The sequence below is a fragment of the Aeromonas crassostreae genome, assembly GCF_054052445.1.
Genome location: NZ_JBSTYM010000003.1, coordinates 171,726 through 276,622 on the forward strand (window position 1 = coordinate 171,726; position 104,897 = coordinate 276,622).

Here is a 104,897-nt window from a genome sequence, read left to right on the forward strand (position 1 = left end):
TCCACCAGTCTGGCGAAGTGGGGCACATCGACGGTGACCCGGGCGAAGGGGCCGCTGCCGCCGGTATGGAGGCGGGTGAGATCCTGCCCCATGACGTTGTGCACCAGGATATGGTCGCCGTCTACAAGCAAGTCCCGTGGGTTCTGGCCCGGCAGGTGACGCAAGAGCTGGGTCGCCTTGGCCCCCCCCTGAAACTTCTTGCGTCTGTGGCGGTTGTTGTTGGATTTGCCGCTGCGGGACAAGTCAAACACCAGCAAGTCTTCGGAGCCCGCCAGGGTCAGATAGACCCGCTTGCCATCGGCGGCGAAGCGCGCGGCGAAGGGGTTGGAGACGATCTGGCTGCGGTTGCCGACGCTTGGCAGATTGATCTGCAAGAAGAGCTGCTTGCGCTCGTCTACCCGTTCTTGTTCCTCATCGAGATCTATGATGGAGACGGCCGGGAAGACGGTGCTCTGGAACTGGAAGGGGTGATCGAAGCTCCAGAGCACATGGGGCAGCCAGGCTTCGCTGCCATCGGGGGAGAGGGCTATGCCGTCCAGCAGGCGCGGCAATCCCTGGGAGTCGCTCGCTTTTCCAGTAGGGGGCGCGCTGTGGGTCTCGGCCAGGGTGATGAGGCGCGGCTTGGGCAGGGTGGCCCCCGTGATCCCGTCCGCGAGCTTGGCGAGATCATAGATGGCGAGCTGGCCCGTCATGGCGTGGGTCAGCAGCAGGCGATCGTCGTCGGTCAGGGCTAGTCCACGGGGGGTCTCGGCAACGGTCACATCCAGCAGGAGCTTGCCCGCGGTGTCGTAGGCTTGCAGGCGAGCTGATTCGAACAGCGTGACCCAGAACCACTGCCGCTTGGGATCGAAGATGACGCCATAGGGTCTATGGCCGGTGGGGATCGCCTTGTCCAGGTCGAGATCATCATCCAAGAGCAGAAGGCGATCGCCGCTGTAGTCGGTGACCAGCAGGGTGCCGTCATCGGCGCGGGCAAGCTGGCGCAGATCGCCCCCCAGCTGCACCTCCTTGAGTCGCTTGCCGCTGCCCCGCTCGAGCAGGGTGACGGAGCCGGCGCTCTGGTTGGCCACCAGCAGGCGAGGGGCGTCGCCCTCGTCATAGGGGATCATGGCCGTGCCCATCTCCTGGGCCGAGGCGGTCCCCAGCAGCAGGGCGGCGAACATCAGGGATAACAACCACTTCAACATAGGATCAGGTGCGCCATGTCAAGATGGTCCAGCGCCAGGCGTGGCGCAGCACCAGGGGCGTCAACGCGAGCGCGCTCAGCCAGTGGGCCCAGCTGGCGAGGTTGCCGAGGCTATCCCCCGGGGTGCCGTGCAGCACCAGCAACAGTCCGCTGGCCAGACATACCAGCAGCAAGGCTTCGATGATGCGCCCCGTGGTGCGCAGAAAAGGCTTGCGGCTCTTGTTCAGCAGGCGGCGATGGGAGAGCCAGAAGGCGCCAAAGAGCAAGGGAAACAGGGAGAGGGAGAGCATCACATGGAGAAACAGGTTCCAGCGCGCCAGGGACCAGACAGGGGTCAGGGGTTCCCACAGCAGCAGGCCGGAGAAGAACATCAGGTAGAGGGAGCCCTCGGCGGCCTGATGGTGATAGGCCAGCCATTGCCAGAGGTGTCGCGGTGAGAGGGAAAGGCTTGTCATGGGTGCTCCAGCACCCGGGCGGTTCGGCCCGGGGCGAGCAAGTTTACAATGGGGTAAGGGTAATGAAAAGAGTTATCAATTCGGCCACTGATGAATAGATCCTGAATAAAATCAGGGGCGAGTCACTTGTGATCCGCCAGCCGCTCCGTGATGGCGTAGATAAGCGCGGCGGTGGAGAAGGCGAGAAACACTATCACAGACCACTTCATCTCTATCTCGTTGCCGGTGCCGTCTTCCAGGAAGGCCTTGAGTACCTCGATGCCGGCTATGGTCACCAGGGAGTTGATGACGATGAGTTTGAGGGACGCAAAGTTGATCTTGCTGAGCCAGTTGTCCCCCAGGGCCGCACGCTGTTCCGGGGTCTTGATGAACTGCACATAGCCGCAGATGGCCACCAGGATCAGCATCTGGGCCACCAGCACGAAGTCCACCAGGGTGAGCACCCCTGTGATGAGATCCAGATAATCGATCTCGATGATGTCGCGGCACAGCACATAGAGCTGCATGGCAAATTTCACCATCAAGAGGGCGACGCACACCAGGATGCAGACATAGAAGGGGAACATCATCAGCCGGCTGCCGTTGAGCATGACGTTGAAGCGGCGCATGGGAAACTCCATCGAAAAGGAAGGCAGCCAGAGTATCTGGAAAGAGGGGGGCGGGAAAGCGCCTTGGCGCTCCCCGCCCGGCTCAGAGGGGGAAGGGGGGCAGATCTCGAAACAGCCGCTGCAACCCCTCGCCCCAGGCCTTGCGCAGGGCCTGGAAGTGGGGATTCTGCTCTGTGATGCGGTGCAGCTGTGCCGCCGAGAAGCTCCCCTCGTGATAGACCAGGGCATCCAGGGGCAGGCCCACCGAGAGGTTGCTGCGCAGGGTCGAGTCGATGGAGATGAGGGCGCACTGCAGGGCGGTCTGGAGCGGCGTCTCGTACTGGATGATGCGATCTATGATGGGCTTGCCGTACTTGCTCTCCCCTATCTGGAAGTAGGGGGTGTCCGGGCCCGCCTCGATGAAGTTGCCCTCCGGGTAGATGTGGAACAGGCGGTGGCGCTCCCCCCGGATCTGGCCCCCCAGCAGTATGTTGCAGCCGAAGTTGACATGCCCCTGTTGCTGGCCCCCATCCCGGCTGATGACGGTGCGTATGGTCTGGCCGATGAGGGCCGCGACCTCGTACAGGCTGGGAAGGGCAAGAAGCTCCTGCCCCTGTGCCAGCAGGCTGATGACACTCTGGGTGGTGGCCAGGTTGCCGGCGCTTTGCAGCACGAGCACCCTGTCCTCCCGGGTGAAGAGGTGCAGCTTGCGGAAGGTGGCGATGTGGTCCACCCCCGCATTGGTGCGCGAATCTGAGGCGAAGACGATGCCATCTTGCAGGCACATGGCGACGCAATAGGTCATGGCCGCGCTCCCGCCAGCGCTCCCGCCAGCACTTCCTGGGCCCTCATTGCTGCTGCCCATCCAGGCGGGTGACCCGCGCCTGGCTCTGCAACTGCTCGCAGCCGCCGCCGTAGCGCACCCCGCGCACCGGGCAGGCATCCAGGTAATCCATGCCGACCGCGAGCTTGAGGTGCTCGTTGGCGGAGCAGGTGAGGTTGGTGACATCGAAGGTGTGCCAGCGCGCCTCAATCCACACCTCGGCCCAGGCGTGCATCGCCACGTGGCTGCTGTCCTGGCTGTAGAGGTAACCGCTCACGTACCTGGCCGGCAGACCGGCGTGGCGGCAGCAGGCCAGGAAGACATGGGTGTGGTCCTGACAGACGCCGCTGCCCGAGGCGAGGGCCTCGTCGGCGCTGAAGGTGGCGTCCGTGCTGCCCGGCTGATAGGGCATGCGGGCCAGGATGCGCGCCATCAGGCCCTGCAGGTCGGCCTGGGTCGGCTCGGAGGGCAGGCACTCCTGCGCCAGGGCGCGCAGGGCCTCGCTTGGGCAGGTGAGGGTGGTGGGTCTCAGGTAGCTCAGGGGGGAGATGAGGGAGGACTCCTCATCCTCCGGGGCGTCGTCGCAGATCTCCACCTCGCCGTGGGCGCGGATGAGGATCCCTTCGTGAGGGGACTCCAGGCTCAGCACGTGCAGTATGTTGCCGTAACCGTCCGTGGTGCAGGTGGCCTCCCCCGGCAGCTCCAGCTGCCAGGAGAGGATCTGCTGGCGGGCCGTGCTGTGGGGGGTCAGGCGCAGGTACTGGGTGCTGCGGCGCACCACATCGGCATAGTGGTAGCGAGTCTGGTGATCGATGATGAGTCTCATAATACCTCCAGGTAGGCGGCGTGGATGCTCTGGCCGATGGCGCCGATGTCGCTGAGAAAATCCCTCAGGTACGCCTGCATGCCGAGGGCGAACACATCCTCGATGGCGCCATAGGTCAGATGGGCGTTGAGTATGGTGGTGAGGCGGCGCGGCGCCTGGCCGGCGTTGCCTTCGATCTGGGCCAGGATGTGCTCCATCTCGTCGAGGCAGGCCCGCAGGGAGCGCGGCACCTCGTTACGCAGGATCAGCAGCTCGGCGATGGAGGCGTGGGAGAGGGTCTTGTAGAGGGTCTGGTGTGCCTCGTAGGCACCCACCGAGCGCAGCAGGGCGTTCCAGCGGTAGAACTCGCGCACGCTGTCCTCGTCCTCCCGGATCACCTGATACTTGACGGTCAGGATGCGCGCCGTGTTGTCGGCCCGCTCGATGAAGGTGCCAAGGCGCAGGAACCAGAGCACGTCCCCCCGCATCATGGTGCCGTAGGTGGCGCCACGGAACTGGTGGGATCGCTCCTTGATCCAGTCGAAGAACTCCTGGGCCTGGCCGCTGGAAAGCCCCGCCTTGCGGCGCCTGCGGATCTCTATCCAGGCGGCATTGATGCTCTCCCACACCTCCCCCGGGATCTTGCCGCGCACCCCGTGGGCATTGTCCCTGGCCATGCGCAGGCAGCTGAAGATGCTGCTCGGGTTCTCCTCGTCGAAGCAGAAAAATTGCAGCAGGTTCTCCATGTTTACCTGGCCGTAGCGGGCGAGGAAAGGTTCGTGGGTGCCGCTGATGGTGAGAGGGGCCAGCAGCTCGCTGTGATCGGCGTCGATGGAGGGCATCAGCGACATGGTCTGGGTGACGTCCAGCATGCGCGCCGTGTTCTCCGCCCGCTCCAGGTGGCGGGACATCCAGTAGAGTTCGCTTGCGGTGCGGCTCAGCATGGGTTGCCCTCCATGACCCAGGTGTCCTTGGTGCCGCCGCCCTGGGAGGAGTTCACCACCAGGGAGCCCTCGGTGAGGGCGACCCGGGTCAGGCCGCCCGGCACCAGGCGCAGCTCCTGGCCGGTGAGGACGAAGGGACGCAGGTCGATGTGGCGGGGGGCTATGCCCGCCTCGACGAAGGTGGGGCAAGTAGACAGAGAGAGGGTGGGCTGGGCTATGTAGTTGTCCGGGCGCGCCTTGAGCAGCTCGCGAAAACGGGCCAGCTCCTCGCGGCTGGCGCAGGGGCCGATCAGCATGCCGTAGCCGCCGGCGCCATGGACCTCCTTGACCACCAGCTCCTCCAGATTGGCCAGCACATAGGCCAGGGCATCGGGTTCCCGGCACTGCCAGGTGGGGACGTTGTTGAGGATGGGCTCCTCCCCCAGGTAGAAGCGGATCATCTCGGGTACATAGGGGTAGATGGACTTGTCATCGGCCACCCCGGTGCCGATGGCATTGGCCAGCACCACGCCGCCGGCGCGATAGACAGAGAGCAGGCCCGGCACGCCTATGAGGGAGTCCGGGTTGAAGGCGAGAGGGTCCAGGTAGTCGTCGTCGATGCGGCGATAGATGACATCCACCCGCTTGAGCCCAGTGGTGGTGCGCATCAGCACCTGACCATCCTTGACCACCAGATCCGCGCTCTCCACCAGCTCCACCCCCATCTGCTGGGCGAGGAAGCTGTGCTCGAAGTAGGCGCTGTTGAAGCGGCCCGGGGTCATCACCACCACGCAGGGGTTGTCCACCGGGCTGCTCTCGCGCAGGGTCTGCAGCAACAGGGCCGGGTAGCGCTCCACCGGGGCGATGGGCTGGTTGTGAAACAGCTCCGGGAAGAGGCGCATCATCATCTTGCGGTTCTCCAGCATGTAGGAGACCCCGGAGGGGGTGCGCAGATTGTCCTCCAGCACGTAGTAGTCACCGTCGCTGTTGCGGATGATGTCCACCCCTGTGATGTGGACATAGGTGTTGCGGTGCAGGTCGACTCCCTGCATGCAGGGCTGGTACTGGGCATTGGTGAGGATCTGGGCGGCCGGGATCACCCCCGCCTTCAGGATGCGCTGATCGTGATAGATGTCGTGCAGGAAGGCGTTGAGGGCGGTGACGCGCTGGCGGATCCCCTTGTCCAGATGCTGCCACTCCTGAGCGGGGATGATGCGGGGAATGCTGTCGAACGGGATGAGACGCTCGGCGCCATCGCCATCCCCATAGACGTTGAAGGTGATGCCGACCCGGTGAAACAGCAGATCGGCCTCCTCACGCTTGCGTTCTATGCTCTTCTCGTCGGTTTGGTGCAGCCACGAGAGGTAGGCGTGGTAGTGATCGCGAAACTGGTTGTTGGCGAGCAACATCTCGTCGTAGCAACCGGGTCCGGGCGGCTTGATGGGTAGCATAGGCAACTCCTTGTGACGTCCCTGAGGTCAGGAATTGCAAGGGCTGTGCCAGTCAATCGAGTCGCTATGAAGGCCGGTGTCAGTAATTTTTTATTGAAAAATCATATGGATGACTCTTATGTCATCAAGGGTCAAGGCAGGGCGCACCAGACTGGTACCCCAGAGAGGGTAGTCCTGCGTCATCTTGTGGCAGCGCCCCAGACGCGATGAGCAGAGGCGGACAGGGAGGGGAGGCCGCGCTGCTTCGCCTTGCCCCGCGCTGGGGCAGGGGAAACGAAAAAGCCCAGTCCTGAGACTGGGCTTTAGAAGATGGCTCCCTCGACAGGACTTGAACCTGTGACATACGGATTAACAGTCCGCCGTTCTACCGACTGAACTACGAGGGAATTGGCTCCTCCTACTGGACTTGAACCAGTGACATACGGATTAACAGTCCGCCGTTCTACCGACTGAACTAAGGAGGAATTGCTTGTCTCGTCGAGACGGAGCGGATATTAAAGAGCCGGGGCGCGGGTGTCAAGCCGCCCTCCGGCTGGAAATATCACTTTTGGTACCGTTTGCCGAAAAGTTGGTCGCTGTGGGGCATTTTCAGCACAATCAACACCTTGACCGTCATTACTGCCCAACTATCAATTACCTGGAGAGGCGGGCACAGGGCCCGCCTGCAATCAGGCGATGATGATGAAGCCAACAAACGCAATGGCGGCAGTCAGCAGGGCATAGGGCAGCTGGGTCACCGCATGGCTCACCAGATCGCAGCCCGAGCCCTGGGCGGCCAGCACGGTGGAGTCGCTGTAGAAGCAGGCCTGGCTGCCAAACGAGGAGGCGGAGAGCAGGGCCCCTATCACCAGCGGGATGTCGGCGCCGACCGAGTGGGCCAGGGGCATGACGATGGGAATGGTGACCGCGAAAATCCCCCAGGAGGAGCCGGTGGCAAACGCCAGCACCGCCATGGAGACGAACACCACGGCGGGCAGCAGCTGGGGCGTCATGTAGGGGGTCAGGCTGTTGATCACGTATTGGGGCAGCTGCAACTGGTCGCACACATCCTTGAACACGAAGGCGGCGATGACGGTGCCGATGGCGGGCAGCATGGTTTTGAAGCCGTCTATCATCTGCTCCATCATCTCCGCCAGGGGCATCAGGCGCTGGGCCAGGTAGTAGGGGATGGTCAGCAGCAGGGTAACCAGCAAGCCCTTCCAGATATCGATGTCGAAGTAGACGGTGAAGCCGACCAGCATGGCCATGGGCACCAGGAAGTTGTGCAGCTTGCCGCCGCGATCGGCCTGGGCAAACTCCTCCTCGATGGACTTGACCGCGTAGCTGTCCGGGGTCAGCTCGGCGTCCTGGGCCAGCTCGCCGTCGCTCACCCGCATGGCGCCGACGCTGCCGTGCCGGGCCAGCTCGCCGTCGCTCACCCGCATGGCGCCGACGCTGCCGTGCCGGGCCCGCAGCTCGGCCCGCTTCATGGGGCCGATGGCCGGCACCACCCCCAGGATCACCAGCAGCACCATGAGCACCGCCAGCCAGGCGTAGAGCATGTAGGGGATGGCCTGGAAGTAGACGCTGATCCCTTGGCCGGTGGCGGCCACGCCGTTGTTCTCCAGCAGGCCGCCGAAGAAGACGGCCCAGGTGGAGAGGGGCACCAGCACGCAGACCGGGGCGGCGGTGGAGTCCACCACATAGGCCAGCATCTCCCGGGAGACCTTGAAGCGATCCGTGACCCGCTTCATGGTCTCCCCCACGGTCAGGGCGTTGAGGTAGTCATCGATGAAGATGACCAGCCCCAGCACGAAGGTCATGAACAGGGAGGAGCGGGGCCCCTTGGCCAGTCTGAGGGCCTGCTGGCCGAATGCCATGGCGCCGCCGGTGCGCACCAGCAGGGCGATGAGGGAGCCAAAACTGCCGCACACCAGGATCAGCCAGCCGATGGTCTCATCCTGCATGGTGCGCAGGGAGACCTCGGCGAAGGTATTGAGGGCATCGAACGGGTTGGCGCTGAGCAGCAGCAGGCCCGAGACGGTGCCGATGATGAGGGAGAGAATGGGGCGGCGCAACCAGATGGCCAGCGCCAGCACCACCAGGGGGGGAATGAGACTCAGGGCTGTCGGTTCGGACATGCGCATAGGGTCCTTGTATCTGGACCGGCCTTGGCCGGCATGGAAAAGAGAGTGCCCGGCAAGGGATGTCGGGCGGCAACACTGCTTCTTGTCGGGATGACGAGGGGGAGGGACCACCTGCACCGTCACCGGCCAAAACATCGGCGCAGAAACTAAGACGCATCCCGGACCGAGTCAACCCAAAATTCCGGGCAAAGCGGCAAAAGTCGTCAATATGGCGGCGAACGGTGCAAATTCGCGGCAGGAGAGGCGTTTCATTGATCCCGGCCATCGAAATCGGGCCGGCTATCGGTTAAGGTTGCACAGGATACCATCGCCGCGTCGACACCGTTGCCGGCCCTTGACGATGATCGGGCGCCGACCCCGTCGGCCTTTGTCTCTCTGTTCTGGTATGACGATACTCATGCACACTCAACAAGCACCACTTCCCGTGAGGCTCGCCGTGGCCTTGCGCCAATCCTGCCTGGATGAACCCTACACCTTGACCCGACTGGGTCGCGATCTGGTGGCGGGGATCACGGTTGGCATCATCGCCATCCCGCTGGCCATGGCCCTGGCCATCGCCAGTGGCGTGCCGCCCCAGCACGGCCTCTACACCGCCATCATCGCCGGTGTCGTCATCGCCGTGACCGGTGGCTCCCGCTACTCCGTCTCCGGCCCCACCGCCGCCTTCGTGGTGATCCTCTACCCGGTCTCCCAGCAGTTCGGGGTGGGGGGGCTGCTGGTGGCGACCCTCATCTCGGGCTGCTTCCTGGTGGCCATGGGCATGGCGCGGCTCGGTCGCCTCATCGAGTACATCCCCCCCTCGGTGACCCTGGGTTTTACCGGCGGCATCGCCATCGTGATCGCCACCCTGCAGATCAAGGATTTCTTCGGCCTGCGGGTGCCCGAGATGCCCGAGACCTATCTGGGCAAGGTAGAGGCCCTGGCCCAGGCCCTGCCGAGCTGGCAGTGGGGTGACACCCTGGTGGGGGTAGCGACCCTGGCGGTGCTGCTGCTCTGGCCCAGGCTCAAGCTGCCGGTGCCGGGCCATCTGCCCGCCGTGCTGGTGGGGGCAGGGCTTGGCATCGCCCTGCACGGGGCCGGGGTCGAGGTGGCCACCATCGGCAGCCAGTTCCACTATCTGTTGCCGGACGGCAGCCAGGGGGCGGGCATTCCCCCCATCGCCCCCAGCCTGCTGCTGCCCTGGTCCCTGCCCGGACCCGATGGCCAGCCGGTGAACTGGGATCTGGCCACCATAGAGCGGCTGTTGCCCGCGGCCTTCTCCATGGCGATGCTGGGGGCCATCGAATCCCTGCTCTGCGCCGTGGTGCTGGACGGCATGACGGGCCGCAAGCACAGCTCCAATGCCGAGCTGGTGGGGCAGGGGCTGGGCAACATAGTGGCCCCCTTCTTCGGCGGCATCACGGCCACCGCCGCCATCGCCCGCTCCGCCGCCAACGTGCGGGCCGGGGCCAGCTCCCCCATCTCTGCCATCATCCATGCCCTGGTGGTGCTGGCCGCCGTGATGGTACTGGCCCCCTGGCTCTCCTGGCTGCCCCTCTCCGCCATGGCGGCCCTGCTGCTGCTGGTGGCCTGGAACATGAGCGAGGCGCACAAGGTGGTGGAGCTCATCCGCCGTGCCCCCGGCTCCGACGTGCTGGTGCTGCTGGTCTGCCTGTCGCTGACCGTCATCTTCGACATGGTGATCGCCATCACCTTCGGGGTGATCCTGGCCTCCCTGCTGTTCATGCGCGAGATAGCCAGGATGACCCGGTTGCAGGATCTGGGGCAGCACAAGCGCCATCAGCATCAGGTACCCGAGCAGGGCCTGCTCTATCGCGTCAATGGCCCCCTCTTCTTCGCCGCCGCCGAACGGGTCTTTGGCGAGCTGGCCGAGCAGGTGCAGGGCCACCGTCTGCTGGTGTTGCAGCTGGACGCCGTCTCCATCCTGGATGCGGGGGGGCTCTCTGCCTTCCTCCACTTCGAGCAGCAGATGGCCAAGGCGGGTGTGTGTTTGCGCATCGCCGAACTGCAATTTCAGCCCCTCAAGACCCTGGCCCGCGCCAAAGTGGCGCCCGTGGCGGGCAAGCTGGAGTTTTACGGCTCCCTTGAGGAGGCATTGACGGGAGAGCATGCCCCGGGATAAACGGGAGAGACGGGGCTTGATGGGGGGCGTTGCCAAGATTTTCGCCAATTGGCGCAGAACTTGAGCAAACGGCAAGAAAAGCAATAAATTGCGTTGACCGACCCAGGTTCATCCCTTACATTACGCCCCGTTGTCGCGACATTGGTCGCCAACAATTGTGATGCTCAAACACATTAAATAATGAGCAGAAATTTGGTGAGGCGACCCAGTGGCTGCCCACCGACGAAGTCGGAATAGAAGCACGCAACGCGTGCTCCGAAAGCCACTTCAGAGAAGTAAAAAATTTGGTGAGGTGTCCGAGTGGCTGAAGGAGCACGCCTGGAAAGTGTGTATACGGCAACGTATCGAGGGTTCGAATCCCTCCCTCACCGCCAAATAAAGTAAAAGGGCCTGTCGTAAGACAGGCCCTTTTACTTTATCCGGTGATGGGCGGCTCGATTTGAATTCTGGTTCGACCAGGGGGCAGGATAGCCCGCTTGGACCGCCGTAGGCTGCCCGCAGGGCGAGCGCCAGGGATGGCGCGAGTCAATCCCGACCCACCGCCAAATTGAAAGAAACCGACCTTTGGGTCGGTTTTTTGCATTGGGGGGCTGCCATAGCATCCTGATGATGAGGGGGGGAGTCTCCTCGGCTGGGTGCGAGCGAAACGGCTTGCCGTGCTGAACGATCAACGGCCGTTCCCGCAGGGGGACGCAGCGGTGGATCCTGCTCCCCATCGACAAGTGGAAAGCCCGACCTCATGGTCGGGCTATTTGCGTTGGGTTTTTCCCGGGGGCTGGGATGGCGAAGCTTCTCCGCCGGAGGTGAACCAGGCTCCTTGCGGTCATTAGGGCAAGAGACGCCCACGACGGGGTGAGGCATCATGACTCCCTTTATCCCTGCTGTGCCGATCCATCAGAAGATCACTCCGATCAGTCTGTCGAGCAGTGCCTCGAAGGAGAACAGGGTGAGCAGCAGCGGCAGGAAGGGCACCACAGTCGCGAACACCAGCTGCAAAAACATGTCCCGGTTAAATGGCATGGGCCTGATCTCCTTGATGACGGCAAACGCGGTCCCCAGGTCGGCGAGGGACTGGATATCGGCGGCGCCGAGCAGGGATTCCCCGTCTCTGTCCGCCGTGCGCAGCCAGCGGCGCTCGAAGCGGCGGCTGTATTCTGCGGCAAGGGCGCCATATTCCCGCATCCCCAGACGCTTGGCCGCCAGAATATGAGGGGCGAAGACCGTCAGAGGCGCCAGTACGAGCAGCAGGCCGAAGCTGGTCAGCAGGATGATCTCCGGCTTGTAGGCGGTCAGCACGGCGGCATCATAGAAGATCCGGTTGGCGATAAAGCCGGCCAGCTGGGCACCCAATGCGGTCAGTAGCGGTGAGTAGGCGTAGGCCGAGCCTCCGAGAAAGCCAAGGCCGCAGTTGCGATCGGGATGGGTCGGCATGAGGGCGAGGGGGATCCGGGAGACCTGCCAGAGGAAGCGGGTCCAGATCAGGAGCCGGTAGAGCCAGCGCAGCAGCAGGAACTGGATGATGGGATTGCTCACCCAGAAGAACCAGAAGCCGGGCAGGGTCAGGGTCGCCCGGTCCTCCTGGAGGAGGGCGTACCAGGTTGACGACTCCAGGGTGAAGGTGCTGGTCCGGATGAAATAGCCCATAGATAAGACAAACAGGATGAGCCCGACCTCCGCAGGGATCGAGTTTCGCCAGCTCATGGCGCTGCGGATGGCGTCATGAAAACGCGGCAAGGAGAGCGGCGAGATCAGCCCTCGCTCGATAAACTGGCTGACGATCCCCCGGATGCGTTGATGGACGACAAGCTCGGCGAACACCAGCAAAGAGACGCAGATGAGAAAGCGGACATGGGTCTCTACGTCCAGCAGAAAAGGCACGGCCACCCCTTGCAGCAGGCTGCCTTCCCAGCTGCACAGCAGCAGCAGGGGCAGCCAGCAGATCCCGCAGAGGATGAGGATCCGCCGCCTGATGTGTGCCTCGATATCGCCAAGGTGGGCCCGGCTCCACAGCTGATAGAGGGGGCCTCCCAGGATCAGGGTGAAATTATTCGCGTCGGACAGGGAAGTCGTGAGGGCGTCGGGCGGAGTGACAGGCCTGTGATGGGACATGATGGAACCACCTTGGTGTGCGATGAATGTGCCATCCAGCTGGAACGGACTCGCCTTGCCACCCGGGTGGGACTGGATTGGGGGACGTTTGCCATGGGAACACCTTGGCGGAGCCTCTTCTCTCCGCGCATTTGCTGGCTGAAAAGTCCGTCAATAAAGGCGTTTGTTTATAGCGGCGAATGGTTGCGGTGGCAGTAGGTGCAATCACAGCGGCCTTGAGCAAGCCCCGTGCTTATAGGTATAGCGTCTGCCATGGAGAGACGATGTGATCCGCCCGCGACAATTTTCCCTTGGCGTCTCTCGCCTTGCCAGGGATGGCCGGCATGAGCGCCGATATCGGTTTGGGGGTCATTACCGTTCAGACCCAAGACTCAAGCCAGCGCCATGTCAGATCTGCGCCAAGATCACCCCCTGGGCCAGAATGGCCTGGCGCAAGATGGACGGGAAACACTGTGGTCGGCTCCTCTGGCGACGGTGATGGCTGTGCTCCGATCGAAGCCTTATCTCTTCGGTTCCTGCTCTTTTGCCTGCATGGCGACCGCAGGGCGAGGTGGTGGACCTTGTCTGAGCATGCTCATTGATTGGACGTATGGTTGGTGGGGATCCCAGGCCCCCTTCTGGGGCGCTAGGTCATGGGGATAGTGTGCCGAGCTGCACAGCTTGCCGCGGCCCCTGTACCGGCCCGCGGGGAATATGTCACACTGACGCCCCTTGTTGTCAGGGTCAGTCCCATGTCTCGTCTCCTCCATGCTGTCGCCCCGGCGGACAAGTGTCTGCCCGAGCCCGCCCATTTCACCCGCATCGAACGGGTGTTGAACCATATCCATCAGCACCTGGATGCGCCGCTCTCGGTCAGCGAGCTGGCCGAGCTGAGCTGCTGGTCGCGCTGGCAGTTGCAGCGGGTGTTTCACAACGAGACCGGGCTGACGGTGGCGGCCTATGTGCGCGAGCTCAAGCTGAGCCAGGCCGCCGCCGCCCTGCTCGATGGCCGTGAGCGGGTGCTGGATCTGGCCTTGCGCCACGGTTATGACGCCGAGGCGAGTTTTAGCCGCGCCTTCAAGCAGCAGTTTGGCTGCTCGCCCCTGGCCTATCGCAAGCGGGGCCAGCGGATCGGGCTGCGTCTGCCCATTCAGCAGATCGCGGCAAGGCCGGGGGAGGGGCGCTGGCTGCAGGTGCGGGTCGAGAGCCTGCCGGGCGTTACCCTGTACGGGGTGAGGGGGGAAATACGGGGGCTGTTTGCCAGCGAGCCCGACTTTCAGCAGACGGTTCCGGCCATCTGGCGAGCCTTGCACGCCGCAGCCCATCTACCGCCTTGCAGCGAACGGTTGGGGGTGGTGGATGTCACTGAGACCAATGATGAGCAGCAGCTGCCTTATTGGGCGGGCCTCCTCGTGGAGGAGGGGGTCGCGCCGCCAGCCGGTTTGACCCCCCTGTTCATCCCGCCGCAGGAGTATGCGGTGCTTACCCATGTGGGACCCATTCATCGGCTGGCGCAGACACTCAACGGCTTCATCCAGCACTGGTTGCCGGACTCCGGGTATCGGGGGCTCGATGGCTATGAGCTGGAACGCTATGGTGCCGGCTTCAATGGTCAGCAGGCCGATGCCCGCATGGAGTACTGGCTGCCCATCGCCCCTTGCCAGGCACCTGCCGAGCGGGGTGTCCCTATGTCGACGGGACGAAGTGCTGACTGAACTCCGCCGGTGGCAGGGGCTTGGCGTAGAAGAAGCCTTGCTGATAGTCGATGTTGTAGTTGTGCACCATCTCGACCTGAGCCTGGGTTTCTACCCCCTCGGCCACCAGGGCCACCCCCAATCTGCGGGCAAGATCCAGAATGTTCTCGACGATCTGGCGGGAAGGGCCCTCCTCCTGGATGCCCATGATGAAGCTGCGATCGATCTTGATGATATCCACATGGAACATTTTTAGATAGGCGAGGCTGGAGTGACCCGTACCGAAGTCATCGATGGCCACCAGGACTCCCATGGTATCCAGGGCCTCGAAGATGGCCAGGGTCTGTTCGTCGTCATCCAGCATCTCCCGTTCGGTCAGCTCGAGTACCAGCTTGATATCCTGGCCCGCCAGGGCATCCAGGAAGGCTTGGCACTCGGCGACTATCTCCGGGCTCTTGAAGTGCTGGGCGCAGATGTTGATGGCCACATGAAAGCCGGCCGGCAGGCGATCCGCCACCGTGAGCAGGTAGTCCCGGGTCTGTGCCATCAGCTGACGGGTCATGGGGACTATGTAGCCACTCTCCTCGGCCAGGGGGATGAAGTGGCCGGGGAAGATCATGCCCTGCTCGGGGTGGACCCAGCGCATCAGCACCTCGCACCCGCAGAGCTGGCCATCGCGGTTCATCACGGGTTGCAGATAAGGGATGAACTCCTGTGCAGCCAAGGCCCGCGCCAGTTCACGGCGTGGTGATCCCCCGCGACCGCTGAGATGGAAGGTGAACAACCCCAGCAGCAGGGCCAGTACGGGGGCGGCCAGCAGGGTGTCACGGTTGTAATCCCAGGCGAACGCCAGGATCTGCTGATAACCATTGAGGGCGACCAGCCGATAGGGGTGATCATCGGGCGGGCTCGAGATGAGGTTGCCCTTGCCTGCGAGCAGGGGGGCGGCTTTCTGGGCCCGGCCATGACCATCCAGGGCCCGATCCCCCAGGATGAAGAAGAGGTTGTCCTCCCCCTTGACGGCCTGCAGGGCGCCGAAGATGTGAAAGCCATCCAGCTCGGCGAGCAGGGTGCGCTTGCCGAGCCGCTGGCGATAGAGGATGGCGGTCTGCCCCGTGATGGGGCTGTGGCTGGCCAGGATCAGATCCTGATCACCAAAGAGATAATCGGGCATGTTCTGAGACGAAATGGGCCTGTGCAGCGTGGTACAGAGCAGCCGGTTGCCCTCCAGCACGTAGAGCGCCCTGGCATAGGGGGAGGCGGTGATGAGATCCCGCAGCGCCAGCTTGTTCTGCTCACAGGCTTGCGCGGCCAGGGGGCGAGCCGCATCGACCAGCGTCAGGCTGTCGTTGATGGCCCCCTCAATCATGGCTTGGGCGTGATGCAGGCTGCGTTTGTTGTCCTTGTGCAGACCCGTGGCCGCTTGCATGGCATTGAGCAGGACCAGCCCGGTCAGCAGGCCGAAGCCGAGCAGGCTGGCCAGGCGAAGTCGCTGTGAAAGGGTTTCAGTTGGCATGCAATACCCGATTCTTGCCGGTGTGTTTGGCCTGATAGAGTGCCTGATCGACCCGCTCGATCAGCTGCTCTGCCGACTCTTGCCGCCATGGCCCCAGCCCGGCGGAGAAGGTCACCACCAGGTCCGATTCACGCCACTGGCGCGCCCCTACCCGCAGGCGCCAGCCATCCAGCAGGGCCATGGCCTCCTTGGTATCATCCCCCGGGATCAGGATGGCCAGCTCCTCGCCGCCGTAGCGATAGAGGCGGGCCCGCTCGCCGGCGGCGTTGAGGCCTTCCTGCGCAACGGCCTGGAGGACAGTGTCCCCCATCACATGACCCAGTCTGTCGTTGATGGACTTGAAGTTGTCGAGATCGACCATGCCAAGGAAGAAGGGGCGCCCATCGGCCAGGTTCATGGCCAGATCCTGATCGAAGCTGCGCCGATTGAACAGGCCGGTGAGGGCATCCGTGGTGGAGGCGGTGACGGCCTCCTGCATCTGGCGGTGACCACTGTCTATCTCCTGACGCAGCAGGTTGCCGGGTTTGCTCAGGTCGATGCGTCCCACTCGCAGCGTCGCAACGATCTCGACGATCATCCGGTTGAGGGCGTGGCGCAGCGAGCCCCAGCACAGCAGACAGATCAGCAGACAGCCGGCCATGGCGACCAGCAACTGCCGGGATTCACTGTGGCTGGCCTGCTTGAACTCGTCGTCGCTGACGGTGTAGATGACAAACCAGTCTGGATTGGAGAAGGAGTAGTAGTAGACGTGGGCCTGGCGCTCGGCGTCGAAGAGATGACCTGCACCATTGGTCATCTGCTTGACGAGAGATGGCTCCACATGGCGCCTGAACAGATTGCCCACGTCCGAATGCAGCAAGGTGTCGCCCGCCCGATCGACCAGATGGAACTCTCCCCTGACGGGGCTCTTCAGCTGACGCAGGGGATAGCTCAGGTGCTCGAGATTGAGATCCATGGCCAGGGTGCCGAGGGGAAAGCCCTCCCGATCGAGGATGGGCTGGGAGATGGAGACGGTATGGTGGTCGCTGAAGAGGCTGGGATAGTGCGCCGTGTAACTGACGAACAGATTGCGGGAGGCGGACGGCTTGAACCAGGGGCTCTGCCTGGCATCGAGTTCAGCTCCGGCCGGCAGATGGGGCACAGAGTTGAAATGACCCTGGAGATCGGCGGCCGCTATGCTCACCACGTTCGGGGTGAGGGACAAGGTCTGCATCAGCTCCAGACGCAGGGGAGAGTGAGGGTCGGTCAGGAAGGCCTGCAGATTCTGCTCATTCACAAAGTGACCCGTCTCGCTGAGGGCATGTTCCAGTGGCTTGAATTGCTGCTCGATAAACTGGGTCGCCATGTTGTGAACGAACATGGCAGCCACCTGGTGATACTTCTTCTCGGCGGAGTTCTGGATGCTGTAGCTGACGCCCAGCAGGGCGATGAGCAGGGTCAGCACGATCACGCCGAAGGTGATATTGAGCTGGGTGTTGCAGTGCAGGTCTTTGCTGATGATGTTGTTCATGAGTGCGGTCTGGTGGCCTTGTGTTGTCTCGGGTCGGGCTGATACAGGGGAGGCGCATACTATAGTCATCTTTATCAATAGTGCTTGACCCGGATCAAGCCGCCGGAAGAAAGGACTTTTCTCCTGATAGTATTTCCTTGCTGAAAAACGGCTTTCATCAACGTTAACTTCTGAATATAAAGACTTTTTAAGTCAATAAACCTTAATGCGTAGAGATAAACACTGTGGTCGGTGTGTCTGACGGGGCCTGCCATTGATCACTGGGGGCTGACTAGTGCCATGTGAGAGATGGTGGGGCCGCCAGGTGGAATTCGGATGAGGCCCTGCCGGCTCACGCCTCGCCTCCTTCCTTCGCCTCTTTTCCGTCAACATGCCCCAAAATGCCAAGTTTGCCGAAAAATAGCTGATTAAAATGCAAATGATATTTGTTACTATTCAATCATTGCATTCGAGGATCAGATGTACGCCACTCACCCCCCCTTGACCCTGGTCGCCGCGACCCTCTCCACCCTGTTTGCCGCCCAGGCACTGGCCGAGGCCGGCACGACCCAGCCCGCAGTGCCAGAGACCCTGACGGTGCTGGGTCAGACCTATCGCAACACGGCCACCAAGACCCGGCTCGATCCCATCGAAACGCCCCAGGCCATCTCGGTGGTGGATGGCGAGACCCTCTCCCAGCGGGGCGTCAGCTCGGTGAGCGAGGCGCTGCGCTACGTGCCCGGGGTCAACACCGAGCTGAGGGGCGGGGCGGTCAACCGGCTGGATCTGTTCAACATCCGCGGCTTTGACAACTACCAGAACTTCTATGACGGCCTCTTGCTGCAATACAACGAGTGGAACCTGCAACCCCAGATAGATCCGGTGGCCATCGAGCAGCTGGAGGTGTTCAAGGGGCCGACCTCGGTGCTCTACGGCAGCATGCCCCCGGGCGGCATGGTCAACCTCATCGCCAAGCGCCCCCAGCGGGACGCCAAGCACAGCGTCAGCGTGGCGACCGGCACGGGCACCCTCAAGGAGCTGACCCTCGACAGCACCGGCGCCATCAACGAGCAACTGGCCTATCGCCTGGTGGGACTGGCCCGGGAGAAGGATGGCCAGGCGGTGACCTCCGAAGAAGAGCGTTACGTGCTGGCGCCGTCCCTGGACTGGCAGCTCGGCGAGCGCACCCTGCTGAACCTCAACCTCTACTACCAGAAAGACCCCGAGGCGGGGATCTACACCACTGTCCCCGCCAAGGGATCGGTCAAGGCCAACCCCCAGGGCGAGCTTGGCAGCGACACCTTCCTCGGTGACCAGCACTGGAATCAATACAACCGGGATGTGACCCTGCTCGGCTACAAGCTGAGCCACGACTTCAGCGCGAACTGGCAGTTCCTGCAAAATGCCCGCTACATGGACGCCTCCGCCAGGCAGCGCAACACCTACAACGGGGCCCTGGCGGGCGACGATCGCACCCTGTCACGCAACGCCTATCTCACCGATGAAGCGTCGAAAGGCTTTGTCATCGACAACCAGCTCTCCGGCAAGGTGCAGACCGGCGCCGCCCAGCACAACCTGCTGCTCGGGGTCGATTATCAGTACCTGGATGCGGATGTGCTCTATCGGGACACCCTCGACTACAACGCGGGGGACATCGATATCTTCAACCCCAATCACAGCCAGATTGACCCCGATAGCCTCAATTTTGTCTATCAGGACCGCAAGCAGATCAAGCAGCACCAGACCGGGGTCTATCTGCAGGATCAGGTACGCCTCGATCGGCTGGTGGCCATCGCCGGGCTGCGCTATGACAGCTACCGGATGGACACCGACAGCCACAGCCTCTACGCCGGGGCGGCCAGCAGCAGCCTGGCCCGCATCGATCAGGACAACCTCTCCTTGCGCCTCGGCGCCCTCTATGAACTCGATGGCGGCATCTCCCCCTATGTGAGCTATGCCGAGAGCTTCGAGCCGGTGCCGGGGGCGGACAAGCACGGTGCGGCGTTCGATCCCGCCGCCGGTCAGCAGTGGGAGGGGGGGCTCAAGTTTCTCTCCGAGGACATGAGCAAGATGGTCACCCTCTCCGCCTTCCGGATCACCAAGAAAAATGCCCTGGTCACGGATCCGGACAACGTCTACGGGCCCAAGCTGCAGACCGGGGAGACCCTCTCCAAGGGAGTGGAGCTGGAGGGGCGCATCGATCTCGCCAGCAACCTGGACTTGAGCGCCAGTTACACCCTGATCGACATGGCGATCACCCGCGACAGCTCGGGCCTGCAGGGCAAGACCCCGGTCTGGGTGCCGGATCAGACCGCGTCCCTGTGGGGCAACTACCGTCTGGAGCAAGGGGCCGCGGCCGGATTGCGATTGGGGGCCGGCCTGCGCTACGTGGGGGAGACCCAGCTCGATGCCGCCAACACCGACAAGGTGCCGGACTACCTGCTGATGGACCTGGCCGCCAGTTACGATCTCGGCCGGCTCAGCCAGCGCCTGAAAGGGGTGGAGGCCTCCGTTAGCGCCAGCAACCTGTTCGACCAGACCTACTACTCCTGCTACGACCAGAACAACTGCTGGTTCGGGGCAGAGCGCAACCTGGAGGCTCGACTCAAATACGCATTCTGACCCTGCGCCCCGGCACGCATCCGGGGCATGCCCCCACTCCCGGCTTCGCCCGCCAGCACGCCCTGGCCCGCGCCACCGGACAGCCAGACAGCGACCTGCGAGGGGAGCATGACGCCCTGTTTGCGGCGGCTGCCGCCATCATCCCCTCCCTCAAGGGGCGGCTGGTGGCGGCGGAGGAGCCCTGGGCTCTGCTTAGCGCCTCGCCCCATGGCAACAGCGGCGAGGTGATGGCCGCGCTGTTCGCGCACTGGCGCCAGGCCCACCCGGAGGCGGGCCCCGCCTACTGGCTGACCCGCAGCTGGGGCATGCTCTGCTGGCAGTCCATCTACCTGGCGGTGATCGCCGTCTACCGGTTTGCGGCCCTGCCGGCCCTGGATCGGATGGGGATGGGGTATCAGGATGGCCTGGTGTGCGGCGTCGCGCTGGCGCCAGAGCCCATGGTCAAGGGGGAGCACGCGGCGCTGATCCAAGAGGCGGGGCGGCGGTTGCAGCGCCACTGGCAGGCCCTGTTCGAGACGTTTGCCGAGGTACAGCGGCTCAGACCCGGCTTCGTGCGTCCGCTCCTGGCGGACGATCTGCTGGTGGCCCTGGCCCGGGTGCCGGACTTCTTTCCCGAGGTGAGCCGCGAGCGGGTGAGCCAGGATGCGCCCCGTTGGCTCGCCGCCTGCGACCTGCCTGCCGGGCACCTGGCGGGCTGGCGCCCGGCCTCGCTGCCCCAGGCTGGTCTGCTGCCCGGCTATGTGCGCCAACGTTGCTGCCTGCACTACAAGCGCCGGGATGGCGATCTCTGTGGCAACTGCCCGAGGCGCCAGGGGGCCGCAAGCTGCGATGACGGCGCCTGAGGCGCTATCGTCTGCTGGTCGATAGCCGTGCAAGACGCCGTCGTCCGGGTTGATGGTCGGTAGCCAGGCAAACAACCCCCCCCCCCGGGGGGGGGGGGGTGTGGCCCGGGCTCAGCGCTCTCCCATCTTGGCGCGAATGCGCTCGAACAGGCTCTGCAGGCAGGCCTGATCCCGATCGGCGGCCCGCACCGCGCCATACATGTGGCGGCGCACCCCCTCCCCGAGCGGGCGGGCCTCAAGCAGGCCCTGGCGCACGAACTCCTCGCTGGCCCAGCGGGGCAGGGCGGCGACCCCGAGCCCGGCGGCGGCCATCTGCAGCATGACGGAGGTGTTGTCCACCGGCTTGCAGCGCTTGGGCTCCACCCCGGCCGGTTGCAGGAAGCGGCTGAACACGTCCATCCGTGCCCGCTCCACCGGATAGACCAGCAGCACCTCCTGCTTGAGATCCTCCGGGGTGATCCGGATCTGGTGACAGAGGAGGCTCTCCGGCGCCATCACCAGGGTGAGCTCGAAGCCAAACAGCGGCTCGAAGTGGAGATCCCCGCGGGCCTGCACGTCCGAGGTGAGCAGCAAGTCCAGCTGGCCGCCGAGCAGGGCGGTGAGGGCGTCGAAGCCCGGCACGGACTCCACCTCCAGATCCACCCCGGGCCACTGGCGGCGAAAGTCCGGCAACAGCGGCAGCAGCCACTGGATGCAGCTGTGGCAATCCAGCGCCAGGTGCAGCCGGCCCGCCTCGCCGCTGTGCAGGGCCTGCAACTGCTTCTCGGTCTGGGCCAGGGCGGGCAGCACCTGGCGCGCCAGATGGAGCAGCTGCTGGCCCGCCGCCGTCAGCACCAGGGGGCGGCTCTTGCGAAGAAACAGCTCCAGGCAGAGGCGGGTCTCCAGCTCTTTCAACTGATGGGAGAGGGCGGACTGGGTGAGGTTGAGGGACAGGGCCGCCCCCGCCAGGGAGCCCTGTTCGGCCAGGGCCGTTATCGTCTTCAAGTGCTTGATCTCCAAGCCTGAATTATTTGGCACCGCCATGGCACGTCTCCCTTGAATGACAGTTGAGGATTATTTGAGAGCCAGTTGAAGAGGATTCAATAGCCAGGGTCACCTTATCTCGCCATTCTAGATGTGTAAACATCTGGATGGCTAAATCATCCAGTTTCCCATCAGATGAATGAGCGTAAGGAATTGACCCATGACACGTGCACACACCCTCGGTTTCCCCCGTATCGGCGCCAAGCGCGAACTGAAATTTGCCCTCGAATCCTACTGGCGTGGCGAAACCACCCAGGCTGAACTGGTCGCCGTGGGCAAGAGCCTGCGTGAGCGCCACTGGCAGGCCCAGCGCACCGCCGGGGTCAACCTGCTGCCGGTAGGGGATTTTGCCTGGTACGATCAGGTGCTGGGGACCAGCCTGCTGGTGGATGCGGTGCCCGAACGCCACCGCCACGGCGATACCGACCTCGACACCCTGTTCCGGGTGGCCCGTGGCCGTGCGCCGACCGGCCCGGCCGCGGCCGCCGCCGAGATGACCAAGTGGTTCAACACCAACTACCACTATCTGGTGCCCGAGTTTGGCCGCGACCAGCGCTTCAAGCTGGGCTGGAGCCAGCTGTTTGACGAGGTGGAGGAGGCCAAGGCCCTGGGTCTGCCGGTCAAGGCGGTGCTGCTGGGGCCTGTCTCCTACCTCTGGCTCGGCAAGGAGAAAGAGAGCGGCTTCTCCCGTCTCGAACTGCTGGATCGCCTGCTGATCGTCTACCAGGAGATCCTGGCCAAACTGGCCGCGCAAGGGGTGGAGTGGGTGCAGATTGACGAGCCGGCCCTGGCCCTGGACTTGCCTGACGAGTGGCGCCTGGCCTATCTGAATGCCTATGAGCGCCTGAGCGGTCCCTGCAAGCTGCTGCTCACCACCTACTTCGGATCCGTGGCCCATCAGCGCGACATCATCACCAGCCTGAAGGTGGACGGCCTGCACCTGGATCTGGTGGCGGCCCCCGAGCAGCTGGAGACCCTGGTGCCGCACCTGCCGGCCCAGTGGGTGATTTCCGCTGGCGTCATCAACGGCCGCAACGTCTGGCGTGCCAACCTGGCCAAGCTGGCGCCGACGCTGAAGGCATTGAAAGCCAAGCTGGGCGAGCGCCTCTGGGTCGCCTCCTCCTGCTCCTTGCTGCACAGCCCGGTGGATTTGACCCTGGAGCACGAGCTGGATCCCCAGACCCGCAGCTGGTTCGCCTTCGCCCTGCAAAAGTGCTACGAGCTGGGACTGCTGGCCGACTACCTGGACGGCGGCACCCTGGACAAGATCGCGGCCTACAGCCAGCCCATCGTCGATCGGGAGTCCGACAGCCGGGTCCACAAGCAAGGGGTGCAGTCCCGTCTGGCCCAGCTGACCGAATCCGAGTTCAACCGCCACAGCCCTTACCAGCAGCGGGCCCAGGCGCAGCGCGCGGATCTCAAGCTGCCGCTGCTGCCCACCACCACCATCGGCTCCTTCCCGCAGACCTCCGACATCCGGGTGCTGCGCCAGGACTGGCGTGCCGGTCGCATCGACGACACGGCCTACGAGGCGGGCATCCAGGCCCAGATCAAGGATGCGATTGAGCGCCAGGAGGCCATCGGGCTGGACGTGCTGGTGCACGGCGAAGCCGAGCGCAACGACATGGTGGAGTATTTCGGCGAGCTGCTGGACGGCTTTGCCATCACCCGCTTCGGCTGGGTACAGAGCTATGGCTCCCGCTGCGTCAAGCCGCCGGTGATCACACGTGACATCGACCGCCCCACCCCCATGACCCTGGCGTGGACACAGTTTGCCCAGAGCCTGACCGACAAGCCGGTGAAGGGCATGCTGACCGGCCCCGTGACCATCCTCTGCTGGTCCTTCCCCCGGGAAGACGTGAGCCGCGAGCAGTCCGCCCTGCAGATCGGCCTGGCCATTCGCGACGAGGTGGCAGATCTCGAAGCCGCCGGCATCAAGATCATCCAGATCGACGAACCGGCCATCCGCGAAGGCTTGCCCCTGCGCAAGCAGGATCATCAGGCCTATCTGGATTGGGCGGTGCGCGCCTTCCGCCTGAGCGCCAGCCCGGTGGTGGACAGCACCCAGATCCACACCCACATGTGCTACAGCGACTTCAACCTCATCATAGAGGCGGTGGCGGCCCTGGACGCCGATGTCATCACCATAGAGACGAGCCGCAGCCAGATGCAGCTGCTCGAAGCGTTCGAGCGCTTCAACTACCCCAACGAGATCGGGCCGGGCGTGTACGACATCCACTCCCCGAACGTGCCGAGCCAGGGCTGGATTGAAGGCTTGCTGCGCAAGGCGGCCAGACAGATCCCGGCGGAGCGCCTCTGGGTCAACCCGGATTGCGGCCTCAAGACCCGCGGCTGGGAAGAGACGGAAGCCGCCCTCAGGGTGATGGTCGATGCCACCAAGGCACTGCGGGCCGAGCTGGCCTGAGCAACAGCCACCGCGGCCAGCCACAACAGAGTATTGAGATGACGAAAGGGGAAGGCGCAAGCCTTCCCCTTTTTTGCATCACGGGAGAAGGCAGGGCGCCGTCCCTGCGAGCCTCCCGCGTGAGGGCCTTTCCCGCTTGCCCTTGGGTGGCCCGCCACGGGCTGGCGTTGATGGTGGGGATGCCGTTACAATTGCGCATTTTAAATGAATCTTATCCCGTTCGGACGTGCCATGCAGATCAGAGACTTCTTCCCGGTATCAACCAACACCAGCTTCAAAGAGAGCTGTTATGGCGCCCTCGGTGCCCTCATCGGCCTGGTGGCGACCGAGCTGCTCTGTCAGTGGTGGCTCGGGGTGAGCCCCCACTGGCTGATCGCTCCCATGGGGGCCTCCGCCGTGCTGCTGTTCGCCGCCCCGGCCAGCCCCCTGGCCCAGCCCTGGTCCATCCTGGTGGGCAACGGCGTCTCGGCCCTGATGGGGGTGCTGGCCGCGAGCGTGATCCCGGATCCGGCCCTGGCCGCCGGCGGCGCCGTCATGCTGGCCATCGCCGCCATGTTCCTGACCCGCAGCCTGCATCCCCCCGGCGGCGCCGTGGCGTTGACCGCGGTGATCGGCGGCGAAGGGGTGACGAGCCTGGGGATGGGTTATGTGTTGATCCCCGTGCTCATCAACTCCTTCCTGCTGCTGGCCATGGCCCTGCTCTACAACCGGCTGCTGGGGCGACGCTACCCCAACACGGGCAGGGCGGCGCCCCATCCACACCAGACCCGGGATCCCCAGCCGAGCGAGCGGCTGGCCACCCAGGCCAGGGACATCGACTTCGCCTTGCAAAAACACGGGGAGCTGCTCGACATCAGCCGCGAGGATCTGCGGGATCTGTTGCAGGAGGCCCAGCTGCATGCCCTGCGGGGGCGAGTGGGCACAGTGCGGGTACAGGACGTGATGTCGCGGGATCTGGTGGTGGTCGGGCCAGATGAGCCCGCCCTGGCGGCGTGGCAACGCCTCTCCCACCACCAGATCAAGGCCCTGCCCGTGGTGGATGGGGCGGGGGGGCTGGCGGGCATCATCACCTTGCACGATCTGCTGATCGACGCCGCCCTGGCCGAGCCCAGGGCGGTGGGGGCGCTGGCGAGCCTGACGGTGGCACAGCTGATGACCCGGGAGGTGCAGACGGCGCGGCGCTACCAGCCCTTGTACGACCTGGTGACGGCGTTTTCCGACGGCGGCCTGCACCATATGCCGGTGGTAGAAGGGACTCAGCTGGTGGGCATCATCACCCAGTCCGACATGGTGGCGGCCCTGTTCAACCTGGCGCTGCGCCCGGACCCCGGGGCCGAGCGCCCCTGATCCGCGCCTTCAGTCGGCACAGGGAGCCTGGGCCCGGATCAGCGCCTTGTCCGCCTCCAGGCTCATGGCCAGCTCGCAGCGGGCCAGGGCCAGCCTGCCATGGTGGCGCGCCGCCTCGGCCATGGCCGGGCTGCCGTGGGTCAGTGCCTGCAGGGATTTTTGCAGCCGCAGGGCCACCTCCACGGTGGCGGCTCCGTCCCGGGCGATGGCGGTGAAGGCATCATCGAACAGATCGGCCATGGCCAGCGGCGGCACGCTGATCCTGTCGTAGAGGAGGGCACCCTCGTCCCGTTGAGCCTGTGGCAGGGGGGCGTCCCACATCACGAACAGGCGCACCAGGGTGCCCAGTATGCCGATGGCGGTACCGGGATCGTTGACGGCGGGGGAGAGGGCGCGCCCGGCTATCTCGGCGAGCACCACCAGGCCGAAGCGGGGATCCTCGTCGAACAATCGCTCCCGTCCTATCTGAAAGGCGCCCGCCAGCCTTGCCCTGTCCAGCCTGGCCGGCTCCGGGCAGCCGTGGAGCAGGGCGAGATCCTGACCCGGCGCCACCAGGGTGCCCGGCAGGGCCAGGATCTGCACCCGGGTATCCATCTCGGCGGCCAGGGCCTGGAGGCGCGCCATGTCAATCTGTTGCACATAACCGACCTCGGGGCTTGCCAGCGGCAGGCCCCCGATCGGGGTGCCGTCGGCGGCGTGGGCCCCCAGGGAGGGGGAGAGGCGGCGACGCTGCAAGGCGTCGTGGGTCACCTGCTCCACCCGGTTGACCGTGGTGCCCAGACGCCCCAGGCGGGCGATGCGATCCACCCAGTGCACGAACATCAGGATGACGATGGCCAGCACCACCAGGGTGAGCAGGAACAGGGTGAAACGGCCCGCCAGCTCGAAGTAGCCGTTCTTGACCCCCATCAGGGCGACCACGCTGAAGATGAAGGCGCCGATGAAGGTGGAGAGGGCGTTTTGCGACACGTCATCGGCGATCACCAGGCTGACGCTGCGAGGGGTGGCGGCGCTGCTGGCGGAGGCGTAGGCCGCCACCATGGAGGCGACGGCAAAGGTGGCGATCCCCAGCATGCTGGCGGCCATGATGGAGAGCAAGGAAAGCAGCGCCTCGCTGGTGATGGCGGGCAGGAAGCGGCCTATCCCCGCGTGGTCGGCGAGTCTGGCGGCCAGAGCGCCCAGGATGGAGAGCAGGCAGATGGCCAGGGGCTTGACCCAGAGCCGCTCGCGCAGGCGGTTGAGCAGAAAGCGGATCCTATCGCGGGAGGGGATAAATGACATGGACACTCCTGTGGCGCATGGGGACACCCCAGCCTAGGGTGTTCCGGGCGGCGCCGCAATCACCTCGAGGGGCCCTGACCCGTGAGCGGCCCCGCCGGGCTGAGCGAAGAGGAGCGGCCGTGGCCGCTCCTCTTGCTGTTTTGACGGGACTCAAGCCTCAGGCGTAGCGCGCCAGGGTCAGCCCCTCGTCGCTGATGGCCGGGGTCTGGCCGCTGATGAGGTCGCTGAGCAGCTGACCCGAACCCGCCGCCATGGTCCAGCCCAGGGTACCGTGGCCGGTGTTGAGCCAGAGCCCGGGGATGGGGCTCGGCCCCACCAGGGGAGTGCCGTCCGGCGTCATGGGACGCAGACCTGTCCAGAACTCGGCCCGGGCGAGATCGCCCCCCTCGGGGAAGAGGTCGCGCACCACCATGGCCAGGGTGTCGTGGCGCCTGGGATTGAGCGCCAGGTTGAAGCCGCTCAGTTCGGCCATGCCGCCGACCCGGATCCGCTCGTCGAAGCGGGTGATGGCCACCTTGTAGGTTTCATCCAGCACGGTGCTGCGGGGGGCCGCGTCACCATTGGTCATCGGCAGGGTCAGGGAGTAGCCCTTGACCGGGTAGACAGGCAGATCCAGACCGAGGGGGCGCAGGAAGCCGGTGGCATAGCTGCCCAGGGCGCAGACGATGGCATCGGCCTGCCAGCGCTGCTCGCCACCGCGCACCGCCACCGCGCGTCCCCCCTGCACCTCGATCTCGTCGAGGGGGCAGTCGAACACGAACTTGACCCCGAGCCGCTCGGCCTCGGCAGCCAGGGCGCGGGTGAAGCGATAGCAGTCCCCCGTCTCGTCCCCGGGCAGGCGCAGCCCGCCCACCACCTTGCCGCGCACCCGTGCCAGGGCAGGCTCTGCCGCCTCGCAGCCGCTGGCATCGAGCGACTCATAGGGGACGCCGTACTCCTCGAGCACGGCGATGTCCCGCTTGCTCGCCTCGAGCTGGGCTGTGCTTCGAAACAGCTGCAGGGTGCCGAGCTGGCGCCCCTCGTAGTCCAGGGCGAGATCGTCTCGCAGCGTCTTCATGCAGTCGCGGCTGTATTCGGCCAGACGCACCATGCGCCCCTTGTTGGTGGCATAGGCCGCCGGGGTGCAGTTGGCGAACATCTTCAGCATCCAGCGCAGCTGGAAGGGATCCGAGGTGGGGCGCACCGTGAAGGGGGCATGTTTTTGCAGCAACCACTTGGCCGCCTTGAGGGGAATGCCGGGGGCCGCCCAGGGGGCCGCATAGCCGGGGGAGATCTGCCCCGCGTTGCCGTGGCTGGTTTCAAGCGCCACTCCGCTGCGGCGCTCGAGCAGGGTCACCTCGTGGCCCGCTTTGGCCAGATACCAGGCGCTGGTCACCCCAATGACGCCACCTCCCAGAACCACTATCTTCATCGCACCATCCTTGTATTCGCTGCGCGCTTTCAATGTCAGGGATCACGGCGTCCGCGTCAGGGCGGGGCGGCCGTTTCCATCAAAACCGGTCCCCAGGGTGACCGGCTGGCACTCACGTTATCACTGGCAGCGCAATCGGCAAATGTTGCATCAAAAAAATATGATATACCGCTAACTTTACATATTTTACTGGTTTGTTATTCGTTGCGGTGATGATGTTGCAACATATCGTGTTGCCATTTTTTTACTATGAATAATCTGCTCAATAGCAGCCTGTCCCCTTGGTCCTCGCCGATGGGGGAAGAAGAGGGTTGAATGAGTCATTTCATGGTGCGCGGCGGGGCGACAGGAGGGGAGGCAAGCATGGGGGTCAGGGGGCTGCGCCCTCTCAGCGTGGCCCGGATAACGAAAAAGCCCCTGTCGGGACTCTGTCGTGGCAAGGCTGGCAGATCCGGAGCCGGCTTACTGCTTGTTGAAGGCGGTGGTGCGGGCCAGGGTGGTGCGATTGCCGCTCTCCAGCCAGCTCCTGACGCGCTGGGCATCGGCGACCCTGGCCCCCGAGGTGTCGGCGTTGAGCAGCACCATGATCATGGGCTCGCGGTTGATCCTCGCCTCCATCACCAGGCAGCGGCCCGCCTCGCGGATATAGCCGGTCTTGGAGACCAGCACCTGCCAGTTGGCATCGTGTACCAGGCGGTTGGAGTTGCGATAGTGGAGCTGGCGCTTGCCGGTGCGCACATAATGCTGCTGGGCCGAGGTGTACTGGCGGATGAGAGGGTAGGCGGAGGCCGCCGCCACCAGCTTGGCCAGATCATGGGCGGTGGAGACGTTGCGGGGGTTGAGGCCTGTGCTGTCGGCAAAACGGGTGTGCCACATGCCGAGCATGCGGGCCTTGGCATTCATGGCGGCGATGAAGGCGCGCTGACCCCCCGGGTAGTAGCGGGCGAGGGAGGAGGCGGCGCGGTTCTCCGAGGCCATCAGGGAGATGTGCAGCATCTCGGCCCGGCTCAGGCGCGAGCCGATGGCCAGGCGCGAGCCCGTGCCCTTGATGCGGTCGATATCGGCCTTGCTCACCGTGATCATGTCGTTCATGCGCTGGTTGGCATCGAGCACCACCAGGGCCGTCATCAGCTTGGTGATGGAGGCGATCGGCATGACCCGGTTGCCGTTGCGCTCGGAGAGGATCTCCCCGGTGCGGGGATTGGCAATGACGAAGGCGGCCGAACTCAGGGTGGGATCATCGCGCCGCTCGAGAAATCCCTTTTGCTGAGCGGGCTGGGCCGAGGGGGGATTGAGAAAAGGGGTGGCGAAGGCCCCCAGGCTGACGGGAAGGAGCAAGGCACCGAGCAGCATTCTGGCAAGGGAAGATAGCATCATGATGGTTTACCGCGTGAAAAAAACCGAAATCAACCTCTCAGTTATATGTCGGGTTCTGTCGCGCCGCAATCCCCGCCGCCTTGAAGTGATTAAATATAAGTTGACCCCGGGGCGAGCGGGGTCAGTTCGATGCTCGCCTGGCACCTATCTTGTTGAAAAACAGCGCAAGATGAGGGCAGATGTCCCCGCGCCGGATCACCGGCGAGGGGGTTGCCATGGTCAGGCCAGGGCCTGTGCCAGTAGATGGACGGGGTGCTCGCAGCGAAAGGGGGTGCTCATCTCTATCTGCCACTTGCAGGTCTCGCAGTCGGTGATGACGAGATCGGGTTTCAGGCGGTTTATCTGATCAAACAGTCCCTCGCCGATGGCCTGGCTGGTGGCGTAGTTCTCCGACTTGAAGCCATAGGTGCCGGCGATGCCGCAGCACTGGGACGCCAGCACGCTCACTCTGACCCCGGGAATGGCCCGCAGCAGCTCGAGTGTGTAGATGACCCCTCCCATCTTCTCCAGATGGCAGGGGGTGTGGTAGGCGATGTGCAAGTCCAGCGGCTTCATGGCGGGCTGGTTGCCCTTGTTGAACTCGTTCCACAGGAAGCGGGTCACCAGGGAGATGCGATCCCGCACCTTGCGGTTGTCCTGATCCAGCAGGTGGGGGTACTCGTCTCTCAGGGTGAAGCCGCAGGTGGAGGAGGTGGCCAGCAGCGGCATCTCGTTGCCGAGCAGGGTGCTCTCCATCTGCTGGATGTTGAAGGCGGCCTGGCGCCTGGCCTTGTCCATGAAGCCGTTGGCGATGAGCGGCACGCCGCAGCACTTCTCCCGCGCCAGCAACTGTACGCCTATGTTCATGGCGTTGAGCACCCGCACCAGCTCCTTGCCGAGCTGGGGGTGGTTGTAGTTCACATAGCAGCCGTGGAAGTAGGCTACCTGGCGGCCGTAGCTGGCCTGGGTGGCTTGTTGGCGCTTGTACCAGCCGCGGAAGGTGCCCTGGGAGTACTTGGGCAGGTCGCGGTGGGAGGAGACCCCCAGCCCCTTGTCCAGCACCCGCTTCACGGGGGTGAGGCCTGTGGTGAAGTTGACCAGGGGGGCCATCAGGGTGGACAGGCTGCCCATCAGATCCGTGTGGGAGAGCACGAACTCGCGCACCCCCGGCTTGACGCCGCCGTACTGGTGCTTGGCCCGGGCGATGATGTCGCCGATGGGCACTCCGCTCGGGCAGGCCACCTCGCAGCGCTTGCAGTTGGTGCAATGTTTGAGCGCCTCGTCATAGAGGGCCGGATCCTTGATGCGCAGCCGCTCGCCATCCGGGCCGGCCTGCTTGGGGCCTGGATAGGCGGGATTGGCCTTGGCCACCGGGCAGTAGACGGTGCAGACGGTGCACTTGATGCACTGATCGAAGGAGTGGTTGGCATGGTCTAGCGGCATCATGATGCCTCCCTGGCGAGCGGGTGGGCGGCCGAGTCGGACGGGGTGCCCCCCATCCGGGCCAGTATGTGGCCGGCGACCTGCCAGCCGGTGGCGACCGCCACCCCGGAGCCGGATCCCTCCGCGATGGGGTCATAGTGGGCCAGCACGCTGCCGGCGCCATAGAGGTTGGCGAGGGCCTTGCCACCACGCAGGACCCGCAGCTGGGCATCGGTCTTGACCCCGAACCCCATGAAGGGGTGAGCGCCAAACAGGCGGCGTCCGGCCCAGGCATCGCGATCCGCCAGGCTCAGCACATCGGCCCCGAAGATGGGTTCGTCAATGCCGCCAAGACGCGAGGTCAGGCCACGGCTGAAGAAGCTGCCGCTGGCGAGCACGAAGTGATCCGCCTCGAACAGGAGATCGTCCCCGTTCTGGCTGTGGACGCCGAGCACCCTGTCTCCTGCCACCCTGGCCCCCAAGACCCGCTCACTGGTGAGGAAGGTGCCCCCCAGGGCCACGAAGCGGCGGGTGAGCGCCTCCTGCATCCGCATGCCGATGAGGGAGGGGGGCAGGGTGGCGACCTCGCGAAGGGTGCAGCCGCACTGGTGTTCGAGCGCGGCGAGCCGCGAGCCGACCAGCCCCTGGGAGAGGCAGGCGGGCAGCACCAGCTGGCAGTCATCCGGGGCCTGGTGCTCGCGCAGCAGGCGGCGGATCTCCTGGGCCAGGGCGGCCAGCAGTACCTCTCCCTTGGCGTCTTGCCGATCGAACAGCCGGGCCAGATCCGCGGAGCGGCACTCGTGGGGATTGCGGCCGAAGGTGCCAAGCTGGGGCAGGTCTATCTCCCCCGTCAGCAGGCGACTGTGGGCCAGGCGGGGATGGCGCGCCAGATTGGCCGCCGCCAGGGCGGGGTGAAAGTCGCGAAAGCCCGCCAGGGTGGCCAGCATGATGGCGGAGGGGGCGGGCGCCGCCCCGATGCAGGCGCTGCTGCGGGGGGAGAGCCAGGTGGCTTTCAGGGTGCCGAGGGGGGTGAGCCGCAGGTGGTTGTGCTGCTCGTGATAGAGGGGCAGGCCCTGGGCGGCGCAGTGGCGCTGCAGATCGGCCAGGCTCGCCGCTATGTTGGCAGGGCCCACCTTGGCGTAGGGGTGCGCCGGGTTGGCGGCGAGGAAGGCGGGCAGGGCGGCGTAGGGGTCGCCCTCCCCCTCGAGCAGGTCCACCGAGCCGGAGGAGAAGTGCAGTGCGCTCTGGCCCGAGGCCATGATCAGGGTCTTCTGGCCCGCCTCGGCGAGGCGCAGCCCGGCGCACAGGCCCGCCATGCCGCCGCCAATGATGAGGGTATCGAATCTCATGCGGATGCTCCTTGATAGGTCTCGCTGGGGGACAAGGGGGCGTCTTGGGGCCCGGGGGCCGGCGCCAGCTCAGGGGCCAGGCCGCACAAGCCCTGATAAATCCAGTGGGTAAACTCGGTCTCTCGCAGGGCATCGCCCCAGAGCACGGGCCTCACCCCCTGGAAGCGCTCCTCCAGGAAGTCGCGCAGCATCTGGCAGGCGCCCTGGCCGTCGGCCTTGCCGTATTCGTGCATCAGGCCGGCGGCGCGATAGGCGCACAGCTCCCCCTGGCAGGGCCCCATGCCGAGGCGGGTGCGGCGACGCAGATCCACCAGGTTGTCCACCGCCAGCTCGCGCAGGGCATACCCTATCTCCCCGGCCGTCACCATTTCGCATTCGCATATGAGGGCATTGGCCCTGGGGTTGTCTTGAAAGAAGGCGATGACCCGTTCGCCATGGCGCGATTCGGCCGCGCCCTTGACCGGCCTCGACAGGCCGGGGGCCGGGTGGCGTTCGGGATCCTGGGATCCGGGCAGGGGGAGCTGGGCAGTGCGACAGGGCTTGTCGTTGCCAAGCTTGCTGGCCACCAGATCCGTGGCCATTTCGGCCATCAGTCGATAGGTCATCAGCTTGCCCCCGGTGATGGTGATGAACCCCTCCAGACCATCCCGGCTTGCGTGATCGAGCAGCACTATGCCGCGGCTGATGTTGCGCCCCGAGGGGTCGCCATCCACCGCCACCAGGGGACGCACCCCGGCATAGGCGCGCAGCAGGCGGGCCCTGGCCATGGCGGGCGCCAGCTTGATCCCCTCGCGCAGCAGCACCTCGACCTCCCCCTGGGTGACGGCAAGCCGGTCTATCTCCTGGTAATCGATGCGGCTGGAGGTGGTGCCGATGAGGGAGATGGTGTCGCCGGGCACCAGGATGTCGGCGTCTGCCGGCTTGCGGGCCCGGTTGATCACGCACTGGTTGAGGCGGTGATCCAGGATGAGCAGGGAGCCCTTGGCGGGGAACATGCGGATGCCGAGCTCGGCATACTCGGCGATCTGCTGACCCCAGATGCCGGCGGCATTGATCACCTGCTCGGCCAGGATCTCGACGGCTTCGCCACTGCGCAGGTTGACGGCGCGCACCCCCAGCACCCTCTCTTGCTGGCGCAGCAGCCCCACCACCTTGCAGTGGGTGAAGAGGCGGGCGCCATGCTCCCTGGCATCGAGCACGTTGGCGCTGGCCAGGCGAAAGGGGTCGACGGTGCCATCAGGCACCTGTATGACGCCGATCAGGGCAGGATTGACGCTGGGTTCGAGGCGCAGGGCCTCCCCTGGCTCGAGCTGGCGGGTCTCTATCCCGGCCGCGGCGCAGGCCGCCATGAAAGGCGCCTGGAACTGGATATCGTCCTCGGGCAGGGTGACAAACAGGCCCCCGGTCTCGTCGACGCAGTGGCGGGCGATGCGTTTGAGGATGCGGTTCTCCGCGATGCACTCCCTGGCCGACTCGGGATCCGTCATGGCGTAGCGCGCCCCCGAGTGGAGCAGACCATGGTTGCGGCCCGTGGTGCCGGCGGCGATATCGTCGCGCTCGAGCAGGATGCAATCTATGCCCCGCAAGGCGCAGTCGCGCATGATACCGGCGCCAGTTGCGCCCCCTCCTATGATGACTACGCTAGTCGAGACCCTGTTCATCTTGCCCGTTCCCTTTTACTGACAGTGGTGCCAGTGTGGCCTGAGTCAGGGCAAAAATGTTTGATTTAGACCAAATTTATGAGCGTTATCGAAAGTTTTGTGGGTGGAGTGAGCCACTGGCGCCGGGATCCGTTGGCTATCCATACCAATCATGTTGATTTATCATGGCGGCACTCAGGTGGTGGGTTCGACCGCCATCGTGCTTGGTTGTCGAGCATTCAGCTGGCGTTTTCATGTTTGATGAAATAAATAGGGGGCAGTATGGAAGATAATCGAATGGATACTCCGACTCAGGTCAAGCAGGTGCAAGGAGAGGTGTTCATTATCGACCAGGCCGGGGCTCTCTCCCGGATGCCGCCCGAGGGGCAGATCGCTCCCGGTCAGGTGATGCTGACCGGGCGCCACGGTCAGGCCTGGCTGGGCAGTGATGGCCAGGCGCTGCAGGTGGGCCCCAATTGTGCCACTTGCGTCGATGAAGAGGGCAACTGGGTCAGCAGCGCCCACACCCTGACCCTCAATGGCGAGCCGGACAAGGCGCCCACCCATGTCGATCTGGAGGCGTTGCAACAGGCCATCCGCGCCGGGGTTGACCCCACGGCCGTCTTCGCCGACACCGCCGCCGGTCCCGGGGACACCGCGGGGGGCGGCGTGGTGGGCGCGGGCTCCAGTGCCGCCGGTTTCATCGTGGTCGACCGGACCAATGACGCCACCCTGGCCGAGGCCGGTTTCGACACCGATCACCAGGGCGCTCGCCAGGAGGTGCGTGATCGCTACGATGGCGAGTACGTGGATGCCTATGCCGCCATCACCATCTTCGAGCCCCAGACCAGCGACAACATCATCAACGCCGACGAGGTGATGAACCTCATCATCCGGGGCGAGGTCTCGGACGTGGAGGAGGGGCAGCCCGTCACCGTCACCCTGATTGATCAGGATGGCAACCGCCTCACAATGACCACAGTGGTGCTGCCCGGCAACCAGTGGGCCGCCGATTTTGGCGACGTCACCGGCAAGCTGGTGGATGGCCCCCTCATCATTCATGCCCATACCGTCGATCGCTTCGGCAACGAGGCGGTCGACACCGGCCAGACCCTGCTTGACACCATCACCACCATCACGCTCGACTTGGCCGATGAGAGCGACACAGGCGCCAGCCAGACCGATGATCTGACCCGGGACACCACGCCGCTGCTGCAAGGCAAGGGGGAGCCCGGCGCCACCGTCACCCTGACCCTGGAAGGCAGGGTGATGGCCGTGCTCACCGTGGATGGCAACGGCAACTGGCAGTATCCCATCCCCGATACCCTGGCCGAGGGCGACCATGATTTTCGCGTCGATGCGGTGGACATCGCGGGCAACCGGGCCAGCGACACCTTGACGGTGACGGTGGATACCCGCGCCGGTATCGACATCGACGACCTCGATACCGACAGCATCCTCGGCCATGACAATGTCACCCTGAGCGGCAGCACCACGGACGTGGAGGCGGGGCAGAGCGTCACCATCAGCCTCATCGGCCAGAACGGCCAGACCCTCTACAGCGGCAGCGCCCTGGTGGGCAGTGATGGCCGCTGGCAGCTGGGGGGCCTGGATCTCTCCGGCATCCAGGGTCCCTATGAGGTGCGCGCCGAGGTGACGGATCTGGCGGGCAACCGGGTGATCGACGGGGCTCCCCTCATCGGCCAGAGCGATACCCTGACCCTGTCCGAGGCGGATCTGGCCAAGGGGCCGGTGAGCACCAGCGGATCCCTGCACACAGGAGCCGGCATGGATGGCAACCTGCAGGTGAGCTTCGCCGCCGATCAGAGCGCCCTCGAGCAGCTTGGCCTGACCAGCCATGGCGCTGCCCTCAGCTATCAAACAAGCGGCCAGACCCTCACCGCCAGCGCGGGGGGCGTGACCGTCTTCACCCTGACCCTGGCCAACGACGGCAGCTATCGCATCGTCTGGCACCAGAGCCTGGATCACGGCCAGGATAGCCTGAGCCTGCCCTTTGCCCTGGAGTATCGCGACAGCGACGGGGATCGGGTGAGTGCCAATCTCACCGTCAACCTGGTGGACAGCACACCGCCGGACTTCACCATAGCCCCCATCGGCCTCACCGAGGATGATTTCACCAATGCGGCGGCCGTGGTGGGACAGAGCCAGTTCGTGGTGGGCCACCAGGCCGATCCCCTGCTGGCGGACTCCGTCGCCTTCGCCGATCAGGCCAATACCCTGGCTCGCCTCAACGGCAGCGGCATCAGCAGCGACGGTCATGTGCTGACTTTCGAATTCAGCGGCGATCGCCTGCTGACCGGTTACTACCTGGATGGCAACGGCAACCGGGTCGAGGTGCTCAAGGCCGAGCTGACCGCCAGCCAACATGGCAGCGATATCGATGGCAAGGTCACCGTCTCCCTGGTCGGGCCCCTGGATCATCAGGGCAGCGACCAGCTCTCCCTCGGGCTCACCGTCTCCGCCAAGGAGATAGACGGTGACGAGACCCGCGCCGATCTGGTTGTCTCCATCGACGACGGTATGGATCCCCACCTTGGCATCGATACCGGCATCAGCTTGCAGGAAGGGGCCTCTGGCCAGACTCTGGAGGGCCAGTTGCCGGTGAGTGTCGGCAGCGATCGCCTGGTCTCCCTGAACTTCGAGGCGAACCAGCCCGGCCTGAATGGCCTTACCAGCGGCGGCCAGCCGACCCACTATCAGGTCAATGGCAATGTCATCACCCTGCTGGATGCGGGCGGCAAGACCATCCTGACCGTGACCCTGGGGCTGGATGGCAAGTACCAGGTGGCGCTTGACGGCGTGCTGGATCAACCGGTCAGCACCAACAGCATCAACCTGGGGCTGCAAGTAGTGGGCAGCGACTTTGACGGGGACAAGAGCAACCTCGGCACCCTCAATATCCATATCACCGACGGCGTGCTACCCCAGGTCGACCCCGTCTCCCTCACCCTGGTGGAGGACAGCGACTGGAACGCGACCCAGACCCTCACCGGGGATCTGGCCATCAGCGCCGGGGCCGACCCCCTGGTCAACATCGCATTCGATGCCAGCCAGCCTGGCCTGCAGGGGCTCACCAGCGGCGGCCAGCCCGTGGTCATCACCATCAGCGGCAACAGCATCAGCGGCGCCGTCAACGGCCAGAACGTCTTCACCCTGACCCTGACCTTCGACAAGGCGGGGCAAGCCGGCCACTACGTCTTCACCCTCAACCAACCGCTGGATCAGGGCAGTGTCGACAGTCTGCTCAAGGCGGGCTTCACCCTGACTGACAGCGACGGCGACACCGTCTCCTCCACCCTGACCGTGGCCATCGGCGATGGGGCCAATCCGGTCATCAGCGCCGTGACCGGCACCGAGATGACGGAGGCGAACCAGGGCGACGGCGCCCTGGTGAGCACCATGAGCTTCACCGTGAACCACGGTGCCGATGCCTTGGCGCCCGATAGCCTCAAATTCGATCTCGCGGCCATTCAAGGCAGCCTGGATGGCAAGTACAGCAGCCACGGCAACCCGGTGACCTTCACCCTGGATGCCAACGGGGATCTGGTGGGAACCAGTAGCGACGGCCGCGAGGTGCTGCGGGCCGAGCTGGATTTGGTAGAGAGCAACGGCAACTGGAGCGTCACCGCCAAGGTGACTCTGGGGGCAGAGCTGGATCACCAGGGCAGCGAGTCCCTTGAGCTGCCGTTGGCGGTCACCCTCACGGACAAGGATGGGGACAGGGTCTCCACCGACTTACCGCTCACCATCAAGGACGGCCATGCGCCGAACTTTGTGGCGGGCAGCGGGGTGAGCCTCAACGAAGGGGATCTCGACGGCCAGACCCCCCTGACCGGCACCGGCCACTTCACCGTGGACGCGGGCTCGGATCGGGTGAGCGAGGTGTCGTTTGCCGACATCGCCGAGCAACCGGCGCTGACCGCGTTGGGCCAGAGTGTCAAATACGAGCTGGTGGACGGGGATGCCGCCATTCCGGGCAACCAGATCCTCAAGGGCTATGTGGAAGTCAACGGCCAGCGGGTCGAGGTGCTCCAGGTGGAACTGGTTGGCAAGCTCGACAACGCCGCCAGCAACGGTTTTGACTACAAGGTGACCCTGTTCGAGGGGGTACATCAGGCCAATGGCGGCAGCACCGAGCTGCCGTTCAAGGTCAACGTCATCGACAGCGACAAGGGGGCGGGCAACAACGATAGCACCACGGGCACTCTCAACATCAGCGTGACAGAAGGGGCCAACCCGACCCTCAGCCTCACCGGGGTGACCCTGAATGAGGGGAGCTTCGATGGCGCCGCCAGCAACCAGACCGCGGACGATCAGCACGCCACCGGCACCCTGACCATCACGGCGGATTCCGATCCCGTGGTGGACGTGCGCCTGACCCTCTCTGGCCAGGTGGTGGATGCCAATGGCAACCCCATTACCCACAACGGCGAGCCCCTCACCTGGCAGGAGGTGGCGGGCAGCAACGGCCATTCCTTCCAGGCCCTGACCGCCAGCGGCACCCTGGTGCTGAGCGTCACCCTGCCGGGCGTGCCGGGCAGCATCGCGGCCCACAGCAGCCAGCCCCTGGATTACCAGGTGACGGTGCACACCAACCTGGATCACGGCGCGGATGACAGGCTCGACCTCACCCTGCCGGTGAAGGTGACCGACAGCGACGGCAGCGTGATCACCGGCGAGACCACTGCCGTGATCACCGATGCCGCCGATCCCGTGATCAGCGCCATCGATAGCGTCACCGTCAAGGAGTCTGATCTCGATGGCGGCAGCGGCCAGCACATCGGCACCAGCCCGTCCGGGACGGGGGAAATAGCCGTCGGCCAGGTGACCATCGTCGCCGGGAGCGATCGGGTGGCCGCCCTGCAACTGGATGTGGCCCGTTTCAACGCCCTCAATCAGCTCACCTCGGGGGGCAAGCCCGTCACCATGAGTGCCGACAGCCAGCCGGGTGTCTATCTTGGCAAGGACAGCGCAGGCAAGCTCATCTTCACGCTGACCCTGGATGTCTCCGGCCGCTACACCTTCGAGCTCACCGGCAATCTGGATCACAGCGTCCAGGGCAAGGATCTGCTGGATATCCAGCTGCCACTGCAGGCCCTGGACAGCGACGGGGATCTGAGCGCCGAGGTGATAGGCCATGTGAGCGTGGAGGATGACGTGCCCGTGGCCGTGGACGCGGTCAAGACCCTCAACGAGGGGGCCAAGGTGAGCGGCGAGCTGCTGGCCACCGCCAGCGAGGGGGCGGATGATGCGGTGGTGAGAGCGGTGACCATCAATGGCACCGAGCACCCCATCGCCGCCAGCGGCAATACCACCATAGCGGTGACTGACGGCACGGGTCAGCCCATCGGCACCCTGGTGATCAATGCCGAGGGCAAATACAGCTTCACCGCCCTGGCCGGGATCGACCACAGCAACAAGACCCTGGTGCAGACCATAGACTTCCAGCTGGTGGACGGGGATGGGGATACCGACGACGGTGTGCTGACCCTGACCATCAGGGACGAGGCGGGCAAGCTGACCGTCAGTGCCGTCACCGGCGCCGAGGACGCGGGGGCCGGCGATCCCGGCCAGGGGATCCCCATCACCATGAACCTGGATGTGGGGGATTTCGATCGGGGCGAGCATGTGGAGACACTGCTTATCCAGGCGCCCGCCAACACCCATGGCACCTTCTACTTCAACGGGGTGGCGCTCACCACGGTCACCCAGGGGGGCAAGACCTGGTATCAGGTGCCGCCGGAGGCCATGGTCACCAGCGACAACGAGCACTACCAGACCCAGGGGCTCACCTTCGTACCCTCTCACGACTATTCGAGCTACAACGATGGCGGCAACCCGCTGCGCTTCCCGGTGCAGCTGCAGGTAGGCGTCACCGAGGGGAGCAAGCCCCCGGTGCTGACCGGCAACCTGGAGATCACTGTGCAGGGCATCGCCGACAAACCCCTGTGGGATGCGGGCAGCACCCATCAGCACTACAGCACGGACGAGGACAGCAGCGGCATCGCCCTCAACGTCAAGGCGGGCCTCACCGACACGGACGGCTCCGAGACCCTGAGCTACCGGATAGAGTGGGCGTCCGGCGAGGGGACGCTGACCCTGAATGGCAAGGTGCTCACCCCGGGGGCGAACGGCCTCTATACGGTGGCCGGTGGCGACATCAACAAGGTGACCGTGGTGCCCGGCAAGGATTACAGCGGTGACATCAAGCTGGTGCTGACCCCGGTGAGTACGGAGAAGACCCCTGTGGTGACCGGGCAGGAGACCGCCCTCGGCGATCCGCTGGAGGTGGTTGTCAACGTCAACCCGGTGGCGGATGACGCCAAGTTGACGGTGCGCGAGATCCAGGGCAAGGAAGATACCCTGCTGGATCTGGGCAGCAAGATAGTGCTCACCCATCTGGGAGACACCACGGATGGCTCCGAGAGCCTGTTCGTGCGCATCAGCGGCCTGCCCGCCGGTGCCACCCTCTGGCTCGGCGGCGTAGCGGTGGCCCAGGATGGGAACGGCTACTACGAGGTGCCCTATGACCGCATCGGCGAGCTCAGGCTCGAGCCGCCGAAAAACAGCAACGTCGATTTCGATCTCACCATTGAAGGGGTGGTGAAGGACAGCGCCACCCTGACCGATGCCAATGGTCAGACCCACATTGTGGTGAACGAGAAGGTGATCGGCAGCCAGGGCCTGCACGTGGATCTGGTGGGGGTGGTGGATGAGCCCCATCTTGACCTCAACACCACCGACTGGACCCAGGAGGGCAACGGCTACAGCATCACCATAGAGGAAGATGGCCGGGCCCCCCTGGACTTCAAGCTGGAGTCAGGGGAGTGGACCGATACCCCACTGGACAACTCGGAGAGCCTGAACCTGGTGCTGGAAGGACTGCCGGAAGGGGCCAGGGTGTTTGATGGCAACGGCAAGGAGCTGACCCTCACCTTCGCCGGGCTGGACGCCAAGGGCCAGCCGACCTATCAGGTGGACGTCTCGAACCTGGGCAACCTGCAGATCCAGCCGCCCCCCAACAGCACCGAAGACCTGCACCTCGTCGGCCACGTGGTGGTGACCGAAAACGACGGGGATCACAAGAGCTTCGATGTGCCGCTCACCATCAAGGTGGAGCCGGCTATCGACGCCACCGACTACGCCAAGACCAGCGAGGGTCTGGAGGATCAGTTCATCGTGCTCGACTGGCAGCCGACCTTGACCGACGGCGCCGAGCAGGTGACCCACCTCAGCCTCTCCGGCATCGAGCCCGGTTACGAGATCTGGATCCGGGTGGGTGGTGTGGATACCCGGCTCGATGTGAATGGCGGCGCCGTGGACCTGAGCGACGCCGAGCTGCAGAGCCTGCAAAACGGCGGCCAGCTGTTGGTGAAAGGGCCCGAGGACAGTGACAAGGACACCACCCTCCAGAGTCATGTCACTGTGACCCAAGTGGATGTGGATTCCAGCGCCACCGCCCAGAAGGTGATCGAGGGCACCCTGCATGTGGATATCCAGGCCGTGGTCGAACCCGATGGCAACCTGGTGCAGACCGGGGGCGCCCTGGAGAGCCCGGACGGACACGACATCCCGCTGGGCGGGGTATTCGCGTTCGAGGATCTGGACCCCAGCAGCGATGAGGTCATCGACTACCTGGTGATCAGCGATCTGCCCCCCGGCTTCGTGGTCGTGGGCGGCATCAACGACGGCCAGGGCAACTGGACTGTGCCCCGCGACGCCCTCGGCAGCTATGCCCTGCGCTCGCCCGATGACTACACGGGCACCGTCACCTTCAAGGTCAGCGCCAGGGTGATCGACCTTGGCGACAACAACGAGGGGGACGTGAGCGCCCCGGTCTATCGGGAGATCACCGTCAGCGCCGACTTCCATGACTCGACCAGTTCGGGCCAGATCGCGGCCGACGTCGATTTCGACAACAGCGCCCCCATCACAGGGGTGGAGGACCATGGCGTCAACTTCGGCAGCCAGCTCAAGGACATGGTGACCCTGGGCACGGCGGACATCGGCGACGACGAGCTCAGCATCGTCCTCACAGGTCTGCCCCCCGGCGTCAACGTGCAGGGGCTCACCTATGACTTCGTCAACGGCGAGTACCTCATCAAGCTGCCGGGCGGCCTCGATGACCTCGACCGGCTGACCCTGACCCTGCCGGAGGATTACGCTGGCGACGGCCTGCACTTCAATGTGCGCCTGGTCAACACCGACACAGTGAGTGGCGACACCAAGACGGTGGAAAAAGAGGTCACCCTCTCCATCACCCCGGAGGTGGACATCAACGGCGGTCGTGACGGCCAGCCAGAGCTGACGCTGCAGGTGAAGGAGGAGAACGGTCAGCCGGGCAACCTGGAAGACACCGACATTCATCTCGATCTCTCGGTCAAACTCGCGGACATCAGCCCCTCGGTGGCCGATGGCGGTTTCGAGACGGTGGAGCGGGTGGTGGTGACCGTGGATCCCCAATATGGTCACTTCCTCGACGAGCACGGCCAGCCGGTCACCACCCTCACGGTGAACGACCCGGCGGACCTCAAGGATCTGGTGTTCGTGCCCAAGGAGCACTTCAGCGGCAAGGTGCCCCTGGATATCCGGGTCGACATCCTGGACAGTGCCACCACCGGCACGGACAGGGGCAGCTGGAGCGGCCAGGCGAGCTTCGAGGTGCTGCCGGTCAACGATCCGGCCAACCTCACGGTGAAGGATGTGAGCGGCGACGAGGATGGCAGCGTGAGCCTGGGCGGGCTGGGCGCGACCCTGATTGACAACGATGGCTCCGAGCAGATAGTGGCGCTGCAGATAAAAGGGGTACCGGACGGCTTCACCCTGTCGGCCCCGGCGGTGAACAACGGCGGCGGGGTGTGGCAGGTGCCTGTGGGCACCGACTTCTCCACCCTGACCCTGATCCCGCCGGCAGATTTTAGCGGCACAGTGGATCTCACCCTGAGCGCCTTCACCCTGGACCAGGGGCTCACCCTGCCGCTCGAGACCAGCGGCGGCTTCACCGTCACCGTCAATCCGGTGGGGGATACCATCATCGCCGACATCCAGGACCAGGCGAGCGGCACCGAGGGAGATGTCGTCACCCTCAACCTGGGGCTGGAGACCAGAGACACCCAGGCCACCGGCGGCAGCGCCCCCAACGTTCACGAGAACGGGCCCGAACAGGTGCGGGTCACCCTGGAAGGGGTACCCGACGGGGCCGAGATCCGCCTGCCTGACGGGGTCGATGGCACTGTGGTGGATCTGGGCGGCGGCGTCTGGCAGGTGACCACGGCGGGCGGCAAGCTCGACGGGGTGGAGCTGGTGACCAACGACGCCAACGGCGCCATGGAGATCAAGGTGACGGCCCAGAGCCTGGACAACGGCGCCCTCGGCCCCGAAGTGAACGGCACCATCCATCTCGATGTGAGCCCGGTCAACGATGCCCCCATCAACGTGCTGCCTGGGGATCTCCAGGTGGCCCAGGAGGACGAGCCCCTCGTCATCCAGGGTTTGCAGGTCAAGGACGTGGATGCGGGCAGCGGCATCATGGAGGTACGCCTGTCGGTGGAGCACGGCACCCTGACCCTGCCGGCAGGGAGCGGCGTGACCCTGACCGGCAATGGCACCGGCGATGTGGTGCTGACCGGCACTCTGGCGGATCTCAATGCCCTGCTCGCGGGCGGGGTCACCTATCAGGGGGATCCGGACTTCCACGGCAATGACGCCTTGACCATGGTGACGGACGATAGGGGCAACACCGGCAGCGGCGGCGCCCTGAGTGACACCGATGTGCTGCCCATCCTGGTCGAGCCGGTCAACGATGCTCCCGTCAACCAGCTGCCGACCACGCCCCAGGTGGCGCAGGAAGATCAGCCCTTCGCCATTCACGGGCTGCAGGTGAGCGATGTGGATGCGGGCGACAGCCCTCTCTCGGTGACCCTCTCCGTGCTGCACGGCACCCTGGAACTGGCGGCGGGCAGCGGCGTGACGGTGAGCGGCAGCGGCAGCAACACCCTGGTGCTGAGCGGCTCCCAGGATGCCATCAATGCTCTGCTCGCAGGCGGCGTGACCTATCAGGGTGAGCAGGACTTCAATGGCCAGGATGCCCTGACCATGGTGACCAATGACCTTGGCAACACCGGCAGCGGTGGTGCCCTGAGCGACACCGACCTGCTGCCCATCCTGGTCGAGCCGGTCAACGACGCCCCCGAGCTGACCCTGCCTGCGGGCGGCCTCTCGGTGGATGAGGATGGGGAGCTCATCCTTGGCGGCATCAGCGTCAAGGATCTGGATGCGGGCACGGCGCCGGTGCAAGTCACCCTCAGGGTCGAACACGGCCTGCTGGTGGCCGCCGCTGGCGCCGGGGTGAGTGTGCTCGGCAACAACAGCAACAGCCTGACCCTGACGGGCTCCCAGGATGCCCTCAACGCCTTCCTGGCCGGCGAGGTGCACTATCAGCCAAGTCCCGACTACTGGGGAGACGACAACCTCAGCCTGGTGGTCTCGGATCTCGGCAACACGGGGGCGGGCGGCGCCCTGGAGGCGAGCGGCCAGGTGGGCATCGCGATCGCGGCCCAGGCCGATCAGCCCACCCTGACCCTGGACAGCCATGACGTCACCGCCCTGGCGGGGGGCTGGGTGCCCCTCAGCCTGAGTGCCTGGGTAGCCAATCCCGAGCCCGGTGAGCTCAGCATACGGCTCAGTGGCCTGGGCGGTGCCCAGGTGCTGGATCAGGATGGCCATACCGTGGGGCAAGATCTGGGCAACGGCGACTGGCTGCTGCCCGGGGACAGCAATCTGCCCCTCTTCTTGGACGGGCTGGGGGTTGGGGATCACAGCATTGCCCTGCAGGCCGAGTCCAGTTCGGGCGGCAGCGTCATCCGCTCGCTCCCGGACACCCTGGCCGTGCACACGGTGGTGGGCAACGAGCTCCATGGCAGCGGCGGCGATGATCACCTGGTGGGCAGTCAGGGGGACGACATCCTCTATGGCGGCGCCGGCAGTGACATCCTCACCGGTGGGCTGGGCAGCGACACCTTCGTCTGGCAGTTGCCGGATGCGGGCACGGCCAGCCAGCCGGCCCTGGACACCATCACCGACTTCAACCTGGCGCAGGGAGACAGGCTGGATCTCAGCGACATGCTCAAGGGGAGCGGCGCTGGCAGCGTCAGTGACTTGCTCGCCCATGTCCAGGTGTCGGTGACGGCGGGCAGCGATGGCGCCAGCGATCTGCGGCTGGACATCTCTCCCGATGGCAGCGGTCAGGTGACCCAGTCCATCGCGTTGAGAGACGTGGATCTCTCCAGCCTCGATCTCGGCGGGGGCAGTCAGAGCGAGATCCTGACCTCCCTCATCGACAGTCAGCACCTCATCATCCACCACCCCTGATGCAACAAGGCCGCCCTCGGGCGGCCTTGTCATGATTGGCGCGTCAGCGTCTCACCCGCAGCACTTCTTGAACTTCTTGCCACTGCCGCACAGGCAGGGATCATTGCGCCCGGGCAGCGGCAGGGGATCGACCGCAAACTGCACCCCGTCGGTGTAGACCCAGCGCCCCGCCAGGCGCACGAAGCGGGATCGCTCGTGCAGGCAGTGGCGCTGCCCCTGCAGGACAAACCAGGCCTTGAACTCCACCTCGCCCTCCTCATCGCTCGCCTCGCCCCCCTGGCTGGCCAGGATCTCGAGCCCGGTCCAGCGGGTCTGCTGGTCGGCCAGCTCGGCCGCCGTGAGACTGCCGAGATAATCCGGGTGCCAGCTCTGCACCAGGTATTCCCCCAGTCCCAGCACGAAGGCGCTGTAGCGCGAGCGCATCAGCTGGCGGGCGCTGGGGGCCGCCTTGCCCTGATGGAAGGGGGCGCAGCAGCTGGCATAGGGGAGGGCGGAGGTGCAGGGGCAAGGGGTCATGGCATCTGTCGTCTGTGGATCATGGGAGCGCAATTGTAGCCAGAGCGGGGGGCCGCAGACCAGCGCCGCGGCCGGTTAAGTGATCGGGGCCTAGAACTTGGTGGCGCGATTTGGGGATTGGCCGAGAATATGGGAACATTAGCCATCTTTCGCCCGCTTCGTTAACACACCCTATGAATGAGATCGTCAAAGGCAGTATCGATTTGATCCGTCAGCTCAACTACGGCCTGGTCTACGCCAGTCTGGAGGAGCACAAGGAGCTGTCCCGCACCGATCTCTCCCGCCTGACCGGACTCTCCCCCGCCAGCATCACCAAGATCACCCGGGAGCTGCTCGATGGCGGCCTGGTGGTGCCCTGCGGCGAGAGCTCGGTCGGCCGCGGTCGGCGCCAGATCCTGCTGCGCATCAACGAGCGCCGCTTCCAGTTTCTCTCCATGCGCCTGGGGCGGGGCTATGTGGACATGGCCTTGTTCGACTTGGCGGGGCGCTCCCTGGCCCGCCATCGCCATCAGTTCAGCGACGGGGAGCGCGGCGACCTGCTGCCCAGCCTGATCCAGGCCATCGAGGCCTTCTTGCCCAAGCGGGCCCTGCGCCTGGCCTGCATCGCCCTCTGCCTGCCCGGCCAGGTGGAGCGTCACTCCGGCATGGTGCGCCACTTCCCCTACTATGATCTGCGCAACTGGCCCCTCGGGCCGACCCTGGAGCAGGCCTTCTCCGTGCCCGTGCTGGTGAGCGGCGACGTGCGCACCTGGATCCAGGCCGAGCGCGAATGGGGCGCCGCCAGGAACTGCGCCGATGCGGTGCTGGTGTTCGTCCACAACGACATAGGGGTGGGCATGGTGGTCAATGGCCAGCTGATGGAGAGCGAGTCCGCCATGCTCGGGGATCTCAGCCATCTGCAGCTCGAACCCTATGGCCAACGCTGTTACTGCGGCGGCTTTGGCTGCGCCTGCACCCTGGTGACCAATCAGGCGCTGGAGGCCCAGTATCGCGAGCTGCGCGAACGCATGGCGGACACGGCATCCGATCTGCCCGAGAGCGTCACCATCCGCGAGCTGTGCGAGCTGGCCCTGGCGGGCAACAACCTGTGTCAGGACATCTTGCACCAGGCGGCGGGGCGTCTGGCCCGGGTGCTGGCCAACCTCATCTGCCTGCTCAATCCCGGCAAGCTGCTGCTGGGGGGCGAGATCACCCGGGCCGATCGCCTGCTGTTCCCCATGCTGCATCAGGCCCTGGCGAGCCAGCTGCCCGCCGATTACCTGGTGCGCCTGCAGATAGAGTCCACCCATTTCTACGAAGATCCCACCAAGCCCACCTCGGTGCAGGTGCACAAGGCCCTGCGCGACGGCAGCCTGCTGCTGGAGCTGCTTCGCGGCGGGAGCGGCGAGTCATGAGGGGCGGCGGGACCATCCCCTGCGGCCAGGGGGCGGGAGGGGATCGATGACACTGGGACTGCAGGGACGCTTCCTTCTCATCTTGTGTTTTATCAGCCTGTTGCAACTCATCCTGCTCAGCACCGCCAGCTATTACTATGTCTCGGAGCAGCGCTACCGGGAGATAGGGGATCAGGCCCTGGACGTGGCCCAGCTGGTGGCCCGGGATCCGGCCGTGGTGGCCCAGGTGCGCCGGGCCGACACGGCGCGCCTCAATCCCCTGGTGGAGCGGATCCGCGCCGATGTGGGGGCCAGCTTCATCGTCATCGGCGACAGCAATGCCCTGCGGCTGGTCCACCCCAGGGCCGATCGCATCGGCCAGCCCATGGTGGGGGACGATCCGACCCGGGCCCTGGTGCATGGGGAGTCCTATGTCTCCCACGCCCAGGGCTCCCTCGGGGTCTCGGTGCGCGGCAAGACCCCGATCCGGGACGAGCTGGGCCAGATCATCGGCGTGGTGTCGGTCGGCTACCTGGTGCGGGACATAGATGCGGACTTGCGGGGCTTCCTGCGCTTTGGCCTCTTCATCACCCTGCTCATCGTGCTGCTCAACAGCCTGGCGGCGGGCTGGCTGGCGCGGCGCTACAAGAAGGCGATTTTCGGCTTCGAACCCGAGCAGATAGGGCGCCTCTACGCCGAGCTCGACTGCACCCTGCGCACGGTGCGCGAAGGGATCCTCACCATAGATGGCGAGGGGCGGCTCACCTCCCTCAACCCCAACGGCGTCAAGTTGCTGCGCCTCGAGGAGGAGCAGGCCAGGCGGGCCATCGGCCGCCCCATCAACGAACTGCTGCCCGAGACCCGGATGCTCTCGCTCATCGACGATCCCACCCCGCAATATGACGAGGAGATCTGGCTCAACGGGCAGCAGTTGATCGTCAACCGCCTGCCCCTGGTGCGGGGCGGCGAGCTGATCGGCGCCGTCTCGAGTTTTCGGCGCAAGGACGAACTGGCCGAGCTGACCGCCCAGCTCAGCCAGGTGCAGGCCTACAGCGATCTGCTGCGGGTGCAGACCCATGAACACAACAACCAGCTCGGCACCATCGCCGGGCTGATCGAGCTGGGGGCCCATGAGGAGGCGCTCGCCTTCATCGGCCGGGAGGCGGAGACGGAGCAGACCCTGCTGGCCTTCCTGATGGAGGCGATCGCCAAGCCCAAGGTGGCGGCCCTGCTGCTCGGCAAGTACCACAGGGCCCACGAGCTGGGGCTGGAGCTCATGGTCGAGCCGGGCTCGCGGCTGCACGACATTCCCGCCCGGGTCTCGGGATCCCAGTTGGTGACCCTGCTTGGCAACCTCATCGACAACGCCTTCGAGGCGACCCGCCGCCACGGCGCCCCCTATGCCCCGGTGCGGGTCTCCCTGACCGATCTGGGGCAGGATGTGATCCTGGAGGTGGAAGATGGCGCCGGCGGCGTCGATCCGGTGCTGGCGGATCGATTGTTCGAGCCCGGGGTCAGCTGCAAGGCGGAGCCCGGCCACGGCATCGGGCTCTCCCTGGTGCGCAAGACCCTGGATGCCCTCAAGGGGCAGATCCACATCGAGGCCACCGAGCGGGGCAGCTGTTTTGTCTGTTACATTCCCAAGGACGCGTGAATGATCAAGGTATTGATAGTGGAGGACGATCCGGCCATCGCCGAGATCCACCGCCGCTTCGTCGAGCGGCTGCCGGGCTTCGTCCTGTGCGGCCTGGCCCTCACCTTAAGTGATGCCCGCGAGCAGATCGCCGTGCTCAGACCCGATCTGGTGCTGCTCGACGTCTGGCTGCCGGACGGCGAGGGGCTGGGGCTGCTCAAGCAGCTGCGCCAGGAGGGGGCCGAGGTGGATGTCATCTTGCTCACGGCGGCGCGGGAAGCCGCCACCCTGCAAGAGGCGATGCGCCTCGGGGTGGTGGATTTCATCTTGAAACCCGTGGTGTTCGAGCGCCTCAAGGGCACCCTGGAGAAGTATCAGCAGAGCCGGCTGGCCCTGGCCAGCCTGGCGGACATCAGCCAGCAGGACGTGGACGCCCTGTTGGGTGCCGGCGCCGCTGGCAGCCAGCCCCTGACCCTGCCCAAGGGCATCGATGCCCTCACCCTGGAGCGGGTCCTGAGCGCCCTGGCGGGCCAGGGGGCGAGCGCCGAGGAGATCGGCGCCAGGGTGGGGGTGAGCCGCACCACGGCGCGCCGCTACCTGGAGTTTCTGGTGGGTCAGCAGCTGGCGTTCCCCGAGCTCGAATATGGCACGGTCGGGCGGCCGGAGCGGCGCTATCGCCGCCGCTGAACCCGGTGTCAGCCAACCAAACAAAGAGCGCCTCGCGGCGCTCTTTTCGTACATGACGGTGTGTCACTCATCAGGGTCTCTGCGCGTTATGGGGAGGGTACAGGGCGGCAGAGTGTCATGGACTCAGTGATCCGTGACCGGGGTGCCCTTGGGCTCCTTGCGAGTCTGCCACCACTGCCAGAGCGGGATCAGCAGCATGGTGACCGTGATGGCGGTGAAGGCCAGGGTGATGGGGCGCTCCCACAGGAAGCTCAGGCTGCCGTCGTTGATCACCAGGGCGCGGCGCAGGTTGTCCTCCAGCATGCCCCCCAGGATGAAGCCGAGCAGCATGGGGGCCATGGGGAAGGTGAGCAGGCGCAGGCCGATGGCGATCAGCGCAACGATGACCATCACATGGATATCCATGGTGTTGAACGACACCAGATAGACCCCGGTCAGGGAGAAGAGCAGCACCATGGGGATGAGCACGGGGCGCGGCACCGCCAGTACCTTGGCCAGGTAGGGGATGAGGGGCAGGTTGAGCACCAGCAGCACCACGTTGCCCAGATACATGGAGATGATCACCGACCAGAACACCTCCGGATGCTCCATGAACAGGCGCGGGCCCGGCTGGATGCCGTAGGCCACCAGGGCGCCCAGGATCAGGGCCGTGGTGCCGGAGCCCGGGATCCCCAGGGTAAGCAGGGGCACGAAGGAGCCGGTGGAGGCGGCGTTGTTGGCCGCTTCCGGCGCCGCCAGGCCGCGCAGGCTGCCCTTGCCAAACTGATCCTGATGTTTTTTGCCTGCGATGTTGCGCTCGGCGCCATAGGCCATGAAGGCGGCGATGGTGGCGCCGGCCCCCGGCAGCACGCCGATGAGAAAGCCCAGCACGGAGGAGCGGGCGATGGGCGGGGCAATCTCGCGCACCTCCTCGCGGCTCAGCTTGAGGCTGCCGAGCTGCTGCATCTGTTTGGCCTCCTCCTCGCTGTTGTCCTTGCCCGGGCGCAGCACCGCCATCAGGATCTCCGCCAGGGCGAAGGTGGCCATGGCCAGCAGCAGGAAGGAGAAGCCGTCCCGCAGATCCGGCAGGCCGAAGGTGAAGCGGTCCACCCCGACGCTGCGGTCGATGCCGATGGTGGAGATCATGATGCCAAACAGCGCCATGATCAGTGCCTTGAGCACCTGACCCTTGCCGGCAAAGGCCGCCACGGCGGAGAGCCCCAGCACCATGAGGGCGAAGTAGTCCGCCGACTGGAAGGAGAGGGAGACCTTGGCCAGCAGGGGGGCCGCCACCATCAGCATGATGGCGGAGAGGGTGCCGCCGGTGAAGGAGGCGTAGGCGGCGATGGCCAGCGCCTTGCCCGCCTGACCCTTGCGTGCCAGGGGGTAGCCGTCGAAGGCGGTTACCACGGTGGCCGAGCAGCCGGGGGCGTTGATCAGGATGGAGGAGGTGGATCCGCCGAAGATGGCGCCGTAATAGACCCCCGCCATCAGTATGATGCCGGAGGAGGGATCCAGGCCATAGGTGATGGGGATCATCAGGGCGATGGCGGTGACCGGGCCCAGGCCCGGCAACATGCCGATAAAGGTGCCGACGAAGCAGCCCAGCACCACCATCATCAGGTTGACCGGCAGCAGCGCGGTGCCGAGTCCTTGCAAGATTCCGTCTAACATGGTGACTCCTTAAAACCCGAGCAGGGTGAACAGACGACCCGGCTCCAGATAGACGTTGAGCCCCTTGGTGAGCAGGGCCCAGAAACCGAGGGAGAAGGGGACGCTGATCATCAGGCCGTAGCGCAGGCTGGGCTCACCCAGTACCCGTATGCCCAGGGTCAGGAAGGCGATGGTGGAGAGTACGAAGCCAAACCAGGTCAGCCCCAGGCCATAGACCACCATGAGTCCGAGCAGGATGAAGACCCGGCGCCAGTCTCCCTCTTCCCGGCGCAGGGGCTGGCCCCCCGGAAAGATCACCAGCAGCAGGGAGAGCAGCACCCCGAGCCCGGCCAGGGCATAGGGCAGGGTGCTGGCGGTGAAGGGTTCATACTCGTCGCCGGGGTAGCCCGGGATCTCGGTGGCGTAGTAGCCATAGGCGAGGGAGAGCAGCAAAAACAGCAGGCCTCCCAGTCGCTCCTTGGTGATGTTCATGTCTGTCTCTCCAACATGGACGGCGGGCCAGTGCCCGCCTGTTATGTGACAACCTGGGTTACTTGATGAAGCCGAGCTCGCGCATCAGTCCGCCGATCTGCTGCTCCTGGCCGTCGAGGAAGGCGGTGAACTCGGGACCCGACTTGTAGAGGTTGGTCCAGCTGTTGCGGCTGCGGACCACTTCCCACTCCGGTTTGTCGTACATCTGCTTGAGCAGGGCGGCAAACTCGGCGGATTTCTCCGGGCTGATGGTGGGGGAGGCGAAGTAGCCGCGCCAGTTGGCGAAGACGGTGGGGTTGTTCTGCTCGCTGAAGGTGGGGACCTGATCCGCCCCCGGCAGGCGCTGGTCGGAGGTGACCCCGAGGATCCGCATCTGGCCGGACTTGACCGCTTCCATCGCCTCGCCAAAACCGGTGGAGATGGCCTGGGTCTCCCCGGCCAGCACGGCGGCCATGGCGCTGCCGCCGGCATCGTAGGCGACGTAGCGCAGCTTGCTGGCGTCGGCGCCGGCATTCTTGAAGGTCAGGGCGGCGACCAGGTGATCCAGGCTGCCACGGGCGGAGCCCCCGGCGATCTTCACCTTGGCGGGGTTCTCCTCATAGGCGGCCAGCAGTTGGGCCCAGTTCTGATAGGGGGAGTCTGCCTTCACCGCCAGGGCCTGGTAATCGGCGATGATGGCGGCGACCGGGGTGAGATCCCGGAAGGACTGGGGCAGCTCCTTGGAGAGGGATTTGACGATGATGGGGGTGGAGTTGACCATCAGGGTCTTGTCGGACTGGGCCGAGGTCTCGATGAGGTGGGCGATGGCCTTGGCGCCGCCACCGGCGGACATGTTCTGGTAGGAAACGGTCTGGACCAGACCGGACTTGGCCAGCACTTCACCTGTGCCGCGGGCCGTGGTATCCCAGCCGCCGCCGGCGCCGCCGGGGATCAGGAAGTGAACGTCGTCGATCTGGGCGTGGGCGCCGAAGCTCAGTGCGAGCAGGCTACCGATCAGGGTGCGCTTGAAGGTTCCTTGCAACATGGTGCTCTCCTCGTGATTGTTGCGGGAAGGTTAATGCGAGGTGGCCACCCGGAAAAGATTGTGACCGAAATGGTTATTTAGGCTGTTGTGGCCATTGTGTTCATTCTGTTCGCGGCTTTTCCCCGGGGGCGCCGTGCAACGAGGGAGGTGAAGGGGCGAGCGCCCTATCGGTGGATCTGAGGCGTGGGATCTGAGGCGGGTGGGCCGAGGGCGCCGCGCGGATGAACGGCCAGAGGGGCGCGAAGGCTGCAAGGGGCCGGATAGAAAAAAACCGGCGCACATGGCGCCGGTTTTGATTCACTGCGACTGGTTTACAGAGAGGCGGTGAAGGTACGGGTGATGACGTCCTGCTGCTGCTCTTTGGTCAGCGAGTTGAAGCGAACGGCATAACCGGAGACGCGGATGGTCAACTGCGGATATTTCTCCGGGTTCTCCATGGCGTCCAGCAGCATCTCACGGTTCATCACGTTGACGTTCAGGTGCTGACCACCCTCTACGTTGCTTTCGTGGTGGAAGTAACCGTCCATCAGACCGGCCAGGTTGGCTTTCTGGGCTTCCATGTCTTTGCCCAGGGCGTTCGGCACGATGGAGAAGGTATAGGAGATACCATCTTTGGCGTAGGCGAACGGCAGCTTGGCGACGGAAGTCAGTGAGGCAACCGCACCCTTCTGATCACGACCATGCATCGGGTTGGCACCCGGGCCGAACGGCGCACCGGCGCGACGACCATCCGGGGTGTTACCTGTCTTCTTGCCGTACACCACGTTGGAGGTGATGGTCAGCACGGACTGGGTCGCCACGGCGCCGCGGTAGGTGTTGAGCTTCTGGATTTTCTTCATGAAGCGCTCGACCAGGTCGCAGGCGATGTCATCGACGCGGGCGTCGTTGTTGCCGAACTGCGGGTATTCGCCGTCGATTTCAAAATCGATGGCCACGCCGTCTTCGTCGCGTACCGGCTTGACCTTGGCGTACTTGATGGCAGACAGGGAGTCGGCCGCCACCGACAGACCGGCGATGCCGCAGGCCATGGTGCGATAGACGTCACGGTCGTGCAGCGCCATCAGGGAGGCTTCGTAGCTGTACTTGTCGTGCATGTAGTGGATGATGTTCAGGGCAGCAACGTACTGCTTGGCCAGCCAGTCCATGAAGTGGTCCAGACGGTCCATGACGTTGTCATAGTCCAGGTACTCGCTGGTGATCATCTCGGTCTTGGGACCGACTTGGATCTTGAGCTTCTCGTCCATGCCGCCGTTGATGGCGTACAGCATGGTCTTGGCCAGGTTGGCACGGGCACCGAAGAACTGCATCTGCTTGCCGACGATCATCGGGGAGACACAGCAAGCGATGGCGTAGTCATCGTTGTTGAAGTCGGCACGCATCAGATCGTCGTTCTCGTACTGGACGGAAGAGGTCTCGATGGACACCTTGGCACAGTACTTCTTGAACGCCACCGGCAGCTTATCGGACCAGAGGATGGTCAGGTTCGGCTCGGGGGAGGGGCCCATGGTGTACAGGGTGTTCAGCATACGGAAGCTGTTCTTGGTGACCAGGGTACGGCCATCCACGCCCATGCCGGCCAGGGTCTCGGTGGCCCACATGGGGTCGCCGGAGAACAGTGAATCGTATTCCGGGGTACGCAGGAAACGCACCATGCGCAGCTTCATGACCATGTGGTCCATCAGCTCCTGGGCTTCCTGCTCGGTGATCAGGCCCTTTTGTAGGTCACGCTCGATGTAGACGTCCAGGAAGCTGGAGGTACGACCGAAGGACATGGCGGCACCGTTCTGGGACTTGACCGCCGCCAGGTAGGCGAAGTAGGTCCACTGCACGGCTTCCTTGGCATTCTTGGCCGGAACCGAGATGTCGCAGCCATATTTGGCGGCCATCTCTTTCATCTGATCCAGGGCGCGGTATTGATCGGAGATCTCTTCGCGCAGACGGATGGTGGCTTCCAGGTTGACACCGTTTTCGAGATCGGCCTGCAGGGACTTGAACTGGGCCAGCTTGTCGGCCATCAGGAAGTCGATGCCGTACAGGGCCACGCGGCGGTAGTCACCAATGATGCGGCCACGGCCGTAGGCATCGGGCAGACCTGTGATGACGCCGGATTTGCGGCAGTTCAGGATGTCCTTGGTGTAGACATCGAACACGCCCTGGTTATGGGTCTTGCGGTACTCGGTGAAGATCTTCTTGACCATGGGGTCCAGCTCGCGGCCGTACACCTTGCAAGAGGTCTCTACCATCTTGATACCGCCGTTGGCGATGATGGCGCGCTTGAGCGGCTTGTCGGTCTGCAGGCCGACGATCTGCTCCAGGCCCTGGTCGATATAACCGGCATCGTGAGCGGTAATGGTGGAGGGCAGGTCAGTATCAAAATCGACCGGCGCATGGGTGCGGTTCTCGATCTTGATGCCTTCCATGACCTTGTCCCACAGCTTGGTGGTCGCATCGGTCGCGCCAGCCAGGAAGGACTCGTCACCTTCATACGGGGTGTAGTTCTTCTGGATGAAGTCGCGGGTGTTGACAGAGGTCTGCCACTCACCGGCTGCGAAGCCTTCCCATGCTGCCTGGAACTGCTCGTTAAGTTCTGCCATTTTCATTACCTCACACGGTATTGATGTAGTACCCCGTCATCATCCTTAATGATGGCGACGGAAGATAAACCAGTAAGTCAGACCAACCATGACGCCGCCACCTATGATGTTGCCAATGGTCACGGGTATCAGGTTGTGAAAGACGAAGTTCGAAACGGTCAGGTCGGCAAACTGCGCCGGGCTCTGGCCGATGGCCTGCCAAAACTCCGGGCTTGCGACGCTGTGGATTGCGATGCCAACCGGGATCATAAACATGTTTGCGATGCTGTGCTCGAAGCCCGATGCCACGAACATGGCCACGGGGAGCAGCATCACCATCACCTTGTCGGTGGCGCTGCGGGCGCCGAAGGCCATCCAGACGGCGAGACACACCATGAGGTTGCAGAGGATGCCGAGGGCCAGGGCCTCGAAGAAGGTGTGATGCAGCTTGTGCTGGGCCACTTTCATGGCGTTCAGCCCCCACTGACCATCTGCCGCGGTGTACTCGGCCGACATGATGATGAGCGCGACTATGATGAGGCCGCCGATGAGGTTGCCGAAGTAGACCAGGCCCCAGTTCTTGAGCAGCTGGCTCCAGCTGATGCGATTCGCCGCCTTGGCCACCAGGGTGAGGGTGGTGGAGGTGAACAGCTCGGCACCGAGCAGCACGCACAGGATGAGGCCGAGGGAGAAACACAGACCGCCGACCAGCTTGGCCATGCCCCAGGCCATGCCGCTCGAGCCCGTGGTGACCGTGATGTAGAAGACAAACGCGATGGCGATGAAAGCGCCTGCTGTGATGGCCAGCGGGATGACCTTGTATGCGGGCTTGGTGGCCTTGGCATAGGTGATGTCTTCGGCCAGTGCGGCTATGGTTTCGGGCTTGAGACAGTCAAAGGGGGATTCTGCTTTCAATTCTCATTATCCTGCGGTTTTGCCTGTGGAAATAATAACAAAGGGGCTGATCCCCAAAATTGATGCCGATCAAGATTGACCGATTGCGAATGTAATTTTACTACAGCTTGGGTGGCCGTTATGGCTCCCGCCTCACCCTGTTAGTTTCAACTGATATATAAATGATATTTTTATAACTAAATGATTTTAGTCAGGTTATAAAATTACAACCCGGCTGAGTCCTCACCTGGCCTCCCTTCTCCCCCTGGCTGCATCGTCCCGAGGATGCTCCCTCTAAAGGGGTGATTTCTGTTGGTTATTATCATGGGGTGAGGACGAGCCACCAGTATAGCCGAGGCTGAGTCGGTTACATATGACAACCATCTGATCGGATGCACCCGAACGGGGAGGCAAGGGGGGACGAATCGAGCCTGGCGCGGATCTGCGGGGAGCCAGGTTGAGGAGAGGTTGGGAGCGCGAGCGGGACCGAAGCAGGGACATCGCGAGGGCGCGATCCGGTGTGGTGACCATAAAAACCGGCGCCTTGCGGGCGCCGGTGTTGCTGCGAAGTGAGCGGGAGCGGGTTACACCACGCCCTGGCTGCGCAGGTAATCCTCGTAGGTGCCGCCAAAATCGCGGATGCCGTTCTCGGTCAGTTCCATGATGCGGGTCGCCAGCGACGAGACGAACTCACGGTCGTGAGAGACGAAGATCAGGGTCCCTTGATACATCTCCAGCGCCAGGTTCAAGGATTCGATGGATTCCATGTCCAGGTGGTTGGTCGGCTCATCCATGATCAGGATATTGGGGCGCTGCATCATCAGCTTGCCGAACAGCATGCGACCCTGCTCGCCACCGGAGAGCACCTTGACCGGTTTCTTGATGTCGTCCTGGGAGAAGAGCAGACGACCCAGCACGGAGCGCACCGCCTGCTCGTCTTCGTTGGCCTGTTTCCACTGGGCCATCCAGTCGAACACATTGAGGTCGGTGTCGAAATCCTCGGCGTGATCCTGGGCGTAGTAGCCGATCTGGGCGTTCTCGGACCACTTGATGGTGCCGCTGTCCGGTGCCAGCTCCCCCATCAGGGTCTTGATCAGGGTAGATTTACCGATGCCGTTGGTCCCCAGGATGGCGACCTTCTCGCCCACTTCCAGCATCATGCTCAGCCCCTTGAACAGGGGCGCCTCGCCATACCCCTTGGACAGCCCTTCGATCTCCAGGATGTTGCGGTACAGCTTCTTCTCCTGCTCGAAGCGGATGAAGGGGTTCTGACGGCTGGAGACCTTCACTTCCTCGATCTTGATCTTGTCGATCTGCTTCAAGCGGGAGGTGGCCTGGCTCGACTTGGAGGCGTTGGCACTGAAGCGGGAGACGAAGGATTGCAGGTCGGCAATCTGGGCCTTCTTCTTGGCGTTGTCGGCGATCAGACGCTCGCGGGCCTGGGTGGCCGCCGTCATGTACTCGTCGTAGTTGCCCGGGTAGACCCGCAGCTCGCCGTAGTCCAGGTCCGCCATGTGAGTGCAGACGGAGTTCAGGAAGTGACGGTCGTGAGAGATGATGATCATGGTGCTTTCACGATCGTTGAGCACCTGCTCCAGCCAGCGGATGGTGTTGATGTCCAGGTTGTTGGTCGGTTCGTCCAGCAGCAGGATGTCGGGGTTGGAGAACAGCGCCTGCGCCAGCAGCACCCGCAGTTTCCAGCCCGGGGCCACTTCGCTCATGGGGCCGTTGTGCAGCTCGATGGGGATGCCGGCCCCCAGCAGCAGCTCGCCAGCGCGGGATTCCGCGGTGTAGCCGTCATACTCGGCGACCAGGCCTTCGAGCTCGGCGGCCTTCATGTAGTCGTCGTCGGTCGCTTCCAGGTTGGCGTAGATGGCATCGCGCTCGGCGATGGCGGCCCACAGCTCGGTGTGGCCCATCATGACCACGTCCAGCACGCGCATCTCTTCGTAGGCGAACTGATCCTGACGCAGCTTACCGATCCGCTCGTTGACGTCCAGGCTCACATTACCGCCAGTGGGCTCCAGATCGCCGCCGAGGATCTTCATGAAGGTGGACTTGCCACAGCCGTTTGCGCCGATGAGGCCATAGCGGTTGCCGCCGCCAAACTTGACGCTGATGTTCTCAAACAACGGCTTGGCGCCGAACTGCATGGTGATGTTGTTGCTGCTTAACAAAGGATCTGTCCCGGGTTGTCTGCCAAATGGCGCGCATTATGGCACAAGCTCCCCGAAAGTTTTAGCGAGAAGTGTGATCCGGGTCGGCCGAGGGGGTGACCCGGGGGCGTGATGGCGGCCAAAATGGGCGTCATAAGAGCCTGTTAAGACTAAAGTCGTGATTTCCTGAGGGCAAACTGCTGCTAGATTGAGCGTGAAACATTTCGTTAACAAATGGAGTTGGGAAATGGCATTTGAAAGTGAAGACAAGGCCAAGGCCTACTGGCGGGAGAACCTCTCCCTGATGCTCAAGTTGCTGCTGGTGTGGTTCGCCGTCTCCTATGGGGCAGGCATCATACTGGCCGACTGGCTCAATCAGTTTCAGCTGTTTGGTTTCAAGCTGGGCTTCTGGTTTGCCCAGCAGGGGGCCATCTATGTGTTTGTCGTGCTGATCTTCGTTTACGTTCACCAGATGAACAAACTGGATCGCAAATATGATGTTCATGAAGACTGAGGTGTGAAATGGATTTACAGACACTGACATACATAGTGGTCGGCCTGACCTTCGCGCTCTACATCGGGATCGCTGTCTGGGCGCGCGCCGGATCAACCAAGGAGTTCTACGTGGCCGGTGGCGGGGTCCATCCCGTTGCCAATGGCATGGCCACGGCCGCTGACTGGATGTCGGCCGCCTCCTTCATCTCCATGGCCGGTCTCATCTCCTTCATGGGGTACGATGGCGCCGTCTACCTGCTGGGCTGGACCGGTGGCTATGTGCTGCTGGCGCTGTGCCTGGCCCCTTACCTGCGCAAGTTCGGCAAGTTCACCGTGCCCGACTTCATCGGGGATCGCTACTACTCCCAGACCGCCAGAACCGTCGCCGTGGTCTGTGCCATCCTGATCTCCTTCACCTATGTGGCGGGTCAGATGCGCGGGGTGGGGGTGGTCTTCTCCCGCTTCCTCGAGGTGGACATCACCACAGGGGTGGTCATCGGCATGGCGGTGGTCTTCTTCTACGCCGTACTCGGTGGCATGAAGGGGATCACCTACACCCAGGTGGCACAATACTGCGTGCTGATCTTCGCCTACATGGTGCCGGCCTTCTTCATCTCCATCATGATGACGGGCCACATCCTGCCCCAGACCGGTTTCGGTGCCACCCTGGTGGATGGCTCCAACACCTATCTGCTCGACAAGCTGGACACCATCTCCCAGGATCTGGGCTTTGCCTCCTACACGGACGGGATCAAGTCCAAGATGGACGTGTTTGCCATCACCTGTGCCCTCATGGTCGGCACCGCCGGTCTGCCCCACGTGATCGTGCGCTTCTTCACCGTGCCCAAGGTGCGTGATGCCCGCATCTCCGCCGGTTGGGCGCTGCTGTTCATCTCCTTCCTCTACACCACGGCCCCTGCGGTTGCCGCCTTCGCCCGGGTCAACATGGTCGACACCATCAATGGTGCCGATGGCCAGGGCACCGAGTATGCCAATGCCCCTGTGTGGGTGAAGAACTGGGAGAAAACGGGGCTCATCTCCCATGAGGACAAGAATGGCGATGGCCGCATGTTCTACTCCAACGACGATCGCAACGAGATGAAGGTGGACCGCGACATCATAGTCCTGGCCAACCCCGAGATAGCCAAGCTGCCGAACTGGGTTATCGCCCTGGTGGCGGCCGGCGGCATCGCCGCGGCACTCTCCACGGCGGCGGGCCTGCTGCTGGTCATCTCCACCTCCATCTCCCACGACCTGCTCAAGCGCAACCTGATGCCCAATATCACGGACAAGCAGGAGCTGCGCTATGCCCGTGGTGCCGCCGCCGTGGCCATACTGGTGGCCGGCTATCTGGGCATCAACCCGCCGGGCTTCGTGGCCGAGGTGGTGGCCTTCGCCTTCGGCCTGGCCGCGGCCAGCTTCTTCCCCGCCATCATCATGGGGATCTTCTACAAGAAGATGAACAAGGAGGGGGCCATCGCCGGCATGCTGGCGGGGATAGTGTTCACCATCGGCTACATCATCTATTTCAAGGGCATCTTCATCGCACCCATGGCCGCCAACGTGCCGGAAAACTGGCTGTTTGGCATCTCGCCGGAAGGGATAGGCACGGTCGGCATGGTGATCAACTTCGTGGTCTCCTACGTGGTGAGTCTGCTCACCAAGCCGGTGCCTGAAGAGGTGCAGCATATCGTGGAGAGCATTCGCTTCCCGAAAGGGGCGGGTGAGGCCCACGAGCATTGATCCACTCAGGGAGGGGCCAGGCCCCTCCCGTCGGAGGCACCATGGCCCTGGTTGAGATAAGTGAGTTTCTCGCCCGAACCACCCCCTTCCAGCAGTTGGGGAAGGAAGAGCAGACCGAGTTGGCGCGAGCCATCTCGGTTTATTATTTTCGGGCCCATGAGGTGGTCCCCGCCCCGGCGGGGCGCTTGATGATAGTGCGTACCGGCCTGTTTGCCCGCCACGACGGCCAGACGCTGCTGGAGAAGCTGCAAGAGGGAGACTTTGATGGCTACCAGGTGCCCGAGGGGCGCAGCGACCGGCTGATCTGCGAGGAAGACGCCCTGGTCTACTGGCTCGATGGCGAGGCGTTTGGCCGCTGCCGGCAGCGCTGGCCCGTGCTGGACAACTTCTTCCTGCGCCTGGCGGCTCGCACCCTGCACCAACAGACGCCGCCCCCGACCGAGGGCTACTTCACCCTCAAGGTACGCGACCTGGTGCGGGATCACAAGATAGTGACAGGCCCCCGGCAGACGGTGCAGGCCGCGGCGCAGCTGATGAGCGAGCGGCGCGTCTCCTCCCTGCTGGTGGAGGAGGAGGGGCGGCTGCTTGGCATCATCACGGACCGGGATCTGCGCAGCCGGGTGCTGGCACAGGGATTGCCTGCGCAGACACCGGTGGCCCAGGCGATGACCCGGGATCCGACCACCATCGACCGGGAAGCCTATCTGTTCGAGGCCCTGCAGCAGATGGGGCGCTGGCGAGTCCACCATTTGCCGGTGATGGGGGAGGGGCGAGTAGTCGGCATGGTCACGGTCACGGATCTGGTGCGGGCCCAGCAGGAGCATCCCGTCTATCTCCTGACCGACATAGAGCGCCAGCCCGATCTCGAGGGCCTGGTGCGTTGCAGCCGGCAGATCCCCAGGCTGACCCGTATTCTGGGGCGCCAGGGGGTGCCGGCCCACGAGGCGGCCCATATCCTGGCCACGGTGACGGACGCGCTGACCGGGCGGCTGATCGCCCTGGCCCTCTCGGCCCTGGGGCCGGCCCCTTGCGAGTTCTGCTGGCTCGTGTTTGGCTCCTTCGCCCGCCGGGATCAGGGACTGAACGGGGATCAGGACAACGGCCTGCTGCTGGCCGAACCCGCGGTGGGGGCGGTGGCCGACTACTTCGCCCGTCTGGCGCGCCTGGTGTGTGACGGCCTGGCCCGCTGCGGCCTGCCCTATTGCCCCGGCAACATCATGGCGACCAACCCGGATCTCTGCCTGGACGAGACCGGCTGGCTCGCCCGCTTTCGGGGCTGGTTCCAGACACCGACCCCCCAGGCCCTGCTCAACGCCACCGTCTTTTTCGACGTGCGCCTGGTGGTGGGCAGTCAGGCCCGTTTCGATGCCATGTTCGGCGCCATGGTGGTGGAGGCGGCGGCCCAGCCCCTCTTCCTGCTGCACCTGGCCCAGACGGCGTTGCAGCGGCGGGCCCCCCTCGGCCTGTTCAAGCACTTCATCCTGGAGCCGGACGGGCAGCAGCACAGGGGGCTGGATCTCAAGACTCGGGGGCTCAGCCTCATCACGGATCTGGTGCGGGTCTATGCCCTGGCCGCCGGGGTGACCGCCGTCGGGACCCGCCAGCGCCTGCGCGACCTGGAGGCGGCCGGCGCCATGGACAAAACGCTGTGCCGCAACCTGGGGGATGCCTTCGACTTGTTGGCCGAACTGCGCTGGAGACTGCACCTCGAGCAGCAGGAGAACCAGGAGACGGATCACCTCTCCAACCACCTGGATCCCGGCACCCTCTCGGGCCTGCAGCGCCATCAGCTCAAGGAGTGCTTCGCCGTGATCGAGGAGGGGCAGAGCCTGCTCTCTTACCGTTTCTGTCGCCAGCTATGAGTGCGGCAGCCTGGTTTGGCCGCTGGCCCCACCTCTGGCGGGCCGTGAGATCGGGACAGACCCTGGCCCAGCGTCGCTGCCTGGCCATCGATCTGGAGCTGACCGGCCTGGATCCCCGCCGGGATCACATCGTCAGCCTGGGCTGGGTGCCCATCGAGGGACGGGAGATCCGGCTGGCCCAGGCGCGCTACTTCCTGGTACGCCCCCCCGTCAGCGTGGGGCAGAGCGCCATCTACCACGGGGTGCATGACAGGGACTTGCAGGAGGCAGAGTCTCTCGAGACCGCCCTGCGCGCCCTGATGGATGCGGCGCAGGGTTGCCTGCTGGTGGCCCACAACAGCGCCCTGGAGCGCCGCTTCCTCGCGGCCGCCTGTCGGCAGTGCTTCGGCCATGAGCCGGGCTGGCCGTTTCTCGATACCCTGCGCCTCGAGCTGGCCCAGTTGCACCGGGCGGGGCGCACGGTGGGGGATGATGCCCTCACCCTGGCCCGTTGCCTGGCGCGTCACCATCTGCCCCCCCTCACCAGCCATCATGCCCTGGAAGATGCCTACGGCTGCGCCCTGCTGCTGCTGGCCCAGACCCGGCCAGAGACCCGGCTCGCCCCGCTGCTGCTGCAAGCCGGTTGAGGCGCTTGTGCTCCACCGCCTTCGCCCTTAGTCTAGTGGTTCGACCAGTTTCCACGACAAGGATGACCCATGGAAATGACAGTAACGACGCCCCTCTCGGGCCGGCCCAGGGTGAGCCTCACCTTCGATGAGGGCATCGCCGAGGTGGCGCTGACGCGCCCGGACAAGCTCAACGCCCTGGACCTGCCCATGTTCCGGGCGCTGGAGCAGACGCTGGTGCAGTTGCAGCAGACGCGTGGCTTGCGGGCGGTGATCCTGCGCGGCGAGGGGCGGGGCTTTTGCGCCGGGCTGGATGTGAAATCCATGCTCAGACAGCCGGTGGCGGCCCTCGATATCCTCAGACGCGAGGCGGACGAGGCGACCAACCTGGCCCAGCGGGTGGCCTATGGCTGGCACCAGCTGCCGGTGCCGGTGATCGCGGTGACCCAGGGGGTCTGTTTCGGCGGCGGCCTGCAGATTGCGCTCGGGGCCGATTTTCGCTTCAGCACCCCGGATTGCCGCTTCTCTGTGATGGAGATCAAGTGGGGCATCATCCCCGACATGAGCGGCAGCGTCACCCTGCGCAACCTGATGGGGGTGGACAGCGCCATGGCGCTGGCCATGAGCGGCCGCGAGCTGGAAGCCCAGGAGGCCAGGGCACTCGGCCTGGTGAGCCGGGTGTGCGAGGATCCCCTGGCCGAGGCGCGTGCCTTTGCCAAGACGCTTATCACCAAGTCGCCGGATGCGCTGGCGGGGATCAAGCGGCTCTACCAGCAGGCCTGGGCCCGCAGCGACGAGGCCATGCTCAAGGAGGAGACCCGCTTGCAGCGGCAGATCCTGGGGCGCCCCAACCAGTGGCGGGCCACCCTCAACAGCCTGTTTCGCTGGCGGCTGCGGTTCGGGCCGCGCCGCAACGCCCTCTGAGCAGGCGCAGGAAAAGAAAATGGCAGCCTCGGCTGCCATTTTTGATGGGGGTACTTGTGCTTATTTGGCGATGCTATCGGGATCCGCCTCGAAGGGGTGACCCGTGTTCTCGCGCATCAGGTTCACTTCGGCACGGTTGTCGATCCAGTAGTCCGCGTTCTTGATCCCCAGCTTCTCCGGGTGGAACACGGGGTCAACCCCTTGTGCCAGCTGGGCCTCGTAGTCCTTGAGGCAGACGAAGGCGGTCTTTTGCAGCAGCAAGATGGCGACGATGTTGAGCCAGGCCATCAGACCGACCCCGATATCCCCCAGACCCCAGGCCAGATCGGCGGTCTTGACGGTGCCGTACACGGTGGCGGCCATCAGGGCGATCTTCAGCAGGAAGGTGAGCCAGGGACGGCGGATCTTGCGGTTGATGAAGGCGATGTTGGTCTCGGCGATGTAGTAGTAGGCGACGATGGTGGTGAAGGCGAAGAAGAACAGGGCGATGGCGACGAAGTAGTTGCCAAAGCCGGGCATCATGCTCTCCATGGCGGTCTGCACATAGCCAGGACCTGCGGCAATGCCGGCGATCCCGGTGTAGATGGCGGCGCCGTCCGGACCCTGCACGTTGTACAGGCCGGTGATCAGCAGCATAAAGCCGGTGGCGGAGCAGACGAACAGGGTGTCGATGTAGACGGAGAACGCCTGCACCAGACCCTGCTTGGCCGGGTGGCTCACCGCCGCCGCGGAGGAGGCGTGGGGGCCAGTGCCCTGGGCGGCTTCGTTGGAGTAGACGCCGCGCTTGACGCCCCACATGATGGCCAGACCCAGAATGGCACCGAAGCCGGCTTCCAGACCGAAGGCGCTCTTCCAGATCAGCAGAATGATGGAGGGCAGCTGGCCGATGTTGAGGGCGATGATGACGCAGGCGACGATGATGTAGCCCAGCGCCATGAAGGGCACCACTGTACTGGCGAAGTGCGCGATGCGCTTGACGCCGCCGAAGATGATGAAGCCCAGCAGCAGGGCCAGCACGGCCGCGGTCACGTTGGGGCTGATACCAAAGGCGGTCTGCAGGCTGGAACCGATGGAGTTTGCCTGCACCCCTGGCAGCAAGACGCCGCAGGCGAAGATGGTGGCGATGGCGAAGATCCAGGCGTACCAACTCATGCCCAGACCCTTCTCGATGTAGAAGGCGGGGCCGCCGCGGTACTCACCGTTGATCTTCTCCTTGTAGACCTGACCCAAGGTGGATTCGACGAAGGCGGAGCTGGCGCCGAGGAAGGCCACCATCCACATCCAGAACAGGGCACCCGGGCCACCGAAGGTGATGGCGGTGGCCACACCGGCGATGTTACCGGTACCGACCCGGCCCGCCAGTGTCATGGAGAGCGCCTGGAAGGAAGAGACCCCGGCTTCGTTGGATTTTCCCTTGAACATCAGGCGGATCATGCCTTTGAGGTGACGCAGTTGCAAAAAGCGGCTGCGCAGGGAGAAGTAGAGGCCGACCCCCAGGCACAGATAGATGAGCGCTGGGCTCCAAATCACGCCATTGATGGCATTCACGATCTCGTTCATGTACAACAACTCCTTTGTTGTGAGACTGGTGGCGGGCTTTTGCCCACTCGATCTTTGTTATTCAGTCATTTCTGCTGTCGGCGTTGGCCGAGGCGTCTAACATATCGACTTGTTTCGGCGCTTCCCAGTGAAATTTGCGATCCTGTTGCCAATTTGTGAACTGGTCGTGATGGCGAGGCGGTTCACCGGGCTATGCCGAGGGGGTTAACTGGGTTATTTTCTCCTGAAACAGTACCTTGGCAGTGATTAAGCAAGTTTGGGGCCAATCATGAAAGAGCAACAAGAAGCAAGCCGGGAGAGCGGGCTGATCCGCCCGGCCTACGGCGAGGATGTGGCGGCGGTGGCCCGGCTGCTGGGGCAGCTTGGCTATGAGCAAGAGGGTGAACGACTGGCCGCGGCCCTGGCCGAGCAGGAAGCCGATCGCCAGGTGCTGGTGGCCGTGGAGGGGGCCATGGTGGTCGGCGTGCTGGTGCTCCATCTGTTGCGCCCGCTCCACCTGGCCAGCGGCTGGGGCCTCATCTCGGCCCTGGTGGTCGATGGGCAGGCGCGGGGCCTGGGGAGGGGCGCCGCCTTGCTGGCGGCGGCCGAGGCCCTGGCCCGGTCGGCCGGCTGTGGCCGGATAGAGCTCTCCAGCAGCCTGCATCGCGAGCGGGCGCACCATTTTTATCTCAGTCAGGGCTACCTGGACACACCCAGGCGTTTCGTCAAATCCCTGGCCATCACGGCAACATGAAGAGGAGTCGGTCATTGGGGGTTGCAACATGGTGGGCACAGACCCGCCTCGGTCGCTGGCTCGGCCGGCGGCTAGGTGCACCGAGTCAGTGCAAATCCACGGCGGCTGCCCACAGATCGGGCACCGTCATGGGGGAGGAGTGGCGTGAGTCGCTCGCGGCCATTCCCATCCTGCAGGGGCTGAGCGAGGGGGAGGGGGCGCGGCTGGTGGCCCTGGCCGAGCGACTGCTCGCCCGCAAGAGCTGGACCCTGATCGGAGTCGAGCTCAGCGAGCGGCAGCGCCGTGTCCTCGCCCTGCAGGCGGCCCTGCCGGTGCTGGCCCTGGGTCTGGAGTGGTATAGAGGCTTTCACGAGATCATCATCATTCCCGAGCCCGTCTCCCGCCGTCAGCAGGTGCAGGACGAGTTCGGTCTGGTCAGCGAGTTTGAAGAGGAGAACGCCGGGGAGGCCTGGCCCCAGGGGCCCCTGGTGCTGGCCTGGAGCGAGCTGCAGCAAGACGGTGACTGGGATGGCTACAACCTGATCATTCACGAGCTGGCCCACAAGCTCGACATGCTGGGAGGGGATGCGGACGGCGCGCCGCCCCTGCCAAGCGGCATGGATCAGCGGCAATGGACCCGGGCACTGCAAGGTGCGTTCGATGAGATGAACGAGCAGCTGGCCAGGGGCGAGGTGACGCAGATAGATCCCTATGCCGCCTCCCACCCCGCCGAGTTCTTCGCGGTGTGCAGCGAGAGCTTCTTCACCGATCCCCTGCGCCTGCGTGCCGTCTTTCCCGCCGTCTACCAGCAGCTCGCCCGCTTCTATGGCCAGCAGCCCGCCGACCGCTTCCCGTCAACCCGCTTGCTGGCGGGGGATCCTGAGGGCACTGGCTGACAGAGAGCTGGCCTTGGCGCCACAAAAACAAAAAGGCACCCGAAGGTGCCTTTTTCACATCAGCCTGTCTGGCTTGAGCGGTGCAGCTTACGCGGCAGCCTTGAGCTGGGCGGTGGCGGCTTTCTTGTGATCGCCGATGGGCAGCACGGTGCGGCCGAACTGCTCGTTGATCACGGTGGCCATGGCCAGGTAGATGGCGCTGGCGCCACAGATGATGCCTTCGAAACCGGCGATGGTGCCGATCAGGGTGCTGCCGGTGAAGTCACGGGCGGCCAGCAGGAAGAAGAGCACGGTCAGGGAGGCGAACACGAACTGCTTCACCCGCGGGAAGTTGACGGTCCCGATCAGCATGAACAGGGTGAACATGCCCCACATCAGCAGATACCAGCCCATGTAGGCGTGGGGAGTGGCGTCGGCCAGACCCATGGTCGGCATCACCAGCAGGAACACCAGGCTCCACCAGAAGGTGCCGTAGGAGATGAAGGCGGTGACACCGAAGGTGTTGCCACGCTTGTACTCCATGATACCGGCGATGATCTGGGCCAGGCCGCCATAGCACAGACCCATGGCCAGGATCATGGCGCTGATGGGGAAGAAACCTGCGTTATGGATGTTCAGCAGAATGGTGGTCATACCGAAACCCATCAGACCCAGAGGGGCAGGGTTGGCCAATTTTTCGCTCACTTGGTGTTCTCCAAAGATAGAGGTGGGGGGTTGATCAAAGGACGCGGGATTTTAGGCAGGGCCCCACGCCCTCGCAAGGGGGGAGGGGGGATTAATGATAAAAAAATTGCAACTCGGACCACAATGGCGATAAGTCGTGGAAAAGTGGTAGTTATCTGGTAAATGAAAAACGCTTTTTAGGTTATTTTTTTGTGTTGCTCCGGCTCGGGGAGCCCATGCCCAGGGGCGGCCCCGGCTTGCTTAGTCCGCAGGCAGGGTTCGCCTGGCCCCTTGTCTCGTCCTCTGCGCGCCGCCAGCCGGCGCAGGGCACCTTCAGCCGGCGCAGGCCATGCTCGCCGACAGGCGGTGCAGACCCTCGCCTGGCGACCCTTTGTCAGGGGAAACAGGGATAAAGGGCCCCTTTACTCCCCTTGGCCGCGAATATTCGCGAAACTTGGCCCCGGGGCCAGGTTCCGCGCCGCCACACCCCTGGGTCATTTGCTTCCTTGCCAACCAGATATGCCAACAAACAACGGCCATCAGACAAAAGCCATCAGACAAAAGCCATTAGACAAGGGCCATCAAGCAGAAGCCAGTAAACACGGGGGCCGGCTGGCAAAGATATGCCATCAAACTAGTGACGTGGAAAACCACACTGCGCTGCCGCCTGCCCCGAGGAAAGGGCTTCGCCGCCAGGATCAAAGAGGCGCGAGTCCATGGTCTCTGCCGCCAGCTTCAAAGGGAAGCGAGTCCGTGGTCTCCGCCGTCAGCATGAAAGAGGCGTGGGTCAGTGATCCTGGCGTCAGAAAGAGGTCAGTGGGCACTGCCGCCAGAACGGGAGAGGGGGGCCTCGGACCGCCAGCGGCCTGGGGCCATACCGTCAGCGCCAGGGGGGATTGCCAGCAGCCGAGGGGAGGGGGCTTGATATGACAGGGCTGTCAGCTGCGCTGCATCATAGCCTCAACGACAAGGATCACCGCCAGCAGCCGAGGGAAGGGGGCTTGATATGACAGGGCTGTCAGCTGCGCTGCATCATAGCCTCAACGACAGGTGCCAGCGCCAGTCGGGACGGGGGAAGGCAGAGTCATGGCCCGCCCTGTCCCCGGGTCGATCAAGAGGTCTGGCTGCGAGGCTGGCCGTCCCGAGCCGCCAGCAGATCCAGGGCGCCGCTGCAGCGGCGCTCCGCCGCCTCCAGCTCGGCCAGCACCATCTGGATATCCTCTTGCTGCTGGCGCAGGGCCTCGCGCTTGGCTTCGATCAACTGCACCATGGAGAGCAGCTGGGTACGGCTGGAGCGGTCGGTGTCGTACATGTCGAACAGCTCGCGGATCTCCGCCAGGCTGAAGCCGAGCCGCTTGCCGCGCAGGGTCAACTTCAGCCGGATCTTGTCCTTGTGGCTGTAGATGCGGTTCTGCCCCTCCCGGGTCGGCGAGATGAGCCCCTCGTCCTCGTAGTAGCGGATGGTGCGGGCCGTGATGTCAAACTCCTGGGCCAGCTCGGAGATGCTGTAGGTGACCTCCTTGCCTGCGTGATCATGTGGCATGGCAGTTCCCCTCCTGGGCGTCGATGCTGCTTCCCCTGCTACGGGCGGACAGGGCCCGACCCACCCGGGAGCCGTTGGGGCGGCCGAGCTGCTCGCTCACCCATTGGCCGGTGGCGGCCAGTGCGTCCAGATTCACCCCAGTGCTCATGCCAAGGCCGTGCAGCAGATAGAGAACCTCTTCCGAGGCGACGTTGCCCGAGGCGCCGGGGGCATAGGGGCAGCCGCCGAGCCCGGCCACCGAGCTGTCTATGGTGCGGATGCCCCGCTCCAGGGCGGGGATCAGGTTGGTCAGGGCCTGGCCATAGGTGTCATGAAAATGCACCGCGAGGCGGCCCACCGGGATCTCTCTGAGCACCGCATCGAGCATGGGCACTACTGTGCCCAGGGTGCCGACCCCTGTGGTGTCCCCAAGGGAGATCTCGTGGCAGCCCAGATCCAGCAGGCGCTCGGCCACGGCTGCCACCCGCTTGGGGGAGGTGGGCCCGTCGAACGGGCAGGCGATGACGGTGGAAAGGTAACCCCGCACCTTGATGCCGAGGCGGCGGGCCTCGGCCACCAGGGGGGCGAAGCGGATCAGTGATTCCTCCACGCCGATGCCGATGTTGGCGCGGGTGAAGCCGTCGGAGCAGGCGGTGAAGAGGCCAATCTCGTCCACCCTGGCCTGGATCGCCGCCTGCAGGCCCTGCAGGTTGGGCACCAGGGCGCCATAACGGACCGGGCCCTGGCGGGGCAGCATGGCCAGCAGTTCGGCGGAGTCCGCCATCTGCGGCACTCGCCTGGGGGAGACGAAGGCCCCCACCTCTATTCGTTGCAGACCGCTGGCCGCGAGCCGGGTGATCAGCTCCCGCTTCTGGGCAAGGGTGAGGCGGACGGCCTCGTTCTGCAGGCCGTCCCTCGGCCCCACCTCGACCAGGCTGACCCTGTCATCCCCTTCAATGATGTGCGTCATCTTGCCCCCTCATGGTGACTCTTCATGTTCTCTCCTGCTCTGTGGATGCCGGCTCGCCGCCCTCCCGGGTCGCGTCTTGAAAGCGCACAAGGGAGACTCCCTGGCTGATCTGCTGCCCCACCTGGCAGAGCAGCTCGGCGATCACCCCATCCTGCTCGGCGCGCACCTGATGCTCCATCTTCATCGCCTCCATCACCAGCAGGGGTTGCCCCCGGCTGACGGATTGCCCGGCCTCGACCAGCAGGGCCACCACCAGGCCATGCATGGGGGCGATCGCCCCCTGAGGGTCAGGGGCCTGGTGATCACCAGGGTGCCGATGGCGGTGATCATCGGCGGCGAAAGGAATGCGCCTGCCATCGAGTTGCAGCACGAAGGCCCCGTCTGCCCCCGGGGTGACGGGGCAGCGCAGCCAGCGGCCCGCCCGCTGCAGGCGGATATGATCAGTGCCCAGCGCATAGGGGTAGGTTTCCCCCTGCCAGGTGAGCCGATCGCCGTGCCCGGCCAGGGTCAGCACCCGGCTCTCCTCGCCGATGCGCACCGCCGCCGAGAGGCACCTGCTCTCCCCCAGCCGAAAGCCGGGGGCCTGCTGCCAGGGGGAGGGGCCGGTGCGACTGGCGAGCCAGAGGGTGGCCAGCGGCCAGGCGAGGTCCGGGGTGGCCAGGGATTCGGTGGGAATGGGCCACTGGGTGTGATGCGCCATGGCCAACACGTCCGGCTCCTCACACAGGCGCAGCAAGAGCGGGCCGTTGTGCACCAGGGGGCCGAGACTCAGGGCCGCCAGGGCATCGGCCAGCCTGGCGAAGGCCTGGGCGCGGCTCTGGCCGTGGGCGACCAGCTTGGCGATCATGGGATCGTAATAGGGGCTCACCTCATCGCCGGTGCTCACACCTGTGTCGATGCGCACTCCCTGTGGCCAGTGCAGCCAGTGGATGGGGCCGCTCGCGGGCAAGAAGCCTGCGCCAACGTCCTCGGCATAGAGGCGCGCCTCCACCGCATGGCCGCTCAGCACCACGTCTTCCTGGGTGAGCGGCAGTGGCCTGCCCTCGGCCACCGCCAGCTGCCAGGTCACCAGATCCTGGCCGGTGACCGCCTCGGTGACCGGGTGCTCCACCTGCAGCCGGGTGTTCATCTCCATGAAGAAGAATGCGTCCCCGCACAGCAGAAATTCGATGGTGCCGGCCCCCACATAGTCGATGGCCCGGGCGGCGGCCACGGCGGCCTCGCCCATGGCGCGGCGAAGCGCCGGGGCTATGTCGGGGGCGGGGGCCTCTTCGATCACCTTCTGGTGGCGGCGCTGCAAGGAGCAGTCCCTGTCCCCCAGGTAGAGGGCGTTGCCGAGGGTATCGGCGAAGACCTGCACCTCCACGTGGCGGGCACGGGGGAGGTAGCGCTCCAGCAGCACGTTGTCATCCCCGAAGGCGGCCAGGGCTTCCCGTTTCACCGCCGCCAGGGCGGCGTCAAACTCGTCAATCTGCTCGACCCGGCGCATCCCCTTGCCACCGCCGCCGCTGGCGGCCTTGATCAGCAGCGGAAAGCCGATGCGGCTTGCCTGATCACGCAGCAAGTCGGGGTATTGATCCGGGCCGTGATAGCCGGGCAGCACGGGGACGCCTGCCGCCTCCATCAGTGCCTTGGCGCCGGACTTGTCCCCCATGGCGCGAATGGCGGCGCCGCCCGGGCCGATGAAGCGCAGCCCCAGGTTGGCGCAGGCGTTGGCAAAGTCGCTGTTCTCCGACAGAAAGCCGTAGCCGGGATGCACGGCGTCGGCCCCGGCCTCGCGGGCAATCTTCAGCACCTTGGCGGTGTCGAGGTAGCTCTCCCGGGCGGGGGCGGGCCCCAGATGCCAGGCCTCGTCGGCTTGCCTCACGTGCATGGCGCGGGCGTCGGCATCCGAGTAGAGGGCTATGGTGTGAATGCCGAGGCGTTTCGCCGTCTTGATGATGCGCACGGCAATTTCGCCGCGATTGGCGATCAGCAGACGCTGGATGGGAGTCTGATCTGTCATGTCTGCTCCTCGTTATTCATAAAGGCACCCTCGTTTATGGAGCGATTGAGGGGGGCAAGGGGTTGATCCGCCCCCCGGTTATCCTCGCCGTGGTTGGCGACAAGAGGGCGCTTGATGGGCCGGTATTGCGTCATGTCTCATCCTTGAAACGGGGGCGCCAGCTGGGGGGGCGCTTGTCGAAGAAGGCCTGCATCCCCTCCTGGGCTTCGAGGCCGACCCGCACCCGGGCGATGGTCTCGACGGTTCGCTCTTCGTGCTGGCGGCCGGGCTGGTGTTCGATGGCGGCCAGCAGTCGCTTGGTCTCCTTCATCGCCTCGGGCCCGTTGCGGCAAAGACGCATCCCCAAGGCCCGCCCCTCCGAGAGCAGCATCCCCGGCGCGCAGAGCCGGTGCGCCACGTTGAGGCGGCAGGCGGTGATGGCATCGAAGGGTTCGGCGCTCAGCATGTAGCGGCGGGCCTGGCGCATCCCCATGGCGCGCACCACATAGGGGCTGATCACCGCAGGCACCAGCCCCAGGCTCACTTCGGAGAGGCAGAAGCGCGCATCCTCGCTGGCCAGCACCATGTCGCAGGCACAGAGCAGGCCGAGCGCCCCGCCATAGGCCGCCCCCTGCACCAGGGCCACGGTAGGGAAGGGCAGTTCGTCCAGGGCTTGCATCAACCTGGCCAGCACCCGGGCATCCTCCCGGTTTCTTTCAAACGAGCTGGGATCGAAGTCGCCATGGCACTGGTTGCGCATCCAGTTGAGATCGGCGCCGGCGCAAAAGTGGTTGCCCTCTGCCCGCAGCAGCAGGACATGGGGGCGTTCGGCCAGCGGCTGGCCGTGGCAGTGGGCCAGCTCCTCCAGGCAGTCGAGCAAGCCCTGCATCAGCGCGGCGTCGAGGGCGTTGTGGCGCGCCGGGCGTGCCAGCACCAGCTCAACCAGCGGACCGTGGCGCTCCAGCCGACAGCCGGCCAGGGGGTCATTGCACAGTGGATCGGACATGTCGCACTCCTTACATCCTGAAGATGCCGTATTGCTCGGGCCCGGGCTTGGCCCCCTGGCAGGCGGCCAGCGCCAGAGCCAGCACGGTGCGGCTCTGGACCGGGTCGATGACGCCGTCATCCCAGAGCCTGGCACTGGCGTAGTAGGGGTGGCCCTGGCGCTCGTACTGCGCGATCACGGGGGCGCGGATGGCGTCCGCCTCCTGCTCCCCCAGGGTCTTGCCGTCGGCCGCCAGCTTGTCCCGGCGCACCTGCACCAGCACGTTGGCAGCTTGCTCGCCCCCCATGACGGAGATGCGACTGCCCGGCCAGCTGAACAGAAAATCGGGCTCATAGGCGCGGCCGCACATGCCGTAGTTGCCGGCGCCAAAGCTGCCCCCGACGAGCAAGGTTATTTTGGGCACCCGGCTGCAGGCGACGGCGGTGACCAGCTTGGCGCCGTGCTTGGCGATCCCCTCCCGCTCGGCTTGGCTTCCCACCATAAAGCCGGTGATGTTCTGCAAAAACAGCAGGGGAATGGCGCGCCTGTTGCACAGCTGGATGAAGTGGGCGCCTTTCTGGGCGCTGTCGCTGTGGAGCACGCCGTTGTTGGCGAGGATCCCCACTTGCATGCCCTGGATGCGGGCAAAGCCGGTGACGAGTGTGGTGCCGAACAGAGCCTTGAATTCATCCAGCACAGAGCCATCCACCAGGCGGGCGATGAGCTCCCGGGCGTCATAGGCGCGCTTGAGGCTGGTGCCCACCAGGCCGTAGAGCTCCTCTATGGGATAGAGGGGCTCATCGTAGCTTGGGTGGCATGAAGGCAAACCCGAGGCTGGCAGGCTGTTATCCCCCAGATTGCTCACCAGAGTGCGGGCGATGGCCAGGGCATGGGCATCGTCTTCGGCCAGGTGGTCGGCCACCCCGGAGTGGGCGCAGTGCACCAGGGCGCCCCCCAGGGCTTCGGCGCTGATCTCCTCGCCGGTGGCGGCTTTGACCAGGGGCGGGCCCGCCAGGAAGATGGTGGCCTGCTCCTTTACCATGATGGACTCGTCCGCCATGGCAGGCACATAGGCGCCCCCGGCGGTGCACAGCCCCATCACCACGGCGAGCTGGGGGATATTCTGGGCCGACATCCGGGCCTGGTTGTAGAAGATGCGGCCAAAATGCTCCCTGTCGGGGAACACCTGGTCCTGCATGGGGAGGAAGGCACCGCCGGAATCCACCAGATAGAGGCAGGGGAGGCGCAGCCGCTCGGCGATGGCCTGGGACCGCAGGTGCTTTTTCACCGTGAGGGGGTAGTAGGTGCCCCCCTTGACGGTGGCGTCGTTCACCACCAGCAGGCAGAGCCGGCCCGCAATCTGGCCGAGCCCTGTGATGATGCCGGCGGCGGGCACGGGGTCGTCATAGACCTGCCAGGCGGCCAGGGCCGAGAGCTCGAGGAAGGGGGAGCCCGGGTCGAGCAGCTGATCGATGCGCTCCCTGGGCAGCAGCTTGCCGCGGGCCTGGTGGCGGGCGTTGTTGGCCGCGCCGCCGCCCTGGGCTATCTCGGCGAGGCGGGCGTTGAGATCGGCCACCAGGGCCTGCATGGCGGCCCGATTGGCGGCAAACTCGGCGCTCGTTGTATCCAGGCGGGAGTGGATCTGGCTCATGGGTTCTCTCCCATCTGGTTGTTGCTGCCGATGGCAGGTGACAAAGGAAGACGCGTCATACCTGCTCTCCCATCAGCTCGCGGCCGATGAGCCAGCGGCGGATCTCCGAGGTGCCGGCCCCTATCTCGTAGAGCTTGGCGTCCCGCAGCAGGCGGCCTGTGGGGTAGTCGTTGATATAGCCGTTGCCGCCGAGCAGCTGGATGGCATCCAGCGCCATCTGGGTGGCATTCTCGGCGGCAAAGAGGATGGCGGCGGCGCAATCCTTGCGGCTGGTATGGCCCTGATCGCAGGCCGCAGCCACCGAATAGACCAGGGCGCGGCTGCTGGCGAGCCTTGTATACATGTCCGCCAGCTTGCCCTGCACCAGCTGGAACTCGCCGATGGCCTGGCCGAACTGCTTGCGCTCGCGCACATAGGGCAGCACCACGTCCATGCAGGCCTGCATGATGCCAAGGGGACCGGCGGCCAGCACCACCCGTTCGTAATCGAGGCCGCTCATCAGTACCCTGGCACCACCGTGCAGGGGGCCGAGCAGGTTCTCGGCCGGCACCCGGCAGTGGTCGAACACCAGCTCGCAGGTGCTGGAGCCGCGCATGCCGAGCTTGTCGAGTTTCTGGGCTGTGGTGAATCCCGGGGTGCCCGCCTCGACGATGAAGGCGGAGATCCCCTTGGCCCCGGCACTGGCATCCGTCTTGGCATAGATGACGAAGGTGTCGGCATCCGGGCCATTGGTGATCCACATCTTGTTGCCATTGAGCACGAAGTGATCGCCTTCGCGCACCGCGGTGAGGCGCATGCTGACCACGTCTGAGCCGGCCCCCGGCTCGCTCATGGCCAGCGCCCCCACCTGTTTGCCGCTCACCAGATCGGGCAGGTAGCGGGCCTTCTGATCAGGGGTGCCGTGGCGGTGGATCTGGTTGATGCAGAGGTTGGAGTGGGCGCCGTAGGAGAGGCCGACCGAGGCGCTGGCGCGGCTCACCTGCTCCATCACCAGCACATGGGCCAGATAACCCAGATCCACACCCTCATACTCTTCCGCCACCGTAATGCCGTGCAGCCCCAGCTCGCCCATCAAAGGCCAGAGGTCGCGGGGGAAGGCGTTGCTCTGGTCAATCTCGGCGGCGCGCGGGGCGATCACTTTTTGGCAGAAGGCCTCGACCTGCTCGGTCAGGGCGCACAGGGTCTCATCCATCAGGGCATGCATCCTTGCTCTCCTTAATTGAAGGGGTAGGTTCGATCGGGTTCCAGATGGGCGCAGGCAGGGGCCAAACTGGTCAGTCCATCACTGGCATAAGTTTACGTTAGCGTAAACGTAAATCAATTGTTAGTCTAAGGTAAATTCCGGGCGACCAGGGGGCGGCGCCGTGCCAGCCCCTGTCATCCATTCGGCGAACAAGACTCAAAGGAGTGAGGAAGATGACCAGCCATGCCACCCTGTACGGGGATCTGCCGCTCTATATCCATGGCGGGCCCCACGCCTCGGCCACGGATCAGTGGATCGAGGTGACCAATCCGGCGGATCAGAGCCTGCTGGCGCGCGCCCCCAGGGCCACGGCCGAGGAGGTGGATCTGGCGGTGCGGGCCGCTCACGACGCCTATCTGCTGTGGCGGGAGGTGCCGGCCCCCGAGCGGGCCCGGGTCATGTTCAACTATCAGCATCTGCTCAAAGCCCATCACGACGAGCTGGCGACCCTGCTGGCCCAGGAGACAGGCAAGAATCTGGCGGACGCCAGGGGAGATGTGTGGCGCGGCATCGAGGTGGTGGAGCAGGCCTGCGGCGTCGCCAGCCAGAGTCTGGGGGAGACCATGGGCAATGTGGCGCGCCGGGTGGACGGCCACTCCTGGGTGCAGCCCCTCGGGGTCTGCGTCGGCATCACGCCGTTCAACTTCCCGGCCATGATACCGCTGTGGATGTTTCCCCTGGCGGTGGCCTGCGGCAACGGCTTCGTGCTCAAGCCCTCCGAGCAGGATCCCCTGACCCCCATGCGCCTGGCCGAGCTGTTTACCGAGGCGGGGGCGCCGGCGGGCATCCTCAGCGTGGTGCACGGGGGCGCCGAGCAGGTGGATGCGCTGCTGGCCCACCCTGACGTCAAGGCGGTGAGCTTCGTGGGCTCGGCCCGGGTGGGCGCCCACGTCTATCGCACCGCCACCGACCACCTCAAGCGGGCCCAGTGTTTCGTCGGTGCCAAGAACCACATGGTGATCATGCCCGATGCCAACAAGGCGCAGGTGCTGAGCAACCTGGTGGGGGCCGGGGTGGGGGCCGCCGGTCAGCGCTGCATGGCCATCAGCGTGGCGGTGTTCGTGGGCGGCGCCCGCGACTGGATCCCGGATCTCGCCGCCGAGTTCGCCAGGGTCAAGCCGGGTGTCTGGCACGATCCCGAGGCAGCTTATGGTCCCCTTATCAGCCCTGAAGCCAAGGTTCGAGTCGAGGGGTTGATTGAAGCAGGCATGGCCGAGGGGGCCCAGTGTCTGCTGGACGGGCGTTTTTGCGACGTGCCCGGCTACCCGGTGGGCAACTGGGTGGGGCCCACCCTGTTTCGCGGCGTGACCCCCGAGATGCGCATCTACCAGGAGGAGATCTTCGGCCCCGTGCTCGCCTGCCTGGAGGTGGAGAGTCTGGACGAGGCGCTCGCCCTCATCAACGCCAACCCCTATGGCAACGGCACCTCCCTCTTCACCGGCTGCGGCGCCGCGGCCCGCAAGTTTCGCCACGAGGTGGCGGTGGGCCAGGTGGGGATCAATGTCCCCATCCCGGTGCCACTGCCGTTCTTCTCCTTCACCGGCTGGCGTGGCTCCTTCTACGGGGATCTGCACGCCTACGGCAAGCAGGCGGTGCGCTTCTACACCGAGACCAAGACGGTGACCGAACGCTGGTTCGACGAAGACATCGCCACAGGCCCCAACATGACCATCAACCTGCGCTGAGGGAGGCGAACTGCCCATGAATTTCAATTTGACCGAGGATCAGCGCGCCTACTGCGAGGCCGCCACCGCCTTTGCCAACGAGGCGCTCAAGCCCAATGCCGCCCGCTGGGACAGGGATCACGAGTTCCCCATCCCCACCATCAGGGAGGCGGCGGCGCTCGGCTTTTGCGGCCTCTATACCCCGGAGCAGTACGGCGGCCTCGGCCTGCCGCGCCTCGATGCCAGCCTCATCTTCGAGCGTCTGGCCATGGGCTGCACCTCCACCACCGCCTACCTGACCATCCACAACATGGTGAGCTGGATGCTGGGCAGCTGGCTGCCTCCCGAGGTGGCAGCAGAATGGGTACCGAGGCTGGCCAGCGGCGAGCTGCTGGGCTCCTACTGCCTCACCGAGCCGGGGGCGGGATCGGACGCCGCCGCCCTCAAGACCCGCGCGGTGCGAGACGGCGAAGATTACCTCCTCGAGGGCAGCAAGGTATTCATCTCGGGGGCGGGCAGCACCCAGGTGCTGGTGGTGATGGCCCGCAGCGGGGGGGAGGGGGCCAGGGGCATTTCTGCCTTTATGGTGCCTGCCGACAGCGCAGGCATCACCTACGGCAAACCGGAGGAGAAGCTGGGCTGGCACAGCCAGCCGACCCGGGAGGTGAATTTCAGCGCCGTGCGCATCCCAACCCGTTACCGGCTGGGGGAGGAGGGAGAGGGGTTCAGGTTTGCCATGCAGGCGCTCGATGGGGGGCGCATCAACATCGCCAGCTGCTCGGTGGGCACCGCCCAGCAGGCGCTGGATGACGCCCTTGCCCATGTGCAGCAGCGCCAGCAATTTGGCCATCCCATCGGCGAATTCCAGAGCGTGCAGTTTCGTCTGGCGGACATGGCCACCGAGCTCGCCGCCGCCCGCCTGCTGGTGCGCCAGGCCGCCGCCAAGCTCGACGGCGGCAGCCCGGACAAGAGCGCCTGGTGCGCCATGGCCAAGCGCCTGGCCACGGATGTGGGCTATCGGGTCTGCGACGAGGCCCTGCAACTCTTTGGCGGCTATGGTTATATCCGCGAATACCCGCTCGAGCGTTACCTGCGTGACACCCGGGTCCATCGCATCCTGGAGGGGACCAACGAGGTGATGCGGCTCATCATCGCCCGCCGCCTGCTGGCGGCCCCCTCCCTGATCCTGGAATGAGGGGCGCCAGATGCCGCCCACACACAAGGATGATCCCATGACGAGGATACAGCTGGAATACCACGGCCACGTGGCCTACATCACCCTCGACCATCCCCCCGCCAACACCTGGACCCTGGCCAGCCTGCGCGCCTTCGTGCAGATGATGGCCGAGCTCGATGGCAAACCCGAGATAGTGGCCCTGGTCGTGCGCGGGGCCGGCGACAAGTTCTTCTGCGCCGGCGCCGATCTCAAGATGTTTGCCGATGGCGATAGCCAGCATGCCGAGCAGGTGGCCCAGGCCTTTGGCGAGGCGTTCGAGGCCCTGGCCCGCTTTCACGGGGTCAGCATCGCCGCCATCAATGGCTTTGCCATGGGAGGGGGCCTGGAGGTGGCGCTCGCCTGCGACATTCGCATCGCCGAGCAGCAGGCCATCATGGGGCTGCCGGAGGCGTCGGTGGGCCTGCTGCCCTGCGCCGGCGGCACCCAGCGCCTGACCGAGCTGGTGGGGCCGGGCTGGGCCAAGCGGATGATACTGTGCGGCGAGAAGGTGGATGCCACCCTGGCCTACCAGATCGGCCTGGTGGAGGAGGTGGTCAAGGTGGGCCGCGCCTGGGAGGCGGCGCGCCAGATGGCGACCCATGCCGAGCGCCAGAGCCCGGCCGCCCTGCGCGCCTGCAAGCAGCTCATCAACGAGGGGCGTCGTCGCCCCAGGGATCAGGCCCTGCCCATGGAGCGCACCCTCTTTCTCGGTCTCTTCGAGGACCCCAATCAGCGGGAGGGGGTGGCCGCCTTTCTCGAGAAGCGGGCGCCGCGCTGGCGTTATGGGGCGGCGAGCGAACGCAATGAACCGAACCAGCAGCCGGGATGAGGGGGTATCGATGACATCTGAGATGAGAGAGGGAGTCCGGGCAGAGTGGTTGCCGACCCGGGATGGTCGATGGCTCGGGGTGTTGACCCTGGACAGCCCCGCCTCCCTCAATGCCTTGAGCCTGCCGATGATCCAGGCCCTGACTCGGCACCTGCGCGACTGGGAGCAAGATCCCCGGGTGTGCGCCGTGCTGCTGGAGGGGGCGGGGGAGAAGGCGTTTTGCGCCGGGGGGGATATCCGCTCCTTCTACCATGAGCGCCAGCGCATGAGCGATGGCGAACTGTTTCACTATGCGCGGGACTTCTTCTTGCAGGAGTACCGGCTCGACCTGCTGATCCACCAGTATGGCAAGCCCCTTGTCTGCCTCGCCGACGGCATCTGCATGGGCGGCGGCATGGGGCTGCTGGCGGGAGCCCGTTCTCGGCTGGTCACGGACTCGAGCCTGCTGGCCATGCCGGAGGTGAGCATAGGCCTTTACCCCGATGTGGGGGCGAGCTGGTGGCTGAGCCGCCTGCCCGGGCGGCTCGGGCTCTGGCTCGGCCTCACCGGGGCCCGCTGCAACGGCGCCGATGCCCTGGGGCTGGGGCTGGCGGACTGGGGCCTGGCCCGCACCGATCGCCCCCGCCTGATGGCGGCGCTGCTGGCGCTGGACTGGCAACAGGATGGCGAGGCCCTGGATGACGCGCTGGCGTTGTGCTTCTCGGCCCTGGCAGCCCAGGCGACCCTGCCGCCGCCCCTCTTGCTGCCCTGGCGGGAACAGATCGAGGCCCTGCTGGCGGGCCGCAGCCTGGCGGGGGTGCTGGCCCGCCTGTTCGAGGCGCCCCTGGAGGGGGCCCTGGCCCAGCAGCGGGAGACCTGCCGTGGCGGCAGCCCCTTGAGCCGGGCCTTGCTGTGGCGCCAATACTGGCAGGGGCGTCACCTCTCCCTGGCCGAAGCCTTCGCCGAGGAGCTGACCCTGTCGGTGAACTGCGTGCTGAGGGGGGATTTTATCGAAGGAGTGAGGGCGCTGCTCATCGACAAGGACAAGGAGCCTCACTGGCAGGGGCCCGAGGCCCTGGACGGGATCGCGGACTTCTACCGCTGGCCGGTCCTGGCGGGGGAGACGGACAACCCGCTCTGGCGCGGGCTGAAGCAACAAGCTGACAAGCAAGGGAGAGCATCATGATCACAGGGGTAGGGTTTATCGGCCTTGGCAACATGGGGGGGCCCATGGCGGCCAACCTGGCCAGGGCTGGGCTGAGGGTGCAGGTGTTCGATCTGCTGCCCGATCATCTTATCGCCGCCGAGCAGGCGGGCTGTCACTGCGCCGCCAGCGCCGCCCAGGCGGTCGCGGGGTGCGATCTGGTGATCAGCATGCTGCCCGCCGGGGAGCATGTGGTGGGGCTCTGGCTCGGCTCGGGCTCTGGGGACATAGTGGGCAACGGCCTGCTGGCCGCGCTGAGCCCGGACACCCTGGTCATCGACTGCTCCACCATAGACGTGGCCTCGGCCCGGGCCGTGGGGGAGGCCGCCCGGGCCCTGGGCCATCGCTTCATCGATGCCCCCGTCTCCGGCGGGGTGGCGGGGGCGGCGGCTGGCACCCTCACTTTTATCGTCGGGGGCGAGCGCGCCGATTTCGAGGCGGCCAAGCCGGTGCTGGCCCACATGGGGCAGAACCTGTTCCATGCCGGGGGCCTGGGGGCGGGCCAGATCGCCAAGATGTGCAACAACATGCTGCTCGCCATCCAGATGGCGGGCACCGCGGAGGCCCTGGCGCTGGGGGTGAAGGAGGGGCTGGATCCGGCCGTGCTCTCCGGCATCATGGCCAAGAGCTCGGGCAGCAACTGGAGCCTGGAACGCTACAACCCCTGGCCCGGGGTGATGGAGAATGTGCCCGCATCGCGCGACTATCAGGGGGGCTTCATGACCCGGCTCATGGTGAAAGACCTGGGGCTGGCCATGGCCCTGGCCGAACATGCCCACAGCGCCGTCCCCCTGGGGGCCCTGGCCCGCAACCTGTTCAACCTGCATGCCAGCCGGGGGGAGGGGGAGCGGGATTTCTCCAGCATCCTCAACCTCTATCGGGAAGCCGAGTGAGACGAGATGGCCAAGGGGCGGGCCGCCGGGGCCCGTCAGCAGAGACAACGAGGAGCCGAAATGGAACTGAACAACAAGCTGATCGCCGTGACAGGGGCGGGGCGAGGGCTGGGGCGGGCCATCGCCCTGGCGTTGGCGGCCCGGGGGGCCAGGCTGGCCCTGATCGATGTCAACCGGGCGGATCTGGAGATCACCGAGGCCGAGCTGCAGAGCCGGGGCGGAGTCTGCTCGCTCCATGTCTGCAACGTGGCCGACGAGCAGGAGGTGGAGGCGAGCTTTGCCGCCATCGAGCACCTTGGTTCTCTCGCCGGCCTCGTCAACTGCGCCGGGATCCTGCGGGACGGCATGCTGATCAAGGTGAAAGAAGGGGCGCTGGTGGAGAAGATGAGCCTGGCCCAATGGCAGGCAGTGATCGACGTCAACCTGACCGGCACCTTCCTGTGCGGCCGCGAGGGGGCGGCCCTGATGGCGCGCCACGGCGAGGGAGGGGTCATCATCAACATCTCCTCCATCGCCCGGGCCGGCAACATGGGGCAGAGCAACTATGCCGCCAGCAAGGCGGGGGTGGCCGCCCTGGTGGTGACCTGGGCGCGGGAGCTGGCCCGCCACGGCATCCGGGTGATGGGCATCGCCCCCGGGGTGTTTGCCACCGAGATGACGGCGGCCATGAAACCCGAGGCCATGGATCGCATGCTGCAGGCGATCCCCGCCGCTCGCCTGGGGCAGGCCGATCAGCTGGCCGATGCGGTGGCCTTCATCCTCGGCAACGACTATCTCTCCGGGCGCATGATAGAGCTGGACGGCGGCCTGCGGCTCTAGCCGAAGGCGGCCAGCGACGGGGCGCCCTGGGCTCCCCGTCGTCATTTGCAGTGGGCGCCATCTGCATGGCCATGCAAGGCGTCATGGGGCGCGCAGAGGGGAAAGATGGCGGGATCTGGCCCCAATCCGGCAGAGTTTGACCCAGCTCACACGCCGATCCCCGTACTTCTGTAAAATTGCGCCCGGTCAAGGTGGTCAACGATCGATACGGCGAAGGATTGCGAGCCGTATAGTCATGCAATATAGTTGCCGCCTTTTTCAGGGGCAGGGATAGTCGCTCCCAGATGATGCGTGTCGAATTGAGCAGGGATCCTCAACCGCCGCCCAGACAAGCAACAGGATAGCGATGGACAAGAAACTCGGGCTCGGTGCGCTCATCTCGCTGGTGATCGGCTCCATGATAGGGGCCGGTGTGTTCAGCCTGCCGCAGAACATCGCCGCCCATGCCAGCGTCGGGGCCGTGGCCCTGGGCTGGACCATCACCGGGATGGGCATGATCTGCCTGGCCCTGGTCTATCAGACCCTCTCCCTGCGCCGCCCGGATCTCGATGGCGGCATCTTCAGCTATGCCAAGGCCGGTTTCGGTGACTTCGTCGGCTTCAATGCCGCCTGGGGCTACTGGATCTGCCAGCTGCTGGCCAACGTCTCCTATGCCGTGGTGGTGTTCAGCGCCCTGAGCTACTTCTTCGACACCCCGGACCAGGTCATCTTCGGCGATGGCAACACCCCGATCGCCATCACGCTGGCCTCCCTGCTCATCTGGTCGGTACACGCCCTGGTGCTGCGGGGAGTGCAGGTGGCGGCCCTGGTCAACATGGTGACCACCATCGCCAAGATGGTGCCCCTCATCGTGTTCTGCGTCGCCGTGCTGCTCGCCTTCAATCTGGATACCTTCACCCTGGACATCTGGGGGCAGGGCAATAGCGATCTTGGCTCCGTGATGGAGCAGGTCAAGTCCACCATGAAGGTGACCCTCTGGGTCTTCATCGGCATCGAGGGGGCCGTGGTGGTCTCCGCCCGTGCCCGCCATCGCAAGGACGTGGGCCGCGCCACCGTGTTGGCCCTGCTCGGCGCCCTGACCCTCTATGTCATGGTCACCCTCTTCTCCCTGGGAGTGATGAGCCAGCCCGAGCTGGCGGCCCTGAAAAATCCCTCCACCGCCATGATACTGGAGGCCGTGGTCGGCCCCTGGGGCGCCTGGCTCATCAACATAGGCCTGGTGATCTCCGTGATGGGGGCCCTGCTGAGCTGGACAGTGCTGGCGGCTGAGGTGCCCTTCATCGCCGGCAAGACCGGGGTCTTTCCGGCCTGGTTCGCCCGGGAGAACGAGCGGGGCTCCCCCAGCGTCGCCCTCTGGTGCTCCACCTGCCTGGTGCAGGCCTTCCTCATCATCATCTATTTCCAGAGCAGCACCTATCTGGCCCTGGTCAACATCACCACGGCCGCGGCCCTGGTGCCTTACGTCTTCTCCGGCGCCTATGGCCTCAAGCTGGCCCTGAGCGGCCAGACCTATCAGGGCCAGCCCCATCAGCGCAAGCGGGACATGATGCTGGCCCTGGTGGCCACCGGCTACGGCTGCTGGCTGGTCTATGCCGCCGGGATCGAGTACCTGCTGCTGGTGGCCCTGCTCTACAGTCCGGGCATCTTCATCTACTGGAAGGCGCGCCAACATCACGGCCTGCGCGGCCTCAACCGGCTGGAGCAGGGGATGACGGCGGCCCTGCTGGGCTTTGCCGTGCTGGCCTTCTACAAGGTGATGGACGGTACCATTCCCCTGAGTTAGTCGGCACAATAGCGAGGTGGCCCCTGGGCCACCTCTTTTTTTGCCCCCCTGGCTGCCCACCTCCCCGGTTCGCAGCCAGGGATTTACCACAAGGACACGAGATGCTGTTTCTGGGTTATCTGTTGCTGGGGGCCTTTGCGGGCGTATTGGGCGGGCTGTTTGGCATCGGCGGCGGTCTCATCATAGTGCCCGTGCTGGTGGTGAGCTTTCGGGCCATGGGATTTGAGCCCGAAATCATCACTCATCTGGCTCTGGGGACCTCGTTGCCCACCATGATCTTCACCGGTTTCAGTTCGCTCAGGGCCCATCAGGAGGCTGGCGCGGTCGACTGGGTGATGATCCGCCGCCTCGGGGTCGGCATGTTGATCGGTGCCTGGCTCGGTGGCATGACGGCCAACCTGCTGAGCGCCAGTACTCTCAATGTCATCATCGGCTGCTTCGCCTGGACCATGGCGTTGCAGATGGGGCTCAACCTCAGGCCCAAGGCGGAGCGGCATCTGCCTGGTCCAGTGGGAACCGGCATAGCGGGCACCCTGATCGGCTGGATGTCGGCGCTGTTTGGCATCGGCGGTGGTTCCCTGACCGTGCCCTACCTCACCTGGAACAGCGTGCCGATGCGCAACGCCGTCGCCGCGTCGGCTGCCTGCAGCATGCCCATCGCCCTGGCGGGCAGCTTCAGCTATCTCTACGCCGGCTGGGGCCATGCCAACCTGCCAGAGTGGAGTCTGGGTTTCATCTACCTGCCCGCGCTGCTGGGGATAGTGCTCACCAGCACCCAGTTTGCCCGCCTTGGCGCCAGGCTGGCCCACCGGCTCTCACCCACTCGCCTCAAGCAGGCCTTCGCCCTGCTGATGCTGCTGGTGGGCACAAAATTCATGTTGTTTAGCTGAACCATTCGGCAGATTGTTGAAAAATAAGGCGAACGGATTGCCTCGTGGCAGAAAGCCATTGCATTGACCGGTCAGTTTGCCTATTCTCCTCGCCGGTGGTCCCATTGGTCCTCTCGCATTGATAACCCGTCGACCTGGTCAGGACCGGAAGGTAGCAGCCAAGGTGGGGGACTCGAGTGCCGGGATGTGGCTGGTGGGGCCACCACCTGTTTCTGAAAATCAATAAGTTAGCCCTCTTGAGCCGTCTGGTCATCCACTTTATGTGGACGACAGGAGCGCTCGCAATGAATCTCTGGCTCAGTCCCCACGGCATCTGGTATTACCGGAAAGTCACCACGCTCCCCTGTGGTCGTCGTAAAGAGATCAAACAATCCCTGCGTACCCGCGACAAACTTTGTGCCCGCCACAAGGTTGCCCAGTTGCTTGCCTGTGTGCGATCCAAACCGACGTCTACCGTGCCGTCTGTTGGTGCCACTGAAGAACCAGCAAACCAGTCGAACCACAAGCCTGCTGCTCGGGCGGCCAGACCGCTTGCTCCACTCCTGTCAGTCTTGAGTGACCGCTATCAGAAGGAAAAGGCCCTATCTTGGGCACCCAAAGAGCGGAAGAATCAGAAGCACTATCTCGGCTCCTTTATCGAGGCTCTGGGGGACAGACCAGCGGCAGGCTACAACAAGGCTGACGTGGTCATGTTCAAGGATGGGCTGCTGAACTCCGGCAAGAGCCCGACCACCATCAACAAGTACCTCCAGAAGCTCTCCCTGCTGTTTAACTGGTTGGCCAATCATCAGGAGGGGATCGTCAACCACTTCTCCGGACTCAAGTTACAGCGGGTCAAAGAGGTCAACACGCGGAGTGGCTACACGGAACAGGAGAGGCTGCGGTTTGTCCAATGGGCGAAAAGGCAGGAGCCCTATCGCCGCTGGATAGCCCTGTTGGGGCTCTACACGGGGGCTCGAGCCAATGAGATCTGCCAGCTCTATGCCGATGATGTGGTGCTGGTGGATAACGTTTGGTGTATCAAGGTGCAGGCCAGCAGGCCCGATCAGAAGCTCAAGACAGACAACAGTGCCAGGCTAATCCCGATCCATTCGGCGGTGCTGGAGGCTGGCTTCCTGGCGTTTGTGCAGGGGAGGGCAGGGGGAAGGCTATTCACCGAGCTGTCCCATCGACAAGACGGCTACAGCCACCTGTGGGGGCAGTGGTTCAGTCGCAACCGGCCGGTGCCTAAAGATTTCCACAGCTTGAGGCACACGGTGGGAAGCACATTGAAGGATAAAGGAGTGCCGCTGCAATTCGCTGCTGCCATCCTGGGGCACGCTAACGGAGCGATCAGCTATGACCGCTATGGTGGAGGGATCTCGGTTGAAAAGCTCAAGGAAGCCATTGAAGCTGCCTTGTAGCCTCCATTCCTGCCGATGCCGGAAAACGGGAAGGATGGGATCTGCTGGAAGTGCTGAAATTCTGGCATTTTAAAGAACTTTTTCTAGGGAAATTCTCACAGAAAAGTTCTATAAATAGTTGTAATTTCAGCAGGTTAATCATCCTGAATGAGCCCCTTCCTTTTGTCGGTGGGGAACGCGGGGAAACCAAAAACAGCAGAGGGGCCCGAAGGCCCCCCATTCGTCACACAGTGTAGTTCGCTCCTGGCTCCGGCTGCTCCCGGTGGGCTGAGACGGTCATGTCAGCCATCTCGCTATCGAGCAGGGTCAACCCGATGACGGTGACCTTGCTGTTATAGCGGGTGATCGTGTAACCCTTTTCCGCCAGTTTCTTCTTGAGGGCAAGCTGCTTCATGACCCACTCGCCATGTTGCTGGGCCCAGAGGCTGTACGCCGCATAGACTTCGCTCATGGGCACTTTGGCTCCTTCCCTAGCTTGACTGCACTCCTCCAGGAAGCACCCCACCAGGTCTGACTCTGCACGGTAGCTCTCGACATCCGCCCTGAGACTGGCAGGCATGGATGCCTTGAGGCCCTGCTCCTGCCACATCTGGCAGCCCTTGATGGCCCAGTTCAGAATGCCGGGCAGCTCAGCTTGCAGTTTCTCCATCAGTTGCGGGTCCAACTGCTCCTTGGTGAAAGAGGCATTGAAGGGCAACAGCATCATCCGACGCCACATACCGGGGCTGGTATCCCGGATCTCCGGCTTGTGGTTGCCCACCATGACCAGTGAGAAGTGAGGGCGGAACTCCATCTCGGTCTTGGCGTAGGGAGCGCGAGCGACGATGATGTCATCTCCTGTCATGGCCTTCACCAAGTTCTCATCCATACGCGACCCTTCCGGTAACTCGTTGGCGACCACCAGGCGAGCATCTACCAGTTTGGTCAGGGACGGGTTCGGCCCGTTGCTTCCGTTGCGATTGAACAGCAGAACGTTACTACTGATCTGCCGACTGAACTCTCCCAGCAACTGCTGAATGACCGACATGAAGGTACTCTTGCCGTTGCAACCGCCTCCGTGGAGGAAGAACAGGAGCTGTTCGTCAGTGCGTCCGGTGATCCAGTAGCCCACGCAGCGTTGCAGGAAGGCTGCGTAGTCGGCATTCCCACAGGTGATCTCGCTGATGAACTGCTCCCACCTCGGGCAGGTAGCCACCGGGTCATACACTGCCGGACTGTGGTGGGTCATCATAAATGTCCGTCTCGGTGCCAACAGTCGACCGGTCTTTAGGTCGATGACGCCGTTAGCCGTACCCAGCAGCATCGGATCGGCATTCAGTTCGTGCAGCCTTGCTGCCATCATCGATTTGGCCAGCTCCAACATATTCTGGATGCTGGCCCGACTCAGGCTGCGGTTACCATAGCTGCTGACCGAATGTGCCCAGTTGATGGCATCCTTGTTGGTGGCCTTGGCAAGTAGCTGTTGGCCGATGTGCTGGATCTCTTCCCCAACAGACTGGGCGAGCTTCAGCGGGCTCAGGTCGTTATGCGTCCAGTACGTTCCATTGAAATGGAGGAAGCCGCCAAACTCAGGGATGAACCGCAGGTTATGGCCATGTAGCTCAACTAGCCGCTGGGCGTTAGCGGAGTCGTTGAACTCGGCTGACGAGATATGTGTGCGAGGACTGACCTTGATTACTTCAGGTTCCAGATCGCTATCCTGGCCGGCTTCGGCTTCGGCTTCGGCTTCGGCTTCGGCTTCGGCTTCGGCTTCGGCTCCGGCCAAAGGCTCAACTTGGGTGAATGCCGCCACCAGCTCTGCCAGGGGCAGCGGGTTGTCGCCGTGCAGATACTCGTCGATGTCCTTCACATCATCCGGCAGCTTGACCTGAGTCAGCTTGAGGCCGAGCAGAGCCACCTTGGAGCGGTACTTGTCGCCCGCCTCATCGGTATCGAAGAAGGTGACGACATAACAGTCAGCCAGCTCACGCCCCAGCCACTTCAACTGGGTCTGTGATAGTGTCCCGATGGTGGCCAGCACAGGGCCCGGCCAACCGGCATCTACCAGCGACAGGCGGTCATTCTCGCCCTCTACCAGGGCGACAGGGCCGGGGGCATTCAGACTCTCTTCCCCGTAGAACTGCACCCCGTTAAGCCAGTGTTGGCTCGGCAACTGGAACTGATACTGCTTGTTGGGGTCCTTGAAGGTGAAGCGACTGACTTGTCCGTTGCGGTCGAAGTGCGGGAACACATAGACACCACTCGGGAAGAAGTCACGCAGGAGGTCTGGGCTCTCCTGGCTGGCCTTGACCAGACCGGATGCCAGTCGCTCCTCTTGGCTGAATCCTGCATCCTTTAGTGCCTTGTTCAGGCCACCGGAGAAGCCGATATCCAGCCCCACCAGTACCTCCTCGGAGTGGCCACGTAGTTCCACCAGCTCGTTTGTGTTCAGACGAGCTTGGTAGTGGCTGGCGGCTAGTTTGAAGAGCGCTTGCAGACGAGCGGGTGGGGCTGTGTAGACGGGCTGCTCCAGCATCACCACTTTGCGAACGGTCGGGGTGACGGCCAGCTCTCCCAGCAGGAGCAAACGGGCGGCGTCAGACGCTCTGTTAGCCTGACCGCACTTGATGATCAGGTCGAACACGTCCCCTCTCTCCTCGCAACTAAAGCAGTGGAAGTTGTCGTCGTCAGGATAGAGGGTGAAGCAGTCGTTATGACCGCATAGCGGGCAACTGGCATCATCCAATCGATAGGTGTTGGAGCCGACTTTCCTGACGTCTTGCCCGGTCAGGGCAGAGGCGACATCCATAATGGGGAACTGCTCTTTCACAGCAGCAAAGTCGATATTCAGGGAGTGGCCTGCATCAGCCAGAGCAAATTCAAGGTCAACTGGGTTGGTTTGAGACATGGTGTCTCTCCTTCGATGACCGCAGCTGGAACTAAAATCAGTTGTGTAGGTGTTCCAAGCGGCGGTAATCAGGTCGGGTAACGACGCCCCCCGAGGGCTTATGGCGTAGAGCCAAGGTTCGATGTGCGGGGGGCGTTTACCCGCCGACAACCCCGACTATACGGATCGGCAGAAGCAATACAACCCCTCTTTTTGGCCCTCTCAGGCTCCATTTCGCGTTTTCGTTGTGAACAACGCAAAATCCACGATCAAAGATTTTTTCATGTGATCTCGATAGCGGGATCAAGTTCACAATATTGCGGCTTCCCTTGTCGGTGCCATGGACTGGCAGACCCCAATCCGCTGGTCCACATCGAACAGCCTGAAAATGCGATATGTGCATCCATCCTGGGAAGGGGGCCGTCAAGATCACACTCATGGCCGGTCTCCCGTGGTAGAATCCCCGCCATTTCGTCTGTCTCAAACCGCCCGGCGGTCCCACGAGGTTTTCATGACCACCAATATCTCATCCCTTGCCAATCTCATCTGGTCGGTAGCCGACCTGTTGCGAGGTGATTTCAAGCAGTCCCAGTATGGCCGCATCATCCTGCCTTTCACCGTGCTTCGCCGTTTGGAATGTGTGCTGGCCCCTACCCGTGACAAGGTGCTGGCCACCGCCGAGAGCAACAAGGCGCTGCCCGATCTGGCTCGTCACAAACTGCTGCTGAGTGCCGCCGGTCAGAGCTTCTACAACACCGCCAAACTCACCCTGGATAACCTTGGTGAGAAGCAAGTAGGCGACAACCTGGACGCCTATGTGAGGGGCTTCTCCCGCGAGGCATTTGAGGTGTTCGAGCACTTCAACTTCGCTGCCAGCATCGATCTGCTGGAGGATGCCGACCTGCTCTACAAGGTGGTCCGCAACTTTGCCAATGTGGATCTCTCCCCCGAGACGGTGGACAACTACCACATGGGCCTGGTTTTCGAGGAGCTGATCCGCAAGTTTGCCGAAAGCTCCAACGAGACAGCCGGGGAGCACTTCACCCCCCGCGACATCGTGCGGCTCACCACCTCCCTGGTATTCGCCGCCGATGACGGTGCCCTGACCACGGCAGGCGTGGTGCGGACCATCTATGACCCCACCGCGGGCACCGGCGGCTTCCTCTCCTGCGGCATGGAGTACCTGCACGAGCTGAACCCGGCGGCCCGGCTCGCCACCTTTGGCCAGGAGCTCAACCCAGAGTCCTATGCCATCTGCAAGGCCGACATGCTGATCAAGGGGCAGGACATCAGCAACATCAAGCTCGGCAATACCCTCTCCGATGACCAGTTACCGCTGGACAAGTTTGACTATTGCCTCTCCAACCCGCCGTTCGGGGTGGACTGGAAGAAGGTCGAGAAGCAGGTGCGGGACGAACACCTGCAAAAAGGCCACAAGGGCCGCTTTGGGGCTGGTCTGCCTCGTGTATCTGACGGCTCGCTGCTGTTTCTCCAGCATCTGATCGCCAAGATGAAGCCGGCGAATGGTGAGGGCCAGGGAGCGCGTATCGGCATCATCCTCAACGGTTCGCCACTCTTTACCGGCGGGGCGGGCAGTGGTGAGAGCGAGATCCGCCGCTATATCCTGGAGCACGACCTGCTCGATACCCTGGTGGCTCTGCCCACCGACATGTTCTACAACACCGGTATTGCCACCTATATCTGGGTGCTCTCCAACCACAAACCGGTCGAGCGTAAGGGCAAGGTGCTGCTGATCAACGCCACTGACCTGCACAGCCCCATGCGTAAATCCTTGGGCTCCAAGCGTAAACAGTTGAGCGACGAAGCCATCGAACAGATCGTCCACCTCGCCAGCCGTTACGAGGCGGGGCCGATTGCCAAGATCTTCCCCACCACCGCCTTCGGTTACCGCCGTATCACGGTGGAGCGGCCGCTGAAACTGGCGTTCTCCCCGCAGGATGCCGAGCGCCTCGCCAGCCTTACCGCTGACAAGGGCTGGGCCAAGCTTGATACCGAGCTGCAGCAGGCCATCCTCAAGGCACTGCCAACGCTGCCGGAGCTGCTGCTCTGCCGTGAGCAGTTCAAAAAGCAGCTCACCAAGGCGTTAGGCACAATCAAACTGCCCGCTCCGGCCTTTAAGCTGCTGGTCAGCACCTTCGGCGAGCAGTGTGATGAAGCCCAAGTGTGCAAGAGCAAGGGGGAAGTGGAGGCCAGCAGCGATCTGCGGGACTACGAGAACGTGCCGCTCGGGGAAGACATCCATGAGTATCTGAAGCGTGAGGTACTACCCCATGTGCCGGATGCCTGGATCGATACCAGCAAAACCGACCCATTCGATGGTCAGGTAGGCATCGTCGGTTACGAGATCCCCTTCAACCGTCATTTCTACCAGTATCAGCCGCCACGCTCGCTGGAGGCCATCGACGCCGATCTCGATGCGGTCGCCAAAGAGATTATGGAACTGCTGACGGAGGTACATTCATGAGTCAGGCGGAGGTCGAAGCAATGCAGTCGGGGAAGTATCATGCCTATCCAGAATATAAGGATTCTGGTGTGGAATTGTTGGGGGATATTCCAATCCATTGGATTGTTCGCAGACTAAAGCATACTGCTTCTATTCAGTCTGGTATCCCGAAGGGAAAAGATCTAACCGATAAAACAACGATCAGCGTACCGATGCTTCGAGTTGCAAATGTTCAAGATGGATATTTAAACCTTGACGATATTCATCAAATCGATATCGAGCCTCACGAACTAGAGCGTTATAGTCTCCGAAAGGGCGATGTTTTGATGAATGAGGGTGGAGATAATGATAAATTAGGACGTGGTGCTGTATGGCAAGGTGATATAGAGTCTTGCATTCACCAAAATCATGTCTTCGCAATTAGGACAGAAAACATTGAACCAGAGTGGTTGCAACAACTGATGCAGTCCTCTTATGCAAAATTTTATTTTTACAGTGTTGCAAAGCAAAGTACCAATCTGGCCTCTATCTCTTCAAGCAATATAAAAGAGACTCCATTACTTATTCCTCCCAAACTAGAGCGAATCAAAGTCCTTTCTTTCCTTGACTACGAAATCGCCCGGATAGACCGGCTGATTGCCCAGCAGCAGCGGCTGATTGAACTGCTCAAAGAGAAGCGGCAGGCGGTGATCTCACACGCCGTCACCAAGGGCCTCAACCCCGATGCCCCCATGAAAGACTCCGGCGTTGAGTGGCTTGGCCAAGTGCCGGAACATTGGGCTGTATCAAGAATTAAAAACTATGCAAAAATTGAAAGCGGTCATACACCAAGCCGCCAAGTGGAGGAGTATTGGATTGATTGTAATATTCCTTGGGTATCGTTGAACGATTCGAAAACATTGAAGGTTGTTGATTACATTTCTGACACATTTTATAAGATCAATGAACTTGGAATGGCAAACTCTTCTGCACATTTATTGCCAGAACGAGCAGTTGTATTCACTAGAGATGCTTCTATCGGATTGGCTGCAATAACTACAATACCAATGGCAGTATCGCAGCATTTAATCGCTTGGATCTGTAACGAAAAGAAAGTTATCCCTGAGTTTTTATTGTTGATTTTCTATGCTATGGAATTGGAGTTCGAAAGATACACATTTGGGGCAACGATCAAGACCATTGGCATGGATGATGTTCGCTCATTAACTGCTGGTTTCCCCAAGATAGATGAACAGAAAGAAATCATTACTTGGGCATTTAGTACATTGGGCATTCTTAAAAATGTCTTGCAGAAAGCAGAAGAAAAAATCTGCCTCTTGCAAGAACGCCGCACCGCCCTGATTACCGCCGCCGTCACCGGCAAGATCGATCTGCGGGGCTGGACACCGCCTGCCGAAGAGGTGGCCGCATGAGCGATATCAAGCTGTTTCGCTACGGCCCACAAGGTGTCAGCGAGCTGGAAGGCAAGGCCGCCGTGGTGGAAAAGCAACTGCAGGCGCTGATCGAACTGCAGATGGCAGCCTTTCTCGGGGTACGCTTTCTGGCCAGCGAATATACCACCGGCAAGACCCACAAGGGGCGGATCGATTCTCTCGGGATCGACGAGAATGGCTGCCCGGTGATCATCGAGTACAAGCGTTACAGCAACGAAAATGTGATCAATCAGGGCCTTTTCTACCTGGATTGGTTGCTTGACCACCAGGCCGAGTTCCGCTGGCTGGTGATGGAGACGCTGGGGAAAGAGGTGGCCGACGTTATCGAGTGGTCTGGTACTCGCCTGCTCTGTATCGCCGGTGACTTCACCCGCTACGACCTGCACGCCGTGCAGCAGATCAACCGTAATGTCGAGCTGCTCCGCTACAAGTTGTTTGGCGATGACCTGCTGATGCTGGAGTTGGTCAATGCGGTGTCCAGTCAAGTCAATAAACTCACGACACCGGCAGAGACTGGCTTGTCCCCTCAGATGCCGGCGAGCGAACCAGTCCAAACCTCCAATGGTCATGTTCGTACCAATGCCGAACGGCTGGTTGCCGCCAGCCCATCGTTGCGTGCACTTCACGAGTCGGTGTGCGATTTTATGGAGGTCCTGGGTGATGAGGTGCAACGCAAAGAGCTCAAGCTCTATACGGCCTTCAAGAAGATCCGTAACTTTGTCTGCGTGGTGATTGCCTCCACCCAGCAGGATCCGCATCTCAAGCTCTATCTCAATCTCGACCCCGATACCGTCGAACTATCGGAGGGGATGATTGTCGATGCCCGCAATAAGGGCCATTGGGGGACCGGTGATCTGGAGCTGACCATCCGTCACCAGCAGGACTGGGAGAAGGTGATCCCCCTGATCGAGCGTTCCTACCTGGAGAACTGATTAACATGGACAACAAGGCACGGAAAAGAGCCTCTCAGGACCCTATCATCGGGCAACTGGCTAGCTTGGCTGCCATCCATCCCGAGGTCGTGGTGCTTTGGCTCTATGGCTCCCAAGCCAAGGGGAACGCAGGGCCCCACAGCGACTGGGATCTGGCGGTGGCCTTCGATCCGGTGAAGCTGCCCGATACGCTGGACTCTCTGCTAGAAAGGCGGTTGCGGCCCGAGCTGCTGGCCCTCGACTGGCAGCGGGCGCTGGGGCTGACCGAGGGGCAATTGTCGGTGGTGGATATCAATCAGGCCCCCATTCCGCTGGCCTTTGCCATCGTGGATGCCAATCGGGTGCTCTTTTGCCGCGATCAGGGTCGACGCCTGAGCGAAGAGGCCCGTATCATGTCACAGATGGAGCTTAACTACCGCCTTCCCCGTACTTCCCCACGCCAGGAGTGATCTATCCCATGGTCGATAACGCCTATATCACCGCCCTTCGTTTGAGCCTTAGCCGCTATCAGGCCGAGCTGCTCGAGATCAGAACTCTGCTTTCCCAGCGGGCCCTCTCCAATCTGGAATACCGGGCCGCCGAACGGACCCTGCAAGTGTCCATCGAAGCCTGTATCGGCGTGGCGAAACATTGGGCCAAGGGGTTGGCGGGCCACAGCCCACAGGATGCCTATCAGGCGTTCGAGATCCTGGTTCAGCGGGGGGCCCAGCCTGCCGAGGGGTTGACTGGTTGGCGCAAGATCATCGGTCTGCGTAATGCCCTGGTGCACGACTACCTCAACATCGACCCCGAGATTATCCGTAGCGTGATTAGCCAGGGCTATAGCGATCAGTTGTTTACCTTTGCCGAGCAGGGGCTGGTGTGGCTTTCTTTGCAAGAAGAGCCAAAGCAAGGAGACCAGCCATGAGCCTGGATGCTAAAGCACGGGAGAAAGCGTTTCAGGACCATATCATAGGGCAATTGGCCGCCCAAGGCTGGCTGGTGGGCGAATCCGCTCACTATGACAAAGAGCGGGCCCTTTACCCGGAAGATTTGATCGCCTATGTGCAGGAGAGCCAGCCAGAGGGGTGGCAGAAATACTGCAAGACTTACGGCGAGGAGCCGGAGCGGCACCTGCTCAACGCTGTGGTGCGGGCGCTGGAGAGCGAAGAGCGGGGAACCTTGTGGCTCTTACGTCATCAGGTGGAAGACCGGGGGCACCGGCTAGCGGTGGCGACCTTCAAGCCTGACCATGACCTCAACCCCGAGCTGGTCGAGCGGTATGCCAGGAACCGGCTGCGGGTGGTGCCCGAGCTGGTCTATAGCCCTAACAACTATGATGGGCGGCTCGATCTGACGCTGTTCCTGAACGGCATCCCTGTGGCGACGCTGGAGCTTAAATCCTGCTTCAAGCAGAGCCTGGAGAATGCCAAACATCAGTACAGAGTCGATCGCCCGCTGATGACGGCGGGCAAGCGTGAGCCGCTGCTGGCCTTCAGGCGGGGAGCCCTGGTGCATTTTGCCCTGAACCAGTTCGAGGTGGCCATGACCACCAAGCTGGCGGGTATGGATACCTTCTTCCTGCCTTTCAACCGGGGGACAGCAAAGGGCGGTGCGGGTAATGACCAACCTGAGGTGGGATACGCCAGCGAGTACCTCTGGCAGGAGATCCTCTCGCCGCACACCTTCCTCAATATTCTGGGGTGTTACCTGCACCTGCATGTGAAATATGAAAAGGATGCAGTAGGAACAGAAGAAAAGAAGGAGACCATGATCTTCCCCCGCTACCACCAGTGGAAGGTGGTGGAGATGCTGCTGGCGACGCTTCAACTGGAAGGCTCTGGCCAGAAGTACCTTATTCAGCACTCGGCGGGATCGGGCAAGTCCAACTCCATCGCCTGGCTGACGCATCAGTTGGCCTCTTTGCGGCGAATCAGTGAGGGCGTAGCAGGTGAGAAGCTGTTTGACTCCGTCATTGTGGTGACGGACAGAACCGTGCTCGATAGCCAGTTACAGGAGACTATTGCCCAGTTTGATCATGCCGCTGGGGTCATCTCCCGCATCAATCGGGAGGAAGGCGAGGGCAGCAAGTCGGCCCAATTGGTCGAGGCACTGGTCAGTGGCACACCCATCATCATCGTTACCATCCAGACCTTCCCCCATGTGCTCAAGGCCATTCAGGAGAGTACCAGCCTGAAAGCCAGCCGCTTTGCGGTGGTGGCCGACGAGGCCCACTCCAGCCAGACCGGCAAGACAGCCCGACAACTGCGTGAAGTGCTGATGGCTGAGCAGATGGATGAAGAGGACGAGCTCTCGGCCGAAGACGTGATGAACATGACTCTGGCCGCTCGGGGCGGGAGCCAGAACATCAGCTACTTCGCCTTCACTGCGACTCCCAAGGCCAAGACACTGGAGCTGTTTGGTCGCCCACCCAAGCCTAATCTGCCGATCAGTGATGAGAACAAGCCACAACCGTTCCATGTCTACACCATGCGCCAAGCCATCGAGGAGCGCTTTATCCTCGACGTGCTGCGTAACTACACCAACTACAAGTTGGCCTACAAGCTGGCGATGGACAGTGAGGCTGCCGACGCGGAGGTCGATAGCAAGAAGGCCAAACGCAAGCTCTCCCAGTGGGTGCGTTTGCACCCCCACAACATCGGCCAGAAGGTGCAGGTGATTGTCGAGCACTTCCGCCAGCACGTCGCACCTCTCTTGGCGGGTCAAGCCAAGGCGATGGTGGTGACGGGCAGCCGGATGGAGGCGGTCCGCTACAAGCTGGCGTTCGACAAGTACGTCAAAGAGCAGGGCTATCCAGCGATCCGGGCCATGGTGGCCTTCTCGGGTGAGATCGAGGACGAGGGTCAGAGCTGGAACGAGCGGAACATGAACCCGGATCTCAACGGCCGGGATATGCGTAAGGCGTTCGACACGACCGACTATCAGGTGATGCTGGTCGCCAACAAGTTCCAGACCGGGTTCGACCAGCCCAAACTCTGTGCCATGTACGTGGACAAGAAGCTGACTGGGGTGGACTGCATCCAGACCCTCTCTCGGCTGAATCGCACTTATCCGGGTAAGGAAAGCACCTATGTGCTCGACTTCATCAACGACCCGCAGGATGTGCTGGAAGAGTTCCAGAAGTATTACGAGACGGCGGAGCTGGGGTCGGTCTCGGACCCGAATCTCATCTACGACCTGTTCCACAAGCTCAATGGTGAGGAGATCTACACCTGGCCCGAGGTGGTGGCCTTCACCGATGCCTACTTCGACCCCAAACGGGGTGCCGATGCCTTCCTGCGTCACGCCGTCCCCGCACGAAATCGCTTCGCCAAGCGTTACCGGTTGGCTATCGACGCCATTCGTGAATGCCGGACCCAGCTCAAGTGGCTGATGGAACAGGGCGGTTCAGGTAGCGACCAGGCCAATGCCGAGCGTCGCCTGAAGGAGGCGGGGGAGGCTCGCTCCGTGCTCGAACTGTTCAAAAAGAACCTCAACGGCTATGTGCGGTTCTACGAGTTTGTCTCCCAGATCACCTCCTTCGACGACTACGACATGGAGCGGCTTTGTGTCTTTGCCCGCCACCTGCTGCCGTTACTGCGAGAAGAGGTGCTGGATGAGGAGCAGATCGACCTTTCGGCGGTGATGCTGAGCCACTACCACCTCAAGGCAAAGCGAACCCAGGATCTGCAACTGCGAGAAAATGCCGCCGGTTATGGTCTAGATGGGATCGCCTCCCTGGGTAGTGCCAAGCCTAAGGAAGAGAAGAAGGACTTTCTCTCAGAGCTGCTGGAGCGAATGAACGATTTGTTCGGAACCGAGGTGACCGAGGGAGACAAGCTGGACTGGATGCAGGGGATGGTCACCAAGCTGAGTGAAAACGGGCCTCTGATGGAGCAAGTCCGCAATAACCCACGGGAGTCGATCCTGCACGGCGATTTCCCTGGGGCCGTGGATGAAGCCGTTATTGGCCGCATGGAGACCCAGCAAGGTATGTCGCTGGAATACCTCTCTCATCCCGAAAAGGCCAAAGCCTTGCAGAACCTGCTGCTGGATCTGCTGCTCAAAGGCATGGGCGGGATGTTGCAAGGGCGACCCTAAGCAACTGGCCCGTTCAGGGGGGCGGGTCAGACAGGTACGTTAGCGGGAGTTCATTGGGGAGAAACGATGAAACAGTACCAACATAGTCTAGGGCTGTATCTGGTGAGCCGTCGGGACTGGGATCATGTCATGATGGCAGCCGAGCTGGCTCGTTCCCTCCGTCACTACTGGTAGGTGAGGGGCAACAAGGCCGAGCAAAGGAAGTGGGAGAAGGTGCTGGAAGAGCATCTGGAGCAGGCGTGCTAGAACTGCTGAAATTCTAGCATTTATAAGAATTTTTCTACAGAGAGAGTCACATAGATAAGTTCTTTAAGCAGCAGAAGTTTCAGCAGGTTTATCCAATGAAACGAGCCCTTTCCGCATGATAGTGGGAAAGGGCTAGGTTGTAATTTCAGCAGGATCTAGCTGTTCTGTTACTCGGCCGGGTTACGTCGTGGGCGCCAGACATACAGGGATAGCTCTTTCGGATTGGTCGGGGGGAGTACATCCACATCATTGGGCTCGTAGCCATAATGTGCCATGACCTCGACCAACGAATAGAATTGTCGTTCTCCATTTGCATCTGTGAACGTTCCATCATATCGTTGGACGAACATCGGTTCGCAATTACCCCCAACAGAGCATACCGGCGAAGTGAATAGCATCACTTCTTCATTTTCTGTATCTGAGACATGCACACAATATCCTATAATTGGATATCGTGTGAGTGTGATCTCATGGTCAGTATTAGGTTTGCTGAGCGCATAACCAAACTCTCCGTGTTGGGCTCGGACGAAATGGGTGACTTCCATAGTACATTCTCCTTACTACAAGGTTAAAATGGGCATAAATACCCAGGGTTGAAAAATATTTAAAGGAAAATGTATCAATCACGCATTGTAGTTTGTCACAAGCGTACACAGAGTAGGTAAGTCATCGCAAAAGGAATAGTATTTTCTGCAATGTCTTTGAATTTTTAGTTAAGAACACTTTCTTGAAGTGTCTCTAAATTAAGAGCGGGGTAATAGTGCGTTTCTGACTTAAATATTTTTTTCTAATCGCATTCAATCTGTGGCTTTTGCAATCAATCACTTAATATCAAAATCTTGTACAGGTTTCAATCTATTTTCTTCAATCTCAAAATCTCACATTAAAAATATGCTTTGAAATTACATGCCTTACCTCCTTGAATCCTTTACGTTTCTGAAAAAGAATATCGCACTAAATTGAGGGAAACTGTGATTTATATCTAAAATTTTTCAAAGGGGGGGCTTTTGAAGGATTCCATTACTGTCTGACTTATACCAGTCTCATTCGGGGTCAATAACAGCGGGATATATTGGCATAAGTAACTCGTGTACCCAAACGACGCGAGGTTACAGTTATGTCACACAACTACGGCGATCATCCTGGACAGGACGATCATATCATCAATCAGGCATTGGCCATTTTGGAGTGCCGCCAGCGGCATCTGGGGCAAGCCTTCACCCACCCCAATGCAGCTGCCGACTTCCTGCGGCTCAAGATGGGGGAATACGAGCGGGAAGTCTTTGCCATCATGCTGCTCGACAACCAGCACCGCCTGCTCGATTACCAGGAGCTGTTCTTCGGCACCATCAATGCGGGAAGTGTTTACCCCCGTGAGGTGGTCAAGGCAGTCCTGGGCAAGAACGCCGCCGCAGTCATCCTGGCCCACAACCATCCCTCCGGCATGGCCGAGCCGTCCGATGCCGACAAGGCGATCACCGCCCGTCTCAAGGAGGTGCTGGAGGTGGTCGACGTGCAGGTGCTCGATCACTTTGTAGTGGGTCAGCACGATGTCGTCTCGTTTGCCGAGCGGGGGCTGATATGAGCCCATCCAAGCCGTTGCAAGCCCTGTTCGCCAAGATCATCGACAGCTACCCCGACACCACCGCCCTGACCCTCAACTTCCGCAGCCCCGATTATTCTCCTGACACTGGCGGCTATCGCCCGGTCGAGATCCGCCTGGAGAAGCAGACGGGCAACTGGGGGATGGCCTATGTCACCGAGTTCACCTACATCGGCGGCGAGCTGGTCAAGGATCTCGATTTCAACTTCAATGCCGGGCTGGCCTCCCAGCTCTGGTGTCGAGAACGGCCGTTGGCCACCACAATGGACCTCTACCGGCTTTGGGAGAGGAACTTTCTTGCCTATCACCGGATGGAGGTCTACCGACTGGACATCACCCCTGAGTAATCACCATGAATGAATTCATGAAAGCCCTGCTGCTGGATGCCCTGAAGGCAGCCCTGACGGCGTTCGCGTCGGTCATCGTCAACGCGATGATGGCCCGCTACATGCCGCCCCATTTCTACCACATGAACGAAGAGGAATACCCATGAACAAGATGATCCTGACCTCGATGACTCTGGCTGCCATTGCCGGAGGAACGCTGGTGATCCGCCTGCTGGCTCGCGATAAGGCTCACGCAGAGGAGCTGGCCAAGGTCTTACGGATGCCTGTTACGCGTCATTGAGATCCCCCCCGGCCAGCGCTGAGCCGGCCACTTGTAAACCCAGCCAGGTCAACTGGCTGACTCCCGCAACGGGCCCTCTATCACGGAGCGGCCCGTTTTCATTTCTATCACTGGCACAGGTCAATAGACCAAGCCCGTGTGACGCGAGCGAAAGTGCCACTTTTTGCCGGTCATATGGGTTCCTTTCGACCTTCTGACCGGTCGCGTCAGTGTACCTTGCCCTATTGACCAGGAGGAGACCATGGCACTGGTGGGATATGCACGTGTCAGCACCGTGGGGCAGAGCCTGGATGCCCAGCTTCAGGCACTGGCCGAGTGCAGCAAGATATTTCAGGAGAAAGTGAGCGGTGCCAAGGATGACCGTCCCCAGCTCTCGTTGCTGTTGGATTTTGTGCGTGAGGGAGACGTGGTGATGGTGACCAAGCTGGATCGCTTGGCTCGCAACACCCGCCACCTGTTGGAGATCTCGGAGTACCTGCACGCTAAACGGGTTGCTCTGCGAATTTTGAATCTGGGTATCGATACCTCGACACCGACCGGAAAACTGATGCTGACCATGATTGGTGCCATCGCCACGTTTGAGCGGGAGCTGATGCTGGAGCGTCAGGCTGAAGGGATTGCAATGGCAAAACAGCGTGGGGTCTACAAGGGTCGCAAGCCGACTGCCATGGCTAAAGGGGAGGAGGTGCTGTCACTCGCTGAACGGGGACTCGCCAAGGCCGAAATCGCACGTCGGACGGGGATCAGTCTCTCCAGTGTGCAGCGGATCTTACGTGGTGGGGGATAAATTCAATGAAATCATGATTATAGAAAGAAAAAATGTCATGAAATCGGTATCAATCACAAAAATCAACTTCCAGACTCTTTAGTATCCCGCTTTTGTGTAGGCTATCGAGTCGCGTTGAGTCAATAGAGAACAAGGAGAAACTGATGACAGTTCGTTCGTTAATTAGTGTAGGGGTAAGTCTGGCTCTGGTAGCTTGTGGTGGTGGTGGTGGTGGTGGCGGTGGGGGAGGCGATAGTGGGTCTGATACCCAACCCGTCGCCAAGACGGCTATTCAGGGCAAGGCCATCGACGGCTATGTGCAAGGGGCAACCGCCTATCTGGATTTGAACTTCAACCGCCAGTTGGATGAGGGGGAACCCAACGCAGTGACCTCGGACAGCGGGGATTATCGGCTGGAACTAACCGAGGCCGAGCAGGAGTGTGCCCAGTACGTGTCCTTGGTGGTCGATGTGCCGGTGGGCGCCGTGGATTTGGATCTCGGTTCCGTCGAGCAGGCTTACCAGATGGTGTTGCCGCCCAAATTCAAGCCGCTAACTCAGGACGATTTCTACCACGTCACCCCATTTACCACGGCCCTGTGGAGTTCGGTCGAGAAGGAGCTGGCGGCTGGTGGGGCTCTGACCTGCCAGAGTGTGATGGCCGATCAGCAGAAGCGTGAACAGTTGATGAATTCACTGGAACAGGCGGTGGACCGGGTGGTGTATCACTACAACATTCCCGAGCAGAAGATCTACGAGGACTTCATCGCTACGGGGGATAGTGAAACATCGACCAAGGCCCAGGAGATCGTCCGTGGTCTGCAGAAATCGTTCAGCGCCAGCGAAGAGCTCAAGCGTGCTCATCCTGATGCATTCTATGCCTACGTGGATTACCACCAGGGGGATTCGAGAGACAACGATAATACCTATCCGCAGGCTTGGTATCGTGATCAGGGGGTCTATTGGATCAACAAGAGCCGGACTGAACTGGTCAAGGTCAGCGATGACTTCAGCCAAGACATCAGAACCATCATCTATGGCGAGAAGACCAGCGTCACGGGCAATGGTTATCGCTACAGCAATAGCTACGAGTTTGAGTCTCGTGGTGGTGACGACGCGCCCTACACTTGCGACATCAAGGAGACCGTTTCCACGACGGCAGATGGGAAGGAGTATGAGCTGGTGAACCTTGCTAACGGGGAGGCACAGGTATTTGCCGACTGTATCCCTGAGGATTTGGCCGGGGCGATCACCCATCGCTATGCGACGGTCAGTTACAAGGATGTTGAAGCAGACTACAGTAGCCAGTTTGTCTACTTCCTCGGTGACTCTAATAGCTTCCCCTTCTTGAACGATTGGGTAGGGTTGGCGGATGATCATACAACCCGCAACATGAACGAGCTGATCGCAGCCTTCGAGCAACTTCCCTACCGTTATGAAGACAAGACGCCTGAGCCGGAAGCTTCCGCTTGGTACAAGACCCAGATTGTGACGGATAACCAAGGTGTGACTACGACGACCAGTTACAACGACCAAGGGGGTAGTCGAAAGTACACGGAATACGCCGATGGAACGCATAAAACCGAGTGCAGCTTCGATGATGGGGCGACATGGACTGAAGCCGAGCAGTGGAGTGCCTGTACCCCTCCTCGGTCATAAAATATTTGGGGCCCTACCCTAATGGGCTCCTTTTAGCCGCGAACTAAATGGATCGAAATGTAGCCAACATCGGTAAATATGAAGGAGTACCTATGGCAGAGAGCAGCATCAACATTGAGAGCTACACCGAGGACGGTTTCTGGGGGAAGGTCAGGAAGTTTTGCAAAGACATAGGGAAAGACTCGCTTGAGCAGGTTTTTCGCCTCTATTATGCCTTGGAGAGCGAGAAATGCTCAGCCAAGCACAAGACCATCATCTATGGTGCCTTGGCCTACCTTGTATCTCCAATCGACATAATCCCCGATTTAACTCCTCTTTTGGGGTATACCGACGACATGGGGTTAATTGCCACTGCGTTGGTTGCTGTGGCGGTTTGCATTGATGACGTTGTAAAGACTAAAGCCAAGGAGAAGGTTGATGAGCTTTTTGACTAGAGCCATAGATAAGTTGTTGCCCGAAACAGCAAAAGAGAAAGTGATCAAAAATGAGGCAAAGAAGCAGGTCAACGCCAAGCTCGGCCTGGAGGGGGAGTTGGATAAACATGTTGATGCCCTGTCCGAGAAGGTTATCGATAAGGTTGGCGCATCGAACATTCTGAAAGCCAAGGACATGTACGATAAGTTGAAGGCGGCAGAGTCCTGCAAGAATAAATAACCTAGTTCAAAGAGTTCCGAAGCCCGAGCATTGCTTGGGCTTTTTTATACCGAAATTCTGACGGGTACCCTGAAGGCATGGCTGATTTTCCCACGGAATATGGCTTGAAGCGTTGGGGGAAGGTGGGTAAGATCTTACAACTTGTTACCCATGAAGCATGTCCACTTGATGTGGATGACCGCACTTCTGGCGGGTTGTCGCTTGTTGAGGTTTCAGAACACTGTTGATGGCAATCAGTTCCATCCCTAAGTGCCTGATTTATTTGGGCTCGCATTGATAACCCGTCGACCTGGTCAGGACCGGAAGGTAGCAGCCAAGGTGGGGGACTCGAGTGCCGGGATGTGGCTGGTGGGGCCACCACCTGTTTCTGAAAATCAATAAGTTACCTTCCTAAAGCCCTTGGTCATCCACTTTGTGTGGAACAGAAGATGCTCGCCATTTTCTCCGCATTGCCTCTCTTGTGTTTTTCGTTCCGTCTTAGCCTTGTTGTGATCCTGTTTTTCTTCTTTTGGCATTCATCTGCGATGTCACCATGGCGTCTGGCCATCGTCTGCATGCCCGCTGCTTGATCCGTAGTCGGGAAACCCCGGCGTCTTGGTCTGCGGTTCTGAACCGCATGGTGTGAGGTAGGCCCAATGTGTCCTGCTGGCATGGCAAAGGGGCCCCCCCGGGGGGGGGCCGCGGGGGGGTGTGAAACAGCGGGGGGGCGGGGGGGGGGC

General features: G+C 63.2%; 75 protein-coding genes, 3 tRNA genes and 2 other RNA genes (1 of these 80 only partly in view). 43 read left to right on the forward strand and 37 right to left on the reverse strand.

What is annotated here, in order from left to right; translation table 11 throughout:
* The 10 genes from ACW5W4_RS03770 to ACW5W4_RS03815 form a co-directional block, all read right to left on the reverse strand.
* Window positions 1-1,187 carry the 5' portion of a YncE family protein gene (locus ACW5W4_RS03770; RefSeq protein ID WP_456688469.1) on the reverse strand. Its footprint begins 1,834 nt before the window's first position, so 1,187 of the gene's 3,021 nt are visible here — the first part of the coding sequence; the start codon lies at window positions 1,185-1,187; its stop codon lies off the left edge, out of view.
* A 4-nt stretch (window positions 1,188-1,191) separates the two neighbouring features.
* Complete coding sequence (locus ACW5W4_RS03775; protein ID WP_456688470.1) at window positions 1,192-1,641, reverse strand: hypothetical protein; 450 nt, start codon at window positions 1,639-1,641, stop codon at window positions 1,192-1,194.
* Window positions 1,642-1,763: 122 nt separating this feature from the next.
* Window positions 1,764-2,249: a YqhA family protein gene (locus ACW5W4_RS03780; RefSeq protein ID WP_392415854.1), complete on the reverse strand. Its 486-nt coding sequence runs from the start codon at window positions 2,247-2,249 to the stop codon at window positions 1,764-1,766.
* An 82-nt stretch (window positions 2,250-2,331) separates the two neighbouring features.
* On the reverse strand, window positions 2,332-3,033 hold the full coding sequence (locus ACW5W4_RS03785; protein WP_456688471.1) for a peptidase: 702 nt from the start codon (window positions 3,031-3,033) through the stop codon (window positions 2,332-2,334).
* 43 nt (window positions 3,034-3,076) lie between these two features.
* Window positions 3,077-3,877: a transglutaminase family protein gene (locus ACW5W4_RS03790; protein ID WP_456688472.1), complete on the reverse strand. Its 801-nt coding sequence runs from the start codon at window positions 3,875-3,877 to the stop codon at window positions 3,077-3,079.
* Window positions 3,874-4,800 carry an alpha-E domain-containing protein gene (locus ACW5W4_RS03795; protein WP_106887085.1) on the reverse strand — a complete coding sequence of 309 codons (927 nt, stop codon included), beginning with the start codon at window positions 4,798-4,800 and terminating at the stop codon, window positions 3,874-3,876. Before ACW5W4_RS03795 ends, ACW5W4_RS03790 begins: the two co-directional genes overlap by 4 nt.
* Entirely contained in the window at window positions 4,794-6,230 is a 1,437-nt protein-coding gene (locus tag ACW5W4_RS03800) for a circularly permuted type 2 ATP-grasp protein (protein WP_456688473.1), read from the reverse strand. Before ACW5W4_RS03800 ends, ACW5W4_RS03795 begins: the two co-directional genes overlap by 7 nt.
* Before the next feature lie 310 nt (window positions 6,231-6,540).
* Window positions 6,541-6,616, reverse strand: a tRNA-Asn gene (locus ACW5W4_RS03805).
* Between the two features lie 2 nt (window positions 6,617-6,618).
* Window positions 6,619-6,694: transfer RNA gene (locus tag ACW5W4_RS03810), tRNA-Asn, on the reverse strand.
* A 204-nt stretch (window positions 6,695-6,898) separates the two neighbouring features.
* A complete protein-coding gene (locus ACW5W4_RS03815; protein ID WP_456688474.1) occupies window positions 6,899-8,350 on the reverse strand; it encodes a Na+/H+ antiporter NhaC family protein in 1,452 nt (483 codons plus the stop codon).
* A 403-nt stretch (window positions 8,351-8,753) separates the two neighbouring features.
* Here ACW5W4_RS03815 and dauA point away from each other — a divergent pair, with 403 nt between their 5' ends.
* Window positions 8,754-10,478, forward strand: a complete 1,725-nt coding sequence (dauA, locus tag ACW5W4_RS03820) for a C4-dicarboxylic acid transporter DauA (protein ID WP_456688475.1) — start codon at window positions 8,754-8,756, stop codon at window positions 10,476-10,478.
* 286 nt (window positions 10,479-10,764) lie between these two features.
* A tRNA-Ser gene (locus ACW5W4_RS03825) sits at window positions 10,765-10,852 on the forward strand.
* A 520-nt stretch (window positions 10,853-11,372) separates the two neighbouring features.
* Here the strand turns inward: ACW5W4_RS03825 and ACW5W4_RS03830 are convergent.
* Window positions 11,373-12,587 carry a hypothetical protein gene (locus ACW5W4_RS03830; protein ID WP_427262764.1) on the reverse strand — a complete coding sequence of 405 codons (1,215 nt, stop codon included), beginning with the start codon at window positions 12,585-12,587 and terminating at the stop codon, window positions 11,373-11,375.
* Between the two features lie 731 nt (window positions 12,588-13,318).
* Between ACW5W4_RS03830 and ACW5W4_RS03835 the strand changes: the two genes are divergently transcribed.
* Entirely contained in the window at window positions 13,319-14,281 is a 963-nt protein-coding gene (locus ACW5W4_RS03835) for an AraC family transcriptional regulator (RefSeq protein WP_456688476.1), read from the forward strand.
* Here ACW5W4_RS03835 and ACW5W4_RS03840 read toward each other — a convergent pair.
* Window positions 14,253-15,776, reverse strand: coding sequence for an EAL domain-containing protein (locus ACW5W4_RS03840; RefSeq protein WP_427262762.1), 1,524 nt, complete (start codon window positions 15,774-15,776; stop codon window positions 14,253-14,255). The two genes, ACW5W4_RS03835 and ACW5W4_RS03840, sit on opposite strands and share 29 nt — an antisense overlap.
* Complete coding sequence (locus tag ACW5W4_RS03845) at window positions 15,766-17,286, reverse strand: sensor domain-containing diguanylate cyclase (protein WP_456688477.1); 1,521 nt, start codon at window positions 17,284-17,286, stop codon at window positions 15,766-15,768. Before ACW5W4_RS03845 ends, ACW5W4_RS03840 begins: the two co-directional genes overlap by 11 nt.
* Before the next feature lie 459 nt (window positions 17,287-17,745).
* On the opposite strand from ACW5W4_RS03845, the gene ACW5W4_RS03850 reads away from it, so the two are divergent.
* A complete protein-coding gene (locus tag ACW5W4_RS03850; protein WP_456688478.1) occupies window positions 17,746-19,887 on the forward strand; it encodes a TonB-dependent siderophore receptor in 2,142 nt (713 codons plus the stop codon).
* A 62-nt stretch (window positions 19,888-19,949) separates the two neighbouring features.
* The gene (locus ACW5W4_RS03855) at window positions 19,950-20,729 is read left to right on the forward strand and encodes a siderophore ferric iron reductase (protein WP_427262786.1); all 780 of its coding nucleotides are present in this window, start codon (window positions 19,950-19,952) and stop codon (window positions 20,727-20,729) included.
* Between the two features lie 111 nt (window positions 20,730-20,840).
* On the opposite strand, the gene ACW5W4_RS03860 is transcribed toward ACW5W4_RS03855, so the two are convergent.
* On the reverse strand, window positions 20,841-21,752 hold the full coding sequence (locus ACW5W4_RS03860; RefSeq protein ID WP_456688479.1) for a LysR substrate-binding domain-containing protein: 912 nt from the start codon (window positions 21,750-21,752) through the stop codon (window positions 20,841-20,843).
* Window positions 21,753-21,912: 160 nt separating this feature from the next.
* On the opposite strand from ACW5W4_RS03860, the gene metE reads away from it, so the two are divergent.
* Window positions 21,913-24,177, forward strand: a complete 2,265-nt coding sequence (metE, locus tag ACW5W4_RS03865; protein WP_456688480.1) for a 5-methyltetrahydropteroyltriglutamate--homocysteine S-methyltransferase — start codon at window positions 21,913-21,915, stop codon at window positions 24,175-24,177.
* 231 nt (window positions 24,178-24,408) lie between these two features.
* Window positions 24,409-25,524: an HPP family protein gene (locus ACW5W4_RS03870; protein ID WP_456688481.1), complete on the forward strand. Its 1,116-nt coding sequence runs from the start codon at window positions 24,409-24,411 to the stop codon at window positions 25,522-25,524.
* A gap of 9 nt (window positions 25,525-25,533) precedes the next feature.
* Here the strand turns inward: ACW5W4_RS03870 and ACW5W4_RS03875 are convergent, their stop codons facing one another.
* The 6 genes from ACW5W4_RS03875 to glpA all read right to left on the reverse strand — a co-directional run bounded on the left by ACW5W4_RS03875 (window position 25,534) and on the right by glpA (window position 34,004).
* On the reverse strand, window positions 25,534-26,805 hold the full coding sequence (locus ACW5W4_RS03875) for a DUF2254 domain-containing protein (RefSeq protein ID WP_456688482.1): 1,272 nt from the start codon (window positions 26,803-26,805) through the stop codon (window positions 25,534-25,536).
* A 157-nt stretch (window positions 26,806-26,962) separates the two neighbouring features.
* Window positions 26,963-28,249, reverse strand: a complete 1,287-nt coding sequence (locus tag ACW5W4_RS03880; protein ID WP_427262755.1) for a D-amino acid dehydrogenase — start codon at window positions 28,247-28,249, stop codon at window positions 26,963-26,965.
* A 429-nt stretch (window positions 28,250-28,678) separates the two neighbouring features.
* Window positions 28,679-29,593, reverse strand: a complete 915-nt coding sequence (gene pbpG / locus ACW5W4_RS03885) for a D-alanyl-D-alanine endopeptidase (protein WP_456688483.1) — start codon at window positions 29,591-29,593, stop codon at window positions 28,679-28,681.
* A gap of 219 nt (window positions 29,594-29,812) precedes the next feature.
* A complete protein-coding gene (glpC, locus tag ACW5W4_RS03890) occupies window positions 29,813-31,015 on the reverse strand; it encodes an anaerobic glycerol-3-phosphate dehydrogenase subunit GlpC (protein ID WP_456688523.1) in 1,203 nt (400 codons plus the stop codon).
* On the reverse strand, window positions 31,015-32,343 hold the full coding sequence (gene glpB / locus ACW5W4_RS03895; protein WP_456688484.1) for a glycerol-3-phosphate dehydrogenase subunit GlpB: 1,329 nt from the start codon (window positions 32,341-32,343) through the stop codon (window positions 31,015-31,017). Before glpB ends, glpC begins: the two co-directional genes overlap by 1 nt.
* Window positions 32,340-34,004 carry an anaerobic glycerol-3-phosphate dehydrogenase subunit A gene (gene glpA, locus ACW5W4_RS03900; protein WP_456688485.1) on the reverse strand — a complete coding sequence of 555 codons (1,665 nt, stop codon included), beginning with the start codon at window positions 34,002-34,004 and terminating at the stop codon, window positions 32,340-32,342. The genes glpB and glpA overlap by 4 nt, the downstream gene beginning before the upstream one ends.
* Before the next feature lie 261 nt (window positions 34,005-34,265).
* On the opposite strand from glpA, the gene ACW5W4_RS03905 reads away from it, so the two are divergent.
* The gene (locus ACW5W4_RS03905) at window positions 34,266-45,374 is read left to right on the forward strand and encodes a retention module-containing protein (RefSeq protein WP_456688486.1); all 11,109 of its coding nucleotides are present in this window, start codon (window positions 34,266-34,268) and stop codon (window positions 45,372-45,374) included.
* A gap of 51 nt (window positions 45,375-45,425) precedes the next feature.
* On the opposite strand, the gene ACW5W4_RS03910 is transcribed toward ACW5W4_RS03905, so the two are convergent.
* Window positions 45,426-45,890, reverse strand: coding sequence for a YchJ family protein (locus ACW5W4_RS03910; RefSeq protein ID WP_427261651.1), 465 nt, complete (start codon window positions 45,888-45,890; stop codon window positions 45,426-45,428).
* 173 nt (window positions 45,891-46,063) lie between these two features.
* Between ACW5W4_RS03910 and ACW5W4_RS03915 the strand changes: the two genes are divergently transcribed.
* The 3 genes from ACW5W4_RS03915 to ACW5W4_RS03925 are packed head-to-tail and all read left to right on the forward strand — an operon-like array spanning window position 46,064 to window position 49,583.
* Complete coding sequence (locus ACW5W4_RS03915) at window positions 46,064-47,284, forward strand: ROK family protein (RefSeq protein WP_408797789.1); 1,221 nt, start codon at window positions 46,064-46,066, stop codon at window positions 47,282-47,284.
* A 46-nt stretch (window positions 47,285-47,330) separates the two neighbouring features.
* Window positions 47,331-48,917: an ATP-binding protein gene (locus ACW5W4_RS03920; RefSeq protein ID WP_456688487.1), complete on the forward strand. Its 1,587-nt coding sequence runs from the start codon at window positions 47,331-47,333 to the stop codon at window positions 48,915-48,917.
* Complete coding sequence (locus ACW5W4_RS03925; RefSeq protein WP_427261653.1) at window positions 48,918-49,583, forward strand: response regulator; 666 nt, start codon at window positions 48,918-48,920, stop codon at window positions 49,581-49,583.
* Window positions 49,584-49,706: 123 nt separating this feature from the next.
* Here the strand turns inward: ACW5W4_RS03925 and ACW5W4_RS03930 are convergent, their stop codons facing one another.
* From ACW5W4_RS03930 to ACW5W4_RS03955, 6 genes are all read right to left on the reverse strand, one after another.
* On the reverse strand, window positions 49,707-51,236 hold the full coding sequence (locus tag ACW5W4_RS03930) for a tripartite tricarboxylate transporter permease (RefSeq protein WP_456688488.1): 1,530 nt from the start codon (window positions 51,234-51,236) through the stop codon (window positions 49,707-49,709).
* A gap of 9 nt (window positions 51,237-51,245) precedes the next feature.
* Window positions 51,246-51,707, reverse strand: coding sequence for a tripartite tricarboxylate transporter TctB family protein (locus tag ACW5W4_RS03935; protein ID WP_408797796.1), 462 nt, complete (start codon window positions 51,705-51,707; stop codon window positions 51,246-51,248).
* A gap of 58 nt (window positions 51,708-51,765) precedes the next feature.
* The gene (locus ACW5W4_RS03940) at window positions 51,766-52,731 is read right to left on the reverse strand and encodes a tripartite tricarboxylate transporter substrate binding protein (RefSeq protein WP_427261655.1); all 966 of its coding nucleotides are present in this window, start codon (window positions 52,729-52,731) and stop codon (window positions 51,766-51,768) included.
* Window positions 52,732-53,042: 311 nt separating this feature from the next.
* Entirely contained in the window at window positions 53,043-55,325 is a 2,283-nt protein-coding gene (gene pflB / locus ACW5W4_RS03945; RefSeq protein ID WP_456688489.1) for a formate C-acetyltransferase, read from the reverse strand.
* A gap of 45 nt (window positions 55,326-55,370) precedes the next feature.
* Window positions 55,371-56,219 (reverse strand): formate transporter FocA, encoded by an 849-nt coding sequence (gene focA, locus ACW5W4_RS03950; RefSeq protein WP_427261657.1) that lies wholly within the window; start codon window positions 56,217-56,219, stop codon window positions 55,371-55,373.
* A 563-nt stretch (window positions 56,220-56,782) separates the two neighbouring features.
* Window positions 56,783-58,375: an ABC-F family ATPase gene (locus ACW5W4_RS03955; RefSeq protein WP_427261658.1), complete on the reverse strand. Its 1,593-nt coding sequence runs from the start codon at window positions 58,373-58,375 to the stop codon at window positions 56,783-56,785.
* 226 nt (window positions 58,376-58,601) lie between these two features.
* On the opposite strand from ACW5W4_RS03955, the gene ACW5W4_RS03960 reads away from it, so the two are divergent.
* The 5 genes from ACW5W4_RS03960 (at window position 58,602) to ACW5W4_RS03980 (ending at window position 63,983) form a co-directional block, all read left to right on the forward strand.
* Complete coding sequence (locus ACW5W4_RS03960) at window positions 58,602-58,868, forward strand: DUF4212 domain-containing protein (protein ID WP_408792904.1); 267 nt, start codon at window positions 58,602-58,604, stop codon at window positions 58,866-58,868.
* A gap of 8 nt (window positions 58,869-58,876) precedes the next feature.
* Window positions 58,877-60,592 (forward strand): sodium:solute symporter family protein, encoded by a 1,716-nt coding sequence (locus ACW5W4_RS03965; protein ID WP_427261659.1) that lies wholly within the window; start codon window positions 58,877-58,879, stop codon window positions 60,590-60,592.
* Between the two features lie 41 nt (window positions 60,593-60,633).
* A complete protein-coding gene (locus ACW5W4_RS03970; protein ID WP_456688490.1) occupies window positions 60,634-62,454 on the forward strand; it encodes a DUF294 nucleotidyltransferase-like domain-containing protein in 1,821 nt (606 codons plus the stop codon).
* 44 nt (window positions 62,455-62,498) lie between these two features.
* Entirely contained in the window at window positions 62,499-63,080 is a 582-nt protein-coding gene (locus ACW5W4_RS03975; protein WP_456688491.1) for a 3'-5' exonuclease, read from the forward strand.
* 75 nt (window positions 63,081-63,155) lie between these two features.
* Window positions 63,156-63,983: a crotonase/enoyl-CoA hydratase family protein gene (locus ACW5W4_RS03980; RefSeq protein WP_456688524.1), complete on the forward strand. Its 828-nt coding sequence runs from the start codon at window positions 63,156-63,158 to the stop codon at window positions 63,981-63,983.
* A 60-nt stretch (window positions 63,984-64,043) separates the two neighbouring features.
* Here ACW5W4_RS03980 and ACW5W4_RS03985 read toward each other — a convergent pair whose 3' ends face one another.
* Window positions 64,044-65,543 (reverse strand): alanine/glycine:cation symporter family protein, encoded by a 1,500-nt coding sequence (locus tag ACW5W4_RS03985; RefSeq protein WP_427261662.1) that lies wholly within the window; start codon window positions 65,541-65,543, stop codon window positions 64,044-64,046.
* Between the two features lie 268 nt (window positions 65,544-65,811).
* On the opposite strand from ACW5W4_RS03985, the gene ACW5W4_RS03990 reads away from it, so the two are divergent.
* On the forward strand, window positions 65,812-66,276 hold the full coding sequence (locus tag ACW5W4_RS03990) for a GNAT family N-acetyltransferase (protein WP_456688492.1): 465 nt from the start codon (window positions 65,812-65,814) through the stop codon (window positions 66,274-66,276).
* A 128-nt stretch (window positions 66,277-66,404) separates the two neighbouring features.
* Window positions 66,405-67,151 (forward strand): M90 family metallopeptidase, encoded by a 747-nt coding sequence (locus tag ACW5W4_RS03995; protein ID WP_456688525.1) that lies wholly within the window; start codon window positions 66,405-66,407, stop codon window positions 67,149-67,151.
* A gap of 87 nt (window positions 67,152-67,238) precedes the next feature.
* On the opposite strand, the gene ACW5W4_RS04000 is transcribed toward ACW5W4_RS03995, so the two are convergent.
* The 7 genes from ACW5W4_RS04000 to ACW5W4_RS04030 form a co-directional block, all read right to left on the reverse strand.
* The gene (locus ACW5W4_RS04000) at window positions 67,239-67,835 is read right to left on the reverse strand and encodes an acetate uptake transporter (RefSeq protein ID WP_427261664.1); all 597 of its coding nucleotides are present in this window, start codon (window positions 67,833-67,835) and stop codon (window positions 67,239-67,241) included.
* 1,090 nt (window positions 67,836-68,925) lie between these two features.
* Complete coding sequence (locus ACW5W4_RS04005; RefSeq protein ID WP_041996775.1) at window positions 68,926-69,357, reverse strand: MerR family transcriptional regulator; 432 nt, start codon at window positions 69,355-69,357, stop codon at window positions 68,926-68,928.
* Window positions 69,347-70,306 carry a hydroxymethylglutaryl-CoA lyase gene (locus ACW5W4_RS04010; RefSeq protein WP_456688493.1) on the reverse strand — a complete coding sequence of 320 codons (960 nt, stop codon included), beginning with the start codon at window positions 70,304-70,306 and terminating at the stop codon, window positions 69,347-69,349. The genes ACW5W4_RS04005 and ACW5W4_RS04010 overlap by 11 nt, the downstream gene beginning before the upstream one ends.
* Before the next feature lie 22 nt (window positions 70,307-70,328).
* Window positions 70,329-72,311 carry an acetyl/propionyl/methylcrotonyl-CoA carboxylase subunit alpha gene (locus ACW5W4_RS04015; RefSeq protein ID WP_456688494.1) on the reverse strand — a complete coding sequence of 661 codons (1,983 nt, stop codon included), beginning with the start codon at window positions 72,309-72,311 and terminating at the stop codon, window positions 70,329-70,331.
* 130 nt (window positions 72,312-72,441) lie between these two features.
* On the reverse strand, window positions 72,442-73,296 hold the full coding sequence (locus ACW5W4_RS04020) for an enoyl-CoA hydratase-related protein (protein WP_456688495.1): 855 nt from the start codon (window positions 73,294-73,296) through the stop codon (window positions 72,442-72,444).
* A 10-nt stretch (window positions 73,297-73,306) separates the two neighbouring features.
* A complete protein-coding gene (locus ACW5W4_RS04025; protein WP_456688496.1) occupies window positions 73,307-74,926 on the reverse strand; it encodes a carboxyl transferase domain-containing protein in 1,620 nt (539 codons plus the stop codon).
* Between the two features lie 55 nt (window positions 74,927-74,981).
* Window positions 74,982-76,130: an isovaleryl-CoA dehydrogenase gene (locus tag ACW5W4_RS04030; RefSeq protein ID WP_456688497.1), complete on the reverse strand. Its 1,149-nt coding sequence runs from the start codon at window positions 76,128-76,130 to the stop codon at window positions 74,982-74,984.
* A gap of 212 nt (window positions 76,131-76,342) precedes the next feature.
* Here ACW5W4_RS04030 and ACW5W4_RS04035 point away from each other — a divergent pair, with 212 nt between their 5' ends.
* From ACW5W4_RS04035 to ACW5W4_RS04080, 10 genes are all read left to right on the forward strand, one after another.
* Entirely contained in the window at window positions 76,343-77,854 is a 1,512-nt protein-coding gene (locus ACW5W4_RS04035) for a CoA-acylating methylmalonate-semialdehyde dehydrogenase (protein ID WP_456688498.1), read from the forward strand.
* Window positions 77,855-77,870: 16 nt separating this feature from the next.
* Window positions 77,871-79,028, forward strand: a complete 1,158-nt coding sequence (locus tag ACW5W4_RS04040) for an acyl-CoA dehydrogenase family protein (RefSeq protein ID WP_456688499.1) — start codon at window positions 77,871-77,873, stop codon at window positions 79,026-79,028.
* A gap of 37 nt (window positions 79,029-79,065) precedes the next feature.
* Window positions 79,066-79,878 carry an enoyl-CoA hydratase gene (locus tag ACW5W4_RS04045; RefSeq protein WP_456688500.1) on the forward strand — a complete coding sequence of 271 codons (813 nt, stop codon included), beginning with the start codon at window positions 79,066-79,068 and terminating at the stop codon, window positions 79,876-79,878.
* A gap of 22 nt (window positions 79,879-79,900) precedes the next feature.
* Complete coding sequence (locus ACW5W4_RS04050) at window positions 79,901-81,043, forward strand: enoyl-CoA hydratase/isomerase family protein (RefSeq protein ID WP_456688526.1); 1,143 nt, start codon at window positions 79,901-79,903, stop codon at window positions 81,041-81,043.
* Entirely contained in the window at window positions 81,043-81,954 is a 912-nt protein-coding gene (gene mmsB, locus ACW5W4_RS04055; RefSeq protein ID WP_456688527.1) for a 3-hydroxyisobutyrate dehydrogenase, read from the forward strand. Before ACW5W4_RS04050 ends, mmsB begins: the two co-directional genes overlap by 1 nt.
* A gap of 60 nt (window positions 81,955-82,014) precedes the next feature.
* Complete coding sequence (locus ACW5W4_RS04060; RefSeq protein ID WP_456688501.1) at window positions 82,015-82,773, forward strand: SDR family NAD(P)-dependent oxidoreductase; 759 nt, start codon at window positions 82,015-82,017, stop codon at window positions 82,771-82,773.
* Between the two features lie 346 nt (window positions 82,774-83,119).
* Entirely contained in the window at window positions 83,120-84,556 is a 1,437-nt protein-coding gene (locus tag ACW5W4_RS04065) for a basic amino acid/polyamine antiporter (RefSeq protein WP_456688502.1), read from the forward strand.
* Between the two features lie 101 nt (window positions 84,557-84,657).
* Entirely contained in the window at window positions 84,658-85,446 is a 789-nt protein-coding gene (locus ACW5W4_RS04070) for a sulfite exporter TauE/SafE family protein (protein ID WP_456688503.1), read from the forward strand.
* Window positions 85,447-85,548: 102 nt separating this feature from the next.
* An RNA gene (ffs, locus tag ACW5W4_RS04075) (signal recognition particle sRNA small type) lies at window positions 85,549-85,645 on the forward strand.
* 85 nt (window positions 85,646-85,730) lie between these two features.
* Window positions 85,731-86,849 (forward strand): tyrosine-type recombinase/integrase, encoded by a 1,119-nt coding sequence (locus ACW5W4_RS04080; RefSeq protein WP_456688504.1) that lies wholly within the window; start codon window positions 85,731-85,733, stop codon window positions 86,847-86,849.
* A gap of 223 nt (window positions 86,850-87,072) precedes the next feature.
* Here the strand turns inward: ACW5W4_RS04080 and ACW5W4_RS04085 are convergent, their stop codons facing one another.
* A complete protein-coding gene (locus ACW5W4_RS04085; protein ID WP_456688505.1) occupies window positions 87,073-89,736 on the reverse strand; it encodes a phage/plasmid primase, P4 family in 2,664 nt (887 codons plus the stop codon).
* Between the two features lie 490 nt (window positions 89,737-90,226).
* On the opposite strand from ACW5W4_RS04085, the gene ACW5W4_RS04090 reads away from it, so the two are divergent.
* Genes ACW5W4_RS04090 through ACW5W4_RS04115 form a run of 6 tightly spaced genes read left to right on the forward strand, consistent with a single transcriptional unit; the run spans window position 90,227 to window position 98,624 of the window.
* A complete protein-coding gene (locus ACW5W4_RS04090) occupies window positions 90,227-92,200 on the forward strand; it encodes a type I restriction-modification system subunit M (RefSeq protein ID WP_456688506.1) in 1,974 nt (657 codons plus the stop codon).
* A complete protein-coding gene (locus ACW5W4_RS04095; RefSeq protein ID WP_456688507.1) occupies window positions 92,197-93,591 on the forward strand; it encodes a restriction endonuclease subunit S in 1,395 nt (464 codons plus the stop codon). The genes ACW5W4_RS04090 and ACW5W4_RS04095 overlap by 4 nt, the downstream gene beginning before the upstream one ends.
* The gene (locus ACW5W4_RS04100) at window positions 93,588-94,544 is read left to right on the forward strand and encodes a DUF5655 domain-containing protein (RefSeq protein ID WP_456688508.1); all 957 of its coding nucleotides are present in this window, start codon (window positions 93,588-93,590) and stop codon (window positions 94,542-94,544) included. Before ACW5W4_RS04095 ends, ACW5W4_RS04100 begins: the two co-directional genes overlap by 4 nt.
* 5 nt (window positions 94,545-94,549) lie before the next feature.
* The gene (gene mntA, locus ACW5W4_RS04105) at window positions 94,550-94,993 is read left to right on the forward strand and encodes a type VII toxin-antitoxin system MntA family adenylyltransferase antitoxin (RefSeq protein ID WP_163148207.1); all 444 of its coding nucleotides are present in this window, start codon (window positions 94,550-94,552) and stop codon (window positions 94,991-94,993) included.
* A gap of 8 nt (window positions 94,994-95,001) precedes the next feature.
* Entirely contained in the window at window positions 95,002-95,451 is a 450-nt protein-coding gene (gene hepT, locus ACW5W4_RS04110; RefSeq protein WP_456688509.1) for a type VII toxin-antitoxin system HepT family RNase toxin, read from the forward strand.
* Window positions 95,448-98,624, forward strand: coding sequence for a type I restriction endonuclease subunit R (locus ACW5W4_RS04115; protein ID WP_456688510.1), 3,177 nt, complete (start codon window positions 95,448-95,450; stop codon window positions 98,622-98,624). Before hepT ends, ACW5W4_RS04115 begins: the two co-directional genes overlap by 4 nt.
* A 413-nt stretch (window positions 98,625-99,037) precedes the next feature.
* Here ACW5W4_RS04115 and ACW5W4_RS04120 read toward each other — a convergent pair whose 3' ends face one another.
* Complete coding sequence (locus ACW5W4_RS04120) at window positions 99,038-99,415, reverse strand: hypothetical protein (protein WP_163148205.1); 378 nt, start codon at window positions 99,413-99,415, stop codon at window positions 99,038-99,040.
* Between the two features lie 572 nt (window positions 99,416-99,987).
* Here ACW5W4_RS04120 and radC point away from each other — a divergent pair.
* The 9 genes from radC (at window position 99,988) to ffs (ACW5W4_RS04165) (ending at window position 104,525) form a co-directional block, all read left to right on the forward strand.
* Window positions 99,988-100,455 (forward strand): RadC family protein, encoded by a 468-nt coding sequence (gene radC / locus ACW5W4_RS04125; protein ID WP_163148204.1) that lies wholly within the window; start codon window positions 99,988-99,990, stop codon window positions 100,453-100,455.
* Complete coding sequence (locus ACW5W4_RS04130) at window positions 100,452-100,820, forward strand: DUF2787 family protein (protein WP_163148203.1); 369 nt, start codon at window positions 100,452-100,454, stop codon at window positions 100,818-100,820. The genes radC and ACW5W4_RS04130 overlap by 4 nt, the downstream gene beginning before the upstream one ends.
* 5 nt (window positions 100,821-100,825) lie before the next feature.
* Window positions 100,826-100,966 (forward strand): hypothetical protein, encoded by a 141-nt coding sequence (locus tag ACW5W4_RS04135; protein ID WP_163148202.1) that lies wholly within the window; start codon window positions 100,826-100,828, stop codon window positions 100,964-100,966.
* The gene (locus ACW5W4_RS04140; RefSeq protein ID WP_181824819.1) at window positions 100,963-101,100 is read left to right on the forward strand and encodes a hypothetical protein; all 138 of its coding nucleotides are present in this window, start codon (window positions 100,963-100,965) and stop codon (window positions 101,098-101,100) included. Before ACW5W4_RS04135 ends, ACW5W4_RS04140 begins: the two co-directional genes overlap by 4 nt.
* A gap of 241 nt (window positions 101,101-101,341) precedes the next feature.
* Window positions 101,342-101,887 carry a recombinase family protein gene (locus tag ACW5W4_RS04145; protein WP_456688511.1) on the forward strand — a complete coding sequence of 182 codons (546 nt, stop codon included), beginning with the start codon at window positions 101,342-101,344 and terminating at the stop codon, window positions 101,885-101,887.
* Window positions 101,888-102,030: 143 nt separating this feature from the next.
* Window positions 102,031-103,524 (forward strand): hypothetical protein, encoded by a 1,494-nt coding sequence (locus tag ACW5W4_RS04150; RefSeq protein ID WP_456688512.1) that lies wholly within the window; start codon window positions 102,031-102,033, stop codon window positions 103,522-103,524.
* Window positions 103,525-103,616: 92 nt separating this feature from the next.
* Entirely contained in the window at window positions 103,617-103,958 is a 342-nt protein-coding gene (locus tag ACW5W4_RS04155; RefSeq protein ID WP_171273892.1) for a YkvA family protein, read from the forward strand.
* On the forward strand, window positions 103,942-104,178 hold the full coding sequence (locus tag ACW5W4_RS04160) for a hypothetical protein (protein WP_456688513.1): 237 nt from the start codon (window positions 103,942-103,944) through the stop codon (window positions 104,176-104,178). The genes ACW5W4_RS04155 and ACW5W4_RS04160 overlap by 17 nt, the downstream gene beginning before the upstream one ends.
* 262 nt (window positions 104,179-104,440) lie before the next feature.
* Window positions 104,441-104,525, forward strand: an RNA gene (gene ffs, locus ACW5W4_RS04165) — signal recognition particle sRNA small type.
* Window positions 104,526-104,897 lie beyond the last annotated feature (372 nt).

Bases quoted from the DNA above. Each gene is read 5' to 3' on its own strand.
- ACW5W4_RS04030 (WP_456688497.1), bottom strand. From the start codon at position 76,130: ATGCATGCCCTGATGGATGAGACCCTGTGCGCCCTGACCGAGCAGGTC.
- ACW5W4_RS03990 (WP_456688492.1), top strand. From the start codon at position 65,812: ATGAAAGAGCAACAAGAAGCAAGCCGGGAGAGCGGGCTGATCCGCCCG.
- ACW5W4_RS03785 (WP_456688471.1), bottom strand. From the start codon at position 3,033: ATGACCTATTGCGTCGCCATGTGCCTGCAAGATGGCATCGTCTTCGCC.
- ACW5W4_RS03920 (WP_456688487.1), top strand. From the start codon at position 47,331: ATGACACTGGGACTGCAGGGACGCTTCCTTCTCATCTTGTGTTTTATC.
- ACW5W4_RS03995 (WP_456688525.1), top strand. From the start codon at position 66,405: ATGGGGGAGGAGTGGCGTGAGTCGCTCGCGGCCATTCCCATCCTGCAG.
- ACW5W4_RS04120 (WP_163148205.1), bottom strand. From the start codon at position 99,415: ATGGAAGTCACCCATTTCGTCCGAGCCCAACACGGAGAGTTTGGTTAT.
- ACW5W4_RS04095 (WP_456688507.1), top strand. From the start codon at position 92,197: ATGAGTCAGGCGGAGGTCGAAGCAATGCAGTCGGGGAAGTATCATGCC.
- ACW5W4_RS03905 (WP_456688486.1), top strand. From the start codon at position 34,266: ATGGAAGATAATCGAATGGATACTCCGACTCAGGTCAAGCAGGTGCAA.
- ACW5W4_RS04115 (WP_456688510.1), top strand. From the start codon at position 95,448: ATGAGCCTGGATGCTAAAGCACGGGAGAAAGCGTTTCAGGACCATATC.
- ACW5W4_RS03795 (WP_106887085.1), bottom strand. From the start codon at position 4,800: ATGCTGAGCCGCACCGCAAGCGAACTCTACTGGATGTCCCGCCACCTG.
- ACW5W4_RS03965 (WP_427261659.1), top strand. From the start codon at position 58,877: ATGGATTTACAGACACTGACATACATAGTGGTCGGCCTGACCTTCGCG.
- ACW5W4_RS03970 (WP_456688490.1), top strand. From the start codon at position 60,634: ATGGCCCTGGTTGAGATAAGTGAGTTTCTCGCCCGAACCACCCCCTTC.
- ACW5W4_RS04015 (WP_456688494.1), bottom strand. From the start codon at position 72,311: ATGACAGATCAGACTCCCATCCAGCGTCTGCTGATCGCCAATCGCGGC.
- ACW5W4_RS04045 (WP_456688500.1), top strand. From the start codon at position 79,066: ATGACGAGGATACAGCTGGAATACCACGGCCACGTGGCCTACATCACC.
- ACW5W4_RS04035 (WP_456688498.1), top strand. From the start codon at position 76,343: ATGACCAGCCATGCCACCCTGTACGGGGATCTGCCGCTCTATATCCAT.
- ACW5W4_RS03910 (WP_427261651.1), bottom strand. From the start codon at position 45,890: ATGACCCCTTGCCCCTGCACCTCCGCCCTCCCCTATGCCAGCTGCTGC.
- ACW5W4_RS03780 (WP_392415854.1), bottom strand. From the start codon at position 2,249: ATGCGCCGCTTCAACGTCATGCTCAACGGCAGCCGGCTGATGATGTTC.
- ACW5W4_RS03980 (WP_456688524.1), top strand. From the start codon at position 63,156: ATGACAGTAACGACGCCCCTCTCGGGCCGGCCCAGGGTGAGCCTCACC.
- ACW5W4_RS04085 (WP_456688505.1), bottom strand. From the start codon at position 89,736: ATGTCTCAAACCAACCCAGTTGACCTTGAATTTGCTCTGGCTGATGCA.
- ACW5W4_RS04065 (WP_456688502.1), top strand. From the start codon at position 83,120: ATGGACAAGAAACTCGGGCTCGGTGCGCTCATCTCGCTGGTGATCGGC.
- pbpG (WP_456688483.1), bottom strand. From the start codon at position 29,593: ATGATGCTATCTTCCCTTGCCAGAATGCTGCTCGGTGCCTTGCTCCTT.
- ACW5W4_RS03870 (WP_456688481.1), top strand. From the start codon at position 24,409: ATGCAGATCAGAGACTTCTTCCCGGTATCAACCAACACCAGCTTCAAA.
- ACW5W4_RS03790 (WP_456688472.1), bottom strand. From the start codon at position 3,877: ATGAGACTCATCATCGATCACCAGACTCGCTACCACTATGCCGATGTG.
- ACW5W4_RS03935 (WP_408797796.1), bottom strand. From the start codon at position 51,707: ATGAACATCACCAAGGAGCGACTGGGAGGCCTGCTGTTTTTGCTGCTC.
- ACW5W4_RS03940 (WP_427261655.1), bottom strand. From the start codon at position 52,731: ATGTTGCAAGGAACCTTCAAGCGCACCCTGATCGGTAGCCTGCTCGCA.
- metE (WP_456688480.1), top strand. From the start codon at position 21,913: ATGACACGTGCACACACCCTCGGTTTCCCCCGTATCGGCGCCAAGCGC.
- ACW5W4_RS04160 (WP_456688513.1), top strand. From the start codon at position 103,942: ATGAGCTTTTTGACTAGAGCCATAGATAAGTTGTTGCCCGAAACAGCA.
- ACW5W4_RS03830 (WP_427262764.1), bottom strand. From the start codon at position 12,587: ATGTCCCATCACAGGCCTGTCACTCCGCCCGACGCCCTCACGACTTCC.
- ACW5W4_RS03875 (WP_456688482.1), bottom strand. From the start codon at position 26,805: ATGTCATTTATCCCCTCCCGCGATAGGATCCGCTTTCTGCTCAACCGC.
- ACW5W4_RS03800 (WP_456688473.1), bottom strand. From the start codon at position 6,230: ATGCTACCCATCAAGCCGCCCGGACCCGGTTGCTACGACGAGATGTTG.
- ACW5W4_RS04050 (WP_456688526.1), top strand. From the start codon at position 79,901: ATGAGAGAGGGAGTCCGGGCAGAGTGGTTGCCGACCCGGGATGGTCGA.
- ACW5W4_RS04145 (WP_456688511.1), top strand. From the start codon at position 101,342: ATGGCACTGGTGGGATATGCACGTGTCAGCACCGTGGGGCAGAGCCTG.
- ACW5W4_RS04020 (WP_456688495.1), bottom strand. From the start codon at position 73,296: ATGTCCGATCCACTGTGCAATGACCCCCTGGCCGGCTGTCGGCTGGAG.
- ACW5W4_RS04155 (WP_171273892.1), top strand. From the start codon at position 103,617: ATGGCAGAGAGCAGCATCAACATTGAGAGCTACACCGAGGACGGTTTC.
- ACW5W4_RS04150 (WP_456688512.1), top strand. From the start codon at position 102,031: ATGACAGTTCGTTCGTTAATTAGTGTAGGGGTAAGTCTGGCTCTGGTA.
- ACW5W4_RS04080 (WP_456688504.1), top strand. From the start codon at position 85,731: ATGAATCTCTGGCTCAGTCCCCACGGCATCTGGTATTACCGGAAAGTC.
- radC (WP_163148204.1), top strand. From the start codon at position 99,988: ATGTCACACAACTACGGCGATCATCCTGGACAGGACGATCATATCATC.
- pflB (WP_456688489.1), bottom strand. From the start codon at position 55,325: ATGGCAGAACTTAACGAGCAGTTCCAGGCAGCATGGGAAGGCTTCGCA.
- ACW5W4_RS03985 (WP_427261662.1), bottom strand. From the start codon at position 65,543: ATGAACGAGATCGTGAATGCCATCAATGGCGTGATTTGGAGCCCAGCG.
- ACW5W4_RS04100 (WP_456688508.1), top strand. From the start codon at position 93,588: ATGAGCGATATCAAGCTGTTTCGCTACGGCCCACAAGGTGTCAGCGAG.
- ACW5W4_RS04140 (WP_181824819.1), top strand. From the start codon at position 100,963: ATGAACAAGATGATCCTGACCTCGATGACTCTGGCTGCCATTGCCGGA.
- ACW5W4_RS03925 (WP_427261653.1), top strand. From the start codon at position 48,918: ATGATCAAGGTATTGATAGTGGAGGACGATCCGGCCATCGCCGAGATC.
- ACW5W4_RS04060 (WP_456688501.1), top strand. From the start codon at position 82,015: ATGGAACTGAACAACAAGCTGATCGCCGTGACAGGGGCGGGGCGAGGG.
- ACW5W4_RS03930 (WP_456688488.1), bottom strand. From the start codon at position 51,236: ATGTTAGACGGAATCTTGCAAGGACTCGGCACCGCGCTGCTGCCGGTC.
- ACW5W4_RS04090 (WP_456688506.1), top strand. From the start codon at position 90,227: ATGACCACCAATATCTCATCCCTTGCCAATCTCATCTGGTCGGTAGCC.
- ACW5W4_RS04025 (WP_456688496.1), bottom strand. From the start codon at position 74,926: ATGAGCCAGATCCACTCCCGCCTGGATACAACGAGCGCCGAGTTTGCC.
- glpC (WP_456688523.1), bottom strand. From the start codon at position 31,015: ATGCCGCTAGACCATGCCAACCACTCCTTCGATCAGTGCATCAAGTGC.
- ACW5W4_RS03840 (WP_427262762.1), bottom strand. From the start codon at position 15,776: ATGCCAACTGAAACCCTTTCACAGCGACTTCGCCTGGCCAGCCTGCTC.
- ACW5W4_RS03775 (WP_456688470.1), bottom strand. From the start codon at position 1,641: ATGACAAGCCTTTCCCTCTCACCGCGACACCTCTGGCAATGGCTGGCC.
- ACW5W4_RS04135 (WP_163148202.1), top strand. From the start codon at position 100,826: ATGAATGAATTCATGAAAGCCCTGCTGCTGGATGCCCTGAAGGCAGCC.
- hepT (WP_456688509.1), top strand. From the start codon at position 95,002: ATGGTCGATAACGCCTATATCACCGCCCTTCGTTTGAGCCTTAGCCGC.
- glpB (WP_456688484.1), bottom strand. From the start codon at position 32,343: ATGAGATTCGATACCCTCATCATTGGCGGCGGCATGGCGGGCCTGTGC.
- mntA (WP_163148207.1), top strand. From the start codon at position 94,550: ATGGACAACAAGGCACGGAAAAGAGCCTCTCAGGACCCTATCATCGGG.
- ACW5W4_RS03850 (WP_456688478.1), top strand. From the start codon at position 17,746: ATGTACGCCACTCACCCCCCCTTGACCCTGGTCGCCGCGACCCTCTCC.
- ACW5W4_RS03835 (WP_456688476.1), top strand. From the start codon at position 13,319: ATGTCTCGTCTCCTCCATGCTGTCGCCCCGGCGGACAAGTGTCTGCCC.
- dauA (WP_456688475.1), top strand. From the start codon at position 8,754: ATGCACACTCAACAAGCACCACTTCCCGTGAGGCTCGCCGTGGCCTTG.
- ACW5W4_RS04010 (WP_456688493.1), bottom strand. From the start codon at position 70,306: ATGACGCACATCATTGAAGGGGATGACAGGGTCAGCCTGGTCGAGGTG.
- ACW5W4_RS03915 (WP_408797789.1), top strand. From the start codon at position 46,064: ATGAATGAGATCGTCAAAGGCAGTATCGATTTGATCCGTCAGCTCAAC.
- ACW5W4_RS04130 (WP_163148203.1), top strand. From the start codon at position 100,452: ATGAGCCCATCCAAGCCGTTGCAAGCCCTGTTCGCCAAGATCATCGAC.
- ACW5W4_RS04040 (WP_456688499.1), top strand. From the start codon at position 77,871: ATGAATTTCAATTTGACCGAGGATCAGCGCGCCTACTGCGAGGCCGCC.
- ACW5W4_RS04070 (WP_456688503.1), top strand. From the start codon at position 84,658: ATGCTGTTTCTGGGTTATCTGTTGCTGGGGGCCTTTGCGGGCGTATTG.
- ACW5W4_RS04005 (WP_041996775.1), bottom strand. From the start codon at position 69,357: ATGCCACATGATCACGCAGGCAAGGAGGTCACCTACAGCATCTCCGAG.
- glpA (WP_456688485.1), bottom strand. From the start codon at position 34,004: ATGAACAGGGTCTCGACTAGCGTAGTCATCATAGGAGGGGGCGCAACT.
- ACW5W4_RS03815 (WP_456688474.1), bottom strand. From the start codon at position 8,350: ATGTCCGAACCGACAGCCCTGAGTCTCATTCCCCCCCTGGTGGTGCTG.
- ACW5W4_RS03960 (WP_408792904.1), top strand. From the start codon at position 58,602: ATGGCATTTGAAAGTGAAGACAAGGCCAAGGCCTACTGGCGGGAGAAC.
- ACW5W4_RS03845 (WP_456688477.1), bottom strand. From the start codon at position 17,286: ATGAACAACATCATCAGCAAAGACCTGCACTGCAACACCCAGCTCAAT.
- ACW5W4_RS03860 (WP_456688479.1), bottom strand. From the start codon at position 21,752: ATGGCGGTGCCAAATAATTCAGGCTTGGAGATCAAGCACTTGAAGACG.